Source organism: Paenibacillus sp. 22594 (assembly GCF_052044425.1).
In the GTDB taxonomy this organism is placed as follows: Bacteria; Bacillota; Bacilli; order Paenibacillales; family Paenibacillaceae; genus Paenibacillus_AQ.
In genome coordinates, this window is record NZ_JBQENA010000006.1 from 57,672 (window position 1) to 173,014 (window position 115,343).

The 115,343-nt window shown below is 50.2% G+C and carries 105 protein-coding genes and 1 riboswitch (2 of these 106 cut by a window edge); of the genes, 82 read left to right on the top strand and 23 right to left on the bottom strand.

The genetic code is table 11. From position 1 onward, the window contains the following. The 17 genes from ACTJKB_RS19485 to spoVM form a co-directional block, all read left to right on the top strand. Positions 1-153, top strand: the end of a protein-coding gene (locus ACTJKB_RS19485) for a methyl-accepting chemotaxis protein (protein ID WP_440836340.1). 1,554 nt of this gene lie to the left of the window's left edge; the window shows 153 of its 1,707 coding nt (coding positions 1,555-1,707); the start codon falls outside the window, past its left edge; the stop codon is at positions 151-153. Between the two features lie 156 nt (positions 154-309). After that, positions 310-2,184: a bifunctional homocysteine S-methyltransferase/methylenetetrahydrofolate reductase gene (locus ACTJKB_RS19490; RefSeq protein ID WP_440836053.1), complete on the top strand. Its 1,875-nt coding sequence runs from the start codon at positions 310-312 to the stop codon at positions 2,182-2,184. A 38-nt stretch (positions 2,185-2,222) separates the two neighbouring features. Next, positions 2,223-3,113, top strand: a complete 891-nt coding sequence (locus tag ACTJKB_RS19495) for a YicC/YloC family endoribonuclease (protein WP_440836054.1) — start codon at positions 2,223-2,225, stop codon at positions 3,111-3,113. Between the two features lie 51 nt (positions 3,114-3,164). After that, positions 3,165-3,425 carry an extracellular matrix/biofilm regulator RemA gene (remA, locus tag ACTJKB_RS19500; protein WP_006209218.1) on the top strand — a complete coding sequence of 87 codons (261 nt, stop codon included), beginning with the start codon at positions 3,165-3,167 and terminating at the stop codon, positions 3,423-3,425. Positions 3,426-3,443: 18 nt separating this feature from the next. Next, the gene (gene gmk / locus ACTJKB_RS19505; RefSeq protein ID WP_074112871.1) at positions 3,444-4,013 is read left to right on the top strand and encodes a guanylate kinase; all 570 of its coding nucleotides are present in this window, start codon (positions 3,444-3,446) and stop codon (positions 4,011-4,013) included. Positions 4,014-4,068: 55 nt separating this feature from the next. After that, positions 4,069-4,269, top strand: a complete 201-nt coding sequence (gene rpoZ / locus ACTJKB_RS19510) for a DNA-directed RNA polymerase subunit omega (RefSeq protein ID WP_440836055.1) — start codon at positions 4,069-4,071, stop codon at positions 4,267-4,269. Between the two features lie 187 nt (positions 4,270-4,456). After that, complete coding sequence (coaBC, locus tag ACTJKB_RS19515; RefSeq protein WP_440836056.1) at positions 4,457-5,725, top strand: bifunctional phosphopantothenoylcysteine decarboxylase/phosphopantothenate--cysteine ligase CoaBC; 1,269 nt, start codon at positions 4,457-4,459, stop codon at positions 5,723-5,725. After that, positions 5,725-8,256: a primosomal protein N' gene (gene priA / locus ACTJKB_RS19520; RefSeq protein WP_440836057.1), complete on the top strand. Its 2,532-nt coding sequence runs from the start codon at positions 5,725-5,727 to the stop codon at positions 8,254-8,256. Before coaBC ends, priA begins: the two co-directional genes overlap by 1 nt. A gap of 125 nt (positions 8,257-8,381) precedes the next feature. Further along, entirely contained in the window at positions 8,382-8,867 is a 486-nt protein-coding gene (gene def, locus ACTJKB_RS19525) for a peptide deformylase (RefSeq protein ID WP_440836058.1), read from the top strand. Positions 8,868-8,872: 5 nt separating this feature from the next. Beyond that, the gene (gene fmt / locus ACTJKB_RS19530) at positions 8,873-9,811 is read left to right on the top strand and encodes a methionyl-tRNA formyltransferase (RefSeq protein WP_440836059.1); all 939 of its coding nucleotides are present in this window, start codon (positions 8,873-8,875) and stop codon (positions 9,809-9,811) included. Continuing rightward, the gene (rsmB, locus tag ACTJKB_RS19535) at positions 9,808-11,304 is read left to right on the top strand and encodes a 16S rRNA (cytosine(967)-C(5))-methyltransferase RsmB (protein ID WP_440836060.1); all 1,497 of its coding nucleotides are present in this window, start codon (positions 9,808-9,810) and stop codon (positions 11,302-11,304) included. Before fmt ends, rsmB begins: the two co-directional genes overlap by 4 nt. Before the next feature lie 293 nt (positions 11,305-11,597). Then, positions 11,598-12,638: a 23S rRNA (adenine(2503)-C(2))-methyltransferase RlmN gene (rlmN, locus tag ACTJKB_RS19540; RefSeq protein WP_074101681.1), complete on the top strand. Its 1,041-nt coding sequence runs from the start codon at positions 11,598-11,600 to the stop codon at positions 12,636-12,638. 6 nt (positions 12,639-12,644) lie between these two features. Further along, positions 12,645-13,421: a Stp1/IreP family PP2C-type Ser/Thr phosphatase gene (locus ACTJKB_RS19545; RefSeq protein WP_440836061.1), complete on the top strand. Its 777-nt coding sequence runs from the start codon at positions 12,645-12,647 to the stop codon at positions 13,419-13,421. Beyond that, positions 13,418-15,619 (top strand): Stk1 family PASTA domain-containing Ser/Thr kinase, encoded by a 2,202-nt coding sequence (pknB, locus tag ACTJKB_RS19550; RefSeq protein ID WP_440836062.1) that lies wholly within the window; start codon positions 13,418-13,420, stop codon positions 15,617-15,619. The genes ACTJKB_RS19545 and pknB overlap by 4 nt, the downstream gene beginning before the upstream one ends. 123 nt (positions 15,620-15,742) lie before the next feature. Continuing rightward, positions 15,743-16,648: a ribosome small subunit-dependent GTPase A gene (gene rsgA, locus ACTJKB_RS19555; RefSeq protein ID WP_440836063.1), complete on the top strand. Its 906-nt coding sequence runs from the start codon at positions 15,743-15,745 to the stop codon at positions 16,646-16,648. A gap of 4 nt (positions 16,649-16,652) precedes the next feature. Further along, positions 16,653-17,321 (top strand): ribulose-phosphate 3-epimerase, encoded by a 669-nt coding sequence (rpe, locus tag ACTJKB_RS19560; protein WP_440836064.1) that lies wholly within the window; start codon positions 16,653-16,655, stop codon positions 17,319-17,321. A 281-nt stretch (positions 17,322-17,602) separates the two neighbouring features. Next, positions 17,603-17,683: a stage V sporulation protein SpoVM gene (spoVM, locus tag ACTJKB_RS19565; RefSeq protein WP_020431362.1), complete on the top strand. Its 81-nt coding sequence runs from the start codon at positions 17,603-17,605 to the stop codon at positions 17,681-17,683. Positions 17,684-17,784: 101 nt separating this feature from the next. Here spoVM and rpmB read toward each other — a convergent pair whose 3' ends face one another. Then, positions 17,785-17,973 (bottom strand): 50S ribosomal protein L28, encoded by a 189-nt coding sequence (rpmB, locus tag ACTJKB_RS19570; RefSeq protein ID WP_019911441.1) that lies wholly within the window; start codon positions 17,971-17,973, stop codon positions 17,785-17,787. Between the two features lie 191 nt (positions 17,974-18,164). On the opposite strand from rpmB, the gene ACTJKB_RS19575 reads away from it, so the two are divergent. The 5 genes from ACTJKB_RS19575 (at position 18,165) to ACTJKB_RS19595 (ending at position 23,926) form a co-directional block, all read left to right on the top strand. Beyond that, positions 18,165-19,946, top strand: coding sequence for a DAK2 domain-containing protein (locus tag ACTJKB_RS19575; protein ID WP_440836065.1), 1,782 nt, complete (start codon positions 18,165-18,167; stop codon positions 19,944-19,946). A 102-nt stretch (positions 19,947-20,048) separates the two neighbouring features. Then, positions 20,049-20,909: a DegV family protein gene (locus tag ACTJKB_RS19580; protein WP_440836066.1), complete on the top strand. Its 861-nt coding sequence runs from the start codon at positions 20,049-20,051 to the stop codon at positions 20,907-20,909. A gap of 13 nt (positions 20,910-20,922) precedes the next feature. Continuing rightward, a complete protein-coding gene (recG, locus tag ACTJKB_RS19585) occupies positions 20,923-22,974 on the top strand; it encodes an ATP-dependent DNA helicase RecG (protein ID WP_440836067.1) in 2,052 nt (683 codons plus the stop codon). 71 nt (positions 22,975-23,045) lie between these two features. Further along, entirely contained in the window at positions 23,046-23,333 is a 288-nt protein-coding gene (locus ACTJKB_RS19590) for a stage VI sporulation protein F (RefSeq protein ID WP_074088608.1), read from the top strand. A gap of 278 nt (positions 23,334-23,611) precedes the next feature. Continuing rightward, on the top strand, positions 23,612-23,926 hold the full coding sequence (locus ACTJKB_RS19595; RefSeq protein ID WP_440836068.1) for a DUF2500 domain-containing protein: 315 nt from the start codon (positions 23,612-23,614) through the stop codon (positions 23,924-23,926). A gap of 104 nt (positions 23,927-24,030) precedes the next feature. Here the strand turns inward: ACTJKB_RS19595 and ACTJKB_RS19600 are convergent, their stop codons facing one another. Then, positions 24,031-24,960, bottom strand: a complete 930-nt coding sequence (locus ACTJKB_RS19600) for an NlpC/P60 family protein (RefSeq protein WP_440836069.1) — start codon at positions 24,958-24,960, stop codon at positions 24,031-24,033. 326 nt (positions 24,961-25,286) lie between these two features. Between ACTJKB_RS19600 and ACTJKB_RS19605 the strand changes: the two genes are divergently transcribed. The 20 genes from ACTJKB_RS19605 (at position 25,287) to ACTJKB_RS19700 (ending at position 51,274) form a co-directional block, all read left to right on the top strand. Beyond that, positions 25,287-26,327: an ABC transporter substrate-binding protein gene (locus ACTJKB_RS19605; protein WP_440836070.1), complete on the top strand. Its 1,041-nt coding sequence runs from the start codon at positions 25,287-25,289 to the stop codon at positions 26,325-26,327. A 70-nt stretch (positions 26,328-26,397) separates the two neighbouring features. Then, complete coding sequence (locus ACTJKB_RS19610) at positions 26,398-27,324, top strand: ABC transporter permease (RefSeq protein WP_074088611.1); 927 nt, start codon at positions 26,398-26,400, stop codon at positions 27,322-27,324. Continuing rightward, entirely contained in the window at positions 27,311-28,105 is a 795-nt protein-coding gene (locus ACTJKB_RS19615) for an ABC transporter ATP-binding protein (RefSeq protein WP_440836071.1), read from the top strand. The genes ACTJKB_RS19610 and ACTJKB_RS19615 overlap by 14 nt, the downstream gene beginning before the upstream one ends. A 158-nt stretch (positions 28,106-28,263) precedes the next feature. Then, the gene (locus tag ACTJKB_RS19620; RefSeq protein WP_440836341.1) at positions 28,264-30,057 is read left to right on the top strand and encodes a histidine kinase; all 1,794 of its coding nucleotides are present in this window, start codon (positions 28,264-28,266) and stop codon (positions 30,055-30,057) included. After that, positions 30,032-31,591 (top strand): response regulator, encoded by a 1,560-nt coding sequence (locus ACTJKB_RS19625; protein ID WP_440836072.1) that lies wholly within the window; start codon positions 30,032-30,034, stop codon positions 31,589-31,591. The genes ACTJKB_RS19620 and ACTJKB_RS19625 overlap by 26 nt, the downstream gene beginning before the upstream one ends. A 148-nt stretch (positions 31,592-31,739) precedes the next feature. Further along, entirely contained in the window at positions 31,740-33,065 is a 1,326-nt protein-coding gene (locus ACTJKB_RS19630) for an ABC transporter substrate-binding protein (protein ID WP_440836073.1), read from the top strand. A 107-nt stretch (positions 33,066-33,172) separates the two neighbouring features. After that, positions 33,173-34,069: a carbohydrate ABC transporter permease gene (locus ACTJKB_RS19635; protein ID WP_440836342.1), complete on the top strand. Its 897-nt coding sequence runs from the start codon at positions 33,173-33,175 to the stop codon at positions 34,067-34,069. Positions 34,070-34,072: 3 nt separating this feature from the next. Then, positions 34,073-34,912, top strand: coding sequence for a carbohydrate ABC transporter permease (locus ACTJKB_RS19640; RefSeq protein ID WP_440836074.1), 840 nt, complete (start codon positions 34,073-34,075; stop codon positions 34,910-34,912). A 142-nt stretch (positions 34,913-35,054) separates the two neighbouring features. Further along, a complete protein-coding gene (locus ACTJKB_RS19645; RefSeq protein ID WP_440836075.1) occupies positions 35,055-35,846 on the top strand; it encodes an SDR family oxidoreductase in 792 nt (263 codons plus the stop codon). Between the two features lie 259 nt (positions 35,847-36,105). Next, positions 36,106-36,828, top strand: a complete 723-nt coding sequence (locus tag ACTJKB_RS19650; RefSeq protein ID WP_440836343.1) for an MgtC/SapB family protein — start codon at positions 36,106-36,108, stop codon at positions 36,826-36,828. Between the two features lie 83 nt (positions 36,829-36,911). Continuing rightward, positions 36,912-37,901 (top strand): aldose 1-epimerase, encoded by a 990-nt coding sequence (locus tag ACTJKB_RS19655; protein ID WP_440836076.1) that lies wholly within the window; start codon positions 36,912-36,914, stop codon positions 37,899-37,901. 351 nt (positions 37,902-38,252) lie between these two features. Beyond that, positions 38,253-40,058 (top strand): LTA synthase family protein, encoded by a 1,806-nt coding sequence (locus ACTJKB_RS19660; protein ID WP_440836077.1) that lies wholly within the window; start codon positions 38,253-38,255, stop codon positions 40,056-40,058. A gap of 205 nt (positions 40,059-40,263) precedes the next feature. Next, complete coding sequence (locus ACTJKB_RS19665; protein ID WP_440836078.1) at positions 40,264-41,277, top strand: substrate-binding domain-containing protein; 1,014 nt, start codon at positions 40,264-40,266, stop codon at positions 41,275-41,277. Positions 41,278-41,301: 24 nt separating this feature from the next. Next, positions 41,302-43,164, top strand: a complete 1,863-nt coding sequence (locus ACTJKB_RS19670; protein ID WP_440836079.1) for a cache domain-containing sensor histidine kinase — start codon at positions 41,302-41,304, stop codon at positions 43,162-43,164. Positions 43,165-43,191: 27 nt separating this feature from the next. Then, on the top strand, positions 43,192-44,430 hold the full coding sequence (locus ACTJKB_RS19675) for a response regulator transcription factor (protein WP_440836080.1): 1,239 nt from the start codon (positions 43,192-43,194) through the stop codon (positions 44,428-44,430). Positions 44,431-44,856: 426 nt separating this feature from the next. Next, positions 44,857-45,951 carry a multiple monosaccharide ABC transporter substrate-binding protein gene (gene chvE, locus ACTJKB_RS19680; RefSeq protein WP_440836081.1) on the top strand — a complete coding sequence of 365 codons (1,095 nt, stop codon included), beginning with the start codon at positions 44,857-44,859 and terminating at the stop codon, positions 45,949-45,951. Between the two features lie 105 nt (positions 45,952-46,056). Continuing rightward, positions 46,057-47,586 (top strand): multiple monosaccharide ABC transporter ATP-binding protein, encoded by a 1,530-nt coding sequence (gene mmsA / locus ACTJKB_RS19685; RefSeq protein ID WP_440836082.1) that lies wholly within the window; start codon positions 46,057-46,059, stop codon positions 47,584-47,586. 6 nt (positions 47,587-47,592) lie between these two features. Further along, the gene (gene mmsB / locus ACTJKB_RS19690; RefSeq protein WP_074112844.1) at positions 47,593-48,756 is read left to right on the top strand and encodes a multiple monosaccharide ABC transporter permease; all 1,164 of its coding nucleotides are present in this window, start codon (positions 47,593-47,595) and stop codon (positions 48,754-48,756) included. A 240-nt stretch (positions 48,757-48,996) separates the two neighbouring features. Then, entirely contained in the window at positions 48,997-49,665 is a 669-nt protein-coding gene (locus ACTJKB_RS19695) for a TraX family protein (protein WP_440836083.1), read from the top strand. A gap of 91 nt (positions 49,666-49,756) precedes the next feature. Continuing rightward, on the top strand, positions 49,757-51,274 hold the full coding sequence (locus tag ACTJKB_RS19700; protein ID WP_440836084.1) for a copper amine oxidase N-terminal domain-containing protein: 1,518 nt from the start codon (positions 49,757-49,759) through the stop codon (positions 51,272-51,274). Positions 51,275-51,366: 92 nt separating this feature from the next. Here the strand turns inward: ACTJKB_RS19700 and ACTJKB_RS19705 are convergent, their stop codons facing one another. After that, complete coding sequence (locus ACTJKB_RS19705; RefSeq protein WP_440836085.1) at positions 51,367-52,794, bottom strand: metallophosphoesterase; 1,428 nt, start codon at positions 52,792-52,794, stop codon at positions 51,367-51,369. A 271-nt stretch (positions 52,795-53,065) separates the two neighbouring features. On the opposite strand from ACTJKB_RS19705, the gene ACTJKB_RS19710 reads away from it, so the two are divergent. Together ACTJKB_RS19710 and ACTJKB_RS19715 are read left to right on the top strand one after the other, a co-directional pair. Beyond that, a complete protein-coding gene (locus ACTJKB_RS19710; protein ID WP_440836086.1) occupies positions 53,066-53,665 on the top strand; it encodes a nitroreductase family protein in 600 nt (199 codons plus the stop codon). Between the two features lie 74 nt (positions 53,666-53,739). Continuing rightward, positions 53,740-53,934 carry a DUF2188 domain-containing protein gene (locus ACTJKB_RS19715; RefSeq protein WP_379153143.1) on the top strand — a complete coding sequence of 65 codons (195 nt, stop codon included), beginning with the start codon at positions 53,740-53,742 and terminating at the stop codon, positions 53,932-53,934. Between the two features lie 263 nt (positions 53,935-54,197). On the opposite strand, the gene ACTJKB_RS19720 is transcribed toward ACTJKB_RS19715, so the two are convergent. Together ACTJKB_RS19720 and ACTJKB_RS19725 are read right to left on the bottom strand one after the other, a co-directional pair. Further along, positions 54,198-55,415 (bottom strand): foldase protein PrsA, encoded by a 1,218-nt coding sequence (locus ACTJKB_RS19720; protein ID WP_440836087.1) that lies wholly within the window; start codon positions 55,413-55,415, stop codon positions 54,198-54,200. A 218-nt stretch (positions 55,416-55,633) separates the two neighbouring features. After that, a complete protein-coding gene (locus tag ACTJKB_RS19725; RefSeq protein ID WP_074088630.1) occupies positions 55,634-55,969 on the bottom strand; it encodes a LytTR family transcriptional regulator DNA-binding domain-containing protein in 336 nt (111 codons plus the stop codon). Positions 55,970-56,189: 220 nt separating this feature from the next. On the opposite strand from ACTJKB_RS19725, the gene ACTJKB_RS19730 reads away from it, so the two are divergent. Then, positions 56,190-57,302, top strand: a complete 1,113-nt coding sequence (locus tag ACTJKB_RS19730; RefSeq protein ID WP_440836088.1) for a lactonase family protein — start codon at positions 56,190-56,192, stop codon at positions 57,300-57,302. Between the two features lie 140 nt (positions 57,303-57,442). Here the strand turns inward: ACTJKB_RS19730 and hfq are convergent, their stop codons facing one another. Next, the gene (gene hfq, locus ACTJKB_RS19735; RefSeq protein WP_440836089.1) at positions 57,443-57,664 is read right to left on the bottom strand and encodes an RNA chaperone Hfq; all 222 of its coding nucleotides are present in this window, start codon (positions 57,662-57,664) and stop codon (positions 57,443-57,445) included. 110 nt (positions 57,665-57,774) lie between these two features. On the opposite strand from hfq, the gene ACTJKB_RS19740 reads away from it, so the two are divergent. Then, positions 57,775-58,431 carry a phosphatase PAP2 family protein gene (locus ACTJKB_RS19740; protein ID WP_440836090.1) on the top strand — a complete coding sequence of 219 codons (657 nt, stop codon included), beginning with the start codon at positions 57,775-57,777 and terminating at the stop codon, positions 58,429-58,431. Between the two features lie 88 nt (positions 58,432-58,519). Here ACTJKB_RS19740 and ACTJKB_RS19745 read toward each other — a convergent pair whose 3' ends face one another. Continuing rightward, entirely contained in the window at positions 58,520-59,005 is a 486-nt protein-coding gene (locus ACTJKB_RS19745; protein WP_440836091.1) for a hypothetical protein, read from the bottom strand. 352 nt (positions 59,006-59,357) lie between these two features. On the opposite strand from ACTJKB_RS19745, the gene ACTJKB_RS19750 reads away from it, so the two are divergent. Both ACTJKB_RS19750 and helD read left to right on the top strand, forming a co-directional pair. Further along, positions 59,358-60,389, top strand: a complete 1,032-nt coding sequence (locus ACTJKB_RS19750) for an FUSC family protein (protein ID WP_440836092.1) — start codon at positions 59,358-59,360, stop codon at positions 60,387-60,389. Between the two features lie 270 nt (positions 60,390-60,659). Then, entirely contained in the window at positions 60,660-63,017 is a 2,358-nt protein-coding gene (helD, locus tag ACTJKB_RS19755; RefSeq protein ID WP_440836093.1) for an RNA polymerase recycling motor HelD, read from the top strand. A 120-nt stretch (positions 63,018-63,137) separates the two neighbouring features. On the opposite strand, the gene ACTJKB_RS19760 is transcribed toward helD, so the two are convergent. The 3 genes from ACTJKB_RS19760 to fsa all read right to left on the bottom strand — a co-directional run bounded on the left by ACTJKB_RS19760 (position 63,138) and on the right by fsa (position 65,591). Next, on the bottom strand, positions 63,138-64,358 hold the full coding sequence (locus ACTJKB_RS19760) for an MFS transporter (protein ID WP_440836094.1): 1,221 nt from the start codon (positions 64,356-64,358) through the stop codon (positions 63,138-63,140). A 12-nt stretch (positions 64,359-64,370) separates the two neighbouring features. Beyond that, positions 64,371-64,814, bottom strand: coding sequence for a MarR family winged helix-turn-helix transcriptional regulator (locus ACTJKB_RS19765; RefSeq protein WP_440836095.1), 444 nt, complete (start codon positions 64,812-64,814; stop codon positions 64,371-64,373). Positions 64,815-64,943: 129 nt separating this feature from the next. Further along, complete coding sequence (fsa, locus tag ACTJKB_RS19770; RefSeq protein WP_074088639.1) at positions 64,944-65,591, bottom strand: fructose-6-phosphate aldolase; 648 nt, start codon at positions 65,589-65,591, stop codon at positions 64,944-64,946. A 230-nt stretch (positions 65,592-65,821) separates the two neighbouring features. Here fsa and ACTJKB_RS19775 point away from each other — a divergent pair, with 230 nt between their 5' ends. The 3 genes from ACTJKB_RS19775 to ACTJKB_RS19785 all read left to right on the top strand — a co-directional run bounded on the left by ACTJKB_RS19775 (position 65,822) and on the right by ACTJKB_RS19785 (position 67,399). Next, positions 65,822-66,289, top strand: coding sequence for a hypothetical protein (locus ACTJKB_RS19775; protein WP_440836096.1), 468 nt, complete (start codon positions 65,822-65,824; stop codon positions 66,287-66,289). Further along, a complete protein-coding gene (locus ACTJKB_RS19780; RefSeq protein WP_440836097.1) occupies positions 66,273-66,827 on the top strand; it encodes a macro domain-containing protein in 555 nt (184 codons plus the stop codon). The genes ACTJKB_RS19775 and ACTJKB_RS19780 overlap by 17 nt, the downstream gene beginning before the upstream one ends. A gap of 95 nt (positions 66,828-66,922) precedes the next feature. Next, the gene (locus ACTJKB_RS19785; RefSeq protein WP_440836344.1) at positions 66,923-67,399 is read left to right on the top strand and encodes a GNAT family N-acetyltransferase; all 477 of its coding nucleotides are present in this window, start codon (positions 66,923-66,925) and stop codon (positions 67,397-67,399) included. A 7-nt stretch (positions 67,400-67,406) separates the two neighbouring features. On the opposite strand, the gene ACTJKB_RS19790 is transcribed toward ACTJKB_RS19785, so the two are convergent. Then, positions 67,407-67,604 carry a hypothetical protein gene (locus ACTJKB_RS19790; protein ID WP_440836098.1) on the bottom strand — a complete coding sequence of 66 codons (198 nt, stop codon included), beginning with the start codon at positions 67,602-67,604 and terminating at the stop codon, positions 67,407-67,409. A gap of 74 nt (positions 67,605-67,678) precedes the next feature. Between ACTJKB_RS19790 and rpiA the strand changes: the two genes are divergently transcribed. From rpiA to ACTJKB_RS19815, 5 genes are all read left to right on the top strand, one after another. Continuing rightward, positions 67,679-68,365, top strand: coding sequence for a ribose-5-phosphate isomerase RpiA (rpiA, locus tag ACTJKB_RS19795; RefSeq protein WP_440836099.1), 687 nt, complete (start codon positions 67,679-67,681; stop codon positions 68,363-68,365). A 49-nt stretch (positions 68,366-68,414) separates the two neighbouring features. Further along, entirely contained in the window at positions 68,415-68,861 is a 447-nt protein-coding gene (locus tag ACTJKB_RS19800) for a VanZ family protein (RefSeq protein ID WP_440836100.1), read from the top strand. 61 nt (positions 68,862-68,922) lie between these two features. After that, positions 68,923-69,363, top strand: a complete 441-nt coding sequence (locus tag ACTJKB_RS19805; protein WP_440836101.1) for a GNAT family N-acetyltransferase — start codon at positions 68,923-68,925, stop codon at positions 69,361-69,363. A 232-nt stretch (positions 69,364-69,595) separates the two neighbouring features. Then, complete coding sequence (locus ACTJKB_RS19810; RefSeq protein WP_440836102.1) at positions 69,596-70,048, top strand: MarR family winged helix-turn-helix transcriptional regulator; 453 nt, start codon at positions 69,596-69,598, stop codon at positions 70,046-70,048. Next, positions 70,045-73,203 (top strand): MMPL family transporter, encoded by a 3,159-nt coding sequence (locus tag ACTJKB_RS19815; protein WP_440836103.1) that lies wholly within the window; start codon positions 70,045-70,047, stop codon positions 73,201-73,203. The genes ACTJKB_RS19810 and ACTJKB_RS19815 overlap by 4 nt, the downstream gene beginning before the upstream one ends. A 100-nt stretch (positions 73,204-73,303) precedes the next feature. On the opposite strand, the gene ACTJKB_RS19820 is transcribed toward ACTJKB_RS19815, so the two are convergent. Then, positions 73,304-73,975 (bottom strand): tetratricopeptide repeat protein, encoded by a 672-nt coding sequence (locus ACTJKB_RS19820; protein WP_440836104.1) that lies wholly within the window; start codon positions 73,973-73,975, stop codon positions 73,304-73,306. A 235-nt stretch (positions 73,976-74,210) separates the two neighbouring features. Between ACTJKB_RS19820 and ACTJKB_RS19825 the strand changes: the two genes are divergently transcribed. The 3 genes from ACTJKB_RS19825 (at position 74,211) to ACTJKB_RS19835 (ending at position 77,379) form a co-directional block, all read left to right on the top strand. Then, the gene (locus tag ACTJKB_RS19825; protein WP_440836105.1) at positions 74,211-75,839 is read left to right on the top strand and encodes a stalk domain-containing protein; all 1,629 of its coding nucleotides are present in this window, start codon (positions 74,211-74,213) and stop codon (positions 75,837-75,839) included. 184 nt (positions 75,840-76,023) lie between these two features. Further along, positions 76,024-77,022, top strand: a complete 999-nt coding sequence (locus ACTJKB_RS19830; RefSeq protein ID WP_440836106.1) for an aldo/keto reductase — start codon at positions 76,024-76,026, stop codon at positions 77,020-77,022. Between the two features lie 198 nt (positions 77,023-77,220). Further along, positions 77,221-77,379: a hypothetical protein gene (locus tag ACTJKB_RS19835; RefSeq protein ID WP_440836107.1), complete on the top strand. Its 159-nt coding sequence runs from the start codon at positions 77,221-77,223 to the stop codon at positions 77,377-77,379. A 615-nt stretch (positions 77,380-77,994) separates the two neighbouring features. Here ACTJKB_RS19835 and ACTJKB_RS19840 read toward each other — a convergent pair. After that, complete coding sequence (locus ACTJKB_RS19840; protein ID WP_074113647.1) at positions 77,995-78,207, bottom strand: hypothetical protein; 213 nt, start codon at positions 78,205-78,207, stop codon at positions 77,995-77,997. A gap of 224 nt (positions 78,208-78,431) precedes the next feature. On the opposite strand from ACTJKB_RS19840, the gene ACTJKB_RS19845 reads away from it, so the two are divergent. The 6 genes from ACTJKB_RS19845 to ACTJKB_RS19870 all read left to right on the top strand — a co-directional run bounded on the left by ACTJKB_RS19845 (position 78,432) and on the right by ACTJKB_RS19870 (position 86,491). Then, the gene (locus tag ACTJKB_RS19845) at positions 78,432-79,790 is read left to right on the top strand and encodes an extracellular solute-binding protein (protein WP_440836108.1); all 1,359 of its coding nucleotides are present in this window, start codon (positions 78,432-78,434) and stop codon (positions 79,788-79,790) included. Positions 79,791-79,886: 96 nt separating this feature from the next. Then, a complete protein-coding gene (locus ACTJKB_RS19850) occupies positions 79,887-80,840 on the top strand; it encodes a carbohydrate ABC transporter permease (RefSeq protein ID WP_074088651.1) in 954 nt (317 codons plus the stop codon). Between the two features lie 11 nt (positions 80,841-80,851). Beyond that, positions 80,852-81,700 carry a carbohydrate ABC transporter permease gene (locus ACTJKB_RS19855; RefSeq protein ID WP_440836345.1) on the top strand — a complete coding sequence of 283 codons (849 nt, stop codon included), beginning with the start codon at positions 80,852-80,854 and terminating at the stop codon, positions 81,698-81,700. A gap of 65 nt (positions 81,701-81,765) precedes the next feature. Then, positions 81,766-83,490: a cache domain-containing sensor histidine kinase gene (locus tag ACTJKB_RS19860; RefSeq protein WP_440836109.1), complete on the top strand. Its 1,725-nt coding sequence runs from the start codon at positions 81,766-81,768 to the stop codon at positions 83,488-83,490. A 47-nt stretch (positions 83,491-83,537) separates the two neighbouring features. Continuing rightward, positions 83,538-84,875: an ABC transporter substrate-binding protein gene (locus ACTJKB_RS19865; protein WP_440836346.1), complete on the top strand. Its 1,338-nt coding sequence runs from the start codon at positions 83,538-83,540 to the stop codon at positions 84,873-84,875. A gap of 17 nt (positions 84,876-84,892) precedes the next feature. Further along, entirely contained in the window at positions 84,893-86,491 is a 1,599-nt protein-coding gene (locus ACTJKB_RS19870) for a response regulator transcription factor (protein WP_440836110.1), read from the top strand. Positions 86,492-86,520: 29 nt separating this feature from the next. Here the strand turns inward: ACTJKB_RS19870 and ACTJKB_RS19875 are convergent, their stop codons facing one another. Next, complete coding sequence (locus ACTJKB_RS19875; protein WP_440836111.1) at positions 86,521-87,561, bottom strand: leucine-rich repeat domain-containing protein; 1,041 nt, start codon at positions 87,559-87,561, stop codon at positions 86,521-86,523. A gap of 192 nt (positions 87,562-87,753) precedes the next feature. On the opposite strand from ACTJKB_RS19875, the gene ACTJKB_RS19880 reads away from it, so the two are divergent. From ACTJKB_RS19880 to ACTJKB_RS19935, 12 genes are all read left to right on the top strand, one after another. Next, positions 87,754-88,818 carry a fatty acid desaturase gene (locus ACTJKB_RS19880; RefSeq protein ID WP_440836112.1) on the top strand — a complete coding sequence of 355 codons (1,065 nt, stop codon included), beginning with the start codon at positions 87,754-87,756 and terminating at the stop codon, positions 88,816-88,818. A gap of 140 nt (positions 88,819-88,958) precedes the next feature. Continuing rightward, positions 88,959-90,104, top strand: coding sequence for a sensor histidine kinase (locus ACTJKB_RS19885; protein ID WP_440836347.1), 1,146 nt, complete (start codon positions 88,959-88,961; stop codon positions 90,102-90,104). Continuing rightward, complete coding sequence (locus ACTJKB_RS19890) at positions 90,101-90,703, top strand: response regulator (RefSeq protein ID WP_440836113.1); 603 nt, start codon at positions 90,101-90,103, stop codon at positions 90,701-90,703. The genes ACTJKB_RS19885 and ACTJKB_RS19890 overlap by 4 nt, the downstream gene beginning before the upstream one ends. 314 nt (positions 90,704-91,017) lie before the next feature. Further along, positions 91,018-92,457, top strand: coding sequence for an SWIM zinc finger family protein (locus ACTJKB_RS19895; RefSeq protein ID WP_440836114.1), 1,440 nt, complete (start codon positions 91,018-91,020; stop codon positions 92,455-92,457). Positions 92,458-92,508: 51 nt separating this feature from the next. Beyond that, entirely contained in the window at positions 92,509-94,362 is a 1,854-nt protein-coding gene (locus ACTJKB_RS19900; RefSeq protein WP_440836115.1) for a HEAT repeat domain-containing protein, read from the top strand. A 32-nt stretch (positions 94,363-94,394) separates the two neighbouring features. Beyond that, positions 94,395-95,498: an AAA family ATPase gene (locus ACTJKB_RS19905; protein WP_440836116.1), complete on the top strand. Its 1,104-nt coding sequence runs from the start codon at positions 94,395-94,397 to the stop codon at positions 95,496-95,498. Continuing rightward, positions 95,495-97,840: a DUF5682 family protein gene (locus tag ACTJKB_RS19910; RefSeq protein ID WP_440836117.1), complete on the top strand. Its 2,346-nt coding sequence runs from the start codon at positions 95,495-95,497 to the stop codon at positions 97,838-97,840. Before ACTJKB_RS19905 ends, ACTJKB_RS19910 begins: the two co-directional genes overlap by 4 nt. Beyond that, positions 97,841-99,052: a VWA domain-containing protein gene (locus ACTJKB_RS19915; protein WP_440836118.1), complete on the top strand. Its 1,212-nt coding sequence runs from the start codon at positions 97,841-97,843 to the stop codon at positions 99,050-99,052. 126 nt (positions 99,053-99,178) lie between these two features. Next, positions 99,179-100,267: an aspartate-semialdehyde dehydrogenase gene (gene asd / locus ACTJKB_RS19920; RefSeq protein ID WP_440836119.1), complete on the top strand. Its 1,089-nt coding sequence runs from the start codon at positions 99,179-99,181 to the stop codon at positions 100,265-100,267. 144 nt (positions 100,268-100,411) lie between these two features. After that, positions 100,412-100,594 (top strand): DUF3934 family protein, encoded by a 183-nt coding sequence (locus ACTJKB_RS19925; protein ID WP_440836348.1) that lies wholly within the window; start codon positions 100,412-100,414, stop codon positions 100,592-100,594. 107 nt (positions 100,595-100,701) lie between these two features. Next, positions 100,702-101,418 (top strand): pseudouridine synthase, encoded by a 717-nt coding sequence (locus ACTJKB_RS19930; protein WP_440836120.1) that lies wholly within the window; start codon positions 100,702-100,704, stop codon positions 101,416-101,418. A 16-nt stretch (positions 101,419-101,434) separates the two neighbouring features. Continuing rightward, positions 101,435-102,382 (top strand): hypothetical protein, encoded by a 948-nt coding sequence (locus tag ACTJKB_RS19935; protein ID WP_440836121.1) that lies wholly within the window; start codon positions 101,435-101,437, stop codon positions 102,380-102,382. A gap of 95 nt (positions 102,383-102,477) precedes the next feature. On the opposite strand, the gene ACTJKB_RS19940 is transcribed toward ACTJKB_RS19935, so the two are convergent. Together ACTJKB_RS19940 and ACTJKB_RS19945 are read right to left on the bottom strand one after the other, a co-directional pair. Continuing rightward, positions 102,478-104,301: an ABC transporter ATP-binding protein gene (locus tag ACTJKB_RS19940; RefSeq protein WP_440836122.1), complete on the bottom strand. Its 1,824-nt coding sequence runs from the start codon at positions 104,299-104,301 to the stop codon at positions 102,478-102,480. Between the two features lie 17 nt (positions 104,302-104,318). Beyond that, entirely contained in the window at positions 104,319-104,756 is a 438-nt protein-coding gene (locus ACTJKB_RS19945; protein ID WP_440836123.1) for a MarR family winged helix-turn-helix transcriptional regulator, read from the bottom strand. A 158-nt stretch (positions 104,757-104,914) separates the two neighbouring features. On the opposite strand from ACTJKB_RS19945, the gene ACTJKB_RS19950 reads away from it, so the two are divergent. Continuing rightward, positions 104,915-105,457, top strand: coding sequence for an N-acetyltransferase family protein (locus tag ACTJKB_RS19950; RefSeq protein WP_440836124.1), 543 nt, complete (start codon positions 104,915-104,917; stop codon positions 105,455-105,457). Positions 105,458-105,521: 64 nt separating this feature from the next. Here the strand turns inward: ACTJKB_RS19950 and thiE are convergent, their stop codons facing one another. The 7 genes from thiE to ACTJKB_RS19985 form a co-directional block, all read right to left on the bottom strand. Then, positions 105,522-106,172, bottom strand: coding sequence for a thiamine phosphate synthase (gene thiE, locus ACTJKB_RS19955; RefSeq protein WP_440836125.1), 651 nt, complete (start codon positions 106,170-106,172; stop codon positions 105,522-105,524). A 1-nt stretch (position 106,173) separates the two neighbouring features. Beyond that, the gene (gene thiD / locus ACTJKB_RS19960) at positions 106,174-107,007 is read right to left on the bottom strand and encodes a bifunctional hydroxymethylpyrimidine kinase/phosphomethylpyrimidine kinase (RefSeq protein ID WP_440836126.1); all 834 of its coding nucleotides are present in this window, start codon (positions 107,005-107,007) and stop codon (positions 106,174-106,176) included. A gap of 28 nt (positions 107,008-107,035) precedes the next feature. Beyond that, positions 107,036-107,851 (bottom strand): hydroxyethylthiazole kinase, encoded by an 816-nt coding sequence (gene thiM / locus ACTJKB_RS19965; protein ID WP_440836349.1) that lies wholly within the window; start codon positions 107,849-107,851, stop codon positions 107,036-107,038. Between the two features lie 90 nt (positions 107,852-107,941). After that, positions 107,942-108,994 carry an ABC transporter substrate-binding protein gene (locus tag ACTJKB_RS19970; protein ID WP_440836127.1) on the bottom strand — a complete coding sequence of 351 codons (1,053 nt, stop codon included), beginning with the start codon at positions 108,992-108,994 and terminating at the stop codon, positions 107,942-107,944. Further along, positions 108,991-109,767 carry an ABC transporter permease gene (locus tag ACTJKB_RS19975; RefSeq protein WP_440836128.1) on the bottom strand — a complete coding sequence of 259 codons (777 nt, stop codon included), beginning with the start codon at positions 109,765-109,767 and terminating at the stop codon, positions 108,991-108,993. Before ACTJKB_RS19975 ends, ACTJKB_RS19970 begins: the two co-directional genes overlap by 4 nt. Continuing rightward, complete coding sequence (locus ACTJKB_RS19980; RefSeq protein ID WP_440836129.1) at positions 109,751-110,512, bottom strand: ABC transporter ATP-binding protein; 762 nt, start codon at positions 110,510-110,512, stop codon at positions 109,751-109,753. Before ACTJKB_RS19980 ends, ACTJKB_RS19975 begins: the two co-directional genes overlap by 17 nt. Before the next feature lie 139 nt (positions 110,513-110,651). Further along, positions 110,652-110,755, bottom strand: a riboswitch (TPP riboswitch). Positions 110,756-110,826: 71 nt separating this feature from the next. Beyond that, positions 110,827-111,483 (bottom strand): TetR/AcrR family transcriptional regulator, encoded by a 657-nt coding sequence (locus tag ACTJKB_RS19985; RefSeq protein WP_440836130.1) that lies wholly within the window; start codon positions 111,481-111,483, stop codon positions 110,827-110,829. 192 nt (positions 111,484-111,675) lie between these two features. On the opposite strand from ACTJKB_RS19985, the gene ACTJKB_RS19990 reads away from it, so the two are divergent. From ACTJKB_RS19990 to ACTJKB_RS20005, 4 genes are all read left to right on the top strand, one after another. Continuing rightward, a complete protein-coding gene (locus ACTJKB_RS19990; RefSeq protein WP_440836131.1) occupies positions 111,676-113,196 on the top strand; it encodes a DHA2 family efflux MFS transporter permease subunit in 1,521 nt (506 codons plus the stop codon). Between the two features lie 351 nt (positions 113,197-113,547). Beyond that, entirely contained in the window at positions 113,548-114,399 is an 852-nt protein-coding gene (locus tag ACTJKB_RS19995; RefSeq protein ID WP_440836132.1) for an amino acid ABC transporter substrate-binding protein, read from the top strand. A gap of 58 nt (positions 114,400-114,457) precedes the next feature. Further along, positions 114,458-115,126 (top strand): ABC transporter permease subunit, encoded by a 669-nt coding sequence (locus ACTJKB_RS20000; protein WP_440836133.1) that lies wholly within the window; start codon positions 114,458-114,460, stop codon positions 115,124-115,126. Positions 115,127-115,138: 12 nt separating this feature from the next. Beyond that, positions 115,139-115,343, top strand: partial view of an amino acid ABC transporter ATP-binding protein gene (locus ACTJKB_RS20005; protein ID WP_440836134.1) — the beginning only. 548 nt of this gene lie beyond the right edge of the window; only the first 205 of its 753 coding nucleotides appear in the window; it begins with the start codon at positions 115,139-115,141; the stop codon falls past the right edge of the window.

Sequence of the window (115,343 nt, forward strand, 5' to 3'; positions counted from 1 at the left end):
ATTGTCAATGAAACATCCGATGGGACACAGAGTGTTTCAGCTTCTGCGCAGGAAACGCTGGCGACGGTAGAGGAAGTCAATAGTGCCTCTGTGGCTCTGGCAAAAATGTCTGAAGAGTTATTAGAATTGGCTGGGAAATTCAAAATAAGCTAATCCTTCATTACTTTGACAGCAAGTCTCCGATTCGGGGATTTGCTTTTTTTGAGGTCTGGTGAGACGAATGGCTTTTGGCTGATGAAAGCTTATCATCCATCCCGATTTATGTTACATTAGTATGAAACTATGGACTGATTAGGGGAGGTTCTTACGGTGAAGCCGGATTTGCGCTCTGCATGGAAGAATAACGTGTTGGTCGGAGACGGAGCGATGGGAACCTTTTTATATCAAAAAGGCTTCCCGGTCGGCATCTCCTATGAAGAATTGAATCTGACCTCTCCGGAGGTTATTGAGGATGTACACCGGAGCTATATTGAAGCGGGAGCGGTGCTGCTGGAGAGTAATACTTACTCTGCCAATTATGACAAGCTGTCCAAATTTGGCCTGGAGGCCAAGGTGGATGAAATCAACCGTGCAGGTGTGCGGATCGCACGGCATGCCGCCGGGGAAACCGGATATGTCGTAGGTGCGGTAGGTTCGATCCGTGCCGGTAAACGGGCAAATCTGTCCAGCTCAGAGCTGAAACGGTTTTATGCCCAGCAGTTTTCGGCGCTTTTGGAAGAGCAGCCTGACGGGATTATGCTGGAAACGTTCTATGATGTGGAGGAGCTGCATCTGGCTTTAAGAGCGGTCCGTAAGCTCAGCGAGCTTCCGGTGATCTGCCAGCTGGCTGTGGATGAGACCGCACGCACCCTGGACGGATTAACGCTGACGGAGGCTTTCCATATTCTGGAACAGGACGGGGCAGATATTATCGGCTTCAACTGCCGAACCGGACCTAATGGCATTAAGCGTGCACTAAAATCGCTGCAGGGAAGCCTAAGGCTCCCCGCTTCGGTATATCCTAATGCGGGTATCGCCGATTATGTGGACGGGCAGTACCGGTATGGCGCCTCGCCGGATTATTTCGGCCAGATGGCACCGGTTTTTGCGGATATGGGTGCCCGTATTATTGGGGGCTGCTGCGGCACAACACCACAGCATATCGCCGAGATCTCTGCCGCTCTTCGTGAGTATTCGGTACACCCTCTTCCAGAGCCGACAGCCCAGAACAATCTGGAACGCCTGACGGTGCAGGAGCATCTGGGAGAGAACGAAGAACGTGATGGTCATGAACCGACACTGGTCGATCTGGTCAAGGAACGCCACACGGTGATCGTTGAGCTGGATCCGCCGCGTGATCTGGATATTGCAAAGTTCATGCGTGGCGCGGAAGCGCTGCGAAGAGCAGGTGCAGATGCTCTGACACTTGCGGATAACTCGCTCGCTGTGACTCGGATGAGCAACATGGCGCTGGGGCATCTAGTTCAGGCCCGTACGGGCCTGCGTCCTCTGGTTCATATTGCCTGCCGTGACCGCAATCTGATCGGAACCCAATCCCATCTCATGGGCTTCGATGCCTTGGGGATTGACCATGTGCTGGCAGTTACGGGTGACCCGGCCAGGTTCGGCGATTTACCGGGTTCAAGCTCCATCTACGATCTGACCTCATTTGAAATTATACGGATGATCAAGCAGCTGAATGACGGTATCGCCTTCTCCGGCAAGCCGCTGAAGCAGAACGCGAATTTTGTCATCGGAGCCGCATTCAACCCCAACGTTAAGCATTTGGACAAGGCGGTTGAACGTTTGGAGAAAAAGATTGCCTCCGGCGCCGACTATATCATGACCCAGCCTGTTTACGATCCTGAGCTGATCGAACGTATTGCGAAGGCTACGGCGCATCTGGACATTCCAATTTTTATCGGTATCATGCCGCTGGCCAGCGGACGAAACGCGGAATATCTTCATAACGAAGTTCCCGGTATTCAGCTGTCCCCAGAAGTGAGAAGCCGGATGCAGGGTCTGGAAGGCGAAGAAGGACGTGCAGAAGGTGTGCGGATCGCCAAAGAGCTGCTGGATGCGGCTACTGCGCATTTTAATGGCATCTATTTAATGACGCCGTTTATGTTCTATGATATGAGCGTGCAGCTCCTGGAGTATGTGTGGGAGAAACAAGGACGCAAATTGTCCCCCTTGTTTCGCTAGTAATAATCAATTACAATAGTGTAATGGATGTGATTCCGTTGTCATTTAGCATGACCGGATACGGTCAATCATCCCTGCAATTCGGCGGTTACAAGATTACGTTCGAAGTCAAATCGGTGAATAACCGTTACTGCGAAGTTGTACTGCGGATGCCCCGGGATTGGACGGTTTATGAGGATATGCTGCGAAGACAAGTTCAAGCTCATATCAAACGGGGACGAGTGGATGTCATCATTAACAGGGAGCATACCGAAGAAGCTGAGTTGGCACAAGTGCTGAACCGTTCGGCGGTACGTTCCTATTTGAAGTCGGCAGAGCAGTTGCAAGAGGAATTTGGAATTCAAGGTGAACTGCTGCTGCGAGACATCCTTTCGATGCCCGGTGTAATGGAATTCAAAGAAGATGCTCATGCATCTGTCCTGGACCAGGACTTCAAGGATATTCTTGAGCAGGGTCTGAACCAGAGTCTGGAAGCCTTGCTCGAAATGCGAGCCCGGGAAGGCGGATTTCTAGCCGCTGATCTGGGGCGTAGGCTGAATCATCTGGAGGAACTGCATGCTGAAATGGCAGCACTTGCTCCAGTGGTGGTGAACGAGTACCGTGAGAAGCTGCGCCAGCGGCTCAGCGGGCTGAGTGACGGTACGTTCCCTTTTGAAGAGCATAAATTCGGAATGGAAATTGCTGTTTTTGCCGACCGCTGTAATATTGATGAGGAACTTACCCGGCTGTACAGTCATTTTGAACAATGCAAGGCTTTGCTGAAGGGAAGCGAGCCGGCAGGACGCAAGCTGGATTTTCTCATTCAGGAGATGAACAGGGAGACGAATACAATCGGGTCCAAATGCAATCATCTGACTCTGGTGAATCTCACGCTGGATATGAAGGCTGAGCTGGAGAAGATACGTGAACAAGCAGCGAACTTGGAATGACAGTGCTCTGAAGCAAGCAAAGATGTAACCTATGGGGGGAACAACCGGAACATGGCAATTAAATTAATCAACATCGGCTTTGGAAATATCGTATCGGCCAACCGAATTATTTCCATTGTCAGCCCGGAATCTGCACCAATTAAACGTATTATCCAAGAGGCCAGAGACCGGCATATGCTGATCGACGCCACTTACGGCCGCCGGACGCGGGCCGTCATCATTACAGACAGCGATCATGTCATTCTCTCGGCTGTGCAGCCGGAGACTGTGGCACACCGTCTTTCCAGCAAAGATGACGATAACGACGAATAACAACAAATGGAGTGTACTATGTCAAAAGGATTGCTGATCATACTATCCGGCCCGTCCGGTGTTGGTAAAGGAACTGTATGTTCCGCACTGCGGCCGAAGATGCCTGAACTTGTCTATTCTGTTTCCGCCACAACGCGTTTACCGCGTGAAGGCGAAGAAAACGGAGTCAATTATTTTTTCAAAACCAGAGAGCAGTTTGCGGCCATGATTGAAGCCGATCAACTGCTTGAATATGCGGAGTACGTAGGCAACTATTACGGTACTCCGCGTGATTTTGTGGAGCGGACACTCGACAGCGGAAGAGACATTATTCTGGAGATCGAAGTTCAGGGAGCCCTCAAAGTCAAAGACAAATTTCCCGAAGGTATCTTTGTGTTCCTTCTTCCACCGTCCATGGACGAATTGAAGGACCGCATCCGCGGACGCGGTACGGAGCATCCTGATGTCATTAACCACCGTATGTCCGTAGCGGAGGATGAGATCGGCCTGATCCGGCATTACGATTATGCAGTAGTGAATGATGAGATTGATCTGGCCTGCAAGCGAATAGAAAGCATCATCATCGCCGAACATTGTAAGGTGAGATGATAGGCACATCAGAACTCAAGCTCATATCACAGTAAAAGATGAAGAGGTGTTTTACATGCTATATCCATCCATTGACGAAATGATGACCAAAGTCGACAGCAAGTATTCCTTGGTTGTTGCGGCAGCCCGCCGGGCAAGAGCGCTACGTGAAGGCGGCAAGACTGATATCAAAGCTCCGAGATCACATAAGAACGTCGGTGTTGCTCTGGAAGAGATTTATGAAGACCGCATCACTGTAACCCGCGGAGAAGAGTAGTCCGAGCTATTCCTGCTAAGCCATTTTCAGAAACGGACGCAGCCTTGTATGGGTTGCTGCCGTTTCTTCTTGGGTTAGAGGTCAATTATTTTAAAGAGCCCGGACCGGGCTGTACCGACAACCGGAAGGTTGTTATTTTTTTCTCAAAAAGTGAGGATTTTCATTTTTTCTTTCATATCTGATGGTTATGGACGCTAGGCAAGGGAACAGGGGGGAGATTAAGTTGAAGAGCTTACAAGGCAAAACGATTATATTGGGGATTACCGGTGGGATTGCTGCTTACAAAGGGGCTGCCTTGACCAGCAAGCTTACGCAAAAAGGAGCCACGGTGCATGTGATCATGACGGCCTCGGCCAAGCAGTTCATAACTGAGCTGACATTGCAGTCATTGTCCAAACAGCGTGTATACAGCGATACCTTTCAGGAGCGTGATCCGTCTTCGATTTCGCATATTGACCTGGCAGATTCCGCCGATCTTATTCTGGTAGCACCGGCAACCGCCAATATCATCGCTAAAATGGCACATGGGCTGGCCGATGATATGCTGTCCACCACGCTACTTGCAGCAACCGCTCCCGTTATGGTGGCACCGGCCATGAATGTACATATGTATCAGCATCCGGCGGTGCTCGAAAACATCAATACGCTGTATAAGCGGGGTGTCAAATTTATCGAGCCTGGCGAGGGTCTGCTGGCCTGCGGCTATGTAGGGAAAGGCCGGCTGGAGGAGCCTGAAGCGATAGTGCAAGTGGTGGAGCAATTTTTTGCGCTACAGCACAGTGCAGCTAACGGGCCTCTATCCGGGAAAAAAGTCATCATCACCGCTGGCGGTACGATTGAACGGATTGATCCGGTCCGTTATATTACCAATGATTCCTCCGGCAAAATGGGCTTTGCCCTAACCCGTGCTGCACGTGCAATGGGGGCCGAGGTAACGCTCATTGCAGCGCGCACGGACGAAGCACCTCCGCAGGATCCGGAGATTCAAGTCGTGAGGGTGGAATCGGCTGCGGAGATGTATGATGCGGTGGTGAGCCGCTGGAAGGATTGCGATCTCTTGATCAAGGCTGCTGCAGTTTCGGATTACCGTCCAAGGCAGAGTGCCGAATCCAAAATCAAGAAGAGCGGAGATACGCTGACCCTTGAACTGGTGAAGACGACGGATATCCTGGAGAGTCTCGGAAAAACGAAGGATAAGCAATTTTTGATCGGTTTTGCTGCCGAAACAGGCAATACAGAATTTTATGCCAAGGACAAGCTGGTCCGCAAAAACCTGGATCTTATCGTTGCCAATGATGTCGCGACTGAAGGTGCGGGTTTTGGGACAGATACCAACATCGTAGCCGTCTATGACGCAAAGGGTCTTGTGTTTGACCTTCCGCAGGTCTCCAAAGACGAAGTCGCATGGCAGGTGCTGCAGTTGGCGGCAGCGCGCATTTCCGGAGCAGGATTATAATGGAGATAGCCAAGGTCATTGTCGATGTTCCTGTGCGCAGCACTGACCGGCCTTTTGACTATTTGATACCGGACTCGCTTAAGCTGTGGATCGAAGTGGGAAGCCGGGTGGCAGTGCCCTTTGGACACCGTACGGTGCAAGGCTTTGTCGTCTCTCTGGAATCTGGAGAGATTGGTGTAGTATCGGGATTGAAGCCCATACAGGAAGTATTGGACTTACTTCCTCCGCTTTCCCCTGAGTTGGTGGAGTTAGGTGACTGGATGAGCCAAAGATATGCCTGCAGACGTATTTCTGCGCTTCAGGCGATGCTTCCAACGGCTCTCAAAGGTAAAGCCGAACGGTTGATTACGCTCGGTGATGCTGCGGAAGACAACGGCATTATCACGGACGAGCTATTCCCTTTGTTCCTGGAACTGGATCAGGAGGAGAGCCGGATTACTGAATTTGTGGGACGTCATGGAGAAGTCTCAATGAAGCTGCTGACACGGACCTTTCCACAGGCTGCGGAGACTGTGAAGTTTATGCTCCGCCGCGGTGTATTGGCTGAGAGTCAGTCGATTAAGGATAAGATGGGTAAGAAGAAGCTGAAGGCAGTCGATCTCGCCATTGGCCTCTCCGCTGCCCGCGAATCCCTGGCCGGATTTTCGGCACGCTCAGCCCGCCAAAAAGAAGTGTTATCCTTCTTGATCGAGATGGAAGCCATGCTGCCCATGCCGATGAAGGATGTACTGTCGGTTCTGCAGGTCACAGCCGGTACGGTGAAAGCGCTAGAGGATAAGGGGTTTATTGAGATCAGTGAGATTGAAGTATACCGTGATCCTTACCAGGGACGAGATTTCAAGCCCAGTGCTCCATTGCCGCTGACAGCCGAGCAGGAAGCGGTATATACGCGAATCGCATCAACCGTCGATGAGCAGCGGCATGAGGTTTTTCTGCTGCATGGGGTAACCGGGAGCGGCAAAACAGAAATTTATCTGCAGTGTATCCAGCGCTGTGTGGATCAGGGCCGTCAGGCTGTGGTGCTGGTTCCTGAGATTGCCCTGACCCCGCAGATGGTCGAGCGGTTCAAAGGCCGCTTCGGAAGCGGAGTAGCCGTGATGCACAGCCGGCTGTCTGTCGGTGAACGATATGACGAATGGCGCAAAATCCGTGAAGGCAAAGCAACGGTGGCTGTAGGCGCCCGTTCCGCAGTTTTTGCTCCGTTCGTGAATCTGGGCCTCATTATCATGGATGAGGAACATGAATCCTCCTATAAGCAGGAGGAGAATCCGAAATACCATGCCCGTGATGTTGCGGTCCGCAGGGCAGAACAGGGTGGAGCTGCTGTGATTCTCGGTTCCGCGACTCCTTCTCTGGAGAGCTATCATGCAGCCCGCTCCCAGAGTGATATTCATTTCTCGCCAGTTCTCCTGCACATGCCGAGCCGTGCGCTCGGCAATGAATTGCCTAAAGTGCATGTGACTGACATGCGGGAGGAGCTCAAAGAGGGGAACCGTTCGATGTTCAGCCGCCGGCTCCATGCCGCTCTGGAGAGCAGGCTGGAACGTGGGGAACAGACGGTGCTTCTTCTGAACCGCAGAGGCTTTTCCACCTTTGTGATGTGCCGCAGCTGCGGCTATGTGGCTGGCTGCCCCGAGTGTGATATTTCCCTGACCTACCACAGCCGCAGCGATAACCTGCGCTGCCATTACTGCGGTCATGCTGAACCGGCGCCCAAACTTTGTCCGGAATGCGGAAGTGAGCATATCCGCTTCTTTGGTACAGGGACCCAGCGGGTGGAAGAAGAACTCGGGAAGTTGTTCCCGGGCATCCGTGTCATCCGTATGGATGTTGATACAACCACGGAGAAGGGTTCGCATGAGAAGCTGCTGAACCAGTTCAGGGATAAGAAGGCCGATGTGCTGCTGGGTACGCAAATGGTAGCTAAAGGTCTGGACTTTCCTGATGTTACACTGGTAGGTGTAATCACAGCAGATTCAGCACTGAATTTGCCGGACTTCCGGGCGGCTGAGAAGACCTTTCAGCTGTTGACGCAGGTCGCCGGGAGAGCGGGACGCCACCAACTTCCCGGCGAAGTTGTAGTGCAGTCGTATACGCCGGAGCATTATTCCATAGTGCATGCCAGCGGACATGATTATCACTCCTTTGTGCGGGAAGAGCTGAAGCACCGCCGGGAGCTGCATTATCCGCCGTATTGCCGTCTGATTCTTGTTACACTCTCCCACGAACAGCTTCCTATACTGCTGCGGATGGCAGAGAATTATGCGCTGAATCTGCAGGGAAAGGCTCGTCAGCTGCGCTGGTTCGGCAGTCTGGATAAGCTGTCATCCGATGCGCTCGATTTACTTGGACCTGTCGCTTCTCCGCTGCCGCGGTTAAAAGGCAGATACAGATTTCAGTGCATTATCAAGTGGCGCGGCTCCATTGATGCAATCGGACTGGCCCGACAGGTGGCAGAAGAACTTGAGGATTCGGTACGAGATACAGGACTTCAAATCAGTCTGGATGTAGATCCGCAGATGTTGATGTAATCATCAGGCATGTTACAATAGGTACGCATTGCAGAGAATTCTTAAATGCGAATATAGATCTGAAGTGAGCTTAGATTGATTAGAGTTAGATATACTATAGAAATGTTCAAGGACGGTGTGTTTGTATGGCTATAAGGCTGATCGTGAAAGAACCGGATGAAGTGCTGCACAAGACTGCAAAGACAGTGACGAAAGTAACACCTAATGTTCAAAAACTGCTGGATGACATGGCGGATACCATGTATGACGCGGAGGGTGTTGGACTGGCTGCCCCGCAGGTTGGTATTTTGAAACGTCTTATCGTAGTAGATGCCGATGAAGAACATGGATTGATCCAGCTGATCAACCCGGAAATTGTCAGCATGGAAGGCGAGCAATTCGGACCGGAAGGCTGCCTGAGCATACCAGGCTTAAATGGGGATGTGCGCCGTGCAGAGACCGTGACTGTTCGCGGACTTGACCGTGAAGGCAAGGAAGTAACAATCACTGGGAGCGGCTTGCTGGCCCGGGCGTTTCAGCATGAGATTGATCATCTTAACGGGGTGCTGTTCACGGATATTGCCGAGAAGGTGTATGAGTATACAGCTGAGCACAGCGAAACTGAGGAGTGAAGGATATGAAGATAGTGTTCATGGGAACTCCGGCTTTTGCGGTGCCTTCCCTGCAAATGCTGCTGGAGCAGGGCTATGAGGTTGTCGCAGTCGTCACCCAGCCGGATCGGCCGCAGGGACGTAAAAAGACACTGACGCCTTCTCCAGTGAAGGAAGCGGCTCTGGCTCTAGGGCTGTCGGTCCTGCAGCCTGAGCGGATGCGACGCCCTGAAGCCGTGGCCGAACTGGCAACCTATGAGCCGGATCTGATTGTTACAGCGGCTTACGGACAGATTTTACCTAAATCAGTGCTTGATCTTCCAAAGTTCGGTTGTGTGAACGTCCATGGCTCGCTGCTGCCGAAATACCGGGGCGGTGCTCCAATTCAGCGCTGTATTATTAATGGCGAAAAGGTTACCGGCGTTACTCTGATGTATATGGCAGAAGGTCTCGATACTGGTGATATGATCTCGCGCGTAGAGGTTCCCATTGAAGATACGGACACCTCGGGAACTTTGTTTGAAAAGCTTAGTCTCGCCGGATGTGAGCTTCTCAAGAACGAAATGCCGAGGCTTGCCGTTGGCCGCGTGCAGGCAACTCCACAGGATGATAGTGAAGCTACCTACGCTCCAAATCTCAGCAGAGATGATGAACGGATTGACTGGAATGCAAGTTCGCTTGATATCTATAACCGTATTCGCGGGTTGGTGCCGTTCTCGGGTGCTTTTACACTTTGGAACGGAGAAACATTCAAGATATGGGCTGCGCTTAGACCAGACAGGAATAGCACTAATATTGAAGCTGTACCAGGTACGGTGCTGGCAGTGAGTGGCGACGGTGTTGAAGTGGTAACTGGTGATGGTAGTCTGCTGCTTACCTCAGTACAACCGGCAGGTAAAAAAGCCATGACTGCAGCCGACTTCAGCCGCGGCGCTGTGATGAAGCCCGGGATGGTGCTGGGTTGAGCGCGGGGAGTGGCGGCACGGACCGCAAAGGAACGCAAAAGAAGCTTGACGGCGGTAACGGAGGGGCAAGACCGGCAGGAAGCAGCAAAAGTAATGGAAGTAACAGCAGGAATTCCCGGTCAGGTGCCCCGGGTAACAGGGCAGCCGATTCCGCCCGGGAAGTGGCGCTTGATATTCTTGTCCGTGTGGAGCAGCAAGGAGCTTATAGTAATCTGCTGCTGAACAGCAGCTTGCAGAAGTCCACGCTTGGCCGTGAAGATACAGGACTGGCAACGGAACTCGTATATGGAAGTATCTCGCGGCTTATTACCTTAGACTATGTACTCAGTGGATTCGTAAGCAAAGGAATCGCCAAGCTCCAGCCTTGGGTCCGCAATTTGCTGCGTCTAAGCTTGTATCAGATCATGTATCTGGACCGTGTCCCGTCCCATGCAGCTGTCAACGAAGCGGTGAATATCGCTAAGAAACGTGGACATCAAGGGATATCAGGGATGGTGAACGGGGTACTTCGGAGCGTGCTGCGTGCCGGAGAGCTTCCGGTTTTACCAGAGAACCTAAGCCGCGAAGAACGCATTTCCGTGCTTCATTCCCATCCTCTGTGGATGGTAAAACATTGGGCTGCGCAGTATGGGCTGGATGCCGCTGAAGCGATGTGTGCCGCGAACAATGAACCGCCAGCGTCCAGTGTTCGCGTGAATCTTACGATGATCAGCCGCGACGCTCTGCTGGCACAAATGCTGGAGGCGGGACTGGAAGCTTCTCCTTCTCAGCTTAGCCCTTATGGCATTAATATCAAGGGCGGCGGCAACCTTGCGCTCAGCTCCTGGTACCGCGATGGCTATTTGTCCGTACAGGATGAGAGTTCAATGCTGGTAGCTGAGGCAGTTGCACCTGGACCCGGCATGAGAGTGCTTGACTGCTGCGCCGCTCCTGGCGGCAAAAGCGCCCATATGGCTGAACTGATGAAGGACGAAGGTTACATCTATGCCAACGATCTGCATCCGCACAAAGCACAGCTGATAGAAGACCAGGCTAAGCGGCTTGGACTCGACAGTATTGTTATAGGCAGTGCTGATGCACTTCAGCTTGTGCAGAAGTTAGAGCCGGAAACGTTTGACCGGATTCTGCTGGATGCACCTTGCTCCGGACTTGGAGTGATCCGCCGCAAACCGGATCTCAAATGGCGCAAACAGCCGGAGGATATATCCAGTGTGGCTGCGCTGCAGGCTGAGTTGCTGCAATCCGTATCAGGATTATTGAAGCCCGGAGGGATTCTGGTTTACAGCACCTGTACAACAGAACAGGCAGAAAACAGCAGAATTATCGCTCAGTTTCTTGAGAATAATTCCGGTTTTTGTTCTGTAACCTTCGACTCCCCTGTATGGAAGAGAATCGGGGGTACCGCTCTTGCCGAGGGAGAGGGGCTACAGCTGCTTCCTCAGCATTTTAACAGTGATGGTTTCTTCATTTCCCGGCTGCAAAGACTCTTGTAAAATAGCAGTTCCGTAAGACATTATCCGGTCTCCCGCCCGCAGGTCTTTATGCGTGGCGGGCTTTTCTTTTACCGTCTCTGAATTTTGTGTTAAAATAGGAAGAATGAGAAATAATACGCATATCACAAGTGGAAACGGCTATGCCGTCCTTATAAGGGCGGCATCCGTTTCAGCGAGAAAGAGAAGGATAATTTATAGCGTGTAACATATAAATTCTTATCTTTTTAAAATAATGGTTTGGTGCGTATTCTGATAAATTTCAATATCTTAAGAAAGTACAGGTGCTGAATCTAATGAAACCTTTAATATATGATTTTTCTCTGGAAGAGTTGCAGCAGTGGGCCAAGGATAACGGAGAGCCCGCTTTTCGCGGCGGCCAGATTTTTGACTGGCTGTATGTCAAACGGGTGAATGATTTTGAATCCATGAGCAACTTATCCAAGGCGCTGCGCGCCAAGCTGGAAGAACAATTCCGCATCACAGCTCTGACGGAGATCACAAAGCTGGAGTCTAAGGACGGTACTGTGAAATTCCTCTTCGGACTGCATGATGACCATGCGATAGAGACTGTTATTATGAAACATAATTATGGCAACAGCGTCTGTGTAACTACACAGGTAGGCTGCCGGATCGGTTGCACATTCTGCGCTTCCACACTCGGTGGTCTTAAACGCGATCTGACCGCAGGCGAGATTGTGGCCCAGGTCGTCCGCTCCCAGCAGATTTTGGATAGCCGCGGTGAGCGGGTCAGCAGCATTGTCATCATGGGGACCGGCGAACCTTTTGAGAATTACGACGCTACTATGAGGTTCCTGCGTCTGATGATCCATGAGAAAGGCCTGAACATTGGACAACGGCACATCACGGTTTCTACCAGCGGAATCGTGCCTAATATATATAAGTTTGCAGACGAAGATACCCAGATTAATCTGGCCATTTCGATACATGCACCCAATGATACACTTCGGTCCAAGCTGATGCCGGTTAACCGGCGTTATCCCTTTGATGATGTGATTGAGTCCCTGCGGTATTATCAGGCTAAGACAGGCCGCCGGATCAGCTTTGAATATGCCCTGATTGGCGGCGTTAATGACCAGAAGGAGCATGCGGAGGAGCTTGCCGGAGTGCTGAAAACTATGCTTTGCCACGTGAATCTGATTCCCGTGAATCATGTGCCTGAACGCAAATATGTACGGACTTCACGCAATGATATATTTGAATTTCAACGTATTTTGGCCGACCACGGTGTTAATGTAACCATCCGCCGTGAGCAGGGTCATGATATAGCGGCCGCATGCGGACAGCTGCGCGCCAAACATATGGAGTTGGGGTGAGGATATTTGATCAGAACAGTTCATGCCAGCGACATTGGCCGGGTACGTACCGTCAATGAGGATTCAGTCTGGATCGGCGTGACACGCAGCGGTTATACCCTCGGCATTATTGCCGATGGAATGGGCGGACACTTGGCTGGCGACACCGCGAGCCGTCTTGCTCTGGAGACAATAAAGAATGCCCTGGACGGGCTTCAGCCTGATCTTCCGGAGGAAGAACTTCAGGGTGCGCTCACTGCTGCCATTTATGAGGCCAACAGTGCGGTCCATAATGAGGCTTCCAGCGATGAGAAGTATCATAACATGGGTACGACTGTCGTTGCTGTTCTTCTGAAGGGTCCGGACGGATATATCGGACATATCGGGGACAGCAGAGCCTATTTAATTAAGGATGGTGCAGCCGTACAGTTAACCGATGATCATACGCTGGTCAATGAGCTGTTCAAGAACGGCCAGATCAGCCTCGAAGAGCTCGACAACCATCCGCGTAGAAATGTTCTGACCAGGGCGCTGGGAACGGATGCCGAGGTTACGGCTGATCTTGCACCTGTTCATCTGTCACAAGGGGAGCTTTTGTTATTGTGCAGTGACGGCCTGAGCAATTTCGTCAGCCAGGAGCATCTGGGCAAAGTGGCAGGGATTCATGAAATATCCCTGGAAGAAAGAGCGGACCGTTTACTTCAGCTGGCTTTGCTTGCCGGCGGTGGCGATAACATTAGCGTCGCTATGCTAGAACATCAAGGAGTGGCCGCTGTGCCCGAAACAAAGGAGTGGGATAAATGATCGGTCACGAATTGGGCGGCCGTTACCAAGTAATCGAACGGATTGGAGGAGGTGGCATGGCGCTCGTCTATAGAGCCCATGATATCCTGCTTAACCGGAACGTTGCGATCAAAGTTTTGCGAAACCAGTTTGTGCATGACGAGGAATTCATCCGCCGCTTCCGGCGGGAGGCGCAATCCGCCGCATCCTTGTCTCATCCAAATGTGGTCAGTATATACGATGTAGGACAAGAAGATGAAATTCACTATATTGTTATGGAATACGTGGAAGGCAAGAACCTGAATGAAATTATCAAAGAACGAGCCCCGCTTCAGGTAGATGAATCCATCCGTATCGCATCACAGATATGCGACGCACTGGACCATGCGCACCAGAATCAGATTATCCACAGGGATATCAAGCCCCACAACATTCTGATTGGCCGCAATGGACGAGTCAAGGTGACAGATTTCGGAATTGCCCGGGCAGTTACGTCCACTACTATAACCCAGACAGGCTCTGTAGTCGGCTCAGTGCATTATTTCTCGCCAGAGCATGCCAAAGGAGTAGCGACGGGGGAAAAGTCCGATCTGTATTCCTTGGGGATTGTCCTCTACCAGATGCTTACAGGAGTGCTGCCTTTTTTGGGCGAAAGCCCGATCAGCGTAGCTTTGAAGCATTTGCAGGAGGAGTTTGAAGAACCCCGGCTTCTGAATCCGCTGATTCCGCAAAGCGTGGAGAATGTTATTTTAAGATCCATGCGCAAAAATCCGGAGGAGCGGTATCAGTCCGCTAAAGAAATGCTGCAGGACTTGGAGACCTGTCTGCTGCCGGAACGGCGAAGCGAATCCAAGGCTCAGTTCCATGATGAAGAGGATGAGGACAGAACCCGTGTTATTCCGGCAATCCGGCCGATGCAGCGGGGGCTTAACAGCCGTGGTGGCGGAGAAGACCGGATGAGGCGTGATGAAGAAGAAGAAATGCCGCGAAGCTCCGCCAAACGGAAATGGGGTCGTCCTGTGCTCTGGATCAGCCTCACATTGCTGCTTCTGCTCGCAATGGGCGGCCTGGTCTGGTATGTGAACGACAAGTTCGACGTCGATGAAGTGGCGGTCCCCAAGGTGACCGACATCTCCTTTGAAGCAGCCAAAGCGGAGCTCGCCAAAGTAGGGCTTATCGCAGAAGAACCACCGGCAGGAGAATATAATGCGAATAAAGAACCTGGTATTGTATTAAAGCAAAGTAAAGAGCCGGATACCATGGTCAAAGAGGGCACTTCTATAGCCCTTATCGTAAGTATTGCCAAGGAGCTGCCTGCGATGATCGATTTAACGGGCAAACCTAAAGAGGATGCAGAAAAGCTGCTGATCGCAGAAGGCGTGGAACAGAGCCGGATTACAGAGGATCCACGCTTTAGCGAGGACTTTGCTGAAGGGCAGGTCATAAGCACAGAGCCGGCCACGGGTAGTCCTTACGATCCTGAGACAGCAACGATCAAACTGATTGTCAGCCAGGGACAAGAGACAACGCCTATACCAGATCTCAAAGGTCATACTAAGGAAGATGCACAGGCTATGCTGGAGGCAGCCGGTCTTGTTCTTGGTGAAGTTAAAGAGGAATCCAGCTTCTCTGACGAAAAAGGTATAGTCATAAACCAATGGCCTTATGAAAAAGGCGATACGGCTTCACCGGGTGAGAAGATCAACATTACAGTAAGTACAGGTTACCCTCCGGAAGCCTTGGAATATACGTTCAATGTACCGGTAGCCCCTTCAGTCGAAGGTAAAAAGACAAAAATCCGCATCATTTATGCTGATGCCCGCAAGGACGGCGAGAACCAGGAGTGGGGAACCCGCACGATCGCCAAAAGCCAGAATCTGTCGGTGAATTTATTGCTCGCTCCCAATAAGGACGGCTCTATCTCTGTCTACCAGGATGGCGATTTCATCGAAACCTATACCATTAAATATTCAGACGCCAAAAATGGAACCGTACCTGATCCGGAGCCACCGGTTCAGCATACCCCTGAGCCGACTGAGGCGCCTACAGACGTTCCAGCTTCTGCCGAGCCAACGGTAGAACCGGAGATTTTGCCTCCTTCCACTGGAGATGGCAACACTGGTGCAGCGGATCAGACCGGATTGACGTCAAATAATGCTGGCAATGTACAGACAACTTCGAACAGCGGCAAAGTTAAGGATACGGGAAAAAGAAAATAAATGGATATAAGCTACAGCAGTGCTGAAGGAATTCTTGAGCTGCTGCAGCTAGCAGAATGACCCGGGAGCTTTTAGCAGACTTGGGTCATTTGTGCAATATCAGGAGAGGAAGGCTCACGATGTATGCCTGAAGGAATTATAATCAAAGCATTAAGCGGTTATTATTACGTTAAGCCGCTCCGTGAAGGGTTGATTGCTACTGAGGAAGAGGCTGTGCAATGCAGAGGGCGGGGAATCCTCAAGAAGAAAGGGATTGCTCCGCTTGTAGGAGACCGGATTAAATATGTTCTGACCGAAAATGGGGAAGGCATGGTCGATGAGCTGCTTCCAAGGGAGTCCGAGCTGATCCGTCCACAGGTAGCCAATGTCAAACTGGCAGTGCTTCTATTCTCCGTGCGCGAGCCGGACATGAATCTGAATCTCCTCGATAAATTTCTGGTTCACATTGAGCACTCCGGTCTGGAGACCCTCATTGTGCTGACGAAGCAGGATCTGGCTGACGATGAGGGCGAAGCCACAGCGCTTGTCAAAGAGCTGTACGAGCGCATAGGATACGAAGTGATGGTCACCAGTTCGCTTACCGGCTCCGGCAGCGATGAGCTGCGGAACCGTCTGGCTGGAATGATCAGCGTCTTCTCCGGCCAGTCGGGTGTTGGTAAGTCTACACTGCTGAACCGCCTTGTCCCTGGTCTTGAACTGGAAACGGGAGAGATCAGTCTTCGATTAGGCCGGGGACGCCATACTACCCGCCATGTGGAATTGATGGATATCGGCAACGGCGGTTTTGTAGCTGATACACCCGGATTCAGCCAGTTGGATTTTCTGGAACTGGGTGTGGAGGAGTTGTCCACCTGCTTCAGGGAATTTGCTTCGTATGCTGAGAAATGCAAATTCCGCGGCTGCAGCCATCTGCATGAACCGGGCTGCCATGTCATTCAAGCTGTGAATACGGGTGAGATCGCAGGCAGCCGGTATGACCATTACAGGCTGTTTTACAATGAAATGAAAGATAAAAAGCGGAGGTACTAACACTATGATTACAATCGCACCATCGATACTATCAGCCGATTTTGCCGCACTGGGCGCAGAGGTCGCAGAAGCCGAAGCCAGCGGTGGAGACTGGATTCATGTGGATGTCATGGACGGCCATTTTGTGCCGAATATTACCCTTGGACCTCCGATTGTAAAAGCAGTAAAAGCACACACTACGTTGCCGCTTGATGTCCATTTGATGATTGAGAATCCGGAGCGTTATATCCCGGAGTTTGCAGCCGCAGGAGCAGGCATTATTACAGTGCATGCCGAGGCTTGTGTTCATCTTCACCGGGTAGTGCACCAGATCAAGGAGCTTGGCCTAATGGCCGGTGTGGCGATTAATCCGGGCACACCCGCAGCAGCTGTTCGAGAGGTACTTGAGGATGTAGATATGGTCCTAGTAATGACTGTGAACCCCGGCTTCGGAGGACAATCGTTTATACCGCACACGGTGAAAAAGATCCGCCAGATCCGGGAATGGGCCCGGGAAGTGAATCATACCTCTCTGCGGATTGAAGTAGACGGCGGTATCGCCGCAGAAACCGCTCCGCTCGTTGCTAGAGCAGGTGCGGACGTTTTAGTGGCCGGAAATGCAGTGTTCGGATGCAGTGACCGTACTGCTGCTATCAAGGCCATTCGAGAAGCAGCAGAGGCAGCCCTGCGTTAAACGTAAGTGACACATTTATCAAATGGTATAGGCCAAGTTACTGACGCATAAATATGGTTACATGAGCAGAAATCTCATGTAGCCTTTTTTTGAATATTCGAAAGTGTATGTTCCGCTATATCCTTTAACTTTCTATTTTTTGAGAAACAAAAACACCGCCTCTTCCGGAGGACGGCAAAATCGTTTCTTCTTATTCAATAAGGGAGGTCTGCATTCGTTACGTTAGCGGCACGCCAGGAAAGTCTCCTACCGTACGGCATGAATTGATGGGAGGGTTAATGATGAAATTTTACACGTTCAAGCTGCCAAGATTTTTGGGAGGTTTTGTTAAAGCGATTTTGAACACTTTTCAGAAAAGTTGAAGACGGAATAGAAAAGAAAACATGAAAAAAAGCACCTTACATATGTAAAGGGTGCTTTTTGCTTCATATGAGATATCGCTAGGTCTTAGGATAATCCAAGACTAAACGCGTTCAACTTTGCCGGCTTTCAAAGCACGGGTGCTGACGTACACGCGTTTCGGTTTGCCGTTCACGAGGATACGGACCTTCTGAACGTTAACTCCCCAAGAGCGACGGTTGCGGTTGTTCGCATGCGATACATGGTTGCCGCTGCCCGGTTTCTTGCCAGTTACAGTACATTTGCGGGACATAGATTACACCTCCTTGTTACTTACACCTGCGTAAAACAATACTTAAATATAATATCACAGCAAAATTTGCTTCGTCAACCGCTTCAAAAACATTTATTTCTTTTGGCTCTTATAGTACAATATAAATTAGTGTATTATGTCCAGTTAATCATAGAATTGATTAGGCATGAAGTTAGGAAGGGGAATTCTCATTGAGTAAGCGTTCTATAAACGGAACAGATTTTACCGCAATGGTACTCGCCGGAGCGGAGAAGCTGCAGCAGCATGCAGAGCACGTCAATTCTCTGAATGTTTTCCCGGTACCAGATGGTGATACGGGAACCAACATGAATTTGACGATGACTGCAGGCTCGAACGAATTGAAGAAAAATAATACCGCCTCTGTTGGCCAATGTGCAGGAGTATTGTCTAAAGGTCTCTTGATGGGCGCACGGGGGAATTCCGGCGTTATTTTGTCACAGCTGTTCAGGGGGCTTGGACGGTATGCAGCCCAATACGATGAATTGAACACGCAGCAGTTCGCAGCAGCGCTGCAGACTGGGGTGGATACAGCCTACAAAGCGGTAGTCAAACCGGTAGAGGGAACGATACTTACAGTTGCCAAGGAAGCTGCCAGACATGCCGTCTACTATGCCCGGCGTACGACGGATGTAACCGAACTGATGACTGAGGTCCTGGCCAAAGCCAAAGAAGCGTTAGCCAATACTCCGGAACTTTTGCCTGTGCTTAAGCAGGTGGGTGTAGTCGATTCCGGTGGTCAAGGTCTGGTATACATTTATGAGGGCTTTCTTCAACATTTGATGGGAAATGGAAGTACAGCAGCACCCGTTACTGCGCAAGGACAAGCTCCTGCTCCAGCTGTGGTACCAGCAGCAGTGCTAACCAAACATGAGAACGTATTGTCCTCCGTGCAGTCCTCTGCACAATCCCAGCTGTCTACGGAAGACATTGAATTTTTATACGACATGGAGTTTTTTATCAACCGGTTGCTCGGGAATTCCGTCAAAGCCAATTTTGATGAGGAATCTTTTCGGAAAGCGCTGGCAGTTAATGGTGATTCGATTATCGTCATATCAGATGATGAAACCATCAAGGTGCACGTTCATTCCAAGACTCCGGGCGAGGTGCTGAATCTGGCGCTTCAATATGGTGAAATTACGCAAATTCATATTCTCAACATGCGCGAGCAGCATCGTGATCTTCTGACCGCAGGAATGGATATTGCACCTATGCCTGAGGTGTTTGCTGATATTCCTAAGGAAGAGAGCAGCGTGCAGGCACCAGCGGTTCCTCCCGCGGATGATATGGCCCTGTACGGATTCATTGCCGTTTCTTCGGGCGAAGGTATCTCTGATATCTTCAGAAGCCTTGGGGTAGACGCTATTCTATCCGGCGGGCAGACGATGAATCCGAGCACGGAGGATTTCGTTAACGCGATTTCTTCCATTTCTGCGAAGCATGTTTACATTCTGCCAAACAACTCGAACATTGTGCTTGCCGCCCAGCAGGCCAAGGAATTGCTCGAAGGTGAACGTGAGATTACCGTTATTCCGAGCAAAAGCATCCCGCAGGGGATTGCCGCCGCTTTTGCCTTCCAGGAGGACGATGCAGTAGACACAAATACAGGCAACATGCTGGAAGCCATCGCTCAGGTGAAATCGGGGCAAGTCACCAACGCAGTCCGTGATACGGTGATTGAGGAGCTGGAGATCAAATCCGGGCAGTATATCGGAATATCCAACTCGAAGATTGTATCTGCTTCCGATGACCTGCTGGCGGCAAGCCAGTCACTGCTTACAAGCATGCTTGAGAACGGTGATGAGATTGTTACAATTCTGACGGGTGCTGAATCGGAGGAGAAGGTTACGGAATCGCTGGAAAACTGGCTTGAACAAGCCTTCCCGCAGGTGGAAGTTGAGGTCCATGAGGGCGGCCAGCCGCTGTATTATTACGTTTTCTCCGTTGAACCGTAGGCTTACATTTACTCCTTATATAGTCTTAAGCAGAATTAGTTGTGTTGTCCTTAAATAGGGCCGCTGTTATGTCTGCCAAATCATAGTTTGGGGAGGAAATCCATGAATCGTACCTTAATCGTCACCGACAGCACTTCCGATATCCCGCCGTCCATGGCGGAAGCGTATGGTATTGAGGTTGTTCCTTTGACCCTGATGTTCGGCGGGGAGGCATTCCGGGATAATGTGGATATGACACCGGAGCAATTCTATGAACGTCTTCCCCGTACAACGCAGCTTCCGACTACTTCTCAGCCATCACCGGTTGAGTATATGAACGTATACCGGGAGATTCAGGAACGTGTACCGGGCTGCCGAATCCTTTCGTTTCATATTTCCTCCGGTCTTAGCGGTACGTATCAATCGGCTGTTCTGGCTAAATCCATGCTGGAAGAGGAAGGAGAGTCCATTACTGTAGTCGATTCTCTCTCCGCTTCCTATGGATTCGGATTTATGGTGGTCGAGGCGGCGAGGCTGGCTGCAGAGGGCCATAGCCCGGAAGATATTCTGACAAGAGTGGAGAATCTCCGCCAATCCCGCAAGCTGTATTTTCTGGTCGATACACTGGAATATCTGCAAAAGGGCGGCAGAATCGGCAAAGCCTCCGCATTTCTGGGGACGCTGCTTAATATCAAGCCGATCTTGTCCATTGATGCGGAAGGGATTATCTACGCAGTCGAGAAGGTAAGGGGCCGTAAGAAGGCTGTAGCCCGCATGATCGAGCTGTTCAAAAAGGATCTGCCGGGTGTGGACAAAATCAACGTGGCCGTGGGTCATACGGCTGAACCGGCTTCCGGCGAAGAGTTCCTTAAGGAATTGGCCGGACACTTCACCCTGGAAGAGAAAGTGCTGACCAATGTGGGTCCTGTGGTTGGGAGCCATGTCGGCAACGGTACCTTAGCCGTTTTCATCTGGCCCGCGTAAATAGGGGATGAACATGGGACTATCTTTGGATTCAATCGAAGTGAAACAAATAAATGGCGTGAGCGCTCAAAAGCAAAATGAGCTTCACGCCTTTGGCGTCTTTACGGTGAAGGATTTGCTGGAGTATTATCCATTCCGCTATGATGATTTCCGCCCCCGCTCTCTGAGTGAGGTCAAACACGGCGATAAGGCTACTCTAGTCGCGAAGGTTATTGGCATCCCTGTCCTGCAGCGTTTTGGGGGCAAATCCCGCCTGAGCTGCAAAATGGTAGCCGAGCCGTGGATGTTTACAGCTACTTGGTTCAATCAGCATTATGTCCGTGAGCAGCTGACAGTGGGGCGTGAAATCGTAATTACCGGTAAATGGGACCAGAAGCGGAATGCGATCACTGTAACAGATTATGAATTTACTGACCGGGGAGAAGGCAAAATAGGCACCCTGCAGCCGGTCTATTCCGTGGGGGGCAAGATTACGCAGTCCTGGATACGCAAGATGATTAATCAGGGCCTGCAGCAGTATGGTGAGCTTATTCCAGAAATTCTCCCGCATACGATCATACGGAAATATGATTTCATGTCCCGTAAACGGGCAATCGCCACTATCCATCGGCCAGAGGATACACGTGAAGGCCAGCAGGGGCGGCGGCGGATGGTATACGAAGAACTGTTTCTGTTCCAGCTTAAGGTTCAGGCCTTTAGGGTGCTAAACCGCGGCAGAATGGATGGAGTGGTGCATACGGTGGACAATGCCACAGTCCGGCAGTTTGTCCGCAGTCTGCCGTTTGAGCTGACGGATGCACAGAAGCATGTGGAGCTGGAAATCCTCCAGGACATGCGTTCTCCGTCTTGCATGAACCGGCTTTTACAGGGAGATGTGGGCTCCGGCAAAACAGTTCTTGCGGCAATCGCCCTGTATGCCACCGTGAAATCCGGTTTTCAGGGGGCGCTGATGGTCCCTACTGAGATTCTCGCGGAGCAGCATATGCGCTCGCTCACCAAGATGTTTGAGCCTTTTGGGATAACGGTGGGGCTTCTGACAGGAAGTGTGAGCGGACGCAAACGGAAGGATCTGCTGGCCTCGCTGCAAATGGGTATGCTCGATATTGTGGTAGGCACCCATGCCTTGATACAGGAGGATGTTTTCTTCCGCGGGCTTGGGATGGTGGTTACGGATGAGCAGCACCGTTTTGGCGTCAACCAGCGCAGTATTCTGCGCCGCAAAGGCTACAATCCGGATGTGTTGACCATGACGGCAACGCCCATTCCTCGTACGCTTGCGATTACCGTCTTCGGCGATATGGATGTGTCCACACTTTCTGAGCGTCCTAAAGGACGTGTACCGATCACGACCTATTGGGTGAAACCTGATCTGATGGAGCGGGTATTGAAGCTGGTCAGCCGTGAGATCGATCAGGGCAGGCAGGCTTATCTGATCTGTCCATTGATTGAGGAATCGGAAAAACTGGACGTGCAGAACGCGATTGATCTGCATATTCAAATGTCGCAGTCGTTTCCAAATTATAAGGTAGGTCTGCTCCATGGCCGGATGACACCCGGTGAAAAGGACGATATCATGCGGGCCTTCTATAGCAATGAGGTTCAGCTGCTGGTCTCCACAACGGTTGTAGAGGTCGGTGTCGATGTTCCCAATGCTACACTGATGATCATTATGGACGCAGACCGCTTTGGGCTGTCCCAGCTGCATCAGTTGCGCGGCCGGGTGGGGCGGGGCCAGCATGCATCCTTCTGCGTGCTGGTAGCGGATCCGAAATCCGAAATCGGACGTGAGCGTATGACGGCGATGACGGATACAGATGATGGTTTTGAGGTGTCACGGAGAGATCTGGAGCTGCGTGGTCCGGGAGATTTCTTTGGGACCAAGCAGAGCGGGCTACCGGAGTTCAGGCTGGCGGACATGACCGCTGACTTTGAGGTACTGGAGCAAGCCAGGGATGATGCTGCCGGATTGCTAAAGGAAACGGACTTCTGGACCTCGGCCGACTACGCGCCGCTGCGGAGCTACTTACAGAACGAGCAGATTTTTCAAGGGGACTTAATAGATTAATTAATTAGGCACATGTGCCACCTTACCCTCATATACTGTGAATGATTGGAATATGACAGGAGGTGCTGCGCGTGGGCTATCAACAATTTGGAATCAGTCCCCAGCTGGTGGATCGCATCAAGCTGAAGATGAAAAATCCGGCTGTTAAAGAACGCATTAAGAATATGATCAACGGAGTTTCCAAGCAAGAGCTTCAGGATACTGCGGTGGTGCGCAGACTGGTGCGAAATGCTTCGGCGGTAATGGGGGAGAAGTTAACCTCAACGCAGGAAGATCAAATTGTTAAATTTGTAATTGCCCAGAAGATCGACCCCAATAATACGTTTCATTTGATCCGGCTATGGGGGATGTTCCGGTAGAACCTCTCATTCTGGGCAAAAGATATGAATTTTCCGGTATTACCTTAAAACGCGTTCACGCTGTATTTAGCGGTAACGCGTTTTTGCTTGAAACCTGGTGCAGCGGACCATGAAATAATGAAACCAGACCAGCTATACTGCGTAAATCGTAGTAAAACAGAACTTTTAAAATATATTTGCGGAGGAAGCGATACAATTTGGGCGGATGGAGCAGTTTTAGCGCTTTCGATGATTTTCAGCAGCGCAGCGGATTTCAGAGTTTGATTCACGAAATGCCTATGTTTATAAAGCTTATGTTTTTATTGGTCATAGGATTTTTTGTCTTTGTTATCTTTAAATCACTGAAAGCCTGGTCAACTAACAACGCAAGTCCGCTGCTCTCCGTACAAGCCGCAGCTGTCACGAAACGTACAGAGGTATGGGGGGGCTCGGGTGATTCCAGCGCAAACACCAGTTATTATGTCACTTTTCAATTTCAAGATGGCAACCGTGTGGAGCTGATGGTTCCCGACCGTGAATTCGGGTTGATTGTGGAGGGGGATAAGGGCCAACTTAGCTATCAGGGTACCCGGTTCAAAGGTTTTGTCCGCTAAACTTGGGACTGACAGTCGGCCATAAAAAATGCAAGGGATCTTGTGCCTCGGCTGTCCGAAGTCCTGATCTCCTTGCATCTTATTGGGTACACCGCTGCTGTCGGTTAGAGAACTCTCTGCATATGAAGCATGACATTGCTCCAATAGCCGCTGTCCAGATCACTGATCTGGACCCCCGGGTCACCCCAGGTATGAATAAATTTGCCGTCTCCGATGTAGATGCCGACATGTCCCGGAATCGCATCACTCTCAAAGCGTCCGGGGACTGTGAAGAAAATCAGGTCTCCAATCTCAAGCTCGCTGCGGCTTACCCTTCTGCCCAGATTGTCCTGGTCCTTAGCTAAACGAGGAAGGTCCACACCGAATTTTTTGAAGACATGTCGGGTGAATGAGGAGCAGTCGAACCGCTTGGTTTCCTCGTAAGGCCCTGCGCCGAAGTCATACGGGACACCGAGGAACTTTTTGGCATAGGCAACAAGCTGGCTGCTGTCTGCTGCGGACAGGCTCTGAATACGCAATGGTTTTGCTGCCTCGGGATTGCCGGTTCCTTCAGTGTCCCCCTTATCAGAGGGGGAAGCCACGTTAATCTCGCCGGTACGTGGATTCCACCCTACTTCGGTCTGCAGTAGCTTGGACAGTGAAGTAGGCGTGATATAAATTTGACCGTTTCGGCGTACCGGAGCATCCGGCAACTTAATCTTTTGTCCCAAGGAGAATACTTGCGTTGAATCTGGATGCAGCATGTACATTACATCAGTATAGCCAATTTTGGCATAACCCCCGCTGGAGGTATCATCCTTCATCCGGTAACCGATGGAAGCAGCCGCCGGTTTCAGAGGAATCCAGTATTTACCCTGGCTGTCGGTGAAAGAAGCTTTTTCATAGTAGCTGCCTGAAAGTGATCCTGCTGGTGTTACGGTATTAACCTTTGGTTTCTGATCGCTTGTGCTGTAGCTGCAAGCAGTATTGGCTATAATGGCTATAGACAGCAATGTGGCTGCAGCAATGGATTTTGCGGGTCTGTTTGTTGTCATCATGTCACGCTCCATGTTCAAACTGTAATTTAAGTTTGTGCAGGGAGCCTTTTTTTATGTAACGGAAGGATGAGGTAATCAATGTCAAGATCAGCCGGTGAAGCTGAACTTTATTTAACCATGGAGTATTATTGTAAAAAATGGTCATGTCATAAGTGATTGACGGAAAATGAACCTTTATATAAGATAAGCTTATTATATTTACGTTTTAGATGCGGGTTTCTCGGCAGCTTGCGCTTTAATGCTTTTAAAGATAAAAGCAATACTGCTGAGTCGCTACCACTGAGGCACGCGCTGAATCCGTAAAAAGAAGAGGGGTATATAGGATGAAAACAAAGAAAATATGGCTCGGCCTAAGTTTATGTGCAATGCTGGCGGTTACTGCCTGCGGGACTAACAATAATAAAGGTGCGGATTCTGGAAGTACGAACTCAGGAAAAGCAGATTCCAAAACTTACAAAATAGCCATTTCCCAGTATGTCGAGCATCCTTCTCTGGATGCTACCCGGGAAGGATTCCTGGCCGCACTGAAGGATGCCGGAATCGTAGAGGGGGAGAATCTGAAGGTCGACCTGGAGAATGCCCAGGCAGACTCGTCCAATAACCTGTCTATCGCCCAGAAGATTGCGGCAGACAAGAATGACCTCGTGCTGGGAATCGCCACTCCTTCTGCACAGGCCGTGGTTCAGGCAGAAGGTAAGGATACACCGATTCTGTTCGCGGCGGTTACCGACCCGCTAGATGCCAAGATCGTTACAGATTTGGATCATCCCGGCGGGAATGTATCCGGGGCATCAGACACCAACCCTGAGGCAATCACACGCCTAATGACTTTTATTGCCGAGCAGTTCCCGAATGTCAAAAAGCTGGGCCTCATTATCAATGAAGGAGAACCTAATGCTGTGGTTATGGCTGATATTGCCAAGACAGAGCTTGACAAGCACGGCATCGAGCTGGTTAAAGCTGCAATTACCAACACTTCCGAAGTGAAGCAGGCGGCAGAATCGCTTGTTGGCCGTGTGGATGCCCTGTACATCACACTGGACAACTCGGTAGTAAGCGCTGTGGACACGATCATTCAGACGGCTAATGACAACAAAATTCCATTTTTCTCCGCTGACCGCGATACTGTGGAGAAGGGGGCTTTTGCAACCGTGGGCTTCAAATATTATGACCATGGCTACCAGGTAGGACAAATGGCTGTGGAAGTGCTGAAGAATGGCAAGAATCCGGGAGACATGAAGGTAACGATGCAGGAGAAGCTGGACCTTATTCTGAACCTGAAAGCTGCGGCATCACAGGGGATAGAAGTTACGGATGCTATGAAGGATAAAGTCTCGGATCCGGATACTAATATTATTCAATAAATGTTAGACATATCAATGGGGGGACTCCGGCACAGGACCACCCCTTGCCGCTTGAGGGAGGAAGTCAGCGATGTTTGATTCAATAATTGGAGCCGTGGAAATGGGCTTATTATATGCTTTTATGGCTCTAGGCGTATATATTACTTTCCGTATTCTTGATTTTCCCGATTTGACTGTGGATGGCAGCTTCACTACGGGAGGAGCCATTGCCGCAGTAATGATTACGCACGGCTACTCGCCATGGCTGGCCACAATATGTGCTCTTGGCGGTGGAATGGCAGCAGGGATGTGTACCGGACTTCTGCATACGAAGGGGAAGATCAACGGACTTCTGTCCGGAATATTAATGATGATTGCACTTTATTCCATTAATTTGCGGATTTTGGATAAGCCTAACGTTTCGATTATGGGTGAGGATTCTTTATTTACCTCCATTAATCCGCTTCTGGTCATGCCCATTGTGATGATTGCGGTAAAAATCCTGATGGACCTGTTTCTGCATACCGATCTGGGACTTGCTCTCCGTGCCACTGGCGACAACTCCCGAATGATTCGAAGCTTCGGTGTGAATACGGATAGCACTACTATCCTTGGCATCAGCCTGGCTAATGGAATGGTGGCGCTCTCGGGTGCGCTCATAGCCCAATACTCTGCATTTGCTGATTCTACTATGGGTATAGGAATGATCGTCATTGGACTTGCTTCGGTTATTATCGGTGAGGCTATCTTTGGAGCCGGAAATGTATTCCGGGCAACCCTTGCAGTGATACTGGGTTCTATCGTCTACCGTATTGTTGTAGCGCTGGCGCTGCGGGTTCCATGGCTGAAGGCTTCGGATCTAAAGTTGATCACTGCGATCATTGTCATTATTGCACTGGTGTTCCCTTCGGTTCAACGTTTCATGAAGCAGAAGAGAATCGCGCGCAGACGCAGTGCTGAGCTTGTGCATGAGGCACTGGGCAACAAGAATGGGGGTGCAGCCGATGCTAAAGCTTAATAGTGTATCCAAGCTGTTCAACCCGGGCACCCCGGATGAAAAAATAGCGCTGCTCGGTATTGATCTTGAGCTTCGCGGTGGTGACTTTGTGACAGTGATCGGCAGCAACGGTGCAGGCAAATCTACACTGATGAATGTCATCTCTGGTGTGATGAAACCCGATCTTGGGGAAGTACGCATTGAGGGGAGCCCGATCAGCGCACTGCCAGAGTTCCAGCGGGCCCGCTGGATTGGCCGGGTATTTCAGGACCCTATGGCCGGTACGGCACCGCATATGACGATCGAAGAGAATCTGGCGATAGCCTACAAAAGAGGCCAGAGCCGCGGAATGTCCTTCGGAGTCTCGGCTGCACGGCGGACCCTGTTTCGTGAACAGCTGAGCCGGCTTGGCATTGGCCTGGAGAACCGGCTGAGGGCCAAGGTAGGACTGCTCTCCGGGGGAGAGCGCCAGGCACTTAGCCTGCTCATGGCGACCTTCACACATCCGCAGATTCTGCTTCTGGACGAGCATACGGCTGCACTAGATCCCGCACGAGCCGAATTGATCACCCAGCTGACTGAGTCTATTGTCCGCGAGCTGAATCTGACTACACTTATGGTTACCCATAATATGGAGCAGGCTATTCGTCTCGGCAACCGGCTCATCATGATGGACAAGGGCAGCATCATCCTTGATATTGATGAGGACCGCAAGCAGGATCTGACCGTAGAGCGGCTGCTCGGTGAATTTGAGGCCATCAGCGGACATAAGCTGGCGGATGACCGGATGATGTTGGGATAGACGCAGAGTATGCAATGAGTAAACCGAAACTTGGAATTCAGTCAAATGTGACTGAATTCCAAGTTTTTTTGGTTTATATTTCCATGGGAGGAACTTTCGATTAATATATAATGAAGTATAGGTATTACATCCAAAGAGAAAGCAGTGTGAGACGCATGATGTTTTACAAAAATAAGAGCGCTTTCAAAAACTCGGGAATCTTTAGCAAGATGATCATGCTGATTTCGTTTTTGCTGTTGCTGTCGTTTTTGTTCTCTCTGATCTTCCTGCAGTATGTGTATCGTATCTATGATCATCAAATTTATGAAAAAGCCTCTGAGGTGCTGGGCATGTCCTCGATCAGCATCGAAAACGAACTGAAAGAGCTGGAGCAGCTGTCCTTCACCGTCGTTTCGGATGAACAGATCCAGAATTGCCTGCGGCAATTATTGGACAATCCTTCCCCGTATCAAAGACAATTGCTCCACAACAAAATCATCAACCGGCTTGTGGCCTTTGCAGGTGCGGAGAAATATGTGTATTCGATGATGATGTTGGATGCGAACGATGGTGTGATGACCGCCGGCAACCGTGAAGGGCTGTCACAAGCTCTGCAGGACCAGCTCAAACCGCTCGCCATCGAAGGTGCAGGCAGTAATGTATGGTATACCCAGGGAAGTAAAAATTCACTTTTGGCAGTTAGGCAAATCAAATCTTACACAGGTTCCACCTTTACACTGGACAATTTGGGTACACTTGTCATCCGTATCCGCGTCGAGCGGATTATTGCTGACAGCACCAGCATGGCGGAGGATGGAAGCCAGCTCATTGTAATGGATAAGGGTACCGGAGAGTCCATATACCCTGGAGATCCGCTCCTGCTGCCGCAGGAACTGGCTGAGGAGGTACGGCGTCAGGAATCCTACAGGACCGTCAGTTACAGCAAGGGCACCTACTTTGTAGCCAAAACGAACTCGTCGTATATGGACTGGACCTACGTTAATGCTACGCCGTTCAATGAAATGTTCAGGCAGATCACCTTTGTCAAAAGATTGGTTGTGGTTATATTCGCCTGTATCCTGCTGCTGGGGTTACTGCTGGGGTACCGGCTGGCACGAAGCATTGCCCGGCCCATCTCGAAGCTGACCCAAAAGATGAGGCGGATCGAGAAGGGCGACCTGGACAATCTGGAGGAGCAGGCATTAGGTTATGTCTCGCAGACCGCACAGGATGAAGTAAGCCAATTGAACCGCACCTTCAAAATGATGATCCGCCGGATCCGGGAGCTCATCGACGAGAATTATGCCAAGCAGCTTGTGATCAGAGAGACAGAGTTAAAAGCGCTTCAAGCCCAGATTAACCCGCATTTTTTGTACAATACGCTGGAATCGATCAATTGGCTGGCGAAGGTCAACAAGCAGAAGCAAATATCTGAAATGGTTGAGGCGCTGGGCTTTCTGCTGCGGAGCTCGATCGGACTGAAAGACCCGCTGATATCCCTGGAAAAGGAGCTGAACATCGTCCGCAGCTATGTTATTATCCAGCGCACACGATTTGAGGAGCGTCTGGATTTCCGGCTGGATGTGCCTGATGACCTGCTGGATGCGCTGATTCCGAAGCTGACACTGCAGCCGCTGGTAGAAAATGCGATCCGGTATGCGCTGGAGCCGAATATTGAGCCGTGCCTTATTTCGATCTCTATCTCTATGACTGATCGCGGGCTGGATCTTATGGTCAGTGACAACGGTCCGGGAATGACGGCGGAATTCATCCGCGAGCTGCAGCAGGGCAGAATTCAGACGCGTGGTGAGGGGATCGGGCTGGCAAACATCACAGAGCGTATTCAGATTGTTTTTGGACAGGAATGGGGTACGGAAATAGAGAGTACACCTGGAGCCGGCACGACGATTCATGTACACATTCCGTATTGGAGAGGAGAAATCAGACATGTACAGATTGCTGCTGGTGGATGATGAACGCTTGATTCTGGAAGGGATCTCCCAAGTGGTGGATTGGGGGCTGGCAGGTACCGAGCTGGTGGGGACGGCACGCAACGGCATTGAGGCACTGGAACAAATCGGGAAGCTGGAACCGGACATTGTAATCACAGATATTTCCATGCCGGGGCTGGATGGGCTTGGGCTTGTAGACCGCTGCAGCGCACAGTATCCCGGGATAAAGTTTGTAATGCTGACCGGGTATAAGGATTTTGATTATGCCTGCAGCGCCATGCAGCATGGTGTGAGGCATTATCTGCTGAAACCCTGCAATGAGAAGCAGATTCATGAGGCGCTGACCGAGCTTGTGCAGGAGCTGAATGAGGAGAGCCGCCGCGAGCAATTCGTCACCGAAATGAAGCATCGCCTCACCAAGGTGCTGCCGCATGTCAAAGCACAGTTTCTAAAGGAATGGATTTCCAATAAAACGTACGGGAGCCACGACCTGGATTATTATCAGGAGCTGTTCGGCATTGAGCTGGGCGGCAAAAGTGTCCGGCTCATCCTGTTCAGGCTGGAGGAGTCCGTTGAGTATGAGCATTTGTTCGCCTTGCAAAATATTGCCCAGGATATGCTAAGTGAGGTGCTTCTCTGTACGACTATTGGCTCACAGCTGCTGATCTTGCTGGAACAGCCGGAAGAAGCGGACCCTCAGCATGATTTACTGGAACGGATTTCCAGCGTGAAGGAGATCTTTTTTAACTTTTACAAAATCCATGTAACGATCGCTGTCAGTGACAAGGGACGGATGAGTGAGTCACGTTGTCTGTACCGGCAGACGCTGCAGTGCATGAATCACCGATTTTATCTTGAAGAAGGCAGTTTGATCACCGGAAGCGATATTCCAGCTGATGAACTTAGCGGCCATGGCGAAATAGATCTGCAAGAGGAGCAGATTTGCCTGCTGATCAAAGCCGGGGACCAACATGCTGTTGTGAATGAGCTGGACCGCTTATTCGGCGTGCTTGCAGACCAGCGTTTTGATATGAATGTGACGCGTTCCTATGTGCTGCAGTTGTACTCGGCGATGATCCGGTTATGCGTTCCCGACGAGCGGAGCCGTTTTACTTCCGGTCTGGCAGAGCTGGCAGAGCTCGGTACACTGGGGAGTCTAAAAGCTTTTGTCATGAATGCCGCAGAACGGCTTACCGCCATGTATGACCGCCATTTTGTGACCCGACAATCTGCGATTGTAGATAAAATGCTCCATATCATCGAGGCCGATTATCAGAACTCGGAGCTGTCGCTCGGCTCGGTGGCCGCTGAGATGCTCTATATGAATCCCGACTACCTGGGGAAAATATTCAAAAAAGTGACCGGTGAGAGATTCTCCAATTATGTCACCAGCTACCGGATTGGCAAAGCCTCCGAGCATATTATCCGCAGCGGCGATGTGAAGGTATTTGAGCTGGCAGAGCTGTACGGATTTGGCGGCAACGCCCAATATTTCAGCCAGGTGTTCAAGAAGGTGACCGGGAAGACGCCGACGGATTTTATGAAGCCCCAGTAATGAATAGAACACTTGAACCTGATTATTGAACAAAGAAGACGGTTTTTTGTATTCAAGAAAGCGGCGGAATTTGAGAAAATTTAGTCATGGAAGCGTTACCAGTCCAACTGGGCTTCCTACTCAATTTACGAAAAGGGGAGATATCCAATTGAAAAAGAGATTCGCATTATTGGCTGTTCCGATGCTGCTGTCCATGCTGGCCGGATGTGGCGGCAACAATAACAACACTCAGGATTCCGCTGCGACCGATGCAGCAACCAACCAACCGGCGAAGGCAACGGCTTCCAGTTCCTCAGAACCTGTAACACTGCGGATTGCCTGGTGGGGCAGCGATACGCGTCATTCGTATACCCAGCAGGTCATTGATATGTATGAAGCCCAGAATCCGAATGTGAAGATCGAACCGGAATACGCATCTTTTGACGATTATTGGAAAAAGCTAGCTCCCCAAGCTGCAGCTAACCGCCTTCCTGATATTGTACAAATGGACGTATCCTATATTAATCAATACGGCTCTAACGGCCAGCTGGAGGATTTGACGCCTTACCTGAACAAGACGATTCAGGTGGGTGATGTGAATGAAAATGTACTCTCTACCGGAGTTATTGATAGCAAACAATACGGTATTCCGCTGGGGGTTAACGTGCTTGGATTCCAATACGATCCTGCATTGCTGAAGAAAGCCGGGGTAGACGCGATTCCTGAGAACTGGACCTGGGATCAGTACAAGGAGATTGCGATGAAAGCCAAAGACGCCGGACTTTTCATGGATTCCTCGATGGCTGCGGATATCTTCTTCAACTACTATCTGCGCACGAAAGGCCTGTCACTCTACAACACAGACGGCTCTGCGCTGGGGTACGATGATGATGCACTGTTCACAGACTTTTTCGGGATGACTTCCGAGCTGATTGCCAAAGGTGCAGTGCCGTCCCAAGATAAGCTGAGCCAGAACAAAGGGGTTATTGAAGAGTCGGACATCGTCAAAGGAACAGGAATCGGCATGTGGCAGTGGTCAAACCAGTATGTAGCGCTGCAAATTGCAGTGAACCGCCCGATGGAGTTAGCCCCAATGCCGGGTCCGGATATGGAAAAAGGTCTGTATATGCAGCCAAGTATGTATTGGTCGGTCACAGCGAACTCCAAGTCCAAGGAAGAAGCAGCCAAGTTTATCGATTTCTGGACCAACAATGCAGAGGCGAACAAGCTGATCAAGGGTGAACGCGGCGTACCGATTTCGAGTAAAATCAAGGAATCCCTCGCTACGGAATTAACAGATTCCGGCAAACAGGTGTTCAAGTTCGTCGCTGATATGGAGCCAAAAACTTCTCCTATGAGCCCCCCTGTCGGTTCGCCTGAAGTGGTTGCCCTGCTGACTGACCTTGCGGAGCAAATGAACTTTGGCCAGATCAAACCGGATGCTGCTGCAGCACAGTTCCGCAAAGAAGCCAGCGATATTCTCGCGAACCGCTAAAACGGCGATCACCATACTGTGAATTCTAACTAGATAGGAGTTGGAGAACGTTGGGTTTAAGCAATCCCCTTACCTCAAGTACGCGGGCCTATAGAGCGAAGAAACCGCTGGGCCACCGGCTGCGCAAGAATTTGACGGGTTATGCCTTTATCAGTCCATTCGTTATCGGTTTCCTGTGCTTTACACTGGTGCCGATGGCCATATCCCTGTATCTGTCTTTTACGAAGTATAATCTGTTCGCTCCGCCGCGCTGGATAGGATTCGACAACTATATTAAAATGTTCGACGGTGATCCGAAATACTTGCATTCCCTTAAGGTCACGCTGCTGTATGTGTTCGTTGGTGTGCCGCTCCGGCTGGGTTTCGCCTTGTTCGTAGCGATGATTCTGAATACCAAATCCAAGATGGTGGGCGCTTACCGTACGGTGTATTATCTGCCTTCCATCATCGGGGGCAGTGTGGCAGTCTCCATCATGTGGCGCAATATTTTTAGTGATACCGGAATTATCAACGGCATGCTGGGATTTTTTGGCCTGGGACCGGTTAGCTGGTTCGGTGATCCGAATGCCTCACTATTCATGCTGATTACGTTATCGGTCTGGCAGTTCGGTTCATCGATGCTGATTTTCCTGGCCGGTCTAAAGAATATCTCAGGTGAGATGTATGAAGCTGCGAGCGTGGACGGGGCAAGCTTTTTCCGTAAATTCTTCAAAATCACTCTGCCGCTGCTAAGCTCAGTTATCTTGTTCAATATGGTTATGCAGACCATCAGTGCATTCATGACCTTTGTGCCTGCTTATATCATTTCCAAAGGCGAGGGCGGCCCAATGGATGGTACAATGCTCTATTCCCTGTATTTGTTCCGTCAGGCCTTCATGTTCAACAACATGGGATACGCTTCGGCTATGGCTTGGGTAATGCTGCTGCTGGTCGGCATTATGACAGGTATTCTGTTCAAAACATCCAAATCGTGGGTCTTCTACGAATCGGGAGGAGGAAAGTGAGCCATGGTGAAGAATAAAATCAAGTGGCCGATCTATCACATTCTTATAGGCGGTCTCGCCATCATCATGCTCTACCCGATTCTCTGGATGATCATGAGTTCCTTCAAGGAAAGCCGGTTGGTGTTTGTTACAGCTCAGACCCTGCTTCCTCATCCCTGGGAATGGGGCAATTACGCCAAAGGCTGGGAAGGGGTAGCCGGATATTCCTTCGGTGTATTCATCAAGAACTCCTTTGTAATCGTTATCGTAGCAACATTTGGTGCAGTAATCTCTTCATCACTGGTCGCTTTCGGCTTTGCCCGCAATAAATTTGTCGGCCATGGCCTCTGGTTCGGGATCATGATGATGACGCTGATGCTGCCTTCAGATGTCGTGCTGGTACCCCAATATATTATTTATACGAAGCTGAACTGGCTGGACAGCATTCGTCCGATCGTAATCCCGCAGTTCTTTGGAGTTCCGTTCTTTATCTTTCTGATGCTACAGTTCATCCGCACCATTCCAGGCGAACTGGATGAAGCAGCAACGATAGACGGCTGCGGGAAGTTCAGACTTTATTACAAAATCATCCTGCCGCTGATTCGACCATCGATGGCAACAGCAGCGATCTTCTCCTTCTACTGGCGCTGGGAGGATCTGCTGGGGCCTGTGCTCTACCTAAATTCACCTTCCAAGTACACAGTGTCCATGGGCCTCAAAATGTTCCTGGACAGTGAGTCCGTATCTAACTGGGGGCCGATGTTCGCCATGTCCGTATTGAGTCTGACACCGGTTATGCTGATCTTCTTTATCTTCCAGAAGCAGATTGTGGATGGAATCAGCACTAGCGGTCTAAAAGGCTAGACATGCGTGGGGAAGAGTGTGCTGTTCTGGTGGAAACCAGCGGACAGCCCACTTTTTGCCGATTCACTCCCGGGTATGCGAGGTATAAGTTAGGGAAACAACTTAACTAGAACGCGTAATTACTTAGGGAGGGACATCAGGTATGGCAGAACAAAAGCTTCAAGGCAAGGTAGCCATTGTCAGCGGAGGCGGATCAGGCATCGGACGGGCGTCGGTGCTGGAGTTTTCCCGGAACGGGGCAAAAATAGTGATGCTTGACCGTACGGTCGAGAATGCCGAGAAGGTGCGCCGTCAGGTGGAGGGAGAAGGCGGAGAAGCCGTAGTCATTGAATGTGACATTGCTGAACCACAGCAGGTGGAAGAGGCGTTGAAGCAGGCCGCTGCCAAATGGGGCAGACTCGACATTGTCTTCGCCAACGCCGGTATTAATGGAGCGATGACACCGATAGAAACAATGGACATCGAGTCCTGGGACCAGACTATGAACATCAACCTGCGGGGTACCTTTGCCACCGTCAAATATGCGATTCCTTACCTGAAAAAGAATGGCGGCAGCATATTGATCAACAGCTCCATTAACGGCAACCGTGTCTTTTCGAATATCGGCTTCTCAGCATACAGTACTACCAAGGCAGGTCAAGTCGCTTTTATGAAGATGGCCGCGCTGGAGCTCGCCCAGTACAAAATACGTGTCAATGCGATATGCCCGGGTGCAATCACTACGAATATTGACGACAACACCTATCCATCCGAGGACCTGAAAGAAGTGCAGATTACTGTGGAATTCCCGGACGGCGGAGAGCCGCTGGAAAAAGGGCCGGGACGTCCGGATCAGGTGGCAAAATTGGCGCTGTTCCTGGCTTCAGATGATTCCGATCACATTACCGGAACGGAAATCTTTTGCGATGGTGCCGAATCACTGCTGCATGGGTAACCTCTTCTAACCGATAGTAAACAAGCATACCTTTAGTGAAACAGTTGTCTGGAGAAACGGATTCTGTTTTCTGCTCTTGTACAGCCCTGGAGGCTGTAGGCATAGCAGAGTACAGTGATGCCGTTTCTTCGTGTTTTAATGACGGAACGCATACGCGGCTGTTCAGTAAAATATATGGACTCCTTTATTAAAGATGGCGCAGGCGTTGCTGCTTAGGTATACTATTTTTATCGTCTTAGAAGAGAGGGCAATTATGAATATGGATCTTAATCTGCACATGGAATCGATTATCAAACTGCTTGTGGCCATGCTGTTCGGGCTGTTCATCGGGATTGACCGGCAATTAAAACAGAAACCGCTGGGGATCCGGACCAGTATGGTCATCAGTATCGCGAGCTGTCTGGTGACGCTCGTCTCCATTCATGCTTACGACAAATTTGGCGGAACGGAGCATCCCAATATGGACCCGATGCGTCTTGCGGCACAGATTGTCAGCGGAATCGGGTTTCTCGGAGCAGGCGTAATACTCCGGAGGGGCGGGGATGCGATTTCAGGCCTGACCTCCGCTGCGCTGATCTGGACGGCGTCCGGGATCGGAATCGCGGTCGGAGCAGGCTTTTATATGGAAGCCGGGTATGCAGTCGTACTGCTGATGTTCGCCGTCAATGCTGTGCCGCATCTGATCAAGGTTATTGGCCCTGAGGTGCTGAACAAGCATGAAATCTCTGTCAAAATCATCATGGAGCCTAATTATGTGCTGACAGATGTGATTCAGAAAATTGAAGAACGTCATGCCGTCGAATCCCGGAAGTCGAAGAAGAACGGCAGGACGATCCGGCGAATGAAAATCAAGGATCTGGATGACGGAAGACAAATGATCGATATGGTCATTTCTGCCCCGGACCGCGAATACTCAACGGAAATCTATTATGACGTGAAAAAAATTGAGCATGTGATGAGCGTGGAAGTGGAACAGTTGTAAAAATGACATATTCCCTCCTGGGCAGATGTGGTAATCTATCTAGGAGAGCGTCATTTTGAGATTATGGAAGGGAGAAACACACAATGACAATTACAGCTTATGAAGGACTATATGAAGGAGAGGCTGCAGTCTGGCTAAAAGCAGGACGGTATGAGGCAGCCATTCTGCCGGGTATTGGCGGCAATCTGATCTGCTTCCGCGATACCGAAAACGGTTACCGTTTTCTGCATGAACCGGGTGCGGATGAGATGGAAGCGTTTAAGGCGAACCCGGGAATTCACGGCATCCCAGTGCTTTTTCCACCGAACCGTTATGAGGATGGAGAGTTTCCATGGAACGGACAAACCTACCATCTCCCGGTAAATGAAGCAACTACTCACAACCATCTGCACGGGTTCCTGCATACAGCGGCTTGGCAGGTAGAAGAATTCGGCAGCGGCGTGAATGAGAGCTTCGTCACGGTATTCATTAAGGTCGATGAGAATCATCCATCCTATCAATACCTCCCGTTCAAATATACGGTCAAACTGCGCTATAGCCTTGGTGAAGCTGGTTTGTCCCAGCAGCTGCTGGTGCATAATGATGGTGAGGAGCTTATGCCCTGTCTGCTTGCCTTCCACACTGCGATTAACGCACCTTTCGCACCGGGAAGCACCCCTCAGGATTACCGCGTGAAGCTGACCATCGGGAATCGCTGGGAGCTTAGCAACCGCATGCTGCCGACCGGATCATTCCAGGAATTGACCTCAGATGAGATTGCTCTGCGCGACGAGGGCTTGTATCCTTTCTATGCGCCAATGGATAATCATTACACCGCAGCCGCACAGAATGGACGCAACCGAATGGAGCTTACAGACAGTAAGGCCGGAGTCACACTCGTATACGATGTGGGTACTTCCTACAAGCAATGGATGATCTGGAACAATGGTGCCACCGAAGGGTTCTTCTGTCCGGAGCCGCAGATTAATCTGGTTAACGCACCTAAGGTTGATCTTCCTGCAGATGATATCGGATTGTTTGGCCTGGAGCCGGGTGAATATTGGGAAGAAACCAGCCGGATTTATGTAAAATAATTAGTAGTCAACAGAAATGCTGTTGTTGGAGCGATCACTAATTGGCCCGAGTACTCTCTCCGCCGCGGCGTAAGTGGAATAAGTATCCCTAATCTAGCTGATTTCGCTGCTTGTAGGGGAATCTGGCAGGATTAAGTTTCCTTTTTCCACTTCGCTCTCCTGGGCTTGAGTGTAGGCTAATACCCAAAAATATGGACTTGGGAAGCCGTCGCGATGCATGATTGTCGCGGCGGCTTTTCCTGTGGAAATTTATAATTGATTTACATAGAGATAATTTTGTGAATATGTTTTAATGCTCCTTTAAGCTAAGAGGCGTATACTGTACGTTTAGTACAGATAGGAGTGAAAACAATGCGTTATGTTCTACCTTCCAAAAAATTGGGTTTTCTGCTGCTTGGCCTGCTGCTGGGCGGTTTTGTGCTGAATTTTTTCATTCAAGCAGCTTCATTGGACATGAATTTCATAAGTGTGCTCCATTGGATCGGGAAGTCCTATTGGCTGTATGTGGGCGGAAGCTTGTTCTTTTTCTTTGTCCTTTTGGCCTTTTCGGTAATATTACCCAATCTATATATTGGCCCGGTAGTTGGAACACTGTTAATTCTTCTGCTGGGCATCGCCAATTATAAGAAGCAAGGGACGACTGGGGAGCCTCTATTCCCTTGGGATCTGATGCTGGTGAAGAACGCCGGAGAAATGAGCAAGATCACCAAAGGCATGATTTCACCGCTTGCGGCAGGTCTAGCTCTTCTGGTGATCGTTGCAGGAGTGTGGCTGCTGCTTAAGCTTCCCAAGATCAAAGTTCAGTTGCCGCTGCGTTTGCTGCTCACTGCGGTGTCAGCGGGTATGGTAGCCGGTTTCATCGTGATGGTTAGCGGGCAAACCACGTTTGCATCCTCGCTGAATTACCAGAATATTTTCTGGAACCAGAAAGTGAATTACTCCCAGAATGGCTTTGTGTTCGCATTTACAGGAAATCTCCGGCAGAATCTGCTGGAGGAACCGGAAGGCTACAGCCGCGGGACGATAGAAGCCATTGCTGCAAAATACGGCTCCTTGCCGGATACAACCGCTGCGCAAGCTGTTGTGGAGCAGCCGAACATCATGTTCATGATGGATGAGGCGTTTTTTGATCCCACCCGGCTGCCTGGCCTCCAGTTAAGTGAAGATCCGCTGTCATTCATTCATCAGGAAGAGAGTGAGACCCCAGCAGGATACTTGCTCTCCCCTGAGTTCGGCGGCAATACAGCGAATGTGGAATTTGAAGCGCTGACGGGGATGTCGATGTATTTTCTGGGGGACGGGTCGATTCCTTACCAGCAGCGTATTGTCAAAATGTCCTCGTTGCCCTCCATCGTCAGCATCCTGAAGGACAGAGGTTATCAGACACTGGCAGTACATCCGTTCGATGAGACATTTTACAACCGGAACCGCGTGTACCCTGTACTTGGGTTTGACCGCTTTACGAGCGAGAAGGATTTACAGCATGCAGAGCGGATGACTCCGGACGGCTATATTTCCGACAAAGCTGCTGTGCAGGAGGCCATCCGTGAACTAAAGGCGGCAGATACTCCAACCTTTTTGCATATGGTTACTATGCAGAATCATTTTCCATTTACCAAAGGTCTGAATGGCCCAAATACTATTAACGTGCAAGGTGCCAAGGCTTCCTGGAAAGATGAGCTGGAAACGTATGTTCAGGATACGCGGCTGACCGACGAGGCATTGTCTTATTTGCAGCAGGAGCTGAAGACGATTGAACGGCCGACCATTACCGTGTTCTGGGGGGACCATCTGCCGGCGCTGTCGGCGGGAATCTATACGGATGCAGGCTGGGATCAGGAGCCGCGTCTGAAGCATGAAACCAAGCTGATGGTCCTTGCTAATTTTGATATCGGCCAGAAGCCATTGGGAACACTGAGCCCCGCCTACCTTGGACCCACCGTGTTCAAGTTGTCAGGACAATCACTGCCGCCGTACTATAAAATGCTGGAACAGGTGCAGGCGCAGCTACCCGGCCTAAGCAAAAGCGTGCTGATCGGCGCTTCGGACGGGCTAACCACCATGACGTCTGCGCAGCAGTCGTTATTGGAAGACTATCGTATGGTGGAGTATGATCTGTTGGAAGGAAAAGGGTATGCCGGGGATTTGATGTTCTGAATAGAAGAAATGTTCCAGGGAAATAATGCTCTTATAGACGAGAACTCCGCTGTTATCGCGGGGTTCTTTTGTGTATTCTGTAGTCTGTCAAAGGGGATTTCTGGTACATTCATTGACGGAATCAACATATTGGATTTAACATATGAGGGTGGGAGCGGGCTATAAAGTAAGAGCTGTTATTTTATATATTGAAAGGGGTTACATTTTGAAAAAGCTGGGGCTTGTCTATGTGCTTCTGATTGGCCTTTTCCTGATTTATGTGCTGAATTACAAGCTGCAGCCTGGCCCGGAGGACCCATGGGAAACCGCCGGCCTGCGCGGTAATATCGAAGATAAGTATGTAATGGTTACGTTTCAGATCGGCATTGATTACTGGAAAAGTGTGTTGAAAGGCTTTGAGGACGCAGCAGAGGAGCTGAATGTTTCCGTAGAATATCATGGCTCAACCCAGCATAATGCCAGTGAGCAGATGACGGTGCTGGAGCAGACGATTGCCAAAAAACCAGCGGGAATCGCCATTTCGGCGGTGAATTCTAAACTTCTGACGGCTACGATCAACAAAGCGGTGGAGAGCGGAATTCCAGTGGTGCTGTTTGACTCGGGGGCACCTGACAGCAAAGCGTATTCTTTTCTCGGTACAGATAATTATAACGCCGGTGTCGAAGCTGCCCGCAAAATGGCCGAGCTTACCGGGGGCAAAGGTGAAGTGGCGGTTATTACAACACCAGATCAGCACAATCATCAGGAACGCACCGATGGATTCAGCCATACGATTCGCAGTGAGTTTCCGGAGATGAAACTGGTGTCCGTCAAGGACGGCCATGGAGATCAGATAGCTTCAAGGCAAGCGGCAGAGCAGCTGTTGCTTCAGTATCCGAAGCTTGAAGGAATATTCGCCACAGAGTCGAACGGCGGAATTGGCGTAGCCGAAGCCGTGCAGGCGCAGCAGGGAGACAGTTCCACGTTGCAAATTATCAGCTTCGATACGGATAAACGGACACTCGACCTTGTAAAAGAAGGCAGGATTGCCGCGACCATGGCGCAAGGAACCTGGAACATGGGTTATTGGTCGCTGACAGAGCTGTTCCATTTGCACAGTGATTTGCAGGAAGATCCGAATGCCTACGATGGCAGCAAGCCAAGGCCCGTACCGGATAAGGTTGATACCGGGATTGATGTGGTGACCCAGGCCAATGTGGAGAATTACTATGCCAAGTAATCAGCCGCAGGGAAGGAGCTGCCAATGCGTAAGAGTGGCCTGAATATCGAAAGGCTGAAGCTGAATAACCTCCCGATCCGCTATAAGCTGATTATTCATTTTCTCCTGATCAGCATTCTTCCCTCCATCGGACTAGGGCTGCTGATCGGCTGGACGGTCGACCGGATTGTGGAGGAGCGAAGCAATGAGAATACGATGCAGCTTATCGGCAAAGTCAATTCCTCACTGGAAAATGAGGTGGAAGATCTCCAGAAGATCACCTACCTGATTTCTTTTGACCCCGGCGTGCAGGCCTTTCTGAACGGTTCAATGAACGATCCGGTGCAAACTATGAGATGGGCTGAAGGCCGGGAGCCCGCGGAATATAACATTCGCAAGTTTCTTCAGGGCTTTACCACCCTTAGTTCCGAGATTGCTGGCATTATGCTGGTTAATCGAGAAGGCGAATTTATCAGCAATGAGATGTACACCCGTCCGGGCACAGCTGTAAAGAACGAGGCCTGGTACAAAGAAGCTGAAAACAACAAAGGGATCTTCAAAATCATCGGACACCCTTATGGCCGTGCTGTAAGGTCACATGTTGACTATAAGGAGAGCGAGGTGGTGTCTGCTGTAAGAGCCATCGTTGACCCCGAGACACAGGTAGTTCAAGGGGTTGTGCTCATCGATCTGAAGCTGAGAGTTATCGCCGAAACAGCCAGAGATGTCACGCTGGGTAAAACGGGTTATCTTACTATCGTCGACAGCAGCGGGGAGATGATCTATGCGCCACAACATCCTTTTATGAAAAATATCCCGAAAGGGTTACTCACCGAAACCTCGGGCATTACCTCAGAAACCGCGGCTGGCCGCCATTTGCAGCTCATTTACCGGACCTCATCCTTTACAGGGTGGACAACGGTGGGTGTGTTCCCGATGGAGGAATCGGCGTTTGGGGTACGGGAGATTACGTTTAATGTGGTCTCCTTTGTTTTTATTGTCTGTATGCTTGGGATGACTGCCTCATTCTATCTGGCATATTCCATTTCCCGCCCAATCGGCCAACTGGCCTCCTTTATGAGCAAGGCGCAGTCCGGTGATCTGACGATCCGTTACTGGGGCAACCGCTCTGACGAAATTGGCCTGCTGGGCCGCAGCTTTAACTCGATGCTGGCGCAGATAGCCCGGCTGCTCTCGCTTACTGAGCTGCAGGCGCGGCAAAAGCGGGAAGCAGAGCTGCGTAGTCTGCAGGCGCATATCAAGCCGCATTTTCTCTATAACACACTGGATACGATCCATTGGATGGCCCGCAGCAAAGGGGCGGAGGATATAGCCGAAGTGGTTCAATCCTTATCCAAGCTGTTCCGGCTGGGCCTCAGCAAAGGCAGTGATCTGGTTCCATTGTCCGACGAGCTGGAGCATATGGTGAGCTATCTGAAGATTCAACAGGTGCGTTACAGCAGCAAGCTGGCTTACCGCATAGAAGTGGAACCGCAGCTTGATGAGCTGTACGTGCTTAAGCTGCTGCTGCAGCCTATTGTGGAGAACGCGATCTACCACGGCATCAAGGAGCGCCGGGGTCCCGGCCATATTTCCATAGAGGTGGCACAGCAAGCAGGTGAACTGTATCTGACGGTCCGCGATGATGGGGCAGGGATGACACCGGAGCGGCTCGCCATGCTGCAAAAGCGTCTTGCGGCTGTTGGCAGCAATGCCGGAGATGCGGGGGACATCGAGCAGCCGCTGCCGGACAGTGCGGGCAGCGGCTATGGCATTCTGAATGTACAGGCCAGGATCCGGCTCACTTACGGGGAACCGTATGGGCTGCAAATTGAAAGTGAACGCGGGGTGGGAACGGTAGTGACTGTGCGTCATCCGGTTGTCCATGACAGCTATCCTGTGGATTGAATTTGAAAGAGAAGGAGCTGCATAGCAATGGATGCCTGGAAAGTTATGATTGCCGATGACGAAGCGATCATCCGTGAAGGGATAAGGCAATGTGTGGATTGGGAAGGTCTGGGGCTGCAGGTCGTTGCGGAAGCGGAAGACGGTGAAGAAGCCTTGGATTTGGCCGTCCAGCATGGAGTGCATATTGCATTAGTAGATTTAAATATGCCCATCATGAATGGCATTGAACTGATGAAGCAGCTGCGGGAGCAGCGGCCTGAGTGTAAAATCATCGTTATTACCGGCCATGATGAATTTTCCTACGCCCAGGAATCGATCCGTCTGCAGGTGAACGACTATATTCTCAAGCCCGCCGAGCCCAAGCAGTTGATGCAGGTGCTTCGCGGGGTCAGGGATCAGCTGGTCTCGGAGAAGCAAAAGAACCAGCATCTCCAGCAGGCTTCCCGGCAGATTATTAAGAATTTCCCGCTGCTGAGAGAACGCTTCTGCCAGGAATGGCTGGAGGGGAATCTGAGCCAGGGTGAGATCCGGGAGCAGCTTCACTTCCTGCAGCTGCCGCCGGAGCGTCCGGAAATAGTAGCCATAATCCGCTGGAGATGGGAAGCGCAGAATTCCGGGCTACAGGAGAAAGAGCGGCAGCTGTTTCTTTTTGCAATAGAGAACATTGTTTCAGAGCTGCTTCAGAACTTTATAAAAGTGATCTTCCGGGACACGGCAGGTCAAATCATTATTTTGTTATGGGATGCGGCAGGGGAGCCTGTGCTGGCCGGGGTTGAAGCCGTAGTGCGAAGCCATCTCAAGATTGCCGTTGAAGTCGGCATCGAGCCTGTTGAGGGAGATACCACAGGTCTTACAGCCGCCTACCGCAAATGCAGAGTGAACCTCTCCAAAGAACAGCCTTTGTCGCCCCTGGTCCGCAGAGCCAGGCAGTACATGCAGGAGCATTATAGCGAATACGGGCTTACTCTGGAATTCATCGCCGGTAGCCTTCAAGCCTCACCGGTCTATCTCAGCCGGCTGTTCAAGCAGGAGCTGGGTGAATCCTTCGGGACGTATCTGACCCAAATCCGCATCCGAAAAGCGGCGCAGCTGCTGCACTCGACAGAACTGAGCATAGGCGAAGTAGCGGAACGTACTGGCTACGAAACCCAGCATTATTTCAGCACCGCCTTTAAGAAGCATACAGGCGTATCCCCTTTGCAGTTCCGCAAAGGTGTGCTACCCGGAGATGGAGAACGTGCAGGCCGTGGGGAAGAGCAAGACTAGACTCATAGACTGTAAAATAAACCGCATGCGGCTAATCCCGCATGTGGTTTATTTATTCTCATTTCATTTAAGATGAACGAAAGACCTACCAAAGGTCAGAAGTGGCGGAGGTGAAGTTTGGAGCTGGAGGAGCGGTAGCGTCCGCCTTTATGTTTGGATTTCACCCGTAGACAACGGTTTAAATCAGGAAATCCAAACATAACAGCGGCCGGAAGCCCAAACATTCACCGCAGTCACGACCAAGGCCGATTAAATAAATCAAAAGTTCAACATAAATATCATTTTTGAAAACGCTCACAAAAGTTCTGATTTTATAAAAACAGTAGCCTGAGTGTAAATACGGACCCCTGTTCCCCTTGCTATACTCAACTTGTCAAACGGGCAGACTGCCTGGGACAACAGAATAGTTCAGGGGGTAGCGCAGATATGAAAAAGTATTCATTACTCATGCTGGCATTGGCACTTGTACTGGTTTTATCCGCTTGCGGCAATAACGGAGGGAACAGCTCCGGTGGCAGTTCGGAAGGAACGAAGGGCAAGGTGGGCATCGCGATGCCGACGAAGTCCTCGGAGCGCTGGGTGAACGACGGCAACAACATGGTAAAAGAATTCAAGAGTCTGGGTTACGGTACGGACCTGCAATACGCTGAGGATGTCGTTGAGAACCAGGTATCTCAGATCGAGAATATGATTACCAAAGGCGTGAATGCCATTGTTATCGCTTCGATTGATGGTGAAGCCCTGACGGACGTCCTGCAAAAAGCGCATGATGCTAACGTAAAAGTCATCGCCTATGACCGTCTGATCAAGAAAAGCGAATATGTGGACTACTACGCCACCTTCGATAATTTCAAAGTCGGTGTGCTGCAGGGCTCTTACATTGAAGAGAAGCTCGGTTTGAAAGAAGGCAAAGGCCCGTTTAACATTGAACTTTTCGGCGGTTCGCCGGATGACAACAACGCCTACTTTTTCTTCGACGGAGCGATGTCGATCCTGAAGCCTTACATTGATTCGGGCAAGCTGGTTGTCCGCAGCAAGCAGATTACAATGGATCAGGTGGCTACATTGCGCTGGGATGGTGCAGCTGCTCAAGCCCGGATGGATAATCTGCTGAGTGCCAATTATGCCAGCGATAATCTGGATGCCGTTCTTTCACCTTACGATGGCATCAGCATTGGCATTCTTTCCTCACTAAAAGGCGTGGGTTATGGTTCGGGTGACAAGAAGCTTCCGGTTGTTACCGGGCAGGACGCCGAGCTGGCTTCCGTTAAGTCAATTCTGGCTGGAGAGCAGACACAGACAGTATTTAAGGATACCCGCGAGCTGGCCAAAAAAGCGGTAGAGATGACGGAAAGTGTACTGAAAGGTACAGAAGCGGAAGTCAATGATACCACCACCTATGATAATGGAGTCAAAATTGTACCGTCCTATCTGCTGGAGCCCGTATCGGTGGATGCTGCCAATGTAGATAAGGTGTTGGTAGAGGGCGGCTATTATACCAAAGAGCAGCTCGGCAAATAACCGGTTGCGAATGCTTTTAGCGGGAAATGCGGCGGCAGTGCTTGTAGAGGCTGCAAGCCGCAATAACCGCTGCTACAGTCTTAATGGAAAGCTGGGTGAGAAGTAATGAGCGAGATTATTCTGGAAATGAAGGGCATTACCAAAACCTTTCCCGGTGTCAAGGCACTATCCAACGTGAATCTGCAGGTCAAAGCTGGAGAGATTCATGCGCTCTGCGGAGAGAACGGAGCCGGGAAATCCACCCTGATGAAGGTGCTGAGTGGAGTCTATCCGCATGGAACGTATGAAGGCGATATTTTATTTCAAGGACAGGTCAGCCAATTCAAAGATATTAAAGATAGTGAAAGCCTTGGGATTGTCATTATTCATCAGGAGCTGGCTCTGATTCCGTATCTGTCCATTTCGGAGAATATTTTTCTCGGCAATGAGCAAGCAACGCGCGGGGTGATCAACTGGAACGCGACGACGGTGAAAACCAAGGAGCTGCTTCAGACCGTTGGCCTCAGCGAATCGCCGTTCACCAAGGTATCGACGATCGGTGTAGGCAAGCAGCAGCTTGTGGAAATCGCCAAGGCGTTGTCCAAAGAGGTAAAGCTGCTCATACTCGACGAACCGACAGCAGCACTGAATGAAGATGACAGTGAGAACCTGCTTACACTGATTCTGGAGCTGAAAAAGCGCGGGATTGCTTCAATTATTATTTCCCACAAACTGAATGAAATTGAGAAGGTGGCAGACTCTGTGACCATTCTACGGGATGGGCAGACGATCCGCACTTTGGATATGAAGCAGGATGAGGTTACCGAGGATGTCATTATTAAAGGCATGGTGGGCCGTGATCTGACCAACCGTTATCCGGAACGGACGCCGAACCTGGGAGAGACCATCTTCGAAATCCGCGATTGGGAAGTTTACCACCCGACTCAGGCGGGCCGCAAAATGCTTGACAAGATCAACCTCCACATCCGCCGCGGGGAAGTGGTAGGCATTGCCGGACTCATGGGAGCAGGACGGACGGAGCTGGCAATGAGTGTGTTCGGCAAATCGTATGGCAGACGGATCAGCGGCCAACTGTTCATGCACGGCAAAGAGGTCCATCTGAACGATATCAACAAAGCGATCGACAGTGGTTTGGCCTATGTAACGGAAGACCGCAAGCATTATGGATTGATTTTGATCGACGACATCAAACGGAATATTTCGCTCAGCAGCTTGAAGAAACTGTCCCGCCGGGGTGTCATTAATGAGAACGAGGAAGTGCTGGTCGCCGAGGAATACCGCAGGAAGCTGAACATCAAGACGCCAAGCATTTTACAGAAAACGGTGAATCTCAGCGGAGGCAATCAGCAAAAGGTTGTGCTCAGCAAATGGATCTACGCCCAGCCGGATATCCTCATTCTTGATGAGCCTACACGTGGCATCGATGTGGGAGCCAAATACGAAATTTACTCCATCATTAACGGGCTGGCGGCAGAGGGCAAAGGGGTGCTGGTCATCTCGTCTGAGCTGCCGGAGATTATAGGGATGTGTGACCGGATTTATACCATGTGCGAAGGCCGCATCAGCGGCGAGGTTGAACGGCAGGATGCATCACAAGAGCTGCTGATGAAATATATGACACGAAGCAGGGGGTAGCACGTCATGGGAGCGATTAGTGAAATTTTTAAAAAGAATATCCGCCAATACGGCATGATCATTGCTTTGATCTTTATCTCGATCTTCTTTCAAATTCTTACAGACGGCATTCTGCTTAAGCCGCTTAATGTAACCAATCTGATCCTGCAGAACAGCTATATTCTGGTGCTGGCAATCGGGATGGTGCTTGTGATCATCACTGGACATATCGACCTTTCAGTAGGCTCTGTAGCCGCTTTTATAGGGGCACTGTCAGCGATTATGATGGTGGATATGCATATGAACCCGGTGCTGGCGGTTATTCTTTCGCTGCTGATGGGGGCACTGGTTGGGGCCTGGCAGGGCTTTTGGGTCGCCTATATCAAAATACCTGCGTTTATCGTAACACTGGCGGGGATGCTGCTGTTCAGGGGACTAACGATGATTGTGCTGAATGGCCAGTCCATTGCGCCTTTCCCCAAAACTTTTCAAAAGATCAGCTCGGGATTCATCCCGGATTTCTTTGGCGGCAGCTCGCTGAATGTCCTGACACTAGTTGTGGGCGTTGTACTTTCCGTGCTGGTCGTGTACCAGGAGTTCCGCAACCGGAAAATCTCTATAAAATACGGGTTTGAGCAAACCTCTGTCTGGCTGTCCGTTGCCAAGGCTGCGGCGCTCGTGATTGTCATTAACTTGTTCTCCTATGTCATTGCCCAATATAACGGAATTCCGAACATTCTGGTGATCTTGATGGTGTTGATCGTCATCTATTCCTTCGTTATGAATCATATGACGATGGGACGGCATATCTACGCTCTTGGTGGCAACGAGAAGGCAGCCAGTCTCTCCGGTGTCAAAACCAAACGTGTCACCTTCTGGGTATTCGTCAACATGGGCGTGCTTGCAGCCCTGTCCGGTCTGGTGTTTGCAGCACGTCTGAATTCGGCGACACCAAAAGCCGGCACCAACTTCGAGCTGGACGCCATCGCGGCTTGCTTCATCGGAGGAGCATCTGCTTCAGGCGGGATAGGAACAGTGGTGGGCGCCATTATCGGCGGCCTGGTCATGGGCGTTATGAACAACGGGATGTCTCTCATCGGCCTCGGCGTCGATTGGCAGCAGGGCATTAAGGGCCTGGTGCTGCTGCTGGCAGTGGGCTTTGATATTTACAACAAGTCTAAGACGGCTTAAGCGAAGCCAGCAAACTTCATAGAAAGAAGAGAAAGGAAGAACCGCTCCTGGCATTTCAAAGGGGGGTTCTTTTTTTTGCATCGGGTAGTTAAAATTGGCAGTACTTTCTTAGTAAAAAGCTTACACCTCTGCTATAATGTTTTCAATACGCTGTCGTAGGGCATTTGAATAAGACGATCCGCATGAGGCTGGAATGCTGTTCACATCGAAATCCCTTAATCATTCAACTGGAGGCTACAGATGCAAATTCTCGCGATGTTGACCATGCTGATTGATCATATCGGCTACATTTTTTTCCCGGGGGAGATGGCCTGGAGATATGTAGGGAGAATTGCTTTTCCAATATACTGCTACGCACTGGTGCAAGGGCATATACATACATCATCAAGACCCCGTTATTTACGCCGGCTGTTGTGGATAGCGCTGTTAGCTCAGGTTCCCTATAATCTGGCGCTTAATCCGGGCGGGTGGAATGTTGTATTCACCTTGCTGCTGTCTGCCGCAGTATTGTTTATTCTGGATAAGCTTCCAAACCTTTGGTACGGCATTCCTGTAGTGATTCTTGCTTTTGTTCTCATGGACCGGCTGCCACTGGACTATAATGCCTACGGTCTGCTGCTGGTACTGATCTTCCGTTATACCCGTTCCTACTGGCTGATTCTGGCCCATTTCGTGCTGAATGGCGTGTATCTGTACTATTATGGCTGGAGGGTGCAAATGTTCAGCCTCGTGCCTACCATTCTTATAGTAACGGCCCCGGGTTTCTGGAGGCTTCTGGAGAAAAAAAGGCTTCCGCGCTGGATCTGGTGGTCATTTTATCCGGGCCATTTGGCCGTACTGGCAATAGTGAAGATTCTTCTTTTTCAGGAATGGGTATTTATAGAGTGGCGGAGTCTGTTTACAATATAATCCTGTTACCGGTTCCACCCTTTATCACCCGATCCTCCCTCTTTTTGAGTTGATGGATATAGATTACAAATATAACTAGAGGAGACATGCTATGAAGAAAATGAAAGCAAGAACCAAGTGGTTACTCCCGATTCTCGCAGTGCTGCTGATTCTGGCGGGTTGTCAGAGTGTGGCGGGATTTGATGTCAACAAGGCGCTTCTGGGAGATCTGGATGTGAAATCTTCCGAATCTAGCACCACCTTGTCACTGAAGGCTGTGCCTGCCGCAGGAATTAGTGCGGAAGATAAAGAAATGGTAGATCTCATCAATTCTTTCTCCTTGAACCTTAGCAGTATGAAGCTTCAGGACAATGGCAACGTATCTGCGGCCGGAGTTGTAGGCTATAAGCAATTATCTATTCCTTTTACATTCTTTATGGATAAAGAGGCTGTTGTCTTTACCGCAGAAGGTGCCAAACAGCCATTCTACTACCCGATTGAAGGGTACGAGGAATCCATGGGCATTCAAGGGCTTGACCAGAACAAGGCACGGGAGATTTCCAAACTGTTGACCTCGTTCGTGGTGAAGAATCTGCCGAATCCCGGCGCGATTAGCGTAGCCGCTGTAAATGAATCTGTATATGGCGAACAGCTGAATTTAACTAAGCTACATACGGAGATTACGGGCGACGAGATGCCGGCGCTTGTGAAGAGCTTTTTGAAATCCATTTCCAAGGATACTGAAGGCTTTACCAATTTCATCAGCGGTCTCTATGATTATCTGTACCCGCTTCTGGAAGCGAATGGTGTAGGCGCAGATGAACTCAGCGATTTGGGACTGGGTGAAATTCCACTGGAAAACAAAGAAGGTGTAGTGACTGTGGCGCATGATGCGGCCAAATTGGCTGTAGATGCACTTCTACTGGTCTATGATAAACAGTTGGATAATCTTTACGCTTCAACACCGGAACTGAAAACTATCCTCAGCAAAGAGACCAAGCTGAATATCGATATGTTTGTGGACAGCGGATTCCATGTGCGCAAGCAGAATATCAATCTCTTCGTCGCATTGCCGGCAAGTGAGGATCTGCCTCTTCAGAGCATTTCCCTCAAAATGGATACGCAAACCTGGAATGTGAATGGTGCGGTAACTGCCAATCCGATTTCGACTAACGGAGCGTTGGATGTGTCCTCTGCTGAGCTTACCCCGGGGCAGACACTCCGAAGCTTTGAGCCAGGTTCAGATGTATATAACATGCTCAAGAATGATATGAATATAACCGCGAAATCCCTGATGATTGCACCGGATGATGATTACTATTATCCGATTGTTGAAGGAGGTACCACCTATGTGCCACTGCGGTATCTGGCAGAAGATATGGATGCTGTAGTGGAGTGGGATGGAGCTAACCGCGCCATCAATGTCACCGATGACGTCTACGGAGATAAGCTGGTATTCAAAATCGGCTCTGACAAGGTTTTGATCAACGGAAAGACAGTGAAGCTTGCCCAGCCGGTATTCGTGGACGAATATGGTGATGCTTATGTGCCGCTTCGTCTGCTGGCAGAAGCACTTCATGCCAAGGTAGAAAAAGATGAAGATGGTTACATCTACATTGACCGTCCGTAACCAATCATAAACAACAAAAAGCCGGAATCTCTTAACCAAGAGGCTCCGGCTTTTTGACGTGCCACGCCGTGCTGCTTCAATCAGCCAATGATCTAAGGTTTGGTCAATACCATTTCAAGCGAGACATTGCTGAGCACTTTATCCTTAGCCATACTCTGTATATAACCGGACATGAAGCCGCCATCCATGCCCATCCAAAGTTCATAACCCGGCATAGACTTGATTTCATCCAAAGCACTGGCAGCAGTTCCGGCGAAATAATTCACGTTCAACCGGGCCATTACTTCAGCCATAGACTTTTTTTCGCTTTCGCTGAAGGTGGAGTCTTTGAGGCGGCCCATCGCCTTGCTATACGATTGTCCGGCGAATACCCCCTCGGCGTAGCTTTTAAAGGCCAGCAGGTGAGGATCAGTATTTCCATTGGCCTTGGCCCAGCCTTCAACATCTACTGCTGTAGTGTGATAAGTTACTGCCCGGGTAACAGGATCAAAGCGCATTGCACCATATTGATGCGGGTTCACGGCCATGGCACTGGTAGCAATATCATAGACTGGAGTGTCTCCGGAATCAGCCGTACCGTCTGTCGTAGGGTCTGAATCGCGTGCGATATCCTGCATGTGGATATGCCCGGACAATACAAGATTAAGCCCATCCTTGCGAAGTGTCTTCATGGTTTCCTGACTGTTGTTAAGCTTGAATCCTGACACAGACATGGAGGTATGGCTGAGAAGGTTATGATGCATCACCGTAATGACCGAGGCCTGTTTCTCAGCTGCGAGCTTTGCGCATTCATCCATCCAGGAGAGGGTAGAAGGGAGGATGCGGCCGTCCGTCTGGGGAAATCCGTAGCTTTCATTGTTGGCATACTGGCTGCTGTCGATCATCAGTAGATATAGCCTTGGTGCCGCTTGAACGAGGTAGCTTAGGCTGTCCTTGTCACGGGAGATTGCTTCACTGTAACCGAAATCAGAATACAGCTCTGTAAAATCCCCCGGAGTGATATGCTCCGCAACGACCTGCTTGTCCGCTTTGAACGATCTCGCCCAGGGATTATTCAAGTCGTGATTACCGGGAATGACATAGACATCGGTGCCTGAAGCTTCCACACGTTTCAACTTCTCCGCCAGCTTCTTATGGCTGCTTGCTTCCCCATTATTGGTAAGATCACCACTGAGAATCAAAAATTCAGGCTTCTTCTGCTGTGTGTCATAGACGAGGGCTTCCATAAGTTCGTCACTATAGGGCAGGATTTTACCGTCTCCGCCGTTCACGTAGGCCTGAAAGGCTTCTCCGCCATCCTGAAGGTCCTTATCGAGATAATGGGTATCTGTAGCCACCCAGAACGATACAGGAGCTGTTGCGTTCTCAGCAGCAGCTACGCTGGATTCTGCAGCATCCCCTAACGGCAATGGAGTGTCTTTACAGCTCGCGAGAATGAAGCCGGCAGCCATTAGCATGGTAAGTGTATATAGATTTGTTTTTTTTGAAGAAAATATCCGTTTATTGTTGTGGATGTTCATCTTATCAACCTTCCTTCTGCACTTTTGCTGAACTATTGTAGCCTATTTGGTGCAGAATTGTATATCGAAAAGTGAGTAACTGTTTCTTATTCTTCCGATTGGAGTATAGAAATAGTGGAACGTGCATAATTTTGCTCAAGGACTGCGACAATAAGGGGTGGCATGGAAAATCAGGTAAAAGGAAAAAGTTGTGAATGGGTCTTGTTTTCTCGAAATTAAAGTGTTAAGATTTAAAAAAGTTAGTAACTAAATAAACGGAGGTATTTATATCATGTCTAAGAACTTTTTTGAAGCAGTAAAAAGCAGACGTTCCGTCTATGCAATCAGCAAAGAATCCCCGATTTCCGATGCAGAGATTCAAGAGATTGTTGAAGCGGCCGTTCTACATAGCCCGACTTCTTTTAACTCTCAAAGCTCAAGAGCGGTAGTACTGCTGGGAGATAAGCACGATAAGGTGTGGGATATTACTGCGGATACCCTGCGCAAAATTGTGCCAACAGAACAATTTGAAGGTACTGCACAGAAATTGTCCTCTTTCAAAGCTGGCTACGGAACAGTATTGTTCTTTGAAGATCAGGCAGTTGTGAAGCATCTGCAAGAGAACTTTGCCCTTTACGCTGAGAATTTCCCGATTTGGTCAAACCAGTCCTCCGGAATTCTGCAATTCGTAGTATGGACTGCGTTTGCTGATGCGGGTCTTGGAGCTTCCCTGCAGCACTACAACCCTTTAATTGATGATGAAGTAAAAACAACCTTTGATATTCCTGCAGACTGGAAGCTTATTGCTCAAATGCCTTTCGGTAAAACCGTTAACTCACCGGGTGAAAAAGAATTCCAGCCGATCGAAGAGCGCGTAAAAGTAATTAAATAAGGGAACCGGAAACGGTTTAAAACCTCCTTGTTCAGGCTAATGATATCTATAGCCCGATTAAGGAGGTTTTTGTGATGCCATGGAACAAAGACGATTATCCGGATTCTCTGAAGAACTTTATGGCCCCGGTGCGAAATAAGGCGATTGAGATTGCCAATGCTCTCTTGGACGAAGGGTATGAAGAGGGAAGGGCAATCTCGATTGCCACGGCACAAGCCAAAGAGTGGGGCGAGAACCATGATAAGCAGATCCGCAAGAAGAACCAATAACGCTTATCAGTAAGGTCGAATTGAAAAAAAGGACGGCGGATAAGGGGCAGTTGACAAAGTCTTCATCTGGAAGGAATTGGTGAAAAACATTTAAACGGGCCTTCGTAACGGAAGTGAACATTGCCGGACAGAATTGAGAGAAACATAACACATATACAAAAGGGGTTGTGGATTTCACTCCACAACCCCTTTTGTCAACAGCTCCGAAAAGTGCCTGTCTATTTTGAGATTGTTATAATTAGGCTATACGGGAGTAAGTTCGCTTACTTTGTAGCTGGTGCTTCGGTTGCTGCCGGATCTGCACTGGCATCAGGAGCCGCGCTTGTAGCAGGAGATGCGGATGCTTTAGCTTTGGCATCAGTCAGTGTATTGGTAATCTTGGCACCTGCAGTCAGATCCTGAAGCCAAGTGGAAGACATTTCGGATACCTTTTTAGCTTTCAAGGTTTTAGTGATTTCTTCTTTCTTTTCGGCAAGTGTATATTCATGAGCTTCTTTGCGGTCAGTTACTTTAATAACATGGTAGCCGTATTCAGTTTTGACAGCTCCGCTGGTTTCACCAACCTTGAGTTTGAAGGCTGCATCTGCGAATTCAGCAACCATATCGCCTTTCTTAAAGAAGTTAAGATCGCCGCCTTTATCTTTGGAGCCGGTATCAGCTGATTTCTCTTTCGCTAGTGTTGCAAAGTCTGCGCCGTCTTTCAGCTGTTTCACAATGGCATCAGCTTCTTCTTTGGTTTTTACTAGAATATGGGAAGCGCGGACTTGTTCTTCCTGGTTAAAGGAAGCTTTGTTTTCATCGTAGTATTTGGAGATTTCATCTTCTGTGACAGTCACTTTAGGCTCAATCAGCTTGCGGATTTTAACCTGCATCGGCATTTGCTTTTTCAGATCGTCCAACGTCATTGAACTTTGTTGCAAAGCATTGTTGAGTGCCTCTTCACCGCCGAACTGTGTCTTCAAATCTTCAATCTCAGTAGTGATGTCTGCATCGGTAACTGTAATGTTGGCTTTTTTGGCCTCCTGGTCAACGAGCGTGTTGGTGATCAGGTTCTGCAGAGTGGCTTCCCCGCCGGCTTCAACCAGCTTGTCGTAGAGCTCAGATTTGGAAATATCAGTACCATTGACGGATGCAACAGCTACTTTGCTGTCATCCTTCTGAAATGGCTGCACGATGAGAACAACAATAAGGGCTGCAGCGAGGACAAGCGATGTGATCATCCAGCCCTTGCCGCCTTTGGCAGATGGGGTGGAAGGAGGTGTTCCATCGCCGACTTTATTCATTACAGGAACATTGACAGCGCTGTCAGGTGCGCCATTCTCTTCGAATACTTCTGCTGCTTTCTGTGCGGTTATGGGTTCCAATTCAGGAGCTGAAGCGGATTCCTCCAGTGATCCATCATTGATAGCGGAAGTGCTGTTTTCTTCCGTCGTTCCATTGTTGTCCAGATGTTCATTCTCATTGAAATCCTTTTTGTCCATTATAATTAATGACTCCCTTCAATATAGGTGTTGCCTGTCTTTCTACAACTTTACCAGAAATCAGGATTCCAAACCTTAAGAAAGTATAAAAAAGCCGATTTACTTTTTAAGTTTCTCTTAAGATACAAGTAAAAAGCCGGAGCGTCATGGATATACCCATGCGTTTCCGGCTCTCTGGAAGGCTCCGTATTCCTCTCCTGCGGCGGATATGTACCCGCTTAAGAGCTGAGGCTTTTCAGCAGATGGCGTATGCTTTCCTGTTTGCGTCTTGGCACGCGTACAGTCTTGGCGTACAGGCCCATCTCTCCGAAATAAATACTGTCGTCTTCGATGGAGCTGATCTTGTTAAGATTGACGTAACAGCCCCCATACACATGATAATAACTTGGATTAGATAACAAACGGTTAAGCTGCTCGGCAGTCATTCTCTTTTTAATGTTATAGTTTCTGCCGTGAAAAATGACCAAATCATGGTCCCCGACCTTAAAGAACAGAATGTCCGTTTCCACCTCGAAGTCCTCATACACATTTCTGGCTTCCAGCAGGCTGCTCATTCATGTTCCCCCTTTATACAAAATTAAAACTCAATGTTAGCGCTTTCATTATAACATAACGATTTACCCTTGAGAAGCCTTATTTTTAAAATGTTTTATGACATTTTTAGCTTGTGATTTGTCATAGACGCAGAAAAAATGTAAATTAATAAGATGGCTACAGTGAAATTGGGCTGAGTAGCCCACAATAGGGATGAACCATTTGAGGAGGATTACCGAGATGAAAGACAATACTAGACTGCTGCTGTTTACCGGTTCCTACGCAAGCGCTGAAGAAAGCGGGGTTCAGGTATTTGAATTGGATGGAGCAGCGGGAGGCACGCTTGCACTGGTGGATAAGGTACAGGGGATAACAAACCCGACCTTTGTGAATGTAAATGCTGCTGAAGGACGGTTGTATGCCATTGGAGAAAAGGCCAATGGAGAGGGCGGCAAGGAAGGGGAAGTGGTTTCTTTTTCCATTGACCCTCAGTCCGGCAAGCTCACCGAATTGAACCGCGTTTCGACGATGCCAGCCACAGGAAGCAATCAAACCACAACTTGCCATATCTCAAGAAACTCTCAAAATGAATTTATTATAGTATGCAGCTATCACGGTGGACTGGTGGGACTGGTGACTCTGGATCAGCAAGGACTGCCGGTCCGGCTGGAGGATACCGCAGTACATACGGGACAAGGAAAGATGCCTGGGCAGGACAAGCCTCACCCGCATTCCGCAATCTTCAGTCCGGATGAGAAATTCCTGTTCGTTTCCGATCTTGGACTTGATGTGATTCGTACTTACCAGATTAACCATGACACCCGGACGCTGGAAGCAAAAGGAGATACCTTGCTGCATGGAGGAGCCGGACCGCGTCATTTCGTTTTTCATCCGGACGGCAAATCCGCTTATGTCATCAATGAGTTGGATAGCACAGTTACCTCTTTTCTTTATGATCGTATAGCCGGTACGCTTCAAACGGTTGCCACCCTATCTACACTGCCTGATGGCTACCCATCGGCAGACAATAGCTGTGCCGAAATCGCCTTGTCCGCAGACGGATTCTATTTGTATGGATCAAACCGCGGGCATGACAGTATCGTGGTCTATGCCGTTGATCCTGCGACTGCCAGACTTACACAGGTGGAGCATGTCTCCACCCATGGCGGGCATCCCCGCCATTTCACCCTTACCCCTGACGGCGCTTACCTGATCGCTGCAAACCGTGATGGCAATAATCTGGTTGTATTCAGCGTTGACCGCGCAAGCGGGAGACTTGCCTTCACGGGCAATACAGTTGAGGTATCCAAACCGGTGTGTGTAAAACCTGCATATTTTCCGGTGACGATATAAACTCCCGGAGAGCCCGGCCCTGTGAACAATACAAGGATGATGTACATGGTTATTTCTTTTTAATCCTTATATTTTAAAAGGAACACCGGAGCTTCAGCTCCGGTGTTCCTTTTGAAAAGAAGGTTTCATAGAAAATTTGCTTATTTTAGCGAAACAGGTTTCAGCGGCACAATGGTGGAAACAGCCGATTTGAACAGCACATTCTGTCTACCGTCACCCTGCCCCTGCAAAGTGATGGTGTAAGCGTCATAGGAGGTTACAAGTCCCTGCATCTTGACTCCATTGGTTGTAAAGATCGTGACGGGAACCTTGGTTGAGATGCACTGGTTCAACAAACGTTCCTGTAATTTCAGAGTTTCCACTTCGGCAGCACTCCATCTTTTTTTGAATTGTTTTCCAGGACATTATACCACGGGTAAGACCCTCTCTGGAAATGGAGTCGCTCAGCTTTAGAATAGACAAGGGGGTAATTATGCTGCAATTTCAATACGGATCCAGAGGTTTTCGGGGTTTTTTATGGTTTCTGCTGGCTTTTGCCGTGATCGCTGTGTTTGTTAAGCTGGACAGGATCTCTGGTTTTGATATCACAATTATACATGTTGTACAATCAGCGGAAATCCCGGCTCTCACTTCACTGGCCAAAGGATTATCCCTGGTGGGCTCCTCAAAACTTGCAATCGGTATTTCGCTGCTGACCATGATGCTGTTGTTTTTTGTACTGAAGCATAGAATGGAATTGCTTTTGTTCCTCGTAGTCGGCTTAGGCTCACAGATGCTGAACACATGGATGAAGCTTTGGTTTCACCGGGAGCGTCCGAACATCCACCGGTTAATTGAACAAGCAGGATACAGCTTCCCGAGCGGACACTCTATGGCGGCGTTTTCACTCTATGGTGTGCTTGCGTACCTGCTATGGAGGCATATGAGAGGGAGAACCGAGCGGGTACTGTTGATTCTGTTCACCGTACTTATGACTGGAGGTATTGGCTGGAGCCGTGTCTATTTGGGGGTGCACTATCCAAGCGATGTTATTGGAGGATATGCTGCCAGCGGGGCTTGGCTGATGTTGTGCATTGCCTGTTTTGAGGCATTTCGGAACTCACGGAAGCAGAGGCAGCAGCGCCTATGAAAAATGCGGATTCCCGTTAACGCTCACATGGGAATCCGCATTTGGCGGCAGGACCGCTTTTACCAGTTATCCCTGGCTCGCGGTGAGTTCAGGGCTTTGGGGACTCCTGAAAATGAGCAGTGCGGCTGATACTCAGCTTCAGCAGTACCGGCAGACTGGCTTTCAGCTTATTCGCCTCTTCGCGGGTTATCTGGCCGTCCGTAATCGAAGCTTCAAGCTTCAGGCTGGCTGCTTCACTTAGCTTTTGGATATATTGATCTTCGGTCCAGCCTTTTTTCTCCCGGGCTAGAGCGTACAGGGTTTTTCCCGCTCTCAGGCTGCGGATTAACTCGGAACGGTCCATCTCCAGCAGCTTGGATGTTTCATTGATGATGAAATGTCCGCCTCCGGCTCTAAAACCTTTGTCCATATGCGGCGCATGGGGATGCGGTTGTGTTTTCCCAGCATGAACCGCCGAATCCGGTGCAGCGGAAGGAGTCTTTCCAGCTGTATTCTCGGCATAAGTGGCGGCCGGAGCAGAGCAGAGGAGGAGCGCTGCTGTGAAAGCTGTAATTTTTTTGACATTGTTGCTCATGTTTTCACCTCGACTGTTATGTGTTGGGACTGCTGTAACCAGTATTCCCCGAATGCTGAAAGAATCCTGAAGGCTGCCTTAAGACAACCTAAAATTCGCCAGCCTGCTTCTTGGGTAATAATGTCTGTACTATTAGAGATGAACCAAAGCGGATCAGGATATACATATATGTATGAAGTGATATCAATGAAGTAACGCTCACAAAACTTTAGCGTATGCTTACGAAGAGAGTTTTGTACGAAGTGAATTCGAGGATGTAACGCTCACAAAACTTTAGCGTATGCTTTCGAAGCGAGTTTTGACGTAGTGATGTCGAGGATGTAACGCTCACAAAACTTTAGGAGGGATGGATTTGGCTTTTGGCGCCCGCATACTCAAAACCGGTTTGGCAGTAACACTTGCCCTCTATCTGTCCGCTCTATTGAACTTCACATCCCCTGTGGGCGCGGCGATTGCAGCGATATTCGCCATGCAACCCTCTATCTACAGATCCTGGCGGTACTTTCTGGACCAGATTCAGACAAGTACTATGGGTGCGGTACTGGCGCTGCTGGGTGGAATGCTGCTGTCCAATGAACCGATTGCTGTCGGTCTGGTATGTATTCTGGTGATTATGATCAGTATGAAAATGAACCGGGCCGATACGATCGGCCTGACCCTGGTAACTGTGATCTCAGTCATGGAGGCCTCGGGGCAGTGGGAATTTGCCTTAACCCGCTTTTTGCTCACTCTGACCGGTATTATTGCAGCATTCATTATTAATATCGCTGTATTTCCTCCGCAGCCGAGGAAGCAGTATATCCAACAGATTGAAATTGTATTCGGAAGCCTGTCGCTGCTGCTGCGGACGGCGGTGTCGCATGAAATGAAGGAGAGCGTCTTCCGCGATGAGAAAAATGCGCTGGAAGGCTCGATCCGGTCGCTTGCAGACAAATACGCTTTATTTGAGGAGGAGCAAAAGCAGCTTCGCAGGGCAAAATATAGCCAAACCCGGCAAATGGTCGTCTACAAGAATCTCTTGGCTTCACTGCAGAAAGGATTTGAGGTGCTGGAGGCGGTGGAACGGCATTATTTTCAGGCCGAACGTACAGAGCTCACAGATGAGTTGTTCGACCGTCATTTGGAGCAGCTGATCAAGTACCATGAGACGATTTTGCTCAAATTCGAAGACAAACTGAAGCCGGGAGCGACCGATATTGCCCCGCTCGGCGAGGATAACGACCGTTTCCTGCAAGCGGCAATCAACGGCTATGACGCCGGGAAAAACGGACAGCTGAGATTGTCTGTTGTGGCGGCGGCAATCTATGACTACGGGTACCAGTTGGAGCGTCTGGATAAAGTAGCGGACCAGATCAACCGGCTTACAGGGGATGAAAAGGAATAGTTCGCAATCCCGCATGGATATGCGAATGTGTTGACCACCCATCTGGAATTGGAGCATACTTTATAATGTCAGCATGTAAGGTTAGCTAGTTTGGACACAGCAAAAGATCCGGCCCCTAGAGGGACCGGATCATCAAAGACTTGATTAAGTGTGATGTAGTTGATACAATAAAAAGATATCGGAAAATCGTTTGATTTAAAACATAAATACGCAACTTAATTATAACATGGGTAAGGATGAATGTCAACCTTCCAAAGGGGATGAATTGCAATGGAGAAGCATGATAGTGAATGGAAAGAAGAGCAGGAAAGGGTCAGCGGGATTACGAAGCTGTTGTCAGCCCATATCCGGCGGTTATCCGAGGAACTCGGACTTCATCGCAGTGATGTCGTCGATATGCGCAAGGACTTCTGGGAAGAGGTTACGGTGAATTTCAGCAGCCCGGATGACCTCGGGGAAACCTCAACAAGTCTGCGGCAGCAGGCCCAAATTCTGAACGAACGGGAGCGCCATCATCTGCAGTCAAGCAAAGCGCTTAAAAAATATAGAAAGCTGGTTGTATCCCCCTATTTCGGCCGGATTGATTTCAAGGAGACACCTGAAGCCGGGACAGAGCAGATTTATCTGGGCATCGGTTCACTTATGGAGGATAACGGCACTTTCCTGATTTACGACTGGCGTGCACCTATCTCCAGCCTTTACTATGACGGGGCTCCCGGGCCGGCAGCCTATGAAACGCCAGGCGGGCTAATCTCGGGAACGATGGAGTTGAAGCGCCAGTTCGTCATCGATGACGGTACGATAGAAGTCATGTTTGATACAGGTGTTACCATCGGCGACGAGCTGCTTCAGCAGGTACTCAGCCATAGTGCTGACGACCGGATGAAGAGTATCGTAGCGACGATTCAGAAGGAGCAGAATGCTATCATCCGCAATGACCGGAGCCGGATGCTGGTCGTTCAAGGGGCTGCTGGTAGCGGTAAAACCTCGGCTGCATTACAGCGCGTAGCCTATCTGCTCTATAAATACCGTGAAGTGCTGCAGGCAGACCAGATGCTGCTGTTCTCGCCCAATCCGCTTTTTAACAGCTATGTCTCCACTGTGCTCCCGGAACTGGGAGAAGAAAACATGCAGCAGACCACCTTCCAAATGTACCTTGAGCACCGGCTGGGCCAGGAGTTCGAGCTGGAGGATGTCTTCAATCAGACCGAAAGCCTGCTGAATGCCCCTGAAGGGCCGGAGGCAGCCACACGCAGAGAGGGAATCGCTTATAAATCCTCTGTAGCCTTTCTGGATGTGATCAGGCGTTATGTCAATCTACTGGAGCATGAAGGGATGCTGTTTAAGCCACTTGTATTTCAAGGCCGGACGGTTGTCAGCAAGGAAGAGATGGAGCACAAGTTCTACAGCTTTGATTCCAGTATTAAATTGGCGAACCGTATTGATCTCATGACGGGCTGGCTGCTCAAAAAAATCGCTGCGTTCAGTGTGGAAGAACGGGAGTCGCAATGGGTAGAGGATCAGATTGAACTAATGGATTCCAGCGACTATCAGCGGGCTTACAATATGCTTCGCCGTAAGGGCGGTGGCCAGAATGACAGCTTTGATGATTTCGATATGGAGAAAACCTCGCTCGCCAGATTTATCGTCAGCCAGCGTCTGAAGCCGCTGCGCGGCTGGACCAAACGCGGAAGATTCGTAGATGTGAAGGGGCTGTACAGCCTGCTTTTTGCTGACCGGGGATTAATGGAGCGCCTGAGCGGCAGCCAGCAGCTTCCTGATGTCTGGGACAACATCTGCCGGCAGACGATAACTTCACTGCACCAGAACGAGCTTGCCTATGAAGATGCCACACCTTTTCTGTATCTGAAGGAACTGAGCCAGGGTTTCCGCACGAACACACTGATCCGTCATGTGATTGTAGATGAGGTACAGGATTACTCCCCATTCCAGCTGGAGTTCATGCGGCGCCTGTTCCCCCGTGCCAAAATGACAGTACTCGGAGATCTGAATCAGGCGATTTATGCCCAAGGCGAGGTGCTGGGAGATCTGGGTGGACTCGTCAGCATCTATGGGGAGGAGAACACAGAGGTGATCTCATTGACCCGCAGCTACCGTTCCACCTATGAGATCGTTGAGTTTACGCGTTCGATGATTCCCGGAGGGGAAAAAATCGTTCCTTTCAACCGCCGGGGAGAATCACCGCAGCTGACCGTTGTGGACAACGAGAAGGGACTGCTGGCTTCAATAGAACGGGATGTACTGAATCTGCATTCCATGGGCTATCATTATGTGGCGGTCATCTGCAAGACAGCGGAAGAAAGTGCAAGGGTTCATGCCGAGCTACAGGATAGACTTCCGGTGAGGCTGGTTACGAAGGATACGCCCAATTTTCAAAAAGGAACGCTGGTGCTCCCCGCCTACCTGGCCAAAGGTGTGGAATTCGACGCCGTAATCATTTACGACGGCTCTGAAGCTAAATATGGCCGGGAAAGTGAACGCAAGCTGTTCTATACCGCGTGTACCCGGGCGATGCATTTGCTGCACATCTATAGTCTGGGTCAGCCCAATCACTTCCTGCCCGCTGAAGTTCGTGAGTCCGTGACCGCCGTGGCTTCACAGAGCTAAACGCAGGGGTATAATATAATGCAAAGGCCGCCTCCATTATTGATTTATGGAAGGCGGTCTTTTTTGTACACATTCCTAGAGTGATCTTAAGTGTCCTCAGTGGAACATCTATAGCAATACCTATTTGGCTGCTGGGTGGCTTATGGAAGGTTCTTGCGCAAAGCTCCGGCGTTTATATCGTGAAGTTAGGAGTATAACTGTATAGATCAACAGCAATAAAATCGGGGCAAGGGTTGAATAACGGTACATGACAGCATAGCTGGTATACAGTGCAACCGAACCGAGAATCAGGGAGCCAATCGCTACACCCAGATCCAGTGAGTTGAAGAACATACCGTTAGCCATCCCGCGCTGACGGGGCTCTACGGATTGAATCATCCAGGTCTGCAGTGCAGGCTGCATCGAGCCAAACCCTATTCCATAACAAATCGCGGCCGGAAAAAGGGCGCCTGTTGAGGAAGCGAAAGAAAGCAGCAGTAATCCTGCGATAATGAATAGACTTCCGGGAATAAGCAAGGCTGGAGGACCGAAGCGGTCGTAGATTTTGCCGGACAGAGGTCTTACAACCACAATGGCGACGGCATTGAACAGGAAGAAGTAAGCGATATGATCCAGATGGATTTCCGTACCGAATAGAGCCAGAAATCCCAGCAGGCCTCCATAAGAGACGGCTAACAGGAAATTAAGCACGCAGGGTACGAATAGTCTGCCGAAGGCTCCACCCTTAAGTTCCAATACCGGTGCGTTTGCCGGTTCCTTGTGGTGCGCAGGCAGCTTCGTGGTCAAACGGTAGCCGAGTGGCACAATTAGTGCCAGTACAACGGCTGTGCAGATAAGCAGCGAACCGAAGCCGGGTCCCTGCAGCAGGCTGAGCCCGATCAGCGGGCCGGCTGACATCGCCAGACTCGTGGAGAGGCCGAAATACCCCATACCTTCGCCCATCCGCCGGATCGGGATCACATCGGAGGCCATTGTCGGGAATGCGGTGCTGGCCATGCCGAAGCCAATCCCGAACAGCATCCGGAGGAGCAAAAGAGCAAGAATGCTTCCTGCCCAGTAGTAGCCGATCACCGCAGCAAGGGATACAGCCAGCCCAAGGAAGATCAGCAGATTTCGGCCACCTTTCTCCATAGCCTTCGCGGAGAAGAGGCGTGAAGCAATGGCGCTTAGCGCGAAGAGACTGGTTACAAGACTGACTTGTACAGAAGAAGCCTTGAGTGTTCCTTCAGCATAGGCGGGGAGAGTGGATAGGGTCATTTGCAGACCCATGAACAGCATTAAGTTGCAGATTGTAAGAATAATAAATGACGGGGTCCATAATCGCTCAGATGTATGATTCAATGCGGGTTGCTCCTATTCTTTAAGCGTATTTCCAGTGTTGTGGTAGATCAGCTCCAGCATGGAGCGGAGGTCTTCCAGCTGCTCTGTGCGGAGTCCATTAACAGCTGTTGCAATGGTCTGTTGCTCTAGAGAAACCGTTCGCTCAATTAATGACTTGCCGGTCTCGGTCGCATAGAGCTGGAAGGCACGCCGGTCGGTGGGGCTCATGGTCTTGTGTATGAAGCCTTTCTTCTGCAGCAGTTCTACAATGCGGGCGGTAGTCGGTTGGTCCTTGGCAGCCGCAGCGGCAACCTCTTTCTGGTTAATGCCTTCACGGTCACAGATCATCAGCAGGATAGACCACTGCTCCGGAGTAATGTCATAAGGCTTAAGGACGCGTGCAAATGCATTGGAAATCCTTCGGTGCGTAGAGCCGAGAAGAAATCCAAGGAAATCTTGGGGTGAAGAAAGGGACATGATTACTCATCCTTTCATAAATACTTGTCATAACAATTATATTTAAGACATGTATATATGTCAATGTACAACAAAAAGCCTCTACCCGCATCTGCGGAAAGAGGCTGGTAATGTATCGGTAAACGGTGCTTAGACTTGCGGAACTTTCTCCCAGTCTTTCAGGAAACGCTCGATACCGCTGTCGGTTAACGGATGCTTCCAGAGAGAAGGCAGGAGGGAACCCGGAATGGTTGCTATGTGCGCGCCTGCAATCGCTGCCTGCTCCACATGAGCAATGTTGCGGATGCTCGCAGCAATGATTTCTGACTGAAGTCCGTAGTTGGTCAGGATGGTCTTCAAATCCGAAATCAGCTTCATGCCGTCAACACCGATATCATCCAGGCGTCCAACGAACGGGCTGATATAGGTAGCGCCGGCTTTGGCGGCCATCAGTCCCTGAGCTGCCGAGAAGATGAGGGTTACGTTTGTTTTGATGCCTTTTTTGGTTAATTCATAACAAGCTTCCAAACCATCTTCGGTCATCGGCAGCTTGATAACCACATTCGGTGCCCATTCAGCGATTTCGTAAGCTTCCTTCAGCATTTCTTCGGCTTTCAGTCCGATGACTTCAGCGCTGACCGGACCTGGTACAATCGCAACGATTTCTTTGATTACATCTTTGAAGAGTCTGCCTTCTTTGGCGATAAGCGACGGATTTGTCGTTACGCCATCCACTAATCCGAGGCGGGTAATACGTTTGATTTCTTCAATATTTCCGGTATCCAAGAAAAATTTCATTTCGTGGTATCCTCCCTTGATTTGATATGGATTGACAAACATTTAGCACCACTTCATTATGAATCATGCTGCTGGAAGATTCAACTGTTAATATGAATATTTCAAAATAACTTTATAGAATTTCAGGTCAAAATGTTAATTCAGCGCGCCAGGCCCATTCCCTGACACGTTCTTCACGTGATAATATAGAAGCGGTGTTGCCCAAATCGTTGAAATGGCAGGTGTCAGTTATGATTATGGTATATGCAGGGGTTGTTGCCTTTCTGTTATTTGCTGCCGGAATCATGGCCTTCCAGAACAGCAGGCTGATTGCCCAGCAGGAGGCTGATGAGTCAGCAGGACGAGTCAGCAGCTTAATGTATTCTGTTTATCATCAGTCCTTTTCATACAATGAAGAGCGGCCGGAAGCGGTTCCTTTGTTTCAATTTACCGTACATTCACGCTCGGAGGGGCAGCTTGCAGGTGGAGAGGTCGACAAAACGATAGCCCTATGCCGAGTTCCGGCAGGAGGCGGGGAAATGGCACTCTCCGACGCTCAGAGCTGGATGCTGGGCAATATCCGGCAGTCGGCCTTGCGGGGCGAGCAGATCCTGGCTGATTCTTTTACGGACAACGCATTGAGCAAAGGGGAGAAAGAGATGATCTTCCTTTTGGAATCCGCTGTGAAGGAGGAGACCGCAGATGCAAATCATTATTAACCATGTGGCTATTTCCACCCGGCAGGGCGATATTACCGCCTGGCAGGGAGACATGATTGTAAATGCTTCGAATTCGGGCCTTTTTGGCGGAGGTGGTGTGGACGGTGCGATTCACCGGGCCGGCGGACCGCAAATTGCTGAAGCCTGTGCAGAGATCCGTCACAAGCAAGGCGGTATCCTTCCTGGTGAAGCTGTGGTGACAAATGCCGGGAATCTGCCTTTCCTGGGGATCATACATACAGTAGGGCCGATATGGAAAGGCGGAGGTGCAGGAGAAACTGCAATTCTGGCCCAATGCTACTTGAGCAGCCTGGAGGCAGCCTGCAGCCGGGGGGCGATGAGCATTGCTTTTCCCAACATCAGCACGGGGGTCTATAATTTCCCCAAAGTCTTGGCATGCCAAACTGCGCTTAGTGCTGTCATTGAGTATATTAAGGAACGTGATTCCGGTGGACTGCCGCTGAAACGGATAGAATTTATCTGCTATGAGAAGGATAATGCCGAATTATACGAGCAAATGCTTCATGACTATGCCTGAATTGCGTAGTAACGTTCCTATATTGATATGAAAATTACAAGTTGAATCTATATAGAAAAATGAACATTCCACAGGATGAGGGTGAGGAATCGGAAATGTGTTCAAATATTGGAGTGAACTTTGTTGTGGTTGATCCCGAGAATAAGGATTTGAGGGCGTTAATTGACCGTCTGGATGAAGAACTGAAATCAAGGTATCCGCATGAGACGATCTACGTTGTGGATTTCTCTGACCCCAAGGTGCGGGAAATGACCTTCGTGGTGGCTTATTCCGGGGACAAGCCGGTAGGCTGCGGGGGGCTGCGTCCGTTGGCTGACGATTCTTCCAGTATGGAACTGAAACGTTTCTATGTAGACCCGGCTACCCGCCAACAAGGGATTGCGAACCGTATGCTACTGGATTTGGAGCAGAAGGCGGTAGCGGAGGGCTGCAGAGAGATCCGGCTGGAGACAGGCATCAAGCAGCCGGAAGCCATTGCGCTGTATGAGAAGCACGGCTACCGGCCAATTGATTTGTTTGGACCCTATGTTGGTGATCCTGACAGCCTATGTTACGGCAAAATTTTGTCTTAATCCAAGCTTAAGCATGGTACTTGCCGGCCGGTGCATCCAGCACCCACTCCAGCATCAGGATCATATCCTCCAGCCGGCTCAGCTGGGTATTCAGCGGTTCCCGCTGGGGGCTGCCATCCGGCAGCGGTGCCAGGCGGGATTCCACAGATCTTTTTTGCAGGGTCAATTCGTTGATCTTGGATTGGATCTGATGTTCGGTTCTCATACTGGAAGCCTCCTGGCGGTGATGATGTGATTGCACTTCAGAACTATTATAACGGATACATGGGGGTATTAGAAATGAGTATCAATGTGAAGCAGCTCGCGGCAGAGAAGGCAGTAGAGTATGTAAAGGACGGAATGAAGGTAGGACTCGGAACAGGATCTACAGCTTACTGGGCCATCCGGAAGCTCGGTGAACGAGTAAAAGAAGGTTTGCAGATCACTGCCGTTGCCACTTCGGTTGCCTCAGAGGAACAGGCACGTGAGCTCGGGATCCCCCTGGTTGGTTTCGGCGATATCAAGGGTCTTGATCTGACCATTGACGGTGCAGATGAGTTGAATCATGATCTGGAGCTCATTAAGGGCGGCGGAGGTGCACTGCTTCGTGAGAAGATCGTGGCCCGCAATAGTACACGGATGATTGTGGTGGCTGACGAGAGTAAAGTCGTTGATACTCTAGGTGAATTTCCATTGCCGGTGGAGATCGTTCCATTTGCCTGGGAGTGGACCGTGGCTGAGCTGGCCAAGCTGGGCTGCACACCAGAGCTCCGGCGGAGCGGGGATACCCTGTACAAAACTGACAATGGAAATTACATTGCCGATTGCCGTTTCGGGTCCATTGCTTCAGCTGCTGAACTCGCGGATTCCCTTCAGAATATTACCGGGGTAGTAGAGCATGGACTCTTCATTGGCATCGCCGCTGTGGCGATTGTCGGCAAACCGGACGGGAGCATTGAAGTCATTGAGTGCGGGCAAGGCGAGTAACAAAAGTAATCACAGGAGCATCGGCCAGAGCAGCAGGAAGAAGAAGCATATGCCACCGCAAGCGAAGGGAATAGCCAGAGCCCTGCTCATGATTCTGTTTATTGTATATAGTGCCGCCCTGGTATACTGGATGTTCCTCGGATTTGGACGAACGGTTCACACAGAAGGGCCTTTCCGGTATAACCTGGAGCTGTTTCGTACTATAAAGTTGTATTTTGATCTAAAGAACGGAGTTTCTTTGACAGGAAGGGTAATCAATATACTGGGCAATGTAATTGTATTTGCGCCATTCGGCTTTTTTCTGCCGTTGCTGAAACGGAATTTGCACGCTGTCATTCGGTTGCTCATGGTCTCGGCAGCGGGCATACTGCTCTTGGAAACCATGCAAATGCTGCTGCGCGCCGGCAGTTTCGATATTGATGATGTGCTGCTGAACCTTGCGGGAGTATTAAGCGGGTACATCTTGCTTCGGATTGTGTATTTCAGAAGAAAGTAAAATGTAATCAGAGGTTCTTATGGCAGGATTAAGTGAATGTACGGAGAGGAGAACAAAACAAATGCTGATAGATTTGAAGCAGCGTATGGATACAGAAGAAGTGAAGGAGCTGTTGGCTTATGCTGTGATTGATGAACCGGATGCGCTCTGGCGTACAACGGTGGAATATGGCAGCAAGGCGGCACTTCAGCTCTGCGGCTGGGAAGAGGAAGGATTGCTTGTAGGACTGGTAGGCTTTGAAGAGACTGAAGATGGTTCGCTGGAAATCCGTCATATTGCCGTGCTCCCGGAGAACCGGGGCAAAGGCTATGCGAGGGGAATCATTCTGGAGCTGCTGGCGGCCCGTAATCCGCGGTATCTGCTTGCTGAGACGGAGGACGAGATTGCCGCAGACTTTTACCGGAATCTGGGCTTTATGGTCTACAGTCTTGGAGAGAATCCCGCAGGTATTGAAATGTTCCGCTGTGTGTATGAAGTTGAAGAAGCTGAGGATGAGGAGTAATCCTGCGGACTGCATCCTTATTTTTCAAAATATAAGAATTTTACGTTTCATGCTACTTAGGCAGCATGGGTATAAGCCATTTCGCATATGAATTGCGGGGTGGCTTTTTTTGCAATACAAATCTTTTGCGGGGATCTGGTTTGTGACATTGACTTTTTAGACTGTGAATCATATAGTTTTACTGTGAAACTATTCTACACGCGAACTATCATCTGGGTAGGAGGTTGGGATTATGAAGCTTGAGGCGGAGCAATGGATTAACCGCTATGTGGATGCATATATGGCAGTGACCCGGCAGATCAACGCGCAGATCAGAGACAGTATGGCAGAAGGCTTAACCAACGATCAATTTCTCATTATGCGTCTGATCAAGAGCCAGGATCTCTGTACATCCACTTATTTAGCAGAAGCAGTAGCTGTGGGGAAGAGCTCTATCACTGCAATAATCAATAGGCTGGTTGAAGCGGGATTTATTGACCGGACCCGGGATGAGAATGATCGCCGCCAAGTCTATTTGTCACTTACAAACAAAGGAAGCGAAACCTATTCTACGGCTGAGAAGCAGGTACATGAGGTGATTTCCCCTTATTTCTCGCATTTTGAGGAACGGGATATTGAAAAATTCATCACGATGTTTGAAAAGCTGGCATTTTTGATGCAGGAAACAGGAGGTAGAAACAATTGAAGACCATACTTAAAGCAAGATGGGCCATTATAGTCGTATGGCTCGCCGTGGCGGTCCTGCTATTTTTAACAGCTCCGGGCATGTCTGATCTGGTACGCGAAAAGGGACAGATTTCTGTTCCAGACGGCTATACCTCTACCAGAGCCTCAGAGATAATGAAGGAAGTGGCCGATGCCAAAGGCGGGGAGACGCTCCACCAGGTGGCGCTTGTCTTCAACAAACCAGGCGGTCTTTCCGCTGAAGACACAGAGAGCATTAAGCAAGGTATCGGGAAGCTCACCGCTCAAAAAGACTCGCTAAAGATTGACTCCATCACCGACCCGTTTTCGCAGTCGGAATTGAAGGACACCCTGATTGCTAAAGACGGCAAAACGGTTATGGCCGCGCTGATGGTAAGTGGCGGAGAGGAATCCGTCAAGCAATTGCCGGATAAAGTGAATGCATTGCTCAGCAGTGTCAGCGCCGACCACTACTTGACGAGTGAGGGATTGATTACAGAGGATACCATCGCCAGCTCGGAAGCAGGGCTGAAGAAGTCGGAATATATTACCGTTATCTTCATTTTGCTGATTCTGTTTGTGGTGTTCCGTTCGTTCGTCGCCCCATTTGTGCCGCTGCTGACTGTGGGCCTTAGCTATATTGTGTCACAGTCCATTGTAGCGTTCCTTGTGGACCGCTTCGATTTTCCATTATCGACTTTTACGCAGATTTTTATGGTTGCCGTCATGTTCGGGATCGGGACGGATTACTGTATATTGCTGATCAGCCGCTTCAAGGAAGAGCTGGCTTCTGCTGAGGATACCAAAAGTGCAATTATCTCTACTTACCGCAAAGCGGGGAGCACAGTATTCTACTCCGGTCTTGCTGTATTTGTCGGTTTTGTGGCGATCGGATTATCCAAGTTCGGGCTTTACCGTTCGGCGGTGGCAGTGGCTGTAGGAATTGCCGTGATGCTGCTGGCACTCGTGACAGTCGTTCCCTTCTTCATGGCGGTGCTGGGCAAAATGCTGTTTTGGCCGTCAAGCAGTAAGCTAGAGCATAGCGAAAGCCGGATTTGGGGGGTGGCAGGTTCTTTTTCCCTCAAAAGACCTTGGGCGGCATTGCTGATTGTTGCGGCGGTCGTACTGCCGTTCCTCTTGACTTACAGCGGCAAGCTGTCCTTTAACAGCATGGATGAAATCGGTTCGAACTACGCTTCAGTCAAAGGCTTTAACATTATTTCCAAGAGCTTCGGCCCGGGGGAATCCATGCCCGGTAAGATCGTTATCAAGAATGACGACCGTATGGACACCTCGGAATATATGGGGCTTGCGGAGAAAATCAGCCGTGAGCTGGAAAAGGTGGAAGGCGTTAAATCGGTACGCAGCATGTCGCGTCCGACCGGCGAACAGATCAATGACTTTTTGATTCCGACTCAAGTGGCAACTCTAACCGATGGTCTTAGCCAGAGCAATGAAGGTCTGACCAAGATACAGTCGGGGCTAGAGGAAGCGAGTAAGCAGCTCAGTGACAATGAACCGAAGCTGAACGAAGCTGTATCAGGCAGCGCGAAGCTGACACAAGGCACAGCCGAGTTGAAAAAAGGCATTGATGCTCTGGGCGACGGACTGTCGCGCATCGAAAACGGCATTAAGAGCGGCTCCTCTGGAGCCGGAGAGATCAAAGCCGGGCTGGCCCAGGCGGCAGCCAGTGCCAAGCAGTTAGCCGATGCCAATGCAGCACTGCTGGCGGGCTACAAGAAAATCGGGGCAGGACTGACGGCGCTGGATGGCGGACTTGGACAGCTCCAGACCCAGCTTCAAGGCGTGGCGACTGCACTGGGGGGGTTGGATGTATCTTTCACCGGTCTGGAAGCTGCTCATCCTGAACTCCTGCAAGATGCCAACTATCAGACGATCAAAGGCACTGTAACACAGAGTGGTGCAGGAGCAGCGCAGCTCGCAGAAGGCCTAGGCCAGATTTCCGGGCAGTTGAAAGGAGCCGCAGCGGGCCTGAATGAGGCCAATACAGGATATGCCAAAGCGGCAGCCGGACAGACAGCGCTGGCGCAGGGTCTCAATAAGCTCGTGGCCGGAATCAGCCAGCTGCAATCAGGGCTGAATCAGGCGGCAGCCGGACAAGGACAGATCGTGGATAAGATTCCTTCCATTACAAGCGGTCTGGATCAGCTGCAGGGCGGCCAGCAGCAACTGGCAGACGGGTTTGGCCAGCTTACAGGACAAATCAGCCAATTGACCGATGGGCTGAGTAACAGTGCTGACGGCCTGAAGCAGATTACAGGCGGACTTGATTCTGCTCAGGATTACCTGAAGCAGATTCAAGATGCCAAGGATGATGAGCTGAGCGGGTTCTTAGTACCGGCAGAGGCGCTTAAGGCTGATGGCATGGGGCAGGTGTTTGATAACTATCTGTCTGATGACCGCAAGGTGATGACACTGGATGTGGTATTTGCGGCCAATCCATACAGCGCGAAGGCGATTGACAGCATGGGGGATATTCAGGCAGCTGTAGACCGTGCCGTCAAAGGTACAAAGCTGGAAAATGCCGAAACGGCCATCAGCGGAGTAACCAGTACCTATAGTGATTTGCAAAAAATATCGAATGAGGATTATACACGGACGGTTGTCCTTATGCTAGGCGGTATCTTCATCATCCTGGTATTTCTGCTTCGTTCGATTATCATGCCGCTGTATCTGATTCTTTCACTTGTGATCACATACTTTACAGCGCTCGGGGTGACCGAGGCGATTTTCGTACATTTGTTGAATTATTCAGGAATCACCTGGACGACGCCATTCTTCAGCTTTGTGATGCTGATTGCGCTCGGTGTGGATTACAGTATTTTCCTCATGGCCCGGTTCAATGAGAACAAAACCTGGGATGTGCGTGAAGCGATCCTGCACGCAATGCGTAACATGGGCACAGTAATCCTGTCTGCGGTAGTGATTTTAGGCGGAACCTTCGCCTCAATGTACCCGTCAGGAGTACTGTCAATGATGCAGATTGCAACCGTAGTTCTGTCGGGTCTTGCCCTGTACGCACTGGTGTTCCTACCGTTCTTCGTACCGGTGATGGTACGGATGTTCGGCCGGGCCAACTGGTGGCCGTTCAGCGGATCCGCTTCGGATGACAAACCTAAAACGCTGGATATGTAAACTTTATCTGAGTTGTAGCTTTAAAACCCAAAAAACCTCCGCTGCACACATGACCTGTGCTGGCAGGAGGTTTTTTGGATTTGATGTATGTAGCGTTGAACTAGCGCATCTTTGCGAAATAGCTGCGCAGCGCCCAGCCGCGTTCCTGGCGTTTTTTATATTTAGGGAGCGAACGGTAAATGGCTGTCGATTCGGCAAAAGCACGTTTTGCATCGTCCACTCTGCCCAGTGCCTTGTACATCGAACCTGCAAGATAATAGGCTTCGCTGGAAGAGGATTGGATCTCTTGAAACTGGGTTACATAATGCAAGGCTTTGTCATGGTCGATATTGCGGAAGGTTTCAGCGAGACGGAGATAAGGCTGTCCGTACTGGGCCTTACGGTTGATCTCCAGGCCTTGCAGCATCTGAGCCTCGCCTTCGGGCAGGAGACCCAGCTTCAAATTCGCATAACCGAGCTCAACCCAATATTCGGCGGATTGCTCATAGCGGTCAGCGATTTGTACAAGCAGTTCCTTGGATTCACTGTAACGCTTGCGCTCAATCAGCAGCCTTGCCAAATCGAACTTGGCTGACACATCATTGGGATTGAGTGAAATGGTCGTCCGCAGTCGGGACATTTGCCGGCTCCGGCGGAATGGTTTGGTGATGCTGGGGAAAATACCGACATATCGGCGGTCCAGAAAATACAGGATAACGAGCAGAATGATAAGAGCCAAAAAAGGGTTGCCCACCAGGCGGTACAGCAGCAAGAAACCGAAAATTTTAAACATGAATTCCCTCCGTTATAGTGGTGTATCCGAATCAATTCCTATAGCTGACTGCAGAGCAGGGTAATTATACCATATCATCCTATATTTCCGATTGTTATTTTTTTGTACAGAACGAGCACAACTTTTACAGACGAGACTGCGTCTATAGACTTATTATGCAGAAGATACCAATCCACTTGAGAAGAAAGGCAGGATTGCCATGAATATAATTATCCGGAAAATCCGACTTTTAGGTATGCTATCAACAATTGCTGTAACTGCAGTTACTGCAGTATTTGGCTTACCTTCTATTAACGTAACTGCCGCCGGTGCAACTTCAACTTCTGGTTCAGCAGCAGTGGCAACCAGTACCGCTTCAGCGGCTTCCAAACTGTCAGGGATTCAACAAATCGTAGCCTCCGCGGGGTTCTGGGGCGGAAGTTCATTTGCACTTGGTAAGGATGGTTCCGTATGGGTTTGGGGCAGCAATGTATATGGCCAATTCGCAAATGGCACTGCCGGGCCTCAGGGCTGGACCATTACTCCACACCGTATAGAGGCGCTGGACCATACCCGGCAGCTATTGATTGGATATGGATATTATCTGGCGCTGCGTGAAGAGGGGACGGTGACGGTGTGGGGGGCATATGCCAAGGAAGATAACATTTCGGTTAACCAGCAAAGTGTGGTTCAGCAGCCGCAGACTATACCGGGGTTAACCGACATCGTCAAGATTACCTCAAATACAGGAGGCATGCTGGCTCTGAAAAAAGACGGCACATTGCTGCAGTGGACAGCTCCGGACAGAACGGCTGCTGGTTATGCTGTAATTCCTCCGGCAAATCCCGTTAAGGGTATAAGCGGTGTAAATGATATCGCAGGGGGCGCTTTTCAAGCGGCACTAAAGGATAATGGCACACTGTGGGTGTGGCAACCGGCCTCAGGAGTAGCACCTAGCAAGACATTGCCCCTGTCGCCAACTCCAGTAAGCAATCTGTATCATGTGAAATCCATTGTGATGGATGGGGCTAGCCTGCTTGCAGTGACAAAAAGCGGGACGGTGTGGGGGAGCGTGGACGGCGATGTCCATGATCTATCCAAGTTAGTTGTGAAGAAAATGGCCGGATTAAGCGGTATTGTCAACATAGATACAGGAAATGGCTTCAATGTTGTCCGCAACAAGAAAGGAGAATATTGGCTGTGGACATCTGGTACCCACTTGAGCTCATTACAAAAAGTTACTTCCCTTAACGGACTAGCAAAGCTTAGTTTGGGGTTAGATGGGTTCGTTGGAGTGAAGAAGGATGGTACCGTCTGGACCTGGGGTAAGAACTATGCAACTGACTCCAAGCTGACATTCACGACCCCTAAGCAAATCAAAGGTCTTCAGTCTCCGGTATCCATCACGTCAGGGGAGAACAGCAGATACGCGGTGCTTAAGGATGGAACTGCAGTAGCCTGGGGAACGAACATGTTCGGCCAGCTGGGCATCAGTGTGCTCGAATCACGGCCGTTCAGGCTGTCGCCGATTCTAAAACCGATTACGCTAGTCGTTAATGGAAAGACACTTGAAGCCGAGCAGCCGCCGATCTATGCTAATGGAAGATTAATGCTGCCGGTCCGTGCCATATCGGAGAGTCTGGGCTATACGGTTGCATGGGACGGAGGCACAAAGCTCACGAGAAACGGCAAGTCTCTGCTGATCCGCGAGAGCCAGATCCAGTTAGCTGACGGCAATCGTATTGCAATGACCCCGCTGCCGGTAAAAGTCAGCTATACGGAGCTGGTACCGGCCTCTGCGCTGATTCAGTCTCTCAGACTTTCGGTGATTTGGGATAGTAAGAACTCTATCCTTACTTTACGGGAAGCAGGCAATACGGAATGAACCGCCGGATAACCCATACGGGAACAGACTCGTTTCAAAGGCAGTCAAGCTGACTGCAAGGCTGAATTGACAGACAATAACTTAGGATTTAAGCTGGGGGTATATCTGCAGATTAGCATAGGGGTTTTCTGTTTTCAGCCTGCATAACTGATCGTACTCTATACTTATGGGAGAAGGATGATTCATGGAATCAGGAAGGGCTACAGCCGGCTTACGTCCTTTGGGGCAATCCGCATTATTGGTGTCACCGCTTGGACTGGGGTGCTGGCAATTCAGCCGGGGTAAAGGCATTGTCGGGAAGTATTGGAGCAATCTGGAGGATGCGGATATTCTGGAAATTGTCCGGGTGAGTCTGGAGGGGGGCATGAATTGGGTTGATACTGCGGAGATTTATGGCGGCGGGAAATCGGAGGAAGCTCTGGCCCATGTACTGGATCAGTTGAAGAGGGAGAACAGTCCCCATGCCACGCCTCTGATTGCAACCAAATGGTGGCCGCTGTTCCGCACCGCTAATTCCATTACTTCCACGATTGATGAACGGATTCGCTCCCTTGGCGGGCGGGATATCGATTTGTACCAGATTCATCAGCCTTTTTCCCTCTCTTCGATCGCGAGTGAGATGAAAGCGATGGCCGGGCTAGTGCAAACTGGCAAGATCCGTAACATCGGGGTTAGCAACTATTCGGCTAAACAGATGACAGAAGCCCACCGGCTGCTTCGCCAATATGGCTTGAACCTTGTCTCCAACCAAGTGAAATACAATCTGCTGGACCGGAAAATTGACCGGAATGGAACGATGGCGGCGGCTAAAGAGCTTGGGATTTCGATTATTGCCTACTCTCCGCTGCAGCAGGGCATCCTGACCGGACGCTTCCACCAGGACCCTGCGCAGATCCAGGCAATATCGCGTATGCGAAGAATGCAGTCTGGACTGGACGAGAAGGGACTGGCCCGCAGCAAGCCATTAATAGAGAGCCTGAAGGGACTGGCAGTGAAGTATGGAGTGACTCCTGGCCAAATTGCCCTTAACTGGCTGATATATTACAACGGGGACACGGTAGTTGCTATTCCAGGGGCTTCCAAGGTCCGGCATGCACAGGAGAATATCGGAGCCATGAGCTTCCGGCTTGAGCAAGACGAGCTTGAGCATCTGAACGAAGTCTCCTGGTCAGCTCAGAAATAATGAACACGAATGAGTAAAGGCCTCTTATGATACAGACTTTTTCAGCCTCCATTCTGCTTAGCGGATACGGAGGTTTTTATTTTTTTCCTTAATGTGAAATAAAACTGTTTAGGATTGGAAGGTAAGGGGTAATTAAGGGATAAGATGATGCGCAGATACGCAAATATGGTCGAACCTATTCAAGGAGGTTGAACTTAAATGAGTATGACAGTACATAATCTTATGGCCTATAATCATCAATATTTCAGACCTCAACCTGTAGCTGATCCGAAGCCGCAAAGATCCGATGACAAAACTCTGAGCTTTCAGGATATTCTGAGTGAGAAAATGAAGGCGCATGGCGGATTGAAGAAATAACTGCATAAATCCAGCAAACCTATAACGCTTAAAAAGATAGGGGCTGTCCCATAAGTAGAATTTTCTACGAGTGGGAAAGTTCTTTTTAAAAAATCGTAAAACGAAAGAAGAGCAGTGATTCTCCCACTACTGGAGAATTGCTGCTCTTCGTTTTTGGTCTTTGGTTGCTTGCTCCAGCAGGGTGTAGGCGTAGACGATGATTTTCTGGAATATCTTCTTTCTGATCCACTCTCCAAGCAAAGTTGGTCCATGGTATATTAAATGTACAAAAGAAACCTATCCTTGATTTAAAATGGTTGTGCACTTCCATTTTACCAAAGAAAGGTTTCTTTATTTATGATTTTAGAAGGATTGCAGATAGGGTTCCCACTTAAACAGCGGAGAGAACGGAATGATTGTGGAAAAGCGAAGCATTCGCCTTGGTCTCCGGATTTTCACCGCTAAGGGAATGAAAAAAATCTGGAGACCTCAGCGATTGGAACAACGTTTCGTTCACGGAGCGTCCTCACCAAGCGCAACCGTCTATCCAACTCTTGAAACAAAGAGCGTACCATCATTTCATGGCTTATGCGACAGCTCTTTTGAGCATAATCAAATGTGAATTTGTTAAAGCGGCTAAGGTCTAACCTCAAAAAACTGGCATCTGCTGCGGGAATAATAGGTTAAGTCGCTGACCCGGGATTGAATCACCACATCCGAATCGGTGAAGCGGACGACGGTCGCTCCGGAATTCACCAGATGGTCATCCTCGAAGACTCGAACCGGCAGTTTGCGGTCAACGGCTTCCTGGAGATCGCTGTCGGTCAGCAAAGGGCGGTTGATAGGCATGATAATACTCTCCTTTTGTAAAATATAAGGATCTGGATGGGTGAAGGATAGAAATAAAAATAGTATACCTGTGTGCCGCACATAAATCCAGAGTGAACACAAAGCTGAATAACCACTATCGTAAATATTTCCACCATAAATCAGAAGTTTGCCTCCTCAAAAAATCGGATTGCCTACTGTACACTAAATATTGTAAGAGAAACCTTTGAAAGGGGTACAGAGGAATGAGAAAAGCAAAGCACCTGGCAGTGTCACTTGCCGCCGTTCTGCTCGTAGGTTCACTGGCAGGATGCGGAGGGAACAACAACGCCGGGAATGACACTAAAAAAGAAAATGCGGGTAACAACGCAGCAAGTACAAATGCTCCGGCAACCGAAAAGGCTGCAGATCCTGCTGAAAAGATTGAGCTCTCCTTCTGGACGCTTGGCAATGTCAACTATGAAGAGTTGGCGAACCAATACACTAAGGATCATCCGAACATTACCATTAAGGTTCAAAACACCGGTGACCAGACCGCTCACCACAATAACCTGACGACAGCATTGTCCGCGGGTTCGGGAGCACCGGATATTTTCCAACTCGAAATCGGTTTCATGGAACGTTTCCTGGGAGCTCAGGATAAATTCTACAACCTGAACGATTATGGCGCGAAGGATATTCAAGCCAATTATCTGGACTGGAAATGGAAACAAGCCTCTTCTGTGGATGGCAGCTTCCAACTGGGTCTTCCAACAGATATCGGACCTACCGTTGTATACTACCGCACGGACTTGGCTAAGGATGCCGGATTACCGGATGATCCTGACGGCTTCGGCGCTGCTATTGATACCTGGGATAAATTCGCTACGGTTGCTAAAGCGTTCAAAGACAAAACCGGCAAGCCGTTTGTGGATCTGACGGATCTGACTTATAACGCTCTGCGCGACCAGTCCGCTGACGAAATTTACTTCAGCAAAGCTGACGGCAAATTCATCGGTGACACGAATCCGCAGGTGAAGAAAGCTTATGATTTCACGGTTAAGGGCATTCAGGAAGGCTGGATCAGCAATGTAATGCTGTGGTCCCCTGAGTGGGGTCAAGGTATGAGTGACGGTTCCTTTGCAGTGGTTATGGGACCTGCATGGATGGCCGGCAACATTAAGAGCAACGCACCGGACTCTTCCGGAAAATGGAAAATCGCCCAGCTTCCTGAAGGTGCCGGCAACTGGGGCGGATCGTTCATCACCCTGCCAAAGGAAGGCAAGCATCCTAAGGAAGCTTATGACTTCATCCAATGGCTTGTCAATAAAGACAACCAGCTCGAATCGTTCAAGACTAAGGGTCTGATGCCTTCCATTCCTGCACTGTATGAAGATCCTGCATTTAAGGACTTCAAGGATGATTTCTTCGGCGGCCAGCAGACTGCGGTTGAATTCGGTAAATCAGCAAACCGTGTAAAACCTGTCTACTACGGTCCTCTGCATGACCAGACCGATACGTTCTTCAAGAACGCCCTGAAAAACGTGCTGGAGAAGAAAGCTGATCCGGCCAAAGAGTGGGATGAAGCTGTGAAACAGGCGAAGACTCTGGCAGAACGCGGCTAAGTCTTTCAATGAAGTTGTCATGACCGTCCGGATTCATGGGGGTAGTATCCTCCTTGAATCCGGATTTAAAAACGTTATATTCCCTGGAGGTGTGACATGGCTGAGCCCGTACTCGCGAGTCCACATGCCGAGAGCAAACGACCTTTTTTAACTGAACAAAGACGGAGCCGCATTACTGCATATACCTTTATTTCTCCTTTCTTTATTCTGTTCTCGATATTTGGACTGTACCCAATCTTTTTCACGATTTATTTATCCTTTTTCAAGTGGGATGCACTGGGTCCCATGAAGTATGTCGGCATGAAAAACTATGATCTGGTGACGAGCGACCCCACCTTCTGGATCTCTTTCACCAACACGCTCATTATGGGCCTCATGGGAACGGTGCCGCAGATTATTCTGGCGCTGCTGCTGGCGGTACTCCTGCATTCCGGGATGACCCGGTTCAAAAAAACATTCCGTATTCTCTATTTTATGCCGAACATCACTTCTATCGTTGCCGTTACGCTGGTATTCAGCACGCTGTTCGGCAATAACGGGATGATCAACTGGATGCTGAATGGACTGGGCCTAGACAGCGTAGCCTTCAACTCCGGGTGGTGGGGCGTTAAAATTGCCATTTCGTCGATGGTCATGTGGCGCTGGACGGGCTACAACGCGATTATCTTCCTCTCCGGTCTACAGAGTATTCCGATGGATCTGTATGAAGCGGCCCGTATTGATGGAGCGAGCAGAAGACAGCAGCTTACGTTCATTACACTGCCGCTGCTGCGTCCGTTCATTATTTTTGTTACCCTTCTATCAACGATTGGCGCCCTGCAGCTGTTCACGGAGCCATATGTATTCCTGGGCCAATCCGGAACCGGCTCGACACGGCAGGAAGGGATTACGATGGTAACCTATCTGTATAGTGAAGCCTTCCGTAATGGATTCTTTGGTACGGCGGCGGCTACGGCAGTTCTGCTGTTCCTCGTCACGATTATTTTCTCCTTGCTTAATATGCTGGTCTCAAGCCGCATGGGTGGAGATACAGGAGGGAAAAAAGCGTGAGTACACTGCGTATGTTCAAAAAAAATCCGGATGATCTCGGCCTTTTCGGCAAATTCTGGTTCTATGTTTTGTTGATTCTCGGGGCGCTGGTATCCATCTTTCCGTTTTACTGGATGTTTGTGGTGGGTACCAATGACAAAGGTGCTGTCTTTCATGTGCCGCCGCTGCTGACTATCGGAGATCAGTTCGTCGACAACTTCAAGCGTGTACTGGATAAAGCGGATTTCTTCCAGGCGCTGGGGAACTCTCTGTTTGTTTCGTCGATGGTGACGATCTCGGTCGTGTTCTTCTGCACACTGGCCGGCTATGCATTTGCCAAATATGAATTTCCGTTCAAAAATGTACTGTTCTACTTTGTCATTGCCACCCTGTTTGTGCCGCAGCAGTTGGGTGTACTGCCAACCTATGTTATTATGGCAAAGCTCCACTGGATCGACAGCTTCAAAGCGCTGATTGTGCCGGCGATGGTTAATGCCTTCGGGATCTTCTGGATGCGTCAATACATTTCTACAGCCGTACATACGGAGCTGATTGAAGCCGGCCGCATTGATGGCGGGGGGCATTTCCGCATCTTTTGGAACATTGCGATTCCGGTCATTACTCCGGCAATGGCTACACTTGGCATTCTGAACTTCATGACCGTGTGGAATGATTTCTTCTGGCCTCTCGTCGTTCTGAAGAATAAAGAGCATTATACCATTCAGATTGCCCTCCAGCAGCTGTTTACCACACGTGACGGTCTGGATTATGGAATGATTATGTCCGCCACCTTCACCGCAACGCTGCCGCTGCTGGTTGTGTTCCTGCTCTTTAGCCGCTGGGTCATTGCCGGACTGACGTCGGGTGCAATCAAGAGTTAACAGGAAATAAGGATTGCCGTGAAGAATAATAAGGACATAGGACAGCAGGAGGAAGGGAATGATTTATGAAGCTCCGCCGCAAAATATTGTTCGCTATTATTCTTCTCGTGTTCATCCCCGTCATTGTGATGGGAAGTGTGACCTACGTTAATTTTTCCAATGCCATGGAGAAGAAATCCAGCAATTTCTACTGGATCTCACTTCTGGAGACGGACCGCAAACTGAAATTCGCACTCAGTGAAATTTCATCCATAACCAATTCGGCCATTACGCAGCCGGCGATTCAGCAGTCACTGAAGCAGCCGGATTTTGTGCTGACATATGACCGTAAGCAGGAGATTAACAATCTGCTGATCAACCATCCGATGATTACTTCCTTTAGTTTGTATGGCAAGGACCGTTTATTGTATCAATATAACGCACCAATGTCCTTTGCTGACATGCGGAAACAGGTCTGGTATGGGGCAATGGAGAGCGCGGAGGGGCGCCCCGTCTGGTCAGGTCCAGGGGAGAACGGCTCAGAATCTTCGGGTAACCCTGTGCTGGTGCAGGCCAGAATTATTAAGGATTATTATTCCCTGGAGGATATCGGCTATCTGGTGGTGTATGTGAAACCGGATTTGCTGGATCAGATTTTCTGGGAAGCTGCCACACTGAAAAAAGGAGATATTCTGCTGGTGAACAAGCAGGGGAACACCGTCTTTACCAAATCCGGAGAGCATATCGGGCAACGCACGGATTTTCCTTTTTTACAGGACAACTATTCCCAGGATGAGGACTATTACATCGACAATTATCAAGGGGAGAAATCACTGATTACTTTCCTGCCTTCACATAATGCAGACTGGTATTTGGCAGCGATTACACCGATGAATCTGATTTCTTCAGAGTCCGTGTCGATCCGCAATATTGCGCTCATACTAGGTGCGGTTTCATTAATATCCGCGTTTTTGTTTGACCATTATTTTGTCCGCCGGCTTGTGCGCAGCATCAACAGTGCAGTGAACGGCATGAAACGGGTAAAGCAGGGTATTTTTACACCCATAACCATACCTCCCCGGGCCGATGATGAAAGCGATTCACTGATTGACGGCTTCAACCGGATGAGCGCACAGATCGTGGAACTGATTGAGCAGGTGCAGACAGAGCAGGGCCGTAAGAAGGAAGCAGAAATGCAGGCGTTGATGGCGCAGATTAACCCGCATTTTATCTATAATTCACTGGAATCGATCAACTCCATGGCTGTACTGGCAGGAAACCGGGATATTAGCAAAATGGTCGTCTCTCTCGGCAAGCTGCTGCGGATCAGCATCAGCCAGAATCAGGAACTGATTCCGCTGCATATGGAATTTGAGCATGTCCGCCATTATCTGGATATTCAGAAATTCCGTTTTGAAGACAAATTCTCTTATGCGCTGGAGCTGCCGGATTCTCTGAAATACCTGATGACCCAGAAGCTTATTGTCCAGCCGATTGTCGAAAATGCTCTGTACCATGCCATTGAACAAATGGAGGAGCATGGAGTGATTACAATCTCTGCGGAGGAGATGGGAAAGGATCTGATTATTATTGTCAAGGACAACGGCCCGGGCTTTGATCTTGCCACGCTGATGAGTCTGTGGAACAAGGAACGCATGAATCCGAAAAAATACAGCGACAGTGGGGTTGGACTAAAAAATGTGCATGAACGCCTGAAGATCCGGTTCGGCAATCCTTACGGCATTGTAGTCTGTTCCTCCCCTGGTTTCGGGTCAATAATTTGTATCCGTATTCCGAGAATTCAGCCATGACGGGAGCGGATGGAGTGACTAGAAAGCAGATTGTCCAAAGATGGTTGATGAAACGGGGCTGGATTATTCTCTATATTGGCCTGATGTCGGGAGCGGTTCTCTTTATTATGCAAGGCAGAAGGGAACCGATTGAGGACAATGCCCAGGAGAAAATCACCCTCACCTTCCGCCATTTCTGGATTAAGGAGCATGACCGGCCATTACTGGCTATTTTCGAAGAGGTGGTAGAGGAGTATCAGCAGGAGCATCCCAATGTCAAAGTGAATTTCGAAGGACTGGACCAGACCATCCACCGCGAGCAGAAGCTGAAGAGCGAAATGGTTACCGGCACCCCCCCGGATATGTTCGTGTTATTCGGAGGGGCCGAGATCGAGCCTTATGTCCGTTCCAACCGCTTGATGGATTTGACGGATTTCGCCCAGATGAATGGCTTGAAGGATCAGTTCAAGGATCTTCACCTGTGGACGTTCAATAATAATCATATCTACGGACTGCCGATTGAAGGCAATGCAGAGCCACTGTATTATAACCGGACGATCTTCAACAAGCTGGGCATTAAGGTTCCAGAGACGCTGGCTGAACTGGATGAAGTAATCCTCCAATTGAAGCAGGCGGGCTACATTCCCTTTGCGCTCGGCAATGAAGACCGCTGGCCCGCCGGGATATTTGCCCATTATTTAATGGACCGCTTCGCCGGTCCGGATCTAATCCAGAAGCTGGTCACCGGCAAGGATGGAGCCAGCTTTGAGAACAGCTATTATAAGCAGGCGTTCCGGCATCTTGGCCAATGGATCGGTGAGGAGGCATTTAGCCCGCATTCCAATGATACCTCCCCGGAAAATGCAGTCGGGCTGTTCACAAGCGGGCAGGCTGCCATGTATTTGAACGGCAACTGGGATATTAACCTGTTCTCAGGGGAGAAAGCACCTGCGGATTTCCAGAACGAGGTAGGGGTTATTCCATTCCCGGCTTTGAACAGCGGTGAGGAAGCCTCTATCGCAGGCGGGTATACCATCGGAATCGGATTGTCCTCCAGCTTGACTGGAACCAAACGGGAAGCGGCACTTGCGCTGATGAAAGGATTTTATACCCAAGAGATACAGAGACGGATCGTGTACGAAGGCTTAAGAATTCCGTCCATGCGGATTACCATTGATCCGAATAAGACAGGGCCGGTATTTGCCCAGGTCATGGAGATGATGGAGAACAATCAGCAGAGTTTCGTGCCCTACGATAATCTGCTGTCACCGGAGGTCAAGAAAACATTCCTGAGTATCATAGAAGAGATGATTGATGGCGGCTTGCAGGGCGATGCGGCATTGAAGCAGCTGCAGGCCTCATCGGAGCAGTACTGGAAATTGATTCGGAGCTCGGCCATACAATAAGCCTGGGGGGTCATGAGATGGGTGCAACACAGGTGAATTATAAAGTGCTGCTGGTGGATGATGAACCGATCATTCTGCGAAGCTTGAAGGTGGCCATCCCTTGGGAGGAACTGGGCCTTACGATTGTGGGAGAAGCAAGGAATGGAGAAGTGGCGTTGCGATTGATTGAGGAGACAGAACCTAACATCATCATCAGCGATATCCGCATGCCGGTCCTTGATGGCATTGCGCTGATGAAGGAGGTGCTGCCGCGCAGCAGTAAGCTGATCTTTATCTTCATAAGTGGTTATGGGGAATTTGAATATGCCCGGGAGGCGCTGCGGCAGGGGGCATTTGATTATTTGCTGAAACCGATTGATCACGAAGAATTGACCGAGATGCTCACCCGGGCCAGAGCAAGACTCGACCACCAGAAGGAAAATGAACAACTGCTGCTTTCAGTGCAGACCTTATCCATGCTGGCCCGTGAGCGGATGTTCGCTGAATTCACGCTCGGTCATCCGCGTCCGCTTCAGCATCTCAAATGGCTGGAGAACAGCGAGCTGGAGTGTGAATATTTCATGGCGGTGGTCCGGCTTGATCATTATGCTTCTCTGACCGCCCAATGGAGTGTGGAGGAGAAGCGCCTCTGGCTGTTCGCGGTGCGGAACATTCTGGAAGAGTGGTCGCTGGAAAATGGAGTGCTGTCCGTGTTCCCGTTCTATAACGGAGAATGGATTCTACTCTTTCCCGGAAATCTTAGTGCAGGCAGAAAAGAACTTGGCGAGCAGCTGACCGCCGGGATTAAAAGATATTCCAAGCTGGAATGTTCTGTAGGCATCAGCCGTACCACACAGGGGATTAATCAATTGAGCACTGTGTACCCCCTGGCCTGCAAAGCACTGTACCAGCGGTTTTATTCGGGTCAGGCAGGTGTGTTCCTCGATGAGGAGACCTTGCCTGGCGGGAGCCGGGAAGTGAAATATCCGAAGGAGCTGGAGCTTGCCCTGATTGAGAGTATCCGGACCCTGGATCTTGAGCGGATGCTATCCTTATTCGATGAAATGGCTGATTTTATTGAAGCGCAGGGATTGCCGCAGGAGCTTGCAGAGAGACTGATCATTGAGATGATTGTGGTGCTGTACCGGCAATTTGAACATCTGAATATGCATACAGACTGGTCATTAGAAGGTTTGCTCAGCAGACTGCACGGTCTTGGCACGCTGTCGGCGATGATTGCTGCACTCAAAATGGAATTCCGCGAGTGGATGCTGGAGAGCCATAAATCGGCCTCCCGTGAGGATGGCCGGAGTATAGTGGAGAAGTCCAAACGGTATATTGAGGCTAACTATCACAAGGATCTCAGCATAGAAGAGGTTGCGGAGGTTGCGGATCTGAGCATCAGCCACTTTTGCACACTGTTCAAACAAATCTCCGGCTATACCTTCCTGGAGTTCGTAACCCATTGCCGGATGGAGAAGGCCAAATATATTTTGCAGAACAGCAACGTGAAGGTCTATCAGGTCGCGCCGCTTGTCGGCTATCAGGACCCGCGCTACTTTACCCAAGTATTCAAAAAAGCCACCGGCAATACCCCAACGGAATACCGTGAGGCGAATTCCCGGCAGGCGAATTAGAAGTTGTCATTGAAGTTTGCGCTCTTGATTCAATCATTTCCCCATAACGAATCCCGTGATATATTAATGTATTTCAATTGCTTCATACCATTGAGAAAATCAGGTTTTCGATGGATCATACACATTCCTAAGTTCAAGCTTTGCAGGTACTTCAGCTTCACTAACTGGGGCGGCAGCTCATGGATCGAGGTATATTGAATGATAAGCTGCTCCAGGTGCTCCAGCTCTCCAATTTCCGGCGGGATACGGTTTAAGCTGATCTCTTCCTTCGGCTTGGCCTGATACCCGGGAGTCGGCCGATCCGAGCTTGCACAATAGATGTATAGCTCTCTCAGGTTCTTCAGCCTAGCTATTGACGCGGGAATACTCTCTAAATCAGCCGTCATGATTTTCAAGCGTTCCAGCTTGCTTAATTCGAACAGCCCTTCGGGTAGACGATAAAGGTCCTGTTCAAAAATTTTCAGATCACGCAGTTCTGTCAGCTCCCGGATTCGTTCAGGCAGCTCTGTCAGTCTATGTCCACTGATGTACAGCCAGTCGGTTTTATGTTTAATGGCGTCATCTAGCAGATGATCCAGGTCCCGGTGAGATTGTAATTCCAAAAAAAGCCCAGTAATCCGATCCATCAGTCCGATGGCTTCATCCTCCGTTACGTCCATACCATACATATGTTCATGCACAACTGAATACAGATAGTCTCCGCCGCCTTCTTTCAGGAAACACAGGTCTTCCGGCAGGCTAGGATAGATCCAGTCCGACAAGCGGTTTGCCATTTGCTTCAGCAGGTCTCCGCTTTCTTCGCAGCATCTATAAAAATAGTAGGTTCCCGCAGAATAAAAGGCACGACTGCGATAGGACTTTCCCATTTGTATAACATCATCCATATTATTACCTTGGATTACGATTGTCTTCACCAGATAAGGTTTCAGTGCTTCCAATACTCCTCTGTAACGGCCATGTACTACATCCGCCGCAATCTTCTCCCCAAGCACAAACCATTTCGAGTTCCGAATTGCCAAATCGATTACCTGCTCATACGCTTTGTCTCTAGGGTCTGTATACAGTCGCATCCTTAAATCTCCATTCTGATTCAAAGTAATGATATTTCTATTCCAATGATACCACTAATCGGAATGTGGGTATGACATTTGTCATACAGCGTCATTGATGTTTATGCCTTTCTGGGATGACACATACTACTCTATAATGAAGATAGATGAATGTATCCGTTAACTGAAACATCCGAGGAGGAAACGAACTAGATGACTACAAACCAGACATCCCAGCTCTCCAGCCTGAAAAAAAGTATGGCCCCCTTTGAAAAAACAAATCAGAGTGCGAGTATCAGACAATTGATCAATACCCTCGTTCCGCTTGTGCTTTTATGGATGGCTGCCTATTTCAGTCTGTCCGTATCCTACTGGCTTACGCTTGTATTCGCGGTCCCGGCAGCCGGGTTTGTGATCCGCACCTTTATTATTTTCCATGACTGCTGCCATGGCTCGTTCTTCAAAAACCGCAAAGCCAATGATATCATCGGCACGATTACGGGCGTATTAACGCTTGTCCCCTACCGCCAGTGGAAGCATAGCCATTCCATCCATCATGCGGGGAGCAGCAATCTCGACAAGCGGGGAATCGGCGATATCTGGATTATGACGGTAGAGGAATATATTGCTGCGAAGCCATTGAAACGCCTGTACTACCGCATCTACCGCAATCCGCTGATTATGTTCGTGGTCGGACCGATCGCCGTCTTCCTGATTCAATACCGTTTCAATGCTAAAGGTGCAAGACGCAAGGAACGGATGAACACCTATTTGACCAACGTTTCCATTGCCGCACTTTATGCTTCGCTCATCTGGGCGATGGGCTGGCAGGCTTTTCTGATGGTGCAGCTGCCGATTGTATTTGTTTCCGGCTTTCTCGGCATTTGGCTGTTCTATGTGCAGCATCAATTCGAGGATTCCTACTTTGAGCATGAAGAGGAATGGAGTTATGTATCAGCCGCGGTAGAAGGCAGTTCGTATTATAAACTGCCGAAGGTGCTGCAATGGATTACCGGCAATATCGGATTTCACCATGTTCATCATCTGAGTCCGAAGGTGCCGAACTATAATCTAGAGCTGGCACATAATGCATCCACACCGCTGCAGCACGCAACAACGATTACCATTGGAACCAGCCTGAAGGCGCTGCATTTCCGCTTATGGGATGAAGAGAATAAAGGTTTTGTAGGTTTCAGGGAGATCAAGGCGAGAATGAAACAGCCGGAGACGGCAGTAGAAGGTCTGAAAGTCATCAAACCCGGATTCCAGAGCGAATAGAATATATAGTAGAGAAAGACGAAGCCGGAGAACATCAAAGCCGCCGCTCCGCTTTCTCTTTTTTTGCCGCATATTGTTGGAAAGCGCAGTGTTTATGCTAAAATGGGGGTACAATCTTGCAGGCAAAAAGGATGGCTGACATGCAGAAGTGGCATCATATTTTCCACAAAAGTACCGGTCTTAGCCCTTATGTATGGGTCATATTTTACATTCTCCCGTTTTATTTCATCTTCCGCTCCGCATCGGTGAATCAGAACCAGTGGGTCTATGGAATCGTTATGATATTGGTCTTTTTTGCCTGTTATGTCCTCTCGTTCAAATCAAAGGGATGGGTAGTCTATTTCTGGACCAGTGTGCAGATCGTGGTCTCGATCACAATGACTCTGCTGTTTGGATATATGTACTTTGCTTTGTTCATTGCTTTTTTTATCGGGAATATTCAGAAAAGAGCCGGTTTTTTCACTCTGTATTCGATTCACCTGCTGACCACCATCGTTGCCATCAACTATGAGCTGATTACTGGGAATTCTGTGTTCATCTCACAGATTCCGTTCGTTCTGGTGAGTATGATCGCTGTAGTGCTGCTGCCCGCGACAACCTACAACCGTAACAACCAGGATAAGTTGCAGGGTCAGCTGGAGGATGCCAACAAACGGATTTCTGAGCTGGTGATCATAGAGGAGCGGCAGCGGATTGCCCGGGATCTGCACGATACACTGGGTCAGAAACTGTCGCTGATCGGCCTCAAAAGCGATCTGGCCGGCAAATTGGTTCACAAAAATCCGGCGCAGGCTGTACTAGAGATAAATGATGTCCGACAGACCGCCAGAAGTGCGCTTAAGGAAGTCAGGGAGATGGTAACGCAAATGCGCGGAATCCGCCTGGAGGATGAACTGGTACGTATCCGTCAACTGCTGGGGGCAGCAGAGATAGAATTCCAGCTGGAGGGCAATCCAAAGCTAACCAATACCTCCCTGATTACGGAGAATGTGCTGAGCATGTGTCTCAAGGAAGCCATTACTAATGTGGTAAAGCATAGTAAAGCCACACTCTGCCAGGTGCGGATTGAACCGTCACGGACCGACCTGCAGATTATGATAAAGGATAACGGCACGGGAACCCGGGGAATCAACCTGTATGACAAGGGTCACGGACTGCAGGGAATGAGAGAGCGGCTTGAATTTGTGAACGGTAGTATGGATGTATTGCAAGATCAAGGAACGACGCTTGTCATTAAGGTGCCGAACGTCTTTAAGCAGCCGGAACTGGAGGTAAAGGTACAATGATCAAAATAGTCATCGCTGAGGATCAGCGCATGCTGCTGGGTGCACTCGCTTCCCTGCTAGATCTCGAAGAAGATATGCAGGTAGTGGGCCGGGCAGGCAACGGGGAAGAGGCCGTCAAGCTGGTACGACAGCACAAGCCGAATATTTGCATCATGGATATTGAGATGCCGGCGATGAGCGGTCTCGAAGCTGCGGAGGTCCTGAAGGATTCCGGCTGTAAAATAATGATTTTGACCACTTTTGCCCGGGCGGGGTATTTCGAACGGGCCGTCAAAGCCGGTGTAAATGCTTATCTGTTGAAAGACAGTCCGAGTGAAGAGTTAGCACTCTCTATCCGGAGTGTGATGGCCGGCAAACGGCTCTATGCGCCCGAACTGATGGATGAGGCTTACAGCAACGAAGCCAATCCCCTGACCCAGCGGGAGAAGGAAGTGCTTGGACTCATTGCCGATGGCAAAAATACGAAAGAGATCGCCAGCCAGCTCTATATCACAACCGGAACGGTGCGCAACTATATATCGGTCATTCTTGACAAGCTGGACGTAGGGAACCGGATTGAAGCCATCACCAGATTTAAGGAAAAAGGCTGGTTTAAATAAACAGAAATGACGCGGGGACTCATAGAGTCTCTTTTTTTATGTTGTAAGTCTATAATCGTGTCCAACTGTCCAGGTTTTAAATTGACGCTGATTTCTTCAAATAATCTACTGTCAATATTTTTGCATTGACAAGACTATGTTCCTGTTTTTTAGGTAAAACCGTGTGCCGGATTGGAACCCGTGGAGATTTTTGTTAAGATAAATGCAAACATGTGATCTTATCCCTGGATTTGGGTAATGAAGTACATGTGTTCATATTACACGTTATATCAGCAGCTGATCTGCCACATAATTCAGTCGGGAGGACAACTAATTTGCCTGAACTAACATCATCCTATGTAGATTCGCTCGCCCCCAATGCCGCTGCTATCAAGAATGGCCAGGGTCTGGTACGCAAGAAGAGCTTCGTACAGCTGCACACCTCAGAGAACGGAGAACTGCTCTTTGGACAATGTGCCGGGAGCGGTAAAACCCCTTACGAGTGCTCCGTAGATTTTATTACACCGGAAAGTCCGGTGTTCCGTTGTACCTGTCCCAGCCGGCAGTTCCCCTGCAAGCACGCACTCGGTCTTCTCTATGCCTATGTGGAAGGACAGGCATTCACGCCGGCACCTGTGCCGGAGGATGTTGCCTCCAAACGCGAGAAGGTGGAGAAGCGTGAAGAAAACAAGGCCAAACAGGCAGCCGAGGGTACGGAGAGCAAGCCTAAGAAGGTCAATAAGTCTGCATTGAAGAAAAAAATAAGTGCACAACTTGAAGGGCTCGATCTGCTGGAAAAACTGGTGCTGTCCCTGATCCGCGGCGGATTATCAACCATCGACAGCAAAACAGTCAAAACCGTTCAAGAGCATGTTAAACAGCTCGGCAACTACTATTTATCGGGAGCACAGACGCAGTTGCGCCGCTTTGCTCTGCTGTTGGGTCAGGCAGAGGACCGGGAAGAGGGCTATACATATGCCATGGAGCAGCTAACGCGGCTTCATGCTTTTATCAAGAAAGGCCGGGTCTATCTGACTGCCAGAGCGGAGGACCCGGAGCTTGCTCTCGATCATGAATCCACGATTGATGAATGGCTGGGACATGCCTGGCAGCTGTCGGAGCTGAGGGAGTATGGACTGGTGAAGGAGAATGTCGAGCTTCTCCAACTGGCGTTCTTCAGTTACGATGATCCTGCCAGGCAGGAGTTCGTAGATCTCGGCTACTGGCTGGAGACGGCTGGCGGCGAGATTCACCGGACAGTGAATTACCGGCCATATAAAGCCGCCAAGCTGATGCGGGAAGAAGACAGCTTTTTTGAGCTTGCTTGTATTCCACTGCTATACACCTACCCAGGAGATATGAATGCCAGGGTGCGTTATGAAGAAATGACACCGAGAGCTATAAGTGATGCAGACTTTGACAAGGTTTCGGCAAATGCTAGCCGTTCTTATGCTGAGACGCTCAAGAAGGTCAAAAATCAATTGAAGAACCCGTTAAGCGACAAAACGCCCGTAGTACTGCTGCATGCAGCCAATGTGGGTGTGACAGAAGGTGGCCAGTACGTGATCACGGATGAATCTGGAGCCGGGCTGGTGCTGGAGGACATTCCTTCGCTGCCTCAGGGCACGCTTGAGCTGCTTCCGTTCTTGCCTGCAACTGCTCTGAAGGATTGCTGCATTCTGGTGATGTTCGAGCATCTTCTGGATCAGGGACGTCTGATTGCCCAGCCACTAACCCTGATCCAAGGCAGTTCGATTACCCGGCTTTTGTACTAACTACCTGTAAATATCATATACGTTCTTATATATCCAATAGGGGGACAGCCCATGAGTACAGCATTATTGCAAGAGCTTCATCAAGAGGTCAGAAGACTATATATAGCCGGCAGTGACCTGGCCGCCGGTGATTTCCGCCTGAAACGGCTGCTTCCGCAGTTTCAGCAGCTTGGCGAGAGGGCAGCAGTCTTCAAGCGGCTGGGCGAAGGCATCGCCTCCCTTCTGGAACCGGGCGACGGACAAGGAACGCCTGCCGCAGCCCGGCTGCAGGAGCTGACGCTGCTGCTGGAATCGGTGCTGTACACCCAAGGGGTTACCACACCTGAAGGAACGCCAGGCGAGCTTCGCAGCCGCAATCTCTCTCTGGATACCAAACTCCCTTACCGGAAACTCGCGGTAGTACGGCAGGCGCTGACTACAACCGGGAGCGGCAGGTATGAGATTGTGACTGAGGCTTTTAAGGAGGGTATGTTTCAGGATCTTCGTCTGCTTCCTCTGGCGATTTCGGCTCTAAATGATCCCTATTCGGAGATCGCCGATTTTAGCATGACGGAGATTCTCCCTTCCTATGGCCCTGCCATCGCTGGTTATCTGATCGAAAATCTGAATATTGCAGGCGGTAAAAGTGAAGTCCGCAAGCTGAAGACCATTGCCAAGGCGGGTGGAACAGAAGTGCTTGAAGAGATCTTTCAGGCTGCTGAAACCGGCAGTGACGATATCCGGGCAGCCGCGATCGAATGCCTTGGCTGTCATGAGGTTTATCTCCCGGCCCTGCTGGAGTGGAGCACCGATAAGAAAAAAGTGATCCGCGAGGCTGCGTATAAAGCGCTCGCGACAGGCGGATCGCCGCAAGGCGAAGACCGGCTGTATGAAGCTTTTGCGGCAAAGAAGGACCGGGAGTTGGTGGCCGATGCGGTGGTATATTCCTCTTCCGCGCCACTTGCCGAGAGATTGTCTGTTCTTTATATGCAGGAGCTGCGTGAAGCACCGCAGGAGAATGTGGATAAGAAAAAAACGGAGGAAGTGTGGAGCAGAATCCGTCCGTTTGCGACCGTTCTTTCCGGACAACGCAACCCGCAGCTGGATGAGCTCTACAGCTATGTAATCCAGGAATATGCCCGGTTTGCTTCCCTGGGTTACACGACTATCATCAATGAAGCGGCTTGGTACAAGCAAAGGGCTGCTTCCGAATCAGCCTTTGACGAGCTGCAGCAGCTGCAAAAACTGGATTCCCGTTATTTTCCGCACTACTTCCGGGCAGCCCAGCAGCTGATGACACCTGACGAGCTCTACAGGCATTTTGGCGGGACGATGATTAACAAGCTGAAAGCTGTAGTCACCAAGGACTCTGCACAGCGTAACAAACTGCTCATGGACACGATCAAAGAGCAGGTTATGACTGCGGAAGAGATATTGTATGATGCAGTCTGGGACCCGCAGAGGGAGCGGCAGTACCGTGAGTTGGGAATGCTCTCTCCAGAAAAAATTCAGGCTGCATGGGACCTGCGCTGGTTGGATTTGTTCATTCACAGGGACGTGCCGGAGCTGGTATGCGCTTTTGCACATCCGGGTCATGAAGAATCCCGCCGCTATCTGCTGAACAAGCTGAGCGAGCAGAACAGCCAGCAGAAAAGGCAGCGGAATCATGATTTTTTCACAAATATATTTACAGGTCTTGAACGTTCTGGAATGCAGGACCCTGAGCTGCTTGAGCTGATGATGTCTGTAATGGAAAATGAGAAGAACTATAACCCCTACAGATTTGATTACGCCCAGTTCCAGCAAATGCTGCGCTTTCCCGCAAGCTTCAGCAGCCGTCTGGAAGCCCTTCTTCCGAATCAGAGGTACTACGAAAGCCGTGCTCAGCTGGAATATGTGATTCATCAACTTCGTAGCCGGGAATAATCAAGAGCGGTCCATACAAAGGAGAGATATCCATGTCAACGGAACAAGAACAGCTTCAGGATTATATGCGGCTGCCGGCAGAGATTTTATACCGGGAGGAGCTTGAGGCTCTGCGCAAGGAGGATAATGGAAATATCCCCGCCGGATGGCAGATGTCCCCGCGTTCGGTGCTGACCTTTATCGCAGGCGGCAAGGCTGGCAGCACAGTCATTACGCCTAAGTATATCGGCAACACACGTCTGATCGAGATGGCGGTCGCCACGCTGGTCACTGACCGGGCACTGCTGCTGATCGGGGAGCCGGGAACGGCAAAATCCTGGCTGTCGGAGAATCTGGCAGCGGCGATCTACGGGAATTCGGGACTGGTGGTTCAGGGCACTGCAGGCACCAGTGAAGAGCATGTGCGCTATTCATGGAACTATGCCATGCTTCTGGCTAACGGCCCTACTCCTGAAGCGCTGGTCAAAAGCCCGATTATGCGGGCTATGGAGGACGGTGGGATTGCCCGGTTCGAAGAGATCTCGCGGTGCGCTTCGGAGGTGCAGGATGCGCTGATCTCCATTCTTTCGGAGAAAACGATCTCTATACCGGAGCTTGGCAAGGAAGCAGGGGCACGCAAGGGCTTTTCCATTATAGCTACTGCCAATACCCGAGACCGTGGTGTCAATGAAATGTCGGCTGCGCTCAAGCGGCGCTTCAATATTATTGTGCTGCCCGCACCGACGGATATCGAAACCGAGCTGTCAATTGTGAAGAAGCGGGTAGCTGAGATTGCATCATCCTATAATCTTGGGGCTTCCGTTCCTGCGGATGAGGCGCTGCTCAAGGTCGTTACAATCTTCCGTGAACTTCGCAGCGGCATGACACTGGACAAGAAGGAGAAGGTGAAAACTCCTGCAGGGGTGATCTCCACGGCAGAGGCTATCTCGCTGCTGACGAACAGTATGGCACTTGCGGCCAGCTTCGGTGATGGTGAGCTGACAGAACGCGATCTTGCTGCCGGGCTTCAAGGGGCGGTTGTCAAGGATGATGACAAGGACAAGCTGGTCTGGAAGGAATATCTGGATAATGTGATGAAGAAAAAAGGAGCGGAATGGCGCGGACTCTACCAGGCCTGTAAGGAGTTGAACGAGTGAAAGCGACTGCTGAAGCCGGGGTACATATTTTCGGAGTGCGGCACCTGTCTCCGGGCGGCGCGAAGCATCTGCTGGAATACCTGAATGAGCTTCAGCCGACGGCGGTGCTGATCGAAGGCCCAAGCGATGCGACGGATGAAATCCGCCATTTGACGAATCGCTCAACGAAGCCTCCTGTTGCCATATTAGCTTTCACGGAGGAGTTGCCGGTGCGTACAGCCTTGTGGCCGTTAGCGATCTATTCCCCTGAATATCAGGGGATGAAATGGGCCAGGGATCACGGGGCAGATGCTGCGTTTATTGATCTTCCTTCCTCGGTCATTCTAAGCCTTCAGGATGCCATGAGACGGGAAAGTATCTCCGTACAGGAAGTGAAGCCTGGAGCGGATGAAGCGGTTGAGCCGTCAACTGAAGAGGTCAAGGAACAGGAATCCGTCTACAGCCGTATTGCCAGGCTTTCCGGGGAACATGACTATGATATGTATTGGGAACGCAATTACGAGCACAATTTAAGTGCTGGAGCTTACCGTGCTGCGATTCTTTCGTTATCTGCCGAGATGCGCTTGCTGTCGGAAGGCCGGGAGCAGCTCGAGCAGCCGAAGGAGCACGCGTATAACGCGCTGCGCGAGGCCTATATGCGGCGGCAGATCCTGGATAAGATCGCTGAGGGGCATGCACCGGACAAGATCGTGGTCATTTGCGGAGCGTACCATGCATCTGCGCTTGCAGATCTGTCGGACGCTCTGAGCGACAATGACCTGTCTGGGCTGCCTTCACGCAGCACCAAGCTGACGCTGATGCCGTATTCGTACTACAAGCTCTCTACCATGTCGGGCTACGGGGCGGGGAACGGAGCGCCTCATTACTTTGAAATGATGTGGGAGACCATGGACGCCTGGCGGCCGGAGGAGCTGGCACATCTCTATTTGTCCACGCTCGCGGGCTATTTGCGCAGCAGCGGGACACACCGCTCCACGGCCGAGGTGATCGAGGCGGTGCGACTGGCCGAGTCGCTGGCTGCGCTGCACAGCGGGAGTGCGCCTACCTTGCGCGATTTGCGGGATGCCGCGCAGACGCTGCTTGGCCACGGCGAGCTGTCTGTCATCGCCGATGCCCTGGCGAGGGTGGATGTGGGAACCGCAATCGGGCAACTGGCTGATGGTGTCAGTCAGACACCGATCCAGGACGATCTAAACCGGCTGCTTAAGCGTTATAAGCTGGAGAAGTATAAATCAACCGTTGCCAGCGAACTGCCGCTGGACCTCAGGGAGAACCGCAGAGTGACCAGCGAGGAAGCCGCCTATCTTGACCTGAGCCGGTCTATTTTGTTCCATAGACTTCGGCTGCTCGGGATTTCTTTTGCGAAGAACAGGCCTAGTGGGCAGGATGGGGCAACCTGGGCAGAATACTGGATCATCCAGTGGACGCCGGAGGTTGAGATACAGGTGGTCGAATCGACCCTCCTTGGGGAGACCATTGAAGTGGCTGCCGCCTATGTGCTGCGCGAGAAGCTGCAGGCTTGCCGGTCCATCGCTGAAGCTTCAGCGCTCATCCGGATTGCCTGTGAATGCGGTTTGACGGCGCAGATGGAAGAAGCCAGCCGGGTTCTTCAGAGCCTTGCTGTAGACAGCCGCGATGTGGTTGGCATTGCCGCCGCTGCTCGCGAGCTGGCAACGATTATCGGCTTTGGCGACATTCGCAAGGTGAATACCGTACCGCTTACACCACTGCTGGAAGAACTATTCCGGAGGGGCTGTCTGTTCCTGCTGGATGCGAGCGGCTGCAATGATGAGGCCGCCGGGCAGATGATTGTGGCCATGAATGAACTGAACGGAATAGCGCTGGACTACAGCGAGACGGTGGACGAACCTCTGTGGCTGCAGGAGCTGCTGCACCTGTCCGAGCAGGATAACCGCAACCCGAGGCTGTCCGGCTTCGCCTGTGCCATTCTGATGGAGCGTGGAGCGATCTCAGCGGAAGAAGTCGCTTCGGAAGTCTCACGCCGGTTGTCTCCCGGCATCCCGGCCGATCTCGGAGCGGGCTGGTTCGAAGGCCTGTCGATGCGCAACCGGTATGGACTGCTCTCCAGAATGAGCCTCTGGGAGCAGCTGAACGATTATATCAATGCGCTCGAGGATGATGAATTCAAGCGGGCGCTGGTGTTTCTGCGCCGGGCATTCAGCACCTTCTCACCAAGAGAGAAAACGATGATCTCCGAGCTGCTCGGTGAACTGTGGGGTGTGGATACAGAGCAGGCGGCAGAGATTCTTACCGGAGAACTGAAGGAGGATGAAGCCAAGATGCTTGACGATTTGAATGATTTTGACTTCGGTGATTTTTAGATGACGAATGACAGCAAGCAGGAGAGCACTGTTACCCGTTGGCGTCTGATTTTGGGCCAGGAAGCCGAAGCCTCACTCGCAAGCTATGGTGAAGGCGGCCAGCTTAGCCTGACTGAAGAGGAATTGATCATGGATTCAGCGCTTGCCGCCATCTATGATGAGACGAACGGTGGAGGCGGCTCCGGCAATGCTCCCAGCGGCAGGGGCAAAGGAGCAGGGACGGGCCATGCCGCCCTGAATCTCTCGAAATGGCTTGGCGATGTGCGCAGCTATTTCCCGGAGGATGTCGTATCCATCATCCAGAGCGATGCCATGGAGCGCAGGGGCTGGAAGCAGCTGCTTTTTGAGCCGGAGCTACTGGCTGCGGTGAAGCCGGATATTCAGCTGGTAGGCACGCTTTTGTCACTTAAGGGGAAAATTCCTGAAAAGACGAAAGATACTGCAAGAATGCTGGTCCAGGCTTTGGTTGATGATCTGGTCAAGCTGCTGGAGACCGATATCCGCCGCGCCGTTACCGGGGCGCTGAACAAGCGGCAGCACTCTCCATTGCCTTCGCTCAGCGGGCTGGACTGGAAGCGGACCATTGAGCGGAATCTCAAGCACTATGACCAGGAGCGGCGGATTATTATTCCTGAGCGGTTTTATTATTTTGACCGGGCACGCCGCAGTAAGGAATGGACAGTTATTGTGGATATTGACCAGAGCGGTTCGATGGCCAGCTCCATCATCTGGGCTTCGGTTATCGGGTCCATCTTTGCAAGCATTCCTGCGCTGAACACCCGGGTAGTCGTTTTCGATACTGAAGTGGTGGACTTGACCGAGCATTGTGCTAATGATCCGGTGGATATGCTGTTTGGGATTCAGCTAGGCGGAGGCACGGATATCCACAAGTCGGTGAAGTACTGCGAGCAGTTCATTGAAGAGCCCAAGAAGACGCTGTTCATTATTGTCTCGGATCTCTACGAGAACGGTAACCAGGCGGGGCTCGTGCGCCGGATGCGCGGGCTGCGCGAGTCAGGGGTCCGCACAATGACCCTGCTAGCCTTGTCGGATGAAGGCAAGCCCTCTTACGATGAGCGGTTGGCCGGACAGTTGTCGCGCGATGGCACACCTTGCTTCGCCTGCACTCCGGCCCTGCTGCCCCAACTTGTGGAAGGGGCGCTTAAGGGACAGGATCTTGGCGAGCTGGCGAAACGTCTGGGAGCTTCGTAACACCAATAATTTTTTCCAAAAGCCTCTTCTTTACAATCACATATTGTGTAAGCTGCATATATCATTTATAATCGGTTATTAAAAAGCACCTATCGAAGGCGCTGCTTGAAAGGAAATGAAACTCTTATGTCAAGTAAGTTGAGAGCGGGTATCGTCGGGGGTACTGGAATGGTAGGCCAGCGTTTTATCGCATTGCTTGAGAATCATCCCTGGTTTCAAGTAACGGCTATTGCCGCAAGTGCAAACTCGGCAGGTAAAACTTATGAAGAATCGGTCAAGAACAGATGGAAGCTGTCCACTCCTATGCCTGAGGCTGTCAAAAGCATCATGGTTCAGGATGCCTCCAAGGTGGAGGATGTGGCTGCGGATGTAGATCTGATTTTCTGCGCCGTTGATATGAAGAAAGAAGAGATCAAGGCGCTGGAAGAAGCTTACGCGCGCACTGGAACGCCAGTGATCTCCAATAACTCTGCACACCGCTGGACGCCTGACGTTCCTATGGTGATCCCTGAAATCAACCCTGAACATCTGGAAGTCATTGCCCAGCAGCGCAAACGTCTGGGTACGGAGACCGGATTCATCGCGGTGAAGCCTAACTGCTCCATCCAGAGCTACATGCCTACGCTGCATGCGCTCCATGATTTTAAGCCGTCCAAGGTGGTAGTGACTACCTATCAGGCGATCTCCGGGGCAGGCAAAACCTTTACCGATTGGCCGGAAATGATTGACAACGTTATTCCATATATCGGCGGTGAAGAAGAGAAGAGCGAGCAAGAGCCGCTGCGGATCTGGGGCAACGTGACCGATGAGGGGATTGTGAAAAGCGAGCAGCCTGTCATTACGACACAATGTATCCGTGTGCCTGTTGCTGATGGCCATATGGCTGCAGTGTTCGCCTCCTTTGAACAGAAGCCATCCAAGGAAGAGATTCTTGAACGCTGGAACAGCTTTCAAGGTCGTCCACAGGCTCTCGGCCTGCCAAGCGCACCCAAACAATTCATCACTTATTTCGCTGAGGAAAACCGTCCGCAGACGCAGCTGGACCGTGACATCGAAAACGGTATGGGTATCTCAGCCGGCCGGCTCCGCGAGGATTCGCTCTACGACTACAAATTCGTCAGTCTGTCCCACAATACGGTCAGAGGTGCAGCTGGAGGCGCCGTATTAATCGCTGAACTGCTGAAAGCGGAAGGGTACATTCTGCCGAAAAAATAATCCGCACACTTATATCATTTTGAGTAAGCAACAGCCTGCCAGATAAGTTCCGGCAGGCTGTTTGCGTATTTACCTGACATATTGTGCATGGTAATGGTAAGATAGATGGATGCAAGACGAAAACAGAATACCGGGTGGAGTGATATTGTGGCAAAAAGTAAAGGCGGCGGCACAGGCAGAGGAACAGGCAGCAAGGGCTGGACCCGCTGGAACAAAACGGCGAAACCTGTGAAGCCGGCAAAAGGCGGACCCTCTGGGGGACCTGGCGGCAAAAGCACGGGAGCAGCCAAGGGCAGTGGAACCAAACCAACTAGGAGCGGCAAATAAAACAGCCGGATGCTCATAGATCAACATGCAGCATCTGATTTGGAATTTGTAGCGTATACACTCCAATCAGATGTTTTTTATTACCCTTCAGGAGAGCGGAATCGGACATGAGAATCAACAAATACATAAGCGGAACTGGGATTTACCCCCGTAGAGAAACGGACAGATTAATTGCGGCTGGGCGGATTACGATTAATGGCCGTCCCTGTGAAAAAGGTGCGGAGGTTGAGCCGGGAGACATTGTAGCCGTCGACGGAGAGCCCCTAGATGCTGTCGATAGAGAGCCAGTATACCTGGCGCTGAACAAGCCAGTCGGCATCACCTGTACATCCTCGCGCGAGGTGGAGGGGAATATCATTGATTTTGTAGGATACCCATCCCGGATATTTGCCATTGGCAGGCTGGATAAACAGTCGGAGGGACTGATCCTGCTAACTAATGACGGTGCAATCGTGAACCAGATGATGCGCTCGGAATATGGTCACGAGAAAGAATATACGGTTACTGTTGACAAACCTGTGACGGATGAATTTCTTCAACGCATGGCCGCTGGTGTGGAGATTCTTGGCACGCGGACCAAACCATGCGAGACCAGCCGGATCAGCGAAACTGAATTTCGGATTGTACTCACCCAAGGACTGAATCTGCAAATCCGCCGTATGTGCAAAGAACTGGGTTATAGAGTACTCCGGCTGGAGCGGATCAGGATCATGAATATATCATTGAGCGGGCTGGAGAGAGGGCAGTGGAGGCATCTGGAGCAGGATGAACTGGCGGAGCTCCACGGAATGCTGAGTAATGCTCAGGCCCCTTTACAACAATAGAGGAGGACTACCTTACATGCGTTTTGTGAGTTTTTTTATCATGTTGATGTTCCTGGCCGGTTGTTCATCATCCGGGGATAACGGGAATGCGGGGCATACAAGCCCCACCGAAAATCCTGTGTCAGCAACACAGGCATCGCCGTCACCGCTTGCTTCACCCGCTGTTTCAGCATCTCCAGCTGTAGAAGCCACTGGGACTGCATCAATAGAGGATCAATATCCTGGTTTTGTGCATAAAGAATCTTTTGACCTGAACGGACAGACCTATGAAGTTTATTACTGGAATAGCGGAGATTTTGATTATACCCAGTTTGAGGTCGCGAAGAACCGTGAGATTGTTTTTGATAGTAAACAGAAGGGATTAAGCTTTGAAGGCGGGAACAAATTTGATCAGGCCAAGAGCATTTGGGCGAAGGCGCTTATTCAAAATGGCCGGCCCACACTGCTGTTTAGCCTGGCAGATAACCGTCCCGAGTCGGCAACTATTGTTTTGGAGGAGATAGAAGGTGAGCTGCAAGTCACTGTGAATGATGATGTTCTGTTGACCTTTGAGGATGTGGATCAAGACGGTAAGCTGGAGTTGTTAGCCAGTCCATATTCCGGTCAGGTGCCTCTTGGGCCCGCATTATTCGCTGTTTATGAGTTCAAGAATAACCAATATATCCCAAATAGAGCCAGAACGCAGCAATATTATGAGGACCAGCTGGTTATTGAGGAACAGCATTACAAAACAGAACCTGAAGAAAGCACCTTTGAGTCGTTAATGGATGTTTATCTGATCTTGGACCGGCTGGACGAAGCAGAGGCAAAGTTCCCCGAATATTATAAGTGGGCGGGCCAAACTGCCGGAGACGGCGGATTTGTGAGTGTCTACCACAAGCTGATTGAAGCGGGGACCTACGATCCGATCAAGGGATGGATGGATAAGCTCAAACCGCTGGGTCACACCAGCCTTCATCATTAATTGTAAAACAAAAATCCGTATGCGCCTTTTTATAACATGGTGCCATACGGATTTTTGTTATTTTGATATAAGATATGTGCCTGCGTTCCTTTCTGTTAGGCCAAAACCTTGGACTCGAATTGCTTGTCGTATAAGTCTCTGTATACTCCGTTATACTCCAGAAGGGACTCATGCGTTCCTTCCTCCACGATGGCTCCGCTCTGAACGACGAGAATTTGATCCGCAGCCATGATTGTAGAGAGCCGATGGGCGATTACGATGCTGGTCTTGCCCTGGAGCAGGGAATGCATGGCTTGCTGGATATAATATTCTGACGCTGTGTCAAGGGAGGAGGTAGCTTCATCCATAATAATGATCGGCGGATTCTTCAGCAGCACACGGGCGATGGAAATCCGCTGCTTTTCGCCTCCGGACAGCTTAATGCCCCGGTTACCCACGACGGTGTCGTACCCCTCCGGCAGACTCAGAATAAAATCGTGAATATAGGCTGCCTGGCACGCCGCAATCATTTCTGCTTCGCTGGCCCCGTCTTCTGCGTACATCAGGTTGTCCCGGATCGTTCCATTGAACAGATAGGTGTCCTGCGTCACCAGGCCAATCTGTGACCGAAGGGAATCCAGTGTAAAGTCGCGGATGTTGCTGCCACCGATTGTGATCGAGCCTGAATCCGTATCATAGAGACGCGGAATAAGGTTGGTGACGGTTGTTTTTCCAGCGCCGCTTGGGCCGACGAGTGCAGTTAAGGTTCCGGCAGCAGCAGTGAACGAAATTCCGTGCAGCGCTGTTTTATCCGCCTGGTAGGCAAAAGATACTTTGTGAAATCCGATATCCTTGCCGGCTGCGGTAATGACCCTGGCCTCCGGTTCGTCTACAATCTGTGGCTTCATATCAAAATAGTCAAAAATCCGTTCAAACAACGCCGCAGAGCGCTTGATATCTACATAGAGATTCGTCATTTGCATCACGGGTCCATAGAGTCTCCCCAGCAAAGCTACAAAAGCTACGATTGCCCCAACGGACAGCTCTCCCTGAATAAACAGATAACCGCCATATAAGTAAATCATTAATGGACCGATACTGGTAAAAGTGGACAGAACCATCATGAACCAGCGGCCGGCCATGGATTGCCGGATTTGCAGACTTGTGGCTTCTGAGTTAATAGACTGGAATTTGGAGTACTCTGCCGATTCTTTGGTGAACAGTTTCATAAGGGGATATCCGCTGATGCTGAGTGTCTCCTGGATGATCTGATTTTGATCTGAGATTTTTTCCTGGGTCTGCTTGGCCAGTTTCCAGCTGATATTGCCCATTTTGCGGGTAGGGAAGATAAATAAAGGGATTACAAGAATGCCGACCAGCGCCAGCTTCCAGTTCATGATGAACAACGTAACCGCAGTAGAGACGAGAATGAACAGATTACTGGCAAAATTGACTACTGTACTGCTGAATACACCCTGCACGCCTGAAATGTCGCTGGTCATACGTGTGATGACTTCACCCTGCTGTACCCCGGAGTAGAACTGTAGCGGCATTTTTTGCAGATGGCGGTACATTTGATTTTTCATATCGTAGACAATGTGCAGCGAGATAAATGAATTCAAATAGTTCTGCAGCACACCCAGCAGGCCGGACACGACAGTTGTACCCAGTGAAGCAAGAACCAGCAGAACGAGCAGCCGCAAATTTTTATCCGGAAGCGCCTGGTCGATAATCTGCTGGATGAACAGGGGAGGCAGGAGTCCAAGTACAGCGGTCACAATCAGCACCGCCATTACGAGCAGGGTTTGTTTCCAGTAGGGCACGAAAAATTTCACGATGCGTAGCAGGAGAGCTTTGCTGAGATTGGCTTTTTGCGCGTCGTCGTCGAATTTCAATCGGCCATGGGGGCCGCCCGGTCCAAAACCTCGGGACATTCTCATCACCAGCTTCTATTGATTTAGGAATTCAGATGCAGCAGCAGCTGTTTGTTCATATGAATGAGCTGACGCAGCTCATCCTCCTTGAATGGCGCCAGGGCTTCACCCAGCATCTTATGCGACCATGCTTCCTCGTTATACCGCTTGCATAATGCTTCGCCTTCAGCGGTGAGGGATAGTTTTGTCTCTCTGCGGTCCAGCTCCGAAACTGCGCGGGTGACCAGTCCCTTGAGCGCCAGAGCATCAATATGCAGACTGACCCGGCTTTTGTTAAATACCAGGCGTTCTGTGACTTCCTTCTGGGTCTGCCCCGGATGCTGCAGGAGGAAATTCAGGATGCCGATCTGATGCACGGTCAGCCCAAGGTCCGCCGCGCTTTGATGTGCCAGCTTCTTAAGCTGGCGGGCTACCGCAAAATAAGATTGATACACTTCTATGGTTTGCTCACGATCAGCCATAACTGCACCTGCCTTTAGAGAAAAGTTATCAATGTGAACTGTTTATAAAGTAAACCAATAATTTGGTATAGTCAAGCACGAACAACATTGACTAAACCGTCAGCATGTTTAATATTGGAAGTGCATACAGCTGAAGTCCTCAGGAAAGGGAGTACATAATGAAAATGGAATCATGGCAATATGAACGCGGCGGCAAAAGCATTACGATTCGGGAAGCAGCCCCCGCAGATGCCAGGCTGCTGTCTGAAATTCGGCTACAAATCGATGGAGAGACGGAGAATCTGGACAGGGAACGCGGGGAGGCGGTCATTGATACAGCAGGCTTTGAACAGCTCATCAAGGAGGATGCCGCTAACAACAAAAACCTCTTTTTGGTGGCGGTAGTAGACGGCAGGCTGGCCGGATTCTCCAGATGTGAGGGAACTAGCTTGAAACGCTTATCTCATCAAGTGGAATTTGGCATTGGTGTGCTGCAGGAATACTGGGGAGTTGGCATTGGCAGCCAGCTGCTGGCCGCCTCCATCAACTGGGCGGAAGCCAGCGGCATCCGCAAAATCACATTGAAAGTCCTGGAAACCAACCACAAGGCTATCGCGCTCTATCAGAAACTGGGATTTGAAGAGGAAGGTCTTCTGAAGAACGACAAGCTTCTATCTGACGGCAAGTATTACCACACCGTTGTAATGGGTAGATGGAGCTGAGTTTTCTTATTGTCATAAAAAAAGCACAACGCCAAGTGATGAACGGCGGCTGTGCTTTTTTGTGTTACATCACCTGCAGGAACTTCCGGGCAGCAGCGCTGATGTTGTCTGCACCGGCGATCGCAGAGATCACGGAGATTCCGTCTGCTCCAGCCTTCATTACAGGGGCTGCATTGTCCACGGTGATACCACCGATTCCAACCAGGGGAATGGTAAGTCCGCTGCGGCGCAGCGTTTCTATCACAGCGGTACCCTGAACCGCTTCAGCATCGTTCTTGGAAGAAGTGGGATAGACCGGCCCAACGCCCAGATAATCGGCACCGTCCGCAATAGCCTGTTTGCCTTCTTCCAGAGTATGGGTGGAGACCCCGATGATTTTATGTGCTCCCAGCCGCTCGCGGATCGAACCCGCAGGTTCATCGTCCTGTCCAACGTGAACACCGTCTGCATCCAGGGCAACCGCCAGCTCAATGTCATCGTTTACGATAAAAGGCACCCGGAACTCCAGGCAACGCTGCTGGAGCTGCCGGGCAAGCTCGACATAGGCCTGGCCGGTGAAAGCGGACCGGCCTTTTTCGCGATACTGGAACAAGGTTATCCCGCCGTCAATCGCTTCAGAGAGTGTTTCCAGTGGAGCTTTCCGGCAGTTCACACTGCCCATAATGAAATATAGCTTCAACAGTTTGCGCATATCTTCGCTGTCTATCCGCTGCATATCAGCGCTTCCCCCTCATTCTGTTCTGATAGGCGAAGTGGTTCGTCGGCCCGTGTCCGGAACCTATATTCAATCCGTCCTCAATGGCTGCATGGATAAAAGCCTTGGCTGTCTGTATCGCTTCAGGTACCGTTTTGTTTTGTGCAAGTTCTGCAGTGAGGGCGGCGGAGTAGGTACAGCCGGTTCCATGGGTATGCTGCGTTGCAATACGCGGACTTTCCCAATAAGTAAACTTTTCTCCATCATATACAAGGTCAGTCACCATAAGGTTATCATCATCATCATGACCACCCTTGAGCACCACGTAGCGTGGTCCCATGGCATGAATAAGCCTGGCTGCTGACTCGCGTTCTGTCATACCGGAAATCTTCATTCCACACAGAATTTCTGCTTCAGGGATATTGGGTGTTACAGCCAGGGACAGTGGCAGCAGATAGCGGATCAGTGCCTGCACGGCTTCCTGCTGGAGCAGGGGAGAACCGCCTTTGGCGACCATAACCGGATCAACGACCAGATGGTCCCAGCCATATTGGCTTACCTTTTCGGCAACTGCACGGATGAGTCCGCTACTGAACAGCATGCCTGTTTTGACAGCGTCCGGTGTAAGATCGGTTCCGATGGAATCAAGCTGTGCGGTAACGGCATCCGCTTCCAGTGGATATACGCCTTGAACACCTAAGGTGTTCTGTGCGGTAACCGCAGTAAGCGCGGACATGCCGTATACCCCCAGCTCCTGGAAGGTTTTAAGATCGGCCTGAATGCCAGCCCCACCCCCGGAGTCGGAACCGGCAATTGTCAATGCTTTGAATATTTTATTCCTTGTAGGCTCTGTCATCGCAAGGTCTCCTTAGGTGAAGCTGTTATCATTGTTCCAGACGCTTTATGCGGGAGCGCTCTGCGTATACTTCCGGGGTAACGAGAGCCAGCTGATTCAAGAACTCGATCTGGAAGCTGCCTACTCCCAGTTGGCGTGACCGATTGGCCGCAATTTCAGCGGCAACTCCATAGAAGGATAGAGCTTCTACTGCCGCTTCCAGCCAGGCGCCGCCGCTTGCTGCCAGGAAAGCGCCAACGACTGCACTGAGCAGGCAGCCGGTACCGGTCACCTTAGTCAGGACAGGATGGCCATTGCTGACAACATAGGTAGTGCTGCCATCCGTAATGATATCCTCCTTGCCGGTGATGATCACCACACAGTTCAGCTTCAGCGCAGCTTTTACAGCCAATGCCACCACATCACCGTCTCCGGTGCCGGCATCCACACCTTTGATGTTCCAGCTCTCGCCTACCACATGGGCCACTTCAGCGACGTTGCCGCGCAGCGCGGTGATCTGCATTTGGTTGACCAGCCTATGAGTTACTTCAGTGCGGTAAGCAGTGGCTCCGGCACCTACGGGGTCAAGGACAACCGGCACATGATGACGGTTCGCTGCCTGTCCGGCAATTCGCATTGAATCAATGGCATAGTCGTTGAGCGTACCGATATTTAGCACTACAGCACCAGACATAGCGGCAATATCCGCGACTTCTTCATGTGCATCCGCCATAAAAGGTGATGCCCCAAGTGCCAGCAGCCCGTTCGCACTGAAGTTCGCAACCACGATATTGGTAATGTTATGCACCAGCGGATTGCTGTCCCGCACTTTGGTTAAGTAAGACATGAGTATTCCTCCTGAAATTTTTGTCAGCCTTGATTCTATGAAATCACTTCGTACAAAACTCGCTCCGGAAGCGTAGACTTAGTTATATAAGCATTCCTAAATTCTCAATTACAAGTTAATAAAAGCCTCTCCGGTCTTTACCTCGCCATTCAGCAGCCCGTTATCACTTAGCCAGGTCTGTACCTTATCCCACGATGCAGGGTCCTGATAGCCAAACGGCTCACTGCCAGCGTCCATCAGGGGCAGCAGCAGCTCCAGGCTCTTGGACTCGATGTCCTTGTCGAGGGGGGCGGTGGCATCCTCGTGAGCGAGCAGAAGGTCAAGCGCCTCCTGCGGGTGATCCGCAACGAATTGCTGTCCTTTACGTGCAGCCTGGATAAACTTCTGGATGTAGCCTTCAGAATTCTGCAAACCCAAGTCGCTGGCGACCAAGACAAGCTCATAGTAATCGGGGACGCCGTAATCGGTTGGATTCAACGAAATGACCGGATGGCCTTCCTTTTCCAGAATCAACTGCTCATGGTTAATAAATCCGCCAATAATGCCATCGACACGCCCGGTTGTAATGGCTGGAATAAGGTCAAAACCCACATCGGTCAGGTTTACTGCTCCAGGATCTCCGCCATCGCTTTTGACCATGGTTTTCAGCATAGCTTCATAGAGAGGGATCGAAGAGTATCCGGCATTTTTACCTTCCAGGTCTTTTGGGCTCTTGAGCCCGCTGTCAGCCGGAACCATCAGATGATTTAGCGGATGTCTGACGATCGCAGCAACGGACTTCACCGGAATCTGCTCACCCCGTGCCATCAGCACCTGCGGCTGGTAGCTTAGGGCCAGGTCAACTTTACCTGCGGCTACGAGCTTCAGGGCATCATTGCTGTCAGCGGGCATTTGGATATCCACAGCAAGCCCTTCGTCGGCAAAATAGCCGTTCTGCTGGGCGGCGTACAGGAAGGAGTGGACTGCGTTCGGATACCAGTCGAGCATAATCGTTAGCTTGTGGGGCTGCCCGCCTTGATCCGCTGATGCAGAACTGGCTGGAGACTTATCATTGCTGTTCCCGCAGCCTGTCGCAGCAAGTCCCAGACACAGAAATAGCAATAACGGGACTAGATGGAGTTTCCTTTTTCTAAAGGGAGGTTCAGAAGGGATCAGTTTCATCGATGAATGCCTCTTTTCTGCAAAATAATTTTTTCGAGCAGCACAATAAATAGAAACAGAATGATTCCGAGTGCAGATAAAAGAAATACAGAAGCGAACATTTCCGCACTTTGCAGATTGCCCGCCATCCGGCGGCTGAAATAGCCGAGTCCCCGGCTGCCGCCCAGCCATTCCCCGATCGTCGCGCCAATGACGCAGTAGACCATAGAGAGCTTGAGACCAGAGAACAAAGAGGGCAGTGCAGGCGGAATCTGGGTCTTTCGCAGAATTTGCCAGCGGGTCGCACCGAGTGTGAGCAACAGTTCTTTGTACATAGCACCACTTTTGCGCAGACCGTCAAAGGTCCCTACTACCACCGGGAAAAAGGCAGTGAGGAAAACCACTGCAACCTTGCTCCATAGGGTATAGCCAAACCACATAATAAAAATGGGTGACAGCGCGATCAGCGGAATGGTCTGACTGATCACCAGCAAGGGGTATAGCGCCTTTTCGAGTGGAGTGAACATGTGCATTCCAGTACCCAGCAGCATGCCGCAGGTTGCCGACAGAACAAAGCCGAGCAAAACCTCCTGCAGAGTAGCAGGGAAATGTTCTCCGAAAAGCAGTTCTCTCTGCTCCATGAGTGCCGTCCATATAGCCGTTGGAGCCGGGAGAATGAATGCTGGGACAAGCTTCAGTCGCGCAGCGCTCTCCCAGCCGGCAAGAGTGACCAGTACCAGCAAGGCAAAGGGGCCATATTCGCGCAGAAAGGTTCTGCTAATAGATACTCTCATGCAGCCTCCGCTCCAAATTCTCCCGCAAAGTAATGAAATGCGGTTCATAGTTCATCCGGTAATGTCTGGGCCGCGGGATATCCACCGAGAATTCCTGTACACCGCCGCTGCCTCCAGACATCAGGTAAATCCGGTCACTGAGCAGCAGCGCCTCCTCTAGATCGTGGGTGATGAACAGAACCGTTTGCTTAAGACTGCCCCATAATTCCAGGAGCCAACGGTGCAGTTCACGCTTGGTTATGGCATCCAGTGCTCCAAAAGGCTCATCGAGCAGCATCAGCTCATTTCCGGCGGCAAGGGTGCGGAGCATAGCGATCCGCTGACGCATCCCCCCGGACAGCTCCTGCGGGTAGAGCCGCTCTGTACCTTCAAGTCCAAACCGGTCGAGCATTTCACGGATATTCTTTACAGCATCTGCTTTGCTGCTCTTTCGCTTCAGCTCCCAGGGCAGCAGGCAGTTGTCCATCACGGTTCTCCAGGGCAGCAGCAGATCCTGCTGCGGCATATAGGCGACCTGGCCCAGACGCGACGATGGATCGTCAGAGATCATACCGTGAACTTTGAGTTCGCCATCTGTATGCCTAAGCAGACCGGCGATGATTTTGAACAGGGTGCTTTTTCCGCAGCCGCTGGCACCGACAATGGAAATGAATTCGCCCTGGCCGATGTTCATTGAGAGTCCACTGAATACCGGAGTCTGCGGCGAAGCGCTGAAAGCATAGGACAGGTTAGTGATTGAGATCATATTCGTATGTATTAAGCCTCCTTTCATTGGCGACGCATCTGCTTCCGGGACTGCGGAAGCACAATAAAGACCCATCCGTCTCCAGGGGAGGCAAATGGGTCTGAAAGGTTCAGGCAGTAGGCGTGAAGCGGCACTGCTGATCGTTTCTGTTCCACTTCCCTCCGCTGGTATGATCCAGATCAGGTTCCAAGGGTCCGAAGCTTAAGGCTTCGTCTCAGTCATTAGACTCCCCTAGTGAAATAGCAGGTCAATATTATATTCGCAACTGCTAACTAATATAGCATATTCCAGAATGTTGTCAAAAGAAAGTGTGCTCAGGACCGCTGTAGTCCAGTTACGAATAGGGTTAGAATCCCTTCCAGGATATCCTTTTTGCCCGACCCGTGAAGCTTCTGCTGATAGAGATAGAGATCAGGGCTGAGGACCGCGATCAGAGAAGTTGCGGCAAAATGGGGATCAATAGCAATCAGCTTGCCATCATCTGCAACCCGCTTCAGACGCTCGGCCATAACTGCGTTCAGCCGCTGGAAAATCGGATGTTCAAACTGGGTGAGCTGTTTTTTGCCCGTGAATTCAGACTTGATCATCTGCAGTAGCTCAGCATGCTGGTCTATAAATTCCACAACCTGTTCAATACTGCTCCGCAGCTCTTCAATGGAGCTGTCTGCTCCAACAGAGGATTGGAGCTCCTGCTCCAATCGGGCAAGAAAACGTTCGGAGCTGGTGGAGAGCAGGGCAGAGCAAATTTCACCTTTGTCCGTGAATCTGCGGTAGAGCGAACCCTGGCCGATTCCTGCCCGCTTGGCAATGCCGTACATACTGACTGCTTCCAGACCGTTCTCAGTAAAAAGCTCTCGGGCAGCTTCAAGAATACGCTGGACATAAGGGTCCTGATTATTCCGGGAGGAGGATGGATTTGATTGTGGTGTTAGGTTTGAGGATGGATTGCTGCCTTGTTCTCTCGGGTTCATGACAGGCTCCTTTCAGAAATACAGCATATATTTACAGGAAATAAGTGAACTCCATTGACAGACCGGACAATTGTCCGTAGACTAAAAAATGTAACAACGGACAGTTGTCCGTTCAGAGATATATTATATCGATTAAGTTGTGCTGCGGTCAATGAGTCTACCTGCGCAGTTCAATTCAGGAGGAGATAGAGAATGGAGCAATCGCTGAAACCGGAGGCCGATTTTCGCCTGTCAAGCATTCTGGTTCCGCTGCTGGCCATCATTGCCGGTGTATTCATGGTGGTGCTCGACAGTACGGCTATGAATGTGGCTTTGTCAACGCTGGTCAAGGATTTTAATACGGATCTAAATACATTGCAATGGATTGTGACCGGGTACATGCTGGCCCAGGCCTCGGTGATTCCGTTGTCCGGCTGGCTGTCTGACCGTTTCGGAGCCAAGACAGTTTTTCTAACGGCAGTTATCGTATTCACTATGGGTTCTATTCTCTGTGCAACACCAAGCCGTGCAGAATGGCTGATTGCCTTCCGTGTCCTGCAGGGTCTGGGCGGAGGTTGTGTGCTTCCTGTCGGGATGGCATATGTGTACAAGCTGGCACCGAAGAACAAGGTAGGCGTAGTCATGGGGATCATGGGTATACCGGTGCTGTTTGCTCCGGCTATCGGTCCTGTGCTGTCCGGCTGGCTGGTGGAGTATCATTCCTGGCGCTGGATCTTCCTCATAAATATTCCTATCGGGATCATCTGTCTCCTGATTGGTTCGCGCAAGCTGCCGCAATCGGAACGCAGCCAGGTGCCCGGGATGGATAAGCTTGGGATGATTCTTGGGCCCCTTGCCTTTGCTTCTCTGTCTTACGGGGTGAGCCAGGGAGCGGACAGCTGGACTTCGGACAAAACACTGATCGGTTTATCCCTGGGTGCCGTGGCTTTAATCGCTTTTGTCATTGCTGAGTTTCGTTCGGAGACACCGCTCCTGGAACTTCGTATTCTTCGCTCGGTAGATTTCAGCACAGGGATTGTTGTACAATGGATTGCACAGTTCGGCTTGTACGGTGCGCTGTTCCTGCTCCCGCAGTTTCTGCAGCAGGCCCGCGGCTTCGGGGCATTTGATACGGGTCTGACGCTACTGCCCCAGGCGATTGCTTCTGGCCTTATGATGCCCATTGCCGGGATTTTGTTCGATAAGATCGGAGTACGCTGGCTGGTGGTTTGCGGACTCAGCCTTGTATCGGGTGCTTTGTACCAATACTCTCATGTGGATCTCACCACACAGAGCAGGGACCTGATTCTGCCGCTGATCATGTGCGGTGCAGGCATGGGAATGATGGTGATGCCAATGAATACACATCTGCTCAACAAGGCGCCAAGTCATCTGGTTAACCGGGTCACTTCCTTGACCAATTCCATGCAGCAGGTGATCAATTCTCTGGCTGTTTCCACACTGGTAACCATCTTGACTTCAAGAGCAGCAACGCGCGGGGCTGAAATGCAAGAGGCTGCGGCTGCAGCTGGCAAGAGCGCAACAGGAGCATCACCCGAAGCATTGAAGCTGGCTACACAAACCGTTCTTGCCAAAGGGTTTGATGACACTTTTCACATTATGATTTTTGTTGCCTTGGGCGGTGCTCTGCTGGGCTTGCTCCTGCGGAGAGGCCGCAGAGGCGGGGAAGGCGACTCAAAGTCAAAGGTGCAGCCTGAAATGATGCATGGTTAGTTTATGTAAGTGTAGTCAAAAGTTAAATAACATAATGTTTAGTTCAAATTTCTCCGTTCAGCATTCAGGTGCTGCGGGGATTTTTTTTTAGCATATGCTCTATAAGGACTGCGAAGTTGTTTCCACTTTTTGTACCTGATTTCACTGGGGAATTTAACATGTTTTGGGGTAAGCTATCCTAATACCGGCATGCTTAAGATAAGGAAAATAGCGGTTCAAACGCTTACATCATAATTCCGATGTTTATTATCGGAAAAAGTATTGACTCAGCTGACGTGAGGGTGTTACTATTCAACTTGCCGGTGAACAGCCGGTACATACAGAGAATGAGACGAGAGGGGTTATCTATCTATGAAAAAACTTAATCTGACTATCCTATTGCTGCTTACAGTGGTGCTGCTAGCAGCTTGCGGCAATAATAACAATAATGCCGGAGGCAAAAATTCAGCAGCGGAGTCTTCGGCAGCACCCACTGAAGGAGCTGCCGCGCCTGCGGAACAAAACAGCCTGGAGGCCATCAAAGCCAGCGGTAAGCTGCGTATTGGGACCGAGGGTACCTATGCACCATTTACCTTCCATGATGCTTCTGGCAAGTTAACCGGCTTTGACGTAGAGATCGCTGAAGAGGTTGCCAAGCGGCTGGGAGTAAAAGCGGAATTTTTCGAAACCCAGTGGGACGGCATTTTTGCCGGTATGGACGCCAAGCGCTTTGACGTTATCTTTAATGAAGTTTCCATTACCGACGAACGCAAGGTGAAGTACGATTTCTCGGAACCTTATATTGTCTCCAAAGCTGTGCTGATCGTTGGAGAGAAGAATGAAGATATCAAGACCTTCGCTGATCTGAAAGGCAAGAAAGCCGGCCAGTCTATGACCAGTAATCTGTCCGATATCGCACGTGAGAACGGAGCGGAAATTGTGTCAACCGACGGTTTTAATCAAGCCATTGATCTGCTGACCTCAGGTCGCATTGATGCAACCGTGAATGACGGCCTGTCCTATCTGGATCTGAAGAAGCAGAAGCCGGATGTGAAAATCAAGGTTGTTGACGAAATTGCAGAGGGCTCTCAGAGTGCGGCTGTCTTCCTGAAAGGCAACGACGAACTGGTAGCCGCTGTAAGCGAAGCTCTGGCAGCTATGAAGAGTGACGGTTCGTACCTGAAGATTTCCGAGAAGTATTTTGGCGCTGACGTTTCCAAATAATAACAGGTAGACGAGGGCGGCCGAGGCCGCCCATAGTCTAGAGAAGGATGTCTGATCTATGGATGACCGCAAAATACAAATTTTCCTTGATTCCATGCTGCCCCTGCTCAAAGCCGGGGTGGCTTTTACCATTCCGCTGGCAGTCGTTTCATTTATATTGGGGCTTCTACTGGCTATATTGACCGCACTGATCCGCCTTTCGCCATGGACCTTGCCGAAGCTGATCGCTCGCTTTTACGTTTGGATTATTCGCGGCACGCCTCTTCTGGTGCAGCTGTTTATTATTTTCTACGGTTTGCCGGCGGTAGGCATCATACTTGATCCTTTTATTGCTGCTACGATAGGATTCACGCTCAGCGTGGGCGCGTATTCCTCCGAGATTGTGCGGGCCGCGATTCTGTCCATACATAAAGGCCAATGGGAAGCAGCATTCTCTGTCGGAATGACACGGGGACAGGCGCTGCGCAGAGTCATTCTCCCTCAGGCGGCACGTGTTTCGGTTCCACCGTTGTCCAATTCTTTTATCAGTCTCGTTAAGGACACTTCGCTTGCAGCGACAATCACTTATGTGGAAATTTTCAAAACAGCGCAGCAGATTACGGCAACCACCTATGAACCTCTGCTGTTATACTGTGAAGCGGCTTTGTTCTATCTGCTGTTTTGTTCCGTGCTATCCGTTCTGCAAAATCACCTGGAGAAGCGGCTCGACCGTTACTCGGCGAGATAAGGAGGAGTCCCCGTGATTGAAATTCGTGACTTGCATAAATCGTTCGGCCCCCTCCAAGTGCTGAAGGGTGTAGACCTCACCATTGAACACGGCAAAGTACTTGTTATAATAGGCCCTTCCGGATCTGGAAAAACAACCCTGCTGCGCTGCTTCAATCTGCTGGAACAGCCTGACCAGGGAAGCCTGGCACTGGCTGATCTGAAGCTGAATTTCACAG

Bases quoted from the DNA above. Each gene is read 5' to 3' on its own strand.
- remA (WP_006209218.1), top strand. From the start codon at position 3,165: ATGGCAATTAAATTAATCAACATCGGCTTTGGAAATATCGTATCGGCC.
- gmk (WP_074112871.1), top strand. From the start codon at position 3,444: ATGTCAAAAGGATTGCTGATCATACTATCCGGCCCGTCCGGTGTTGGT.
- rpoZ (WP_440836055.1), top strand. From the start codon at position 4,069: ATGCTATATCCATCCATTGACGAAATGATGACCAAAGTCGACAGCAAG.
- coaBC (WP_440836056.1), top strand. From the start codon at position 4,457: ATGGACGCTAGGCAAGGGAACAGGGGGGAGATTAAGTTGAAGAGCTTA.
- priA (WP_440836057.1), top strand. From the start codon at position 5,725: ATGGAGATAGCCAAGGTCATTGTCGATGTTCCTGTGCGCAGCACTGAC.
- def (WP_440836058.1), top strand. From the start codon at position 8,382: ATGGCTATAAGGCTGATCGTGAAAGAACCGGATGAAGTGCTGCACAAG.
- fmt (WP_440836059.1), top strand. From the start codon at position 8,873: ATGAAGATAGTGTTCATGGGAACTCCGGCTTTTGCGGTGCCTTCCCTG.
- rlmN (WP_074101681.1), top strand. From the start codon at position 11,598: ATGAAACCTTTAATATATGATTTTTCTCTGGAAGAGTTGCAGCAGTGG.
- pknB (WP_440836062.1), top strand. From the start codon at position 13,418: ATGATCGGTCACGAATTGGGCGGCCGTTACCAAGTAATCGAACGGATT.
- rsgA (WP_440836063.1), top strand. From the start codon at position 15,743: ATGCCTGAAGGAATTATAATCAAAGCATTAAGCGGTTATTATTACGTT.
- rpe (WP_440836064.1), top strand. From the start codon at position 16,653: ATGATTACAATCGCACCATCGATACTATCAGCCGATTTTGCCGCACTG.
- spoVM (WP_020431362.1), top strand. From the start codon at position 17,603: ATGAAATTTTACACGTTCAAGCTGCCAAGATTTTTGGGAGGTTTTGTT.
- rpmB (WP_019911441.1), bottom strand. From the start codon at position 17,973: ATGTCCCGCAAATGTACTGTAACTGGCAAGAAACCGGGCAGCGGCAAC.
- ACTJKB_RS19580 (WP_440836066.1), top strand. From the start codon at position 20,049: ATGAATCGTACCTTAATCGTCACCGACAGCACTTCCGATATCCCGCCG.
- recG (WP_440836067.1), top strand. From the start codon at position 20,923: ATGGGACTATCTTTGGATTCAATCGAAGTGAAACAAATAAATGGCGTG.
- ACTJKB_RS19595 (WP_440836068.1), top strand. From the start codon at position 23,612: ATGTTTATAAAGCTTATGTTTTTATTGGTCATAGGATTTTTTGTCTTT.
- ACTJKB_RS19600 (WP_440836069.1), bottom strand. From the start codon at position 24,960: ATGACAACAAACAGACCCGCAAAATCCATTGCTGCAGCCACATTGCTG.
- ACTJKB_RS19605 (WP_440836070.1), top strand. From the start codon at position 25,287: ATGAAAACAAAGAAAATATGGCTCGGCCTAAGTTTATGTGCAATGCTG.
- ACTJKB_RS19610 (WP_074088611.1), top strand. From the start codon at position 26,398: ATGTTTGATTCAATAATTGGAGCCGTGGAAATGGGCTTATTATATGCT.
- ACTJKB_RS19615 (WP_440836071.1), top strand. From the start codon at position 27,311: ATGCTAAAGCTTAATAGTGTATCCAAGCTGTTCAACCCGGGCACCCCG.
- ACTJKB_RS19620 (WP_440836341.1), top strand. From the start codon at position 28,264: ATGTTTTACAAAAATAAGAGCGCTTTCAAAAACTCGGGAATCTTTAGC.
- ACTJKB_RS19625 (WP_440836072.1), top strand. From the start codon at position 30,032: ATGTACAGATTGCTGCTGGTGGATGATGAACGCTTGATTCTGGAAGGG.
- ACTJKB_RS19640 (WP_440836074.1), top strand. From the start codon at position 34,073: ATGGTGAAGAATAAAATCAAGTGGCCGATCTATCACATTCTTATAGGC.
- ACTJKB_RS19645 (WP_440836075.1), top strand. From the start codon at position 35,055: ATGGCAGAACAAAAGCTTCAAGGCAAGGTAGCCATTGTCAGCGGAGGC.
- ACTJKB_RS19650 (WP_440836343.1), top strand. From the start codon at position 36,106: ATGGATCTTAATCTGCACATGGAATCGATTATCAAACTGCTTGTGGCC.
- ACTJKB_RS19655 (WP_440836076.1), top strand. From the start codon at position 36,912: ATGACAATTACAGCTTATGAAGGACTATATGAAGGAGAGGCTGCAGTC.
- ACTJKB_RS19660 (WP_440836077.1), top strand. From the start codon at position 38,253: ATGCGTTATGTTCTACCTTCCAAAAAATTGGGTTTTCTGCTGCTTGGC.
- ACTJKB_RS19670 (WP_440836079.1), top strand. From the start codon at position 41,302: ATGCGTAAGAGTGGCCTGAATATCGAAAGGCTGAAGCTGAATAACCTC.
- ACTJKB_RS19675 (WP_440836080.1), top strand. From the start codon at position 43,192: ATGGATGCCTGGAAAGTTATGATTGCCGATGACGAAGCGATCATCCGT.
- chvE (WP_440836081.1), top strand. From the start codon at position 44,857: ATGAAAAAGTATTCATTACTCATGCTGGCATTGGCACTTGTACTGGTT.
- mmsA (WP_440836082.1), top strand. From the start codon at position 46,057: ATGAGCGAGATTATTCTGGAAATGAAGGGCATTACCAAAACCTTTCCC.
- mmsB (WP_074112844.1), top strand. From the start codon at position 47,593: ATGGGAGCGATTAGTGAAATTTTTAAAAAGAATATCCGCCAATACGGC.
- ACTJKB_RS19695 (WP_440836083.1), top strand. From the start codon at position 48,997: ATGCAAATTCTCGCGATGTTGACCATGCTGATTGATCATATCGGCTAC.
- ACTJKB_RS19700 (WP_440836084.1), top strand. From the start codon at position 49,757: ATGAAGAAAATGAAAGCAAGAACCAAGTGGTTACTCCCGATTCTCGCA.
- ACTJKB_RS19705 (WP_440836085.1), bottom strand. From the start codon at position 52,794: ATGAACATCCACAACAATAAACGGATATTTTCTTCAAAAAAAACAAAT.
- ACTJKB_RS19710 (WP_440836086.1), top strand. From the start codon at position 53,066: ATGTCTAAGAACTTTTTTGAAGCAGTAAAAAGCAGACGTTCCGTCTAT.
- ACTJKB_RS19715 (WP_379153143.1), top strand. From the start codon at position 53,740: ATGCCATGGAACAAAGACGATTATCCGGATTCTCTGAAGAACTTTATG.
- ACTJKB_RS19720 (WP_440836087.1), bottom strand. From the start codon at position 55,415: ATGGACAAAAAGGATTTCAATGAGAATGAACATCTGGACAACAATGGA.
- ACTJKB_RS19725 (WP_074088630.1), bottom strand. From the start codon at position 55,969: ATGAGCAGCCTGCTGGAAGCCAGAAATGTGTATGAGGACTTCGAGGTG.
- ACTJKB_RS19730 (WP_440836088.1), top strand. From the start codon at position 56,190: ATGAAAGACAATACTAGACTGCTGCTGTTTACCGGTTCCTACGCAAGC.
- ACTJKB_RS19740 (WP_440836090.1), top strand. From the start codon at position 57,775: ATGCTGCAATTTCAATACGGATCCAGAGGTTTTCGGGGTTTTTTATGG.
- ACTJKB_RS19745 (WP_440836091.1), bottom strand. From the start codon at position 59,005: ATGAGCAACAATGTCAAAAAAATTACAGCTTTCACAGCAGCGCTCCTC.
- helD (WP_440836093.1), top strand. From the start codon at position 60,660: ATGGAGAAGCATGATAGTGAATGGAAAGAAGAGCAGGAAAGGGTCAGC.
- ACTJKB_RS19765 (WP_440836095.1), bottom strand. From the start codon at position 64,814: ATGTCCCTTTCTTCACCCCAAGATTTCCTTGGATTTCTTCTCGGCTCT.
- fsa (WP_074088639.1), bottom strand. From the start codon at position 65,591: ATGAAATTTTTCTTGGATACCGGAAATATTGAAGAAATCAAACGTATT.
- ACTJKB_RS19775 (WP_440836096.1), top strand. From the start codon at position 65,822: ATGATTATGGTATATGCAGGGGTTGTTGCCTTTCTGTTATTTGCTGCC.
- ACTJKB_RS19780 (WP_440836097.1), top strand. From the start codon at position 66,273: ATGCAAATCATTATTAACCATGTGGCTATTTCCACCCGGCAGGGCGAT.
- ACTJKB_RS19785 (WP_440836344.1), top strand. From the start codon at position 66,923: ATGTGTTCAAATATTGGAGTGAACTTTGTTGTGGTTGATCCCGAGAAT.
- ACTJKB_RS19790 (WP_440836098.1), bottom strand. From the start codon at position 67,604: ATGAGAACCGAACATCAGATCCAATCCAAGATCAACGAATTGACCCTG.
- rpiA (WP_440836099.1), top strand. From the start codon at position 67,679: ATGAGTATCAATGTGAAGCAGCTCGCGGCAGAGAAGGCAGTAGAGTAT.
- ACTJKB_RS19800 (WP_440836100.1), top strand. From the start codon at position 68,415: ATGCCACCGCAAGCGAAGGGAATAGCCAGAGCCCTGCTCATGATTCTG.
- ACTJKB_RS19805 (WP_440836101.1), top strand. From the start codon at position 68,923: ATGCTGATAGATTTGAAGCAGCGTATGGATACAGAAGAAGTGAAGGAG.
- ACTJKB_RS19810 (WP_440836102.1), top strand. From the start codon at position 69,596: ATGAAGCTTGAGGCGGAGCAATGGATTAACCGCTATGTGGATGCATAT.
- ACTJKB_RS19820 (WP_440836104.1), bottom strand. From the start codon at position 73,975: ATGTTTAAAATTTTCGGTTTCTTGCTGCTGTACCGCCTGGTGGGCAAC.
- ACTJKB_RS19825 (WP_440836105.1), top strand. From the start codon at position 74,211: ATGCTATCAACAATTGCTGTAACTGCAGTTACTGCAGTATTTGGCTTA.
- ACTJKB_RS19830 (WP_440836106.1), top strand. From the start codon at position 76,024: ATGGAATCAGGAAGGGCTACAGCCGGCTTACGTCCTTTGGGGCAATCC.
- ACTJKB_RS19835 (WP_440836107.1), top strand. From the start codon at position 77,221: ATGAGTATGACAGTACATAATCTTATGGCCTATAATCATCAATATTTC.
- ACTJKB_RS19840 (WP_074113647.1), bottom strand. From the start codon at position 78,207: ATGCCTATCAACCGCCCTTTGCTGACCGACAGCGATCTCCAGGAAGCC.
- ACTJKB_RS19845 (WP_440836108.1), top strand. From the start codon at position 78,432: ATGAGAAAAGCAAAGCACCTGGCAGTGTCACTTGCCGCCGTTCTGCTC.
- ACTJKB_RS19850 (WP_074088651.1), top strand. From the start codon at position 79,887: ATGGCTGAGCCCGTACTCGCGAGTCCACATGCCGAGAGCAAACGACCT.
- ACTJKB_RS19855 (WP_440836345.1), top strand. From the start codon at position 80,852: ATGTTCAAAAAAAATCCGGATGATCTCGGCCTTTTCGGCAAATTCTGG.
- ACTJKB_RS19860 (WP_440836109.1), top strand. From the start codon at position 81,766: ATGAAGCTCCGCCGCAAAATATTGTTCGCTATTATTCTTCTCGTGTTC.
- ACTJKB_RS19865 (WP_440836346.1), top strand. From the start codon at position 83,538: ATGAAACGGGGCTGGATTATTCTCTATATTGGCCTGATGTCGGGAGCG.
- ACTJKB_RS19870 (WP_440836110.1), top strand. From the start codon at position 84,893: ATGGGTGCAACACAGGTGAATTATAAAGTGCTGCTGGTGGATGATGAA.
- ACTJKB_RS19875 (WP_440836111.1), bottom strand. From the start codon at position 87,561: ATGCGACTGTATACAGACCCTAGAGACAAAGCGTATGAGCAGGTAATC.
- ACTJKB_RS19880 (WP_440836112.1), top strand. From the start codon at position 87,754: ATGACTACAAACCAGACATCCCAGCTCTCCAGCCTGAAAAAAAGTATG.
- ACTJKB_RS19885 (WP_440836347.1), top strand. From the start codon at position 88,959: ATGCAGAAGTGGCATCATATTTTCCACAAAAGTACCGGTCTTAGCCCT.
- ACTJKB_RS19890 (WP_440836113.1), top strand. From the start codon at position 90,101: ATGATCAAAATAGTCATCGCTGAGGATCAGCGCATGCTGCTGGGTGCA.
- ACTJKB_RS19900 (WP_440836115.1), top strand. From the start codon at position 92,509: ATGAGTACAGCATTATTGCAAGAGCTTCATCAAGAGGTCAGAAGACTA.
- ACTJKB_RS19905 (WP_440836116.1), top strand. From the start codon at position 94,395: ATGTCAACGGAACAAGAACAGCTTCAGGATTATATGCGGCTGCCGGCA.
- ACTJKB_RS19915 (WP_440836118.1), top strand. From the start codon at position 97,841: ATGACGAATGACAGCAAGCAGGAGAGCACTGTTACCCGTTGGCGTCTG.
- asd (WP_440836119.1), top strand. From the start codon at position 99,179: ATGTCAAGTAAGTTGAGAGCGGGTATCGTCGGGGGTACTGGAATGGTA.
- ACTJKB_RS19930 (WP_440836120.1), top strand. From the start codon at position 100,702: ATGAGAATCAACAAATACATAAGCGGAACTGGGATTTACCCCCGTAGA.
- ACTJKB_RS19935 (WP_440836121.1), top strand. From the start codon at position 101,435: ATGCGTTTTGTGAGTTTTTTTATCATGTTGATGTTCCTGGCCGGTTGT.
- ACTJKB_RS19940 (WP_440836122.1), bottom strand. From the start codon at position 104,301: ATGAGAATGTCCCGAGGTTTTGGACCGGGCGGCCCCCATGGCCGATTG.
- ACTJKB_RS19945 (WP_440836123.1), bottom strand. From the start codon at position 104,756: ATGGCTGATCGTGAGCAAACCATAGAAGTGTATCAATCTTATTTTGCG.
- ACTJKB_RS19950 (WP_440836124.1), top strand. From the start codon at position 104,915: ATGAAAATGGAATCATGGCAATATGAACGCGGCGGCAAAAGCATTACG.
- thiE (WP_440836125.1), bottom strand. From the start codon at position 106,172: ATGCAGCGGATAGACAGCGAAGATATGCGCAAACTGTTGAAGCTATAT.
- thiD (WP_440836126.1), bottom strand. From the start codon at position 107,007: ATGACAGAGCCTACAAGGAATAAAATATTCAAAGCATTGACAATTGCC.
- ACTJKB_RS19970 (WP_440836127.1), bottom strand. From the start codon at position 108,994: ATGAAACTGATCCCTTCTGAACCTCCCTTTAGAAAAAGGAAACTCCAT.
- ACTJKB_RS19975 (WP_440836128.1), bottom strand. From the start codon at position 109,767: ATGAGAGTATCTATTAGCAGAACCTTTCTGCGCGAATATGGCCCCTTT.
- ACTJKB_RS19980 (WP_440836129.1), bottom strand. From the start codon at position 110,512: ATGATCTCAATCACTAACCTGTCCTATGCTTTCAGCGCTTCGCCGCAG.
- ACTJKB_RS19985 (WP_440836130.1), bottom strand. From the start codon at position 111,483: ATGAACCCGAGAGAACAAGGCAGCAATCCATCCTCAAACCTAACACCA.
- ACTJKB_RS19990 (WP_440836131.1), top strand. From the start codon at position 111,676: ATGGAGCAATCGCTGAAACCGGAGGCCGATTTTCGCCTGTCAAGCATT.
- ACTJKB_RS19995 (WP_440836132.1), top strand. From the start codon at position 113,548: ATGAAAAAACTTAATCTGACTATCCTATTGCTGCTTACAGTGGTGCTG.
- ACTJKB_RS20000 (WP_440836133.1), top strand. From the start codon at position 114,458: ATGGATGACCGCAAAATACAAATTTTCCTTGATTCCATGCTGCCCCTG.